This window comes from Leptolyngbya iicbica LK, assembly GCF_004212215.1.
Taxonomy (GTDB): Bacteria; Cyanobacteriota; Cyanobacteriia; order Phormidesmidales; family Phormidesmidaceae; genus Halomicronema; species Halomicronema iicbica.
In genome coordinates, this window is record NZ_QVFV01000001.1 from 598,131 (window position 1) to 713,473 (window position 115,343).

The following is a 115,343-nucleotide window of genomic DNA, read 5'->3' on the forward strand; positions in this document are numbered from 1 at the left end:
TCACCAACTCAAACCGACACCTGGGTCAAAGCCACCTGGGATGACTTTGCGGCCCTGATGGATGACCCGCAGTACGAGGAAGGGCGCGGCTATTTTGACCACGGCTACATGAGGATTGAGATGGCGTCACTGGGTCGAGGACACGCCCGGCAGAATACTCTGATATCCCAATTGATAAGTATCTATGGCATGCTCCGAAACCTCCGCATCATTGGTTTGATGAATGGCAGCATTTATAAGCCTGGAGAGCGCGGCTGTCAGCCAGATATGGCCTTCTACATTGGGGATGATTTTCAGATTCCTCCTCAGGATAATGCGCCGATTGATGTCAATGTCTTTGGGCCACCAGCGTTAGCGATCGAGATCAGCGGCAGCACCTTTAAGGATGACTTGGGGGCAAAACGACTGCTGTATGAGCGCTTGGGCGTCGCGGAATATTGGGTGGTCAATGTAGCGGAGTACGATGTGATTGCCTTTGCCGTGGCTGACCAGCGTAGCGGCGAAGTTCAAACGTCTGAAGTTTTGCCAGGGCTAGAGATTGGCCTCGTGGAAGAGGCACTGCGGCGATCGCAAACCGCAGACGACAGTACCCTCATGCGCTGGCTGATGGAAACCCTGCAATAATTCCGCTGCTCGTTGACACCCGGAAGGGAAACGGCGATCGCCTCCCCGCAGATTGGAACAGTTCGCTCAGCGATTTAAGGAGGATATGATCAAATAAGACTGATATTCAGGCTCTTATCAATCAGCCATTAACTTGAAGTTCGGGGCCGGGACTAAGCTTATGAAGCGATCACCCGTGATTAATCAGATTACGGAACAGCAAGCACAAATCGAGGCGCTGTGCCACCAGAACCAAGTCGCTCGTCTCGAACTCTTTGGTTCGGCCACAGATGAGCGTTTTGACCCGGCGACCAGCGACCTAGATTTTCTCGTCGAATTTGCCATTAATACACCTCAAGGTGCTGCCGATCGCTTTTTCGGCTTGAAAGCAGGACTCAGCGACTTGCTCGGTCGCACAATTGACTTGGTCGATCTCGCCACCATTGAAAATCCTTACTTTTTAGAGGCGATCGCCGCCAGCCGTCTGAAAATCTATGGAAATTGAAGTCCGCAAATATCTATACGACATTCAGCAAGCCGGTCAGCTCATCACTGACTTTACTCAAGGGCAAACCTACGCCAGCTATCGAGCGAACCCAATGATGAAATCAGCGGTAGAGCGTCAATTTATCACGATTGGCGAAGCCCTCAACAAGGCTGTGAAACGAGACGTCAGCCTAAATGAGCAAATTTCCGATATTCGTAAAATTGTAGACTTTCGCAATATTTTGACCCACGGTTATACCAACATTGCTGATGTCGTGGTTTGGGATATTCTGCAAACCAGCCTGCCAAGACTCCTTCAAGAAGTGGAGCCGCTGCTGCATCAGTAGTGCTCGATGTTACAAACGTGTCTGCCCTAAATCTTTCGTGATGACTTGAAGGGCGATCGCACCGCCAATCACGCCGCCAGCACTCACGAATGGCCCTCTCGAAATCACCCCCCGTTGGATTGAAGTCCTTTCTGCGGGCACACTGTGACTAAGGCTAGCCAGGACTATCCTCCAGCGGGTGCCGAGCTTTCGAGGTGTTCAGCAAGGAACTCAGGAGATGACACAGCACTTGTCAATCAAACATGTGGGCCAATTGAAAGGGTGGCAGCATTGGCGCTATTGGCTGATGGCGTTAGGCACGACCGTCGTGCTGTTGTGGTTTGCCAACGTCGATGTGGCCCAAGCGCAAGGCACCTATCCAGCCTTTGAGCATCCCTATGTCAACGACTATGGCGAGATTTTGTCGCCAGAGCAAGAGGCCAATGTCGGTAGCCGTCTGGAACAGTTTCGGTCGGAGACGGGAGTACATGCTGTGCTGCTGACGGTCGATACCTTTGGCCGTTACGAAACCGGGGACAGCACCCTCGAAGCTTTCGCCACTAACCTTTTCAACACCTGGGGCATTGGTGACGCCACCCGCAACGACGGGATTTTGGTGTTGGTGGCACCGGGCGATCGCAAAGTGCGGATCGAAGTTGGGGCCGGGTACGACAGTCAGGCCGACCAGACCGCCCAAACCATCATCGATAACGAAATGTTGCCCTACTTTCGCGACGGGCAAATGGCGGCGGGCGCGATCGCGGGTGTGAATGCGGTGACCCAATATTTTGCTCCTGGTGCTCCCCCGCCGTCATCGGGTGCCGCGTCTACTGCGGGTTCGGCCAGCAATTCCTCGGACAGTGGCGGCAACTTTTGGGCTGGCATCGTCGGCTTTTTGCTGATTCCCCTAACCGTGGCGGGAGGCATTGCACGGACAGTTTATGGCTGGTGGAATCGACGGCGATCGCGCCAGTGCCCCACCTGCAATACCGAGATGCGTCGCCTGTCCGAAAGCGAAGATGACCAATATCTTGATCCCGGTGAGCGGCGGGAAGAGTCCTTAAAATCGGTTGATTACGACGTTTGGCTCTGTCCGACCTGTGGCTACCACACGACGCTGTCCTACAACAGTCTGTTTTCGCGATACCAGTCTTGCCGTCAGTGTGGCCACAAAACGCTGTCAGAAAAGAGTCGCACCGTTGTGAGCCCGACTTACACCAGCACAGGCACCGCCGAAATCACCCAAGACTGTCAGCATTGCAGCTATCACCAAGTCTTTAACCGCACCATTCCCCGCAAGCAGCGATCGAGTTCGAGTAGCAGTTCCAGCGGTGGCGGCAGTTCCTCCGGCGGCGGCGCTTCTGGCAGTTGGTAGCGCCGCCCAGCAGCCCCTGACCAGCGTTGGGTGATACTACCGCACCGCTGACGAAGCAGTCCCCAGCCCCGCATATAGTTGAGCGACGGCAGTAATGTTCTGGGAACCATGCCCCTGGGCGATCGCCCGTTGAAAAATCTGCTGTGTGGCGATCGCGGTCGGCAACTCAGTTTCCACCGATTGCGCCGCCGCCAGGGTATATCGCAAGTCTTTTTCGACTAAATCAATGGGGAAAAGCGGGGCATGTTTCTCTGCCACTATCAACCCACCGGCTCCTTTGGCAGCGGGGCTAAGCACGGGCGTATTGCCAAGACACGCCATCGCTTGAGCCTGGTCTAGTCCCTGTTGGGTAAGGAATGCCAGCACTTCTGCCAGAGCCGCCACCTGAATGCCGAAGAGGGCATTCACCGCTAGCTTCATCGCCATGCCTTGTCCAATCGTGCCGACGTGCTGCACTGAGCCAGATTTGGACAAAAGCGGGGTCACTTGCTGGAGAATTTGGGCATCGCCCCCGACGAGATAAATTAGCGTGCCAGCCTCAGCTTGGGGACGTGAACCGACCACCGGAGCATCTAAAAACGCAGCTCCCACTTGCTGAATGTGACTGGCCAGTTGCTTCGTCCAATCAACGGTAAGCGTGCTGGAGGTAATTGCGATCGCCCCCGGCTGCAAGCCATGGATGGCTCCAGTCTGCGGCGCTAGCCACACCTCGCGAGAGGCGTCATCATCCGTCACCATGCTGATCACGACATCGGCCTGCGCGGCGGCAGCCTTGGGCGTGGCGGCAGCGATCGCCCCTTGCTCAATGAGCAGTTGGGCCTGATCAGCCGTGCGATTGTAAACCACGAGGGGATACCCGGCTTGCAGCAGGTTTTGGGCAATGCGTGCGCCCATTGCACCGAGTCCTAAAAAGGCGATGGTTGTCATGCTTACTTTCTCTATATGTTTGACCATCAGAGTTTAGTTAATGAATAAACTTCAATAAAGACTGAAAATGTCATGATACTCTTGCGTATCTTGCACGAATCAGATCTGACTGCTGTAATGAAGCAATGCTCGCCCCTGGGCTGACCACGAAAGTTTGGTCAGGATTGCGATGGACATATCGACTCTGGATGTTTTTGTTGAGGTGATGCGGCAGGGCAGTTTTGCAGCAGTCGCGCGCGATCGCAACGTTGACCCTTCTTCAATCTCCCGCACGATCGCTGGCTTAGAAACCGAGTTGGGCATTCGCCTGTTTCAACGCACAACCCGGCGCTTGTCACCCACAGAAGCAGGGACCACTTACTTTGAACGGATAGAACCGCTGCTGGCCGAAATGCAGCAGGCGATCGCGATCGCGACGGATATCTCCGGCCAACCCCAGGGTACTCTGCGGGTGACCGCCTCTGTCTCCTTTGGACAGCGATGTTTGGTGCCCTTGCTACCCGCTTTTCGGCAGCAATATCCGGACTTGGCGGTGGAACTGCTGCTGACCGATGCCGTAGTCGATCTTCTAGCTGAGCGAATTGATGTCGCCATTCGGTTGGGCATCTTGGCGGATTCTTCTCTAATTGCTCAACGGCTCATGCCCACCCATTACCGGGTCTGTGCCAGCCCGCAGTATTTAGCTGAGCACGGACAGCCTCAGCAACCTGGCGACATTGCCCAACACGAATGCTTGCGGTTTCCCCTCTCCGGCTTTCGCTCCCGCTGGCTGTTCAAGGATGCGGCAGGAAGCCTGAGTGAGATTCCGGTTCACGGAAGCGTGGTGATTTCCAATGCGTTGGCCTTGCAACAATGTGCGATCGCGGGACTCGGGTTAGCCCTACTTCCCAACTGGCTGATCGATCACGAGTTGCGCTCAGGAGACTTGGTCGATGTCTTTCCCACCCATCAAGTCACCGCCACTGAGTTCAACACCGCCGCTTGGTTAGTATTACCGTCTCGTTCCTATCAGCCCCGTAAAGTACAGGTGTTTCTCGAATTTCTCCAGCAGTCCAGGCCAAGGGCCTAACAAAAACCGTAATCCCCGTTCCCCCGCTCCCTCGCCCCTCCGCTCCCTGACTCCCCCTCACCTATCCACGCCACACAGCAACAGCACGAGCACTTGATTTCAGCTTCGTTACAAAAAGCCGCAACGACCCCCAAAAAGAGCGCAAAGCGGGAAAGCTATAGTGAAACCATGTGATCCCCTGAGTTGGCGCTGCGCTGATGACATCAGGGACAGATGACGCCGCCGTTGCAACCCTGGATATGGCTATGAATGACTTCTTCAAAGGCTTTGAACAACTCTTAGAACTCGCCAAAACGCTGGAAGAAAAAGCCGAAAACGGAGAACTGAAGACCGACATTCGGGTCAATGCGCGGGGGCTAGGCAACATTCCCCGACAGGGCAACATTCCGGATATTGGCGTCTCCCGCATTCGGACACCAGGCACCGGGGACGATGACGACAGCGGCATCAGTGAAGAGGTCATTGTCACGCCGCCGCCAGCCGACACGGGGAAGAGTCCCGATGCGACTGACGCTTCAGAGAACCCGACTACCGCTGCAGCCTCGCCCCAATCTCCAGCCCAAACGCCGTCCAAAGCCACCCCCAAAGCTCCCGAAATGCCTTCGCTCAAAGATGTGGGGGGCCTAGCAGCGGTCATTCAAGAGCTGAAGGAGCTGATCGAAATTCCCCTCAAGCGGCCCGATGTATTGACGCAGTTGGGATTGGAGCCGCCTCGGGGTGTGATGCTGGTGGGGCCGCCGGGCACGGGCAAAACCCTGACGGCCCGATCGCTGGCGGAAGAATTGGGCGTCAGCTATATCGCGATCGTCGGCCCCGAAATCATGGGCAAATACTATGGAGAGGCGGAAGGTCGCCTGCGCAAGGTGTTTGAAAAAGCAGCGAAGTCGGCCCCCTGTCTCATCTTCATTGATGAAATCGACAGTCTGGCCCCCGATCGCAGCAAAGTAGAGGGGGAAGTTGAAAAACGACTCGTGGCGCAACTCCTCAGCTTGATGGATGGTTTTGCCAAAACCCAAGGGGTTGTGGTGCTGGCGGCGACGAATCAGCCGAACCACATCGACCCCGCCTTGCGCCGTCCCGGACGCCTCGATCGCGAAGTGCATTTTCGGGTGCCCGATCGCGACGGGCGGCTAGAGATTCTGAAAATTCAAACTCGCGAGATGCCACTGGATGGCACGGTGAGTTTAGAGGCGATCGCGGATGTGGCGGTGGGCATGGTGGGGGCCGACCTCAAAGCCCTGTGTCAAAAGGCCGCTTATCTGGCTCTGCGCCGACAGGTGCCTGCCCTCAGCGATCCCATTCCGCCCGATCTGCATGTTTCCCAGGCCGACTTTGCCGCTGCGCTGAAGGAAATCAAGCCCTCGGTGCTGCGATCGGTAGAGGTGGAATCGCCCAAAGTCGCCTGGGACGACATCGGCGGTTTAGAAAATGCCAAGCGCACCCTGCAAGAGTCGGTGGAAGGGGTGCTGCTGTATCCCGAGCTATATCAACAAACGGGAGCTACCGCGCCGCGCGGGATTCTGCTCTGGGGGCCACCGGGAACGGGCAAAACCCTGCTCGCCAAAGCTGTCGCCGCCCAAGCTCGCGCCAACTTCATCGCGGTCAATGGGCCAGAATTGATGAGCCGTTGGGTGGGCGCTGCCGAACAAGCTGTGCGCGAATTGTTCATCAAGGCGCGACAGGCTGCGCCCTGCGTGGTGTTCATTGATGAAATCGACACCCTGGCTCCCGCCCGAGGACAGTATCAAGGCGATTCGGGGGTGAGCGATCGCGTGGTCGGCCAACTGCTCACCGAACTCGACGGCCTGCAAGAGAGCACCGATGTGCTGCTAGTGGGGGCCACCAATCGCCGTAGTGCCCTTGATCCGGCGTTGTTGCGGGCAGGTCGCCTAGATCTGCAAATCGAGGTGGACTTGCCGACAGAGGAAAGTCGCTTGGCGATTTTGCAAGTGCATAACAGCGATCGCCCTCTCGAAGGCGTTGACTTAGCGGCTTTAGCCGCCCAAACCGACGGCTGGAATGGGGCCGACCTCGCTCTGCTCAGCAACCAGGCCGCCCTCGAAGCCATTCGGGAATATCGGGCCTCTGGGGCCGACGATCCGTCGCAAATTCACATTCAGCCTCAACACTTCCAGGCCGCCTTAGACGCTTTGCAAAAACAAAAGCAGAACAAAGGTTAAGCCCGCTGTGGGATGGGGCAAGCCCCGACCCGACCTTAGAAAACACCGCTATTTGAGCGGCAGTCGGCGATGTCTGCTCAATCGCGGCGTTTTCAGTTGGTTGTTCAATTGAGGGAAAAATTTCTAGCAGCGTAAATAGAGTTTTGCTTAAAAACAGCGATCGCCTCGACTTCTGGACTTACCATTGATGTCGCTTTGACATCCGGGAGTTCTTAACTATGACTGACGCACCAGTACAACTGCTCATTGCGAGCTTCAATGATGAAAAGTCGGCCAAAGAGGCCATGCAGACGTTGCGAGCGGCCAAACGCCAACATCTCATCGGCATCCAAAAGGCGGCGGTATTGCGCCGCAACGAGAAAGGGAAACTGCGCATTGCCGAACTGAAAGATTTTCAAGCCAAGACGGGGGCCAAGTGGGGCGGGGCCTTGGGGGCCGCGATCGGTTTAGTCACTGGCCCTGGCATTATTGCGGCGGGGGCTACTGGCGCAGTCATTGGGGCACTCGCTAACAAGCTCAAAAAGTCGGGCTTTGCCAAAGACCGGATGAAAATCTTGGGTGAGGCGCTGCCACCAGGAACGTCAGCGATCGTGGCGGTGATTGAGTATACCTGGGTGGCGGACCTGCAAGCGGCGATGGAAGAAGTCGGTGCCACGGTAATGACCGAGGCACTGCAACGGGACATCGCGGATCAGCTCGAAGCCGGGCGCGAAGTAGCTTACACGGCCTTTGTCTCGGAAGGAGGCATGGCTGCCGGGCGACTGTCGGCGGGGGAATCGGATATTGAAATTGCCGGATTCCTGGCGGATGATGAGTCGATTGAATTTGTCGAAGCGGGCATTTCACTAGATGCGCTGGACGTTGAGTTCGAGCCAGCCGCCGAAACCGAGGAGGAAGCAGGGGTTTAGAGCCTGGGTTCGGGATGCCGAGAAACCCGGTTTCGCAGGCGGCAACCAGGCAACCTTGGGGAATCGCGAATTCCGTAACCAGGTTGCTGTACCGATGTTTGAGGTCGCATCACGCTGAGCGCGATCGCAGTTAGCGGCATGACTCCCTAAAAGTCTGGTTGCCCTGCAAATACTCCCTTCAGGGCTAATCCTGTAGGGGTTTTCCAGAGTATCGATCTTGCGAGTTCCGCGAGCCCACCCGCAAGTAAACTGCGGGCTAATGTGGGAAGTCCACTGAAGTGGACTCAATCGCCAAAACCCTGACTCAACCCGGCGTTAACCCATTTCAATGGGTTTGTTCTGTGAGCCCGCAATTCATTCGCGGGCGGGGCGGGCAGGTGATCAGTCCAGCAGATTGAGAGGCCTATTCTCCCCATCAAACGGGAAATTTAAAAACCCTACAGGATTAGCCTTCAGGGGACGGATCCCTTATCGGCTCAATCAGGATCGTCAAGCACCGTCCAAGCGACCCGTCCCCTAGCACCTGCACGACAGGGCCCCTTTGATCGCTGTGAGTGGTGCGTCACTCTAGTTTTTCAACGTAGACGCGACCTAGATTCCCCGTTCGGCAGGAATTTTGCCGGACTGCACCGCTTGGGCTAACTGCTCATAATCGCGCTCGATTTGGTCAGCATAGGCGATCGCAAATTGGGCGATCGCCTCAGCGAATTTGTCACTTTTACCTATGTAGCCACAGGTGGTGGCGGCATCCCCGGTGCGAGCATGGGCACGGGCCAGCGTCCAGCTACAGAGCTCCAGATAGGTTTCTAAACCCTTGTCGTCGAGATCTGCCACCTCCACAGAGCCCTTCATATCCTTCAGTTGTCGCCAGTAATAATCCACCTCGGTGCGGGAACTGCGGTGCCAGCCGAGAAAGATATCACTCACAGTCTGCATCAAAGTTTGTCCTGTCACGACCCGCTCGGCATGGGTGTCGTAAGTATGCGCGGGCAAAAACGGTTCCAGCACTGATGCACCCGCTTCTTTAAGTTGCAAAATGAGGGCATCGTCTTCGCCCCCTTGGCCTTCGAGCAGCACGATTAAGCAGCGGGTGCCCACACTACCGATGCCGCCGACCCGGAGTGCCCCATCAGCAATGCGATAACGACTCAACAAAAATTGTCGCTCTTTGGACAAACTGCCTAAATAGCCGTGCCAGTTGGCCTCAATGGTGGCGCGCAGTTCATCCGGAGAGCGGTCAAAATCGCCCAACACTTCATGATACGTATCGGCTCTTAAAGGGACTAATAACGGCGGTTCGCTGATGAACCGTCGCCGTCCGTCTGCTTGGGTGGTGAGCTTTTCCAGGGTTTGGGCTTGGGTGCGCTGACGGGCTTTTTCCACCATTTCTTGCGCAGTTTTTTGCCCCCGCTTGGAAGAGGCGTCTTTGAATAGATCGAGCATGTACTCAGCGTCGATGTGGTAGTACCACATCTCCAAAGTCGTGTGGTCATCGAAGTATTGCATGGCCTTTTGATAGGCTCGCCCCACAGCCTTGGCCAGGTCACGATTGTCAGCGTCTTTGCAGCCATTCGATCGCCCCGCCAACACCCCACTCGCCGCCAGGCGCTTCACATCCCATTCCCACGGGCCAGGATACACTTCGTCAAAGTCGTTGATGTCGAAGATCAGGTTGCGCTCGGGGGTAGCAAACACGCCGAAATTGCACAGATGGGCGTCACCACAAAGCATGGCGTTAATGCCCGACACCGGAGTCGGGGCCAAGTCGGCGGCCATGACTCCGGCTGACCCGCGAAAGTAAGCAAACGGCGACTCGACCATGCGGCCATATTTGATCGGGATGAGGTGGGGCAAGCGATCGCGATCGCTTGCTTGCAACCGCTCTAAAGGGTCGACTCGGTTCGTTGCGGGTGACCAGTCACCGTGGCGGCTACGACTAACTTTTTCGCGCAATGCCTTGCCCTGGTCATATTTCTCGGCACGCGTAGGGGTGGCCATGGGGGTGCAGGAAAGGAAAAGAATTAGCGCTATGGTAGCGCTTTACTCTGCCTCTTTTTCACGTCCCGTGTCGTGATGTCAACGAGCGAAGAGGGGACAGGGCGATCGCGGCTAGCCCCCTCACATGGGGAAGGCGATACCTTGTGGTGATCGCTCAATTCAAATGACCTTAGCGTTTAATAGAAACGTCCTGCTAAGTTAGCTCTGACGGATGCCCTCGATATTTATCTCTTATCGCCGAAGCGATAGTTCTGCCGATGCCGGGCGTGTTTACGATCGATTAGCAGTCCACTTTGGAAAACGGGCTGTGTTTAAAGATGTAGATGACATTCCACCAGGAGTAGACTTTCGCGATTACCTGAACGACACGTTGAGCCAGTGCCAGATACTATTGGCTATCATCGGCCCAGACTGGCTCAATGCAAAAGACGCCCAAGGTCGACGGCGAATAGACAATTCTAATGATTGGGTAAGGGCTGAAATTGAAGAAGCTCTGCGACGACCGACCATGATAGTGGTGCCGTTGTTGGTGAGTAACGCCGATATGCCCGGGGTAGATGAACTGCCCAATGGGTTGAAAGATTTGGCCTATCGCAACTATCGGCAAGCTCGCCCTGATCCAGATTTTAATAAGGATATGGATCGGCTCATCAGAGGGCTAGAGCAGCATATGGGCAAGCCTCGCTTGTTGCTACCGTTACATATGCCTGCTGAAGGTAAATCAAGACTGTCGCGACAGCAATTCCTAAAGTGGACTGGACTAGGGGGAGTTGGCTTGCTGTCGATTTTAGGGATACGGCCAATTCTAAAAACACTTGCTCCAACGAGTACGCCAATTCCTACTGAACTTAGCCAGTTAGAGGAATATCTGCAAGCTCGACAATGGCAGGAGGCGGATCAGGAAACTCTCGATGTTATGCTGCGCCTATCCAACCGCGAGGAGGTTGGCCGGTTGACTGAAGCTGACTTGCAAGGTTTTTCCTGCGAGATACTACAAGGGATAGACCAACTTTGGATTGCAGCCAGCGACGGCAAGTTTGGTTTCAGCGTACAACACAGAATCTATACCTCAATGTGTGCCGAGGTTGCAACGGCGGCAGCAATAAATCAAGACTCCTATCTATGTTTTGCTGATCGGGTTGGGTGGACGAGGGTCTGGGACACTGAGCAGGATGATGTACAGGTAGCCTACAGCCTTGATTCACCCGTCGGACACCTACCCTGGAAAGTGCTTTGTGGTTCTGGTTCTGAATACTGCGATGCCTCTCGTGATGAGCTGAATCGCTATGGGGCACTTCAATCTCGCCTTGCCAGTTGCCCAAAAGTTTAATTAAAACTCTTTTTGAGTCCTCACTCGCATGCTAACAACCTTGCTGAGAGTTCAAGACTAGTATTCGACGGCATAAATCTCAATATTTCCTGAGCCGCTTGTTGGATATCTTGCACCGATTGTTGATCACGCGACATGAAGCACCTGTGCCGTACCTAGAATTTCCCGTCGCCGTCGCTCATTGTGACTCTGTTTAATGGATTGCTTCGTCGTCACGTCCACTTCTCGCTCAATCAGCTTTTCTAACTCATCTTTGATGCGTACTAAAGCCAGCAAGCCCTTGGTTTTGCCAGGAAAATATGAAATCAAAATGTCAATGTCGCTGCTAGCCGAAAAGGCATCGCGCAGGACTGAGCCAAACAGTAACAATTCAGCGATATCCCACCGCTGACAAAATGCCGCTAGCTCGGCGGGGGTAATGCCTAAGCGCTGATAAAGGTTGATTTGAGACGTTGAAGCAGGCATCTAGTCGCAGCCAAAAGTTGCTCCCTCATTGTATCGCTGCATTCCTGACGGGGCGATCGCTCCACCAGAGGGGTGACGGTCTCCTCTACCAACGGGCAAAATGTGATGCTGTGGAGCAGACTTGAGGAGAGCACCGTTAGGGCTAATCAGCGGCAACTAGCGGTTCAAGGTCGGTCAACAATTGCGGCAAGTCTCTTTGAATGACTCCCCAAACATCCTCGAAATCAACCTCATCGTAGTTATGGGTGATCACATCCCGCATACCAGCCATTTGCCTCCAAGGAATGGCGGGATGCTGTAAACGAAACTCGTTGGAAAGCCGCTTTGTGGCCTCACCGATGATCGTGATCCGGCGCAAGATGGCATCCTGCTTTTCAACATTGGCCGCAAGGGTCTCAAAATCTTGACCTGCCGCGTACTGCAAGATGAGCTTAATGGCCTCCAGGATATCCACCAAAGCTTCTTGATCACGCGACATAGATAACCTGGGCTGAATCCAAAATATGACGGCGACGGAGCCAGTTGCGGCTTTGCACGATCGCGGTTTTACTCACCAAATCCACCGGACGATGCAGCAGCGTTTCTAGCTCTTCCTGCATCTGCATTTTTTCAAACAACCCTCGTTGAGCCGTTGGCAGGTACGTCACCAGCACATCAACATCGCTATGTTCAGAAAAGTCATCCCGCAACACGGAGCCAAACAGCGATAGCTCTGCCACTTGCCACCGCTGACAAAATGTCGCTAGCTCAGCGGGGGTGATCCCTAAGCGCTGATAAATGTTGACTTGAGACGTTGAAGCAGGCATCGGGTCGCAGCAAGAAGTTGCTTCCTCATTGTATCGCTGCATTCCTGACGGGGCGATCGCACCACGGGGGCAGTTCCACCAGTGCGCTATCGCAGACATCATCATTGGCAATACCGCCCCCCAAAGTTTCCAGGTGACGATCCCCTAGCCTTTGAGGCGATCGCACAAATGGTCGCCCACTCGGAGCGCATTGGCCATGATGGTCAACGCTGGCCCCACGGCGGGACAGGACGGGAAAAAGCTGCCATCAACGACGTACAGATTATCGATATCGTGGGTGCGGCAGTGGGTGTCGAGCACGGAGGTTGTCGGGTCGGTGCCCATGCGGCAAGTGCCGAGCTGATAGCCCACGACGCTGAGCGGCGCTTCGCCCCGGGGAAAGATAGAGTTGCTTTTGACGGTATCGGTGGTCAATTCCAGCTTTTTAAGCACTTCAATCCACTGGTAGACGAGGCGATCGTGGGCCTCAAAGTTGTTGGGCTCAAACTCAAAGCGGAGTTTGCCCTTGAGCCGCTGAACGCGATTGTTGGGATCGGGCAGCATCCCTGTTTGCGCCCACCAGCCGATCGATTTCACCGCTAGCCCCATTAACCGATTACCCGGCAATACCTGAGCCAGCACCGAAAGTAGCGGCGGCGATTCGGCAAAGACGATATCCCGCAGCAGACCACCGCTATTTTCGATGTGGCCCATCGGATACTCGTAATCGCGGTTGCCCCAATAAAAATCATTCACGCTAACCGTGCGAGGAAACTCACCCGAGTTCTTACCAGCCGCTTTTTCGACGATGACGGTGAGCTTTTGCTTCATCAGGTGGCGGCCCACCAGGTCAGAGCTGTTGGCCAGACCGTGGGGATGGCAGTCATTGGCCGAGTCGAGCAGCAGCATAGCCGAATTGACGGCCCCGCAAGCCAGCACCACAATATCTGCACTGAACATAATGGTTTGGCGGCCCACCTCGGCCTGCACCCCTTTGATCGCCTTGCCTGAAGGATCCGTATGGAGGGCAACGACCTGGGCCGACGTTTTGAGGGTGACGTTGTCATGCTTCAGCGCCAAATCAATGCCGAACACCTCGGCATCGCCCGTGGGGTCATCATCCTGACGGGTCAGGCTCAGGGGCAAGGGGGCCGGATTTAACCCTTGATGGCTCAACCCTTCGATAATCGGCTGCATCAGCGGCTCATGGTCGATCGCCGGAAACGGATATTCTCCACTGTGTTCGGGTTCCGTGGGATCGCCTGTAGCACTGCCGTGCACCTGATAAAGCTGCTCGGCGGCGGTGTAGTAAGGCTCTAAATCGGCGTATTGAAAGGGCCACTCCGGGGCGATGCCCTCTTGATGGGGCACGGCGGTAAAGTCGCGATCGCGCATCCGCATCAGGGATGCTGAATAAATCTTGGTATTGCCCCCCACCGCGTAATTGGTCTGCGGCGAAAACGGCTCCCCTTCCTGGTCGTACCACTGCTCTGGCGCGTGATACCGCTCCTTTTTAAAGACATCCACATCAGCGCGATTTTGTTCGGACAGGGCCATGCGATCGCCCCGCTCCAAAATCAAAATCCGCTTGCCCGTCGGGGCCAGCTTTTGCGCCAGAGTCCCGCCCCCGGCCCCGGTGCCCACAATGATGATGTCGTAATGCTGGTCATCAATAATCATGCCGATTTTCCTATGAGGACAAGAACTTGAGCCGCTGCATTAAATCTTCTACAGGAGACTCAAAGAGTGAAGAGTCAAATTCCTTAGAAAGATGTGCTGGCCAAGCGTCTTTCAAAAAACAAAAAAACTTTCTATGTTCAATAGAAACATTTTGTTCACCAAAGCCTGACCAGTTGCAACCCGTCATCACGAAAACCAGAAACTGAGCATCAGGGAAAACCTCCTTCAGACTCTTTTCGCGCTCTTCAAAATGTTGTTTCCAGTTATTCCGAAGCCAGCCAAGCTGAGTTTTACACTCAATAATTGCGAGCAGTTCACCATCTTTCCAAATGCTTATATCTGGTCTAATAGCGTTTCTCTTCCGCTTGACAGGAAGCTCAGAGCTGATTTCGAAATCCAAAGCCTCCACATCATTAAAAATCCGGAGCAGAAAAAGCACGGACTCAACGAAGAAATCTGCACCTGCTTGTGCAACTCGCTTCCCAAGAAACTTTTTGATTGTGTCCTGAGCACAATAGAATGCTTGCAACCTATTAATGAGAACTCCTGAATATTCATACTCATCAATAGACAGAGATGAATCTTTCATATTCATGTAAGAACTCTCAAGAGCCAAGGCAAGGCTATCTAGGAGATCAGCATAATCATCAGCCGGAACTTTAACCATTACTTCCAGACGTAAATCAGAATGAACAAAATAATCCAGATCACATCGACGAAGTGCCAGAAGATAGACGTGGCATTGACGCCATATTCACCCCCCGCGTAATTATTGGGAATGAACGATCGCCCCAGCATGACCCCCTGCAACAACACCCCCGTCAGCACGTGCAATCCGTGGAAGCCCGTCAACAGATAAAACGTGCCGCCGAAAAGGCCATCCTTAAAGCCAAAGGGCAAATGCATCCATTCCACGGCCTGACCAAATAGGAAGAAACTGCCCATCGCCATGGTCAGCAACCAGAAAATCCGGAAACCCCACAGATTCTCCTTGTGCAGAAACCGCTCGGCAAAGTAAATCACAAAGCTGCTGGACACCAACACAATCGTGTTGATGAGCGGTTCGCGAATCTCTAACCCCTCAAACCCAGCCGGATACCACTCCGCCGAGGTCTGCTTGTAGACGATATAGCCCACAAAAAAGCTCAGGAAAATCACACTTTCCGACAGCAAGAAGACAATAAAGCCAAACATGCGATTGTCTTCTTCTTCATGCTCGCCAGCGTGAACAGTGGCCACTTCGAGGGATTGATCAACGTTCGTTGTGCTCACGGGGTCACTCCTTCTCAGATGCGTTTGCAATCAGCGGTTCGTCACTGCCATAGCCATAGGGCCGCGACACCACCACGGGAATTTCGTCAAAATTTTCGTGGGGCGGCGGGGAAGACACGAGCCATTCCAGCCCGATCGCCCGCCAGGGATTGTCCCCCGCTTCTGGTCCCCGGGCCCAAGAGCTCAGCATGTTCAGCAAAAAGGGAATCGTCGAAACCCCTAGTAGGAAACCGCCCAGACTGGCCAGCACATTCCAAAAGGCAAACTCCGGGTCATAGGACGCCACCCGTCGCGGCATCCCCATCAGCCCCGCCGGATGCATGGGGAAAAAGTTCAAATTCGCGCCGATAAAGGTCAGCACAAAGTGCAATTTGCCCAAGCCCTCGTAATACATGCGCCCCGTCATCTTGGGGAACCAGTGGTAAATCGCGGCGTAAAAGCCCATCACCACCGCGCCGTAAATCACATAGTGGAAGTGGCCCACCACAAAGTAGGTGTTGTTGACGTGAATATCGAAGGGAGCCGACGCCAGCATGATGCCCGTGATGCCCGCAAACACCCACATAATCAAGCCGCCCAGAGCAAACAGCATTGGCGTATTCAGGCGAATTTTGCCGCCCCACACCGTCGCCACCCAGGCAAATACCTTGATGCCCGTGGGAATGGAAATCGTCATGGTGGTGAACATGAACAGCATCCGCATCCAGCCGGGGGTGCCGCTGGCAAACATATGGTGTACCCACACAATGCCGCTGAGTCCGGTAATCACCAACGACGACACCGCCACGACGGGATAGCCAAAGAGGGGCTTCCGCGCGTAGACGGGGAAGATTTCGGAGAATACGCCGAAAATCGGCAGGATGATCACATACACCGCCGGGTGAGAGTAGAACCAGAAAAAGTGCTGATACAGCACCGGGTCGCCGCCCAGTTCCGGATTAAAGAAACTGGTGCCCACCGTCAGGTCAAACAGCAGCATCACCGCACCCGCCGTCAGCGCCGGGAGACCAAAGAGCTGAATCAACTGCGCCGCCAGCACCGTCCAGCAAAAGACGGGCATTTTGAACCAGCCCATGCCCGGTGCCCGCATCCGAAAAATGGTGGTGACAATATTGACTGCCCCCATGATGGAAGAAATGCCGGAGAGGGCCACGGCCAAAATCCACAGAGATTGGCCGTTGATCAGATTACCCGTCGGATTTTGCAAGCTCACGGGGGGATAGGCCCACCAGCCCGACTGCGAGGGGCCACCGGGGACGAAGAAACTCGCGGTGAGGATAACGCCAAACACCGGCACGAGCCAAAACGCCGCCGCATTCAACCGGGGAAAGGCCATATCCCGCGCGCCGATCATCAGCGGGACGAGATAGTTCGCCAACCCGTTCAGCATGGGAAAGGTCCACATGAACAGCATCAACGTGCCATGCATGGTGAACAGGCCGTTGTAGACGGTGCGATCGACCAAATCGGCTTCGGGTGTCAGCAACTCGCCCCGCATCACCATCGCCAGTAAGCCCGCGAATAAGAAAAACACGAACGCCGTGACGATGTATTGAATGCCAATCACCTTGTGGTCAGTGCTGAAGGTGAAAAAGCGCTTCCAGTTGTCTGGCGCACCGGGTTGAGGCTGCAAGCTCGGCTGTAGCGCCTCCATAGATGCGTTACTCATAAGATTCCTCGTCTGAACTGGCGTAATTGACAACGGGCGGAGCGGCAGGTTCGACTGTGGCCCAACCTCCACCGTTGGGATTTTGGCGCGATCGCTGATATTCCCGATAGGCGCGGTTTTGGGCCGGAGTGGGCGATTGGGCTGCAGCAATCGCCAGCCAATCTTGATAATCGGCCTCCGACTCGACCACTACGACGGATTGATTCGCGGCAAAGTAGGTGCCGCTGTAGTCAGAGTCCCGCAGCCGATAGCGCCCTTCGCGAATGGGGGTAAATTCGAAGTCGATCTCGCGCCCGGGAATGATGTCCTGCTTGATGCGAAAGGCCGGGACAAAGAAGCCGTGCAGCACATCTTCCGATGACAGCTTCAGGTTCGCCCGCTGGTTCACCGGCAAATGGAGTTCGGTGCTGCTGACCGCTTGCTCGGGGTAGTAAAATTCCCAGGCCCACTGCCGCGCTCGCACTTCAATCGGGTCGGTTTTGACCACCTCAGTGGTCATGGGAGCCGCATTGGCCGTCGCCATGCCCAACGCCTTGGGGCCGATGTCGCCCAAAATTTTCATGCCGTCGTAGGTCTGGTAACTGGCAAACGCCACCCCGACGATCACGATGGAGGGAACGACCGTCCAGATGACTTCGAGTTTGAGGTTGCCCTCAATCGGCGGGCCATCACTGGTGTCGTACTTGGGGGCCCGCTGAAAAATCATGGAGTAGATCAGCGTACCGACGACGCCAAAAAAGATCAGGCTGCCGATGGTGGTCATCAGACAAAACAGGTCATCCACCAGCATCGACTCGGCGGAGGCTTGGGGGGGTAGCCAGCGATAAGACTGCTGACCAATCCAAATGCTGAGCAGGGTGTCGGCGATCGCCAACCCGATCACGACCAAAATCCAACGTTGTTTAAACCAGCGTTGATAAAACATGGTTTCCTAAAAATCAAAACTTGATCAGAACATTCAGCAGCTGGGTATTCGGGTCGAGCCCCTCATACAGCAAGCGATCGGCGGTCACATGAACGCCAAAGTCGCCGCCCAAGTGCGCGCCTAACGTGCCTTGCAAAAACATCAGCACAAAGATGCCCAGCCCGGCTAGCAGATAGCTCCATTGCACCTGTCGCGCCCGATCAGCTCGCCACACATAGCGCTGAAAGCCACGCCAAATCGTCATCCCGACAATCAAACCGAGCAGCACCACGCCGCCGACGCCGTGCCAGATCATCGTATCCATCGCGCCCAAGCCCCAGGGACTCACGACATCCATCGGCGGCTGCGCCAAGATGATTTCGTAAAAGCCCGCAGCAACGGTAAAAAACGTGATGATGGCCGCGGCCAACATGTTGAACCAGCCCACGTCATACAAATTGGAACTTTGGACGGGAATCGCCAAGAACTTAAAGATGGGCTTTTCTAGCGGGTACAGGGCCGCCACAATATCGAAGGCGATCGCCAAAATAAACAATCCCAGCGTCAAATGCACCAGATTGGGGTGAATCGGAATGCTGTAGGGCAAGCCATTAGCCGCCGCGATCGCCGTTGGCCCAGAGAGTAAACAGTTCATCACAGCACCCCTCCCCGCGTCGCCTCAACGACCGGTTCACTATGCAGGCCATAAACCCAGACCAACTTATCGCCGAGGTAAATCTGGAACAGCACCAAGGCGAGTAAAACGCCGTTGAAGCCGACGTAGGCGACCGGGAGCGAATCTTTGCTGCGGAGCCGGATGATGTAGCGCCAGCCCGTAATGACGGACAAAATTCCTGAGAGCGACCAGCCGATCAACGTGTGCAGGTTCAAATCACCGACCGCCGCTGAATACGGTAATGCCAACCCCGCTTCAATTTGACCAAAGATCACGGCCACAAAAATCCAGGTGGTGGCGGCGAAGATATTCCACCAACCCACTTCTAGCAGGCGCGGATTTTTTGTAAAAAAGCCAATGGCATCACACACAATGGCAAACAACACCATCGCAATCACAAAATGCACCACGATGGGGTGAATCGTGTCGGGGTAAGGCAGATTGTGACTGTTGAGGGGTGGGAGTAAATTGTCGAGCACAAATTTCTCCTGAGAGAGCGCGTCTAAAGGGTAACAACAGTGGCGCTGATCATGCAGCGGCAACCACCGTCGACCTTCCACAGAGATCTAACCGTGACAATTTAGTGAGCCCCAGCTTTCCTCAGCAAAAATTAAGGTTCCACGGCAGAAAAAGTGGGGGAAGGGGAGCAAGGGAGTGGAGAAGAAGGGGATTAGGGGAGTGAGGGGCAGAGGAGTAGGGGAACCGGGGAGCAGGAGAGCCGGGTGCTGGGTGGCGAGCATTCGAGCGATCGCATTTCTCTCGGCGGCTACGACATCGCAAACATCTGAGGCTGGTTTAGATCAACCTGGGCGGTGACGGTTTGGCCAACTTCTAAGCGATCGCGGGTCGCGGTGCGGGCGTACAAAATATCGTTGGTGGCGGTGGTCAGGGTGTAGCGATATTCACGACCGAGAAATTGGCGATCGCGCACCACTAAATTCCCCGCCGGATCGGGCCGCAGTTGCAGATCTTCCTGGCGCACCATCAGTTCCGCGATCGCGGCAGCGGGAGCCGCCGCGTCCACCGCAAACGAGCCGAGCACGGTTTTCCAAACGTTGCCGTGGCGCTCCGCCCGGAGAAAGTTGGCCTGAGTGACAAACCCCGCGACAAAGCGCGAGCTGGGGTAGCGATAAATGTCTTCGGGGGTGCCGAACTGCTCGACCTGACCGGAGCGCATCACCGCTAAACTGTCGGAAATCGAGAGGGCTTCTTCCTGGTCGTGGGTGACAAAAATGCCCGATGCGCCAACGCCTTTGAGAATGTCGCGCACCTCTTGCCGCAGATACAGCCGCACCTGCACATCCAGATTGCTAAACGGTTCATCCAGCAAAATGAGAGAAGGGCGAGGCGCGATCGCCCGGGCTAGGGCCACTCGCTGCTGTTGGCCGCCCGAGAGTTCATGGGGAAAGCGCTTTTCAAAGCCCTGCAGACCGACGAGGGCGATCGCCCGCGTGGCTTCTTCGCGAATTTGTCCGGCTGCCAGTTTGCCCCGACGCACTTGAGTCTTCAGTCCAAAGGCAACGTTGTCGAGTACGCACAGATGGGGAAACAGCGCATAATCCTGAAAGACGACGCCTACGTCGCGACGTTCGGGGGGCACCCACACCGGCCCGTCACAAATGGGGTGTCCGGCCAAGTCGATGGTGCCGTGCTGGGGACGCTCAAACCCCGCAATCAGTCGCAGCAGCGTGGTTTTGCCACAGCCCGACGGTCCCAGCAGTCCCAACAAATCGCCTTGGTGTAGCACCAGGCTCACCTGATCCACCGCCGGAGCCGCTTGACCCGCAAATTGCTTGGTTAGGGCATCTAGTTTCAGAATGACAGGGAGATCCATAGGGCGGCGATCGCTCAGATAGCGGCTTTATTGCGAATAATACTCAACAAATCATACGATAGGTCGCCGCCTGGTCGGTCAGCAACTTACCCAGCTGGGAGGTCGTAGTCATTGATACCTGCCGACTGGCTAATGGCTCCGACCGCTGACTAGCGAATTGATTAGACTAAGTGCAGACTTCCTCGTAGCGGATTGATTGCTATGCCTACCTATCCCGGAATTAGCCGCGACGCCTTTCGCCACCCCCTCGACCAACAAGCGGAAGCCGCCCTGCGCGCCTTCCCCGGATTCGACCTTGTTGCCCGCAAGTTTGTGGAATTTATGTATGAACGGCCGCAGCTAGTGTCGCTCATGGGCAATAACGTGCAGGTCGGGCCGCAGCAATATGCCACGCTTTACCAAATGTTTCGGGAGTGTGTGCAGGCGCTGGATGTGCAGCCCATGCCGAACCTGTTTGTGGCCCAAAATCCGCAGGTCAACGCCTATTCCATCGGCGAAGAAAACCCTTGCGTGGTCGTCAACACGGGACTGCTGGACTTGCTGAGTGATGACGAAATTCGCGCGGTGATGGCCCATGAGTTAGGTCACATCAAATGTGGTCATACGACTCTGACGCAGATGGCAATTTGGGCGATGAATACGGCAACCATCGTCGGCGAACTCACCTTTGGCATTGGCAATATGGTCAGTACGGGCCTGATCTACGCCTTTTATGAGTGGCGACGGATGGCTGAGCTGTCGTGCGATCGCGCGGCCTTACTCGCCACTGACGACTGGCAACTGGTCGGCAATACCATGATGCGCATCTCGGGCGGTAGCAGTCGCTTTGCCCATGAGTTGAACTTTGCCGCCTTTGAAAAACAGGCCAGCGACTACCAAAACTTAGACGAAGACGGCTTGAGTCAGGTCTACAAGTTTCTGCTCTACAACGGTGGCGGCGCGGGGCCGATGCTCAGCCATCCCTTCCCCGTTGACCGCCTCACCTATCTCAAGTCTTGGGCACACTCGGACGACTATGCCCAGATCAAAGCCGGGAATTATCGGCGCTCAGACACTCAAGGCACCGTCGATGTTGAGCCCAGTCCTGCGGTCAGCGAAATCGATCGCCTGCGCCAAGAACTCGTCGATCTCCAGCGCGAACTCGACCGTTTACGTCGCGCCTAAGGAATTGGAATTAAATTAAGTGTGAACAGCCGTCTCGGCTGTTCAAGAGCAGGCAAGATGCCTGCCCGACAAAACTTGGATTTTATAAAATCCTGATTCCTAAGCATCGGCATTGGTCGAGCCCACTGCAGTTGCCCAGATGGGGCTATTCAGGCGAGTTAATCAGACCAGGGTGGTCGTCGGGACGGGGGGCCGAGGCATCCCAAAAGAAGCGGCGATCGCTCTCCTCAATCGGGCGATCGTTGATGCTGGCTTCGCGACGGCGCATCAGACCCGCCTCATCAAATTCCCAATTCTCATTACCGTAGGCGCGATACCACTGCCCCGCATCATCGTGCCATTCGTACTGAAAGCGGACGGCAATGCGGTTGTCGCCAAAGGCCCACATTTCTTTCACCAGGCGGTAGTCCAGTTCTTTGTCCCACTTGCGGCGCAGGAAGGCGCGAATGGCTTCCCGGCCCTGGAAAATTTCGGCTCGGTTGCGCCAAAAACTGTCTTCGGTATAGGCCATCGCCACGCGATCGGGGTCGCGGCTATTCCAGGCATTTTCCGCCATGCGCACTTTCGCGATCGCAATTTCCCGCGTGAAGGGCGGCACTAATTTGGGGGCCGGGGTCGTCATCACAAATCTCCAAAATCAACTCACAAAAAAGGCTGCCAGCGCTTTGCCAACAGCCTCTGAACTAGGGGGTAGAAACCCATTCAACTCAACACATCTAGCCGTAAAAAAATTAACCGAGAAACACGCCGGAGAGGAAAGCCGCCCCAACGCCTGCCAAGGCAAAGCCCGCAAACCGCAGGTTTAAAGTGCTGCCTTCCGCCTTGCCTATGAGTTGCTTAGCCACACCGTAAGCGCCAACTGCGATCGCCGTCTGAATAATCGCGAAGCCTGCCAGGTAAGCCAACACGGCATCCATACCTGCGCCAATCACCGCTTCACCATAGGCATAACCGTGGAACAGCCCGGCAAACGCCGCCAAGCCGACGACGACAGCTGTCTTGGGCGGTTCGCGCATGGCCAGCAACGCGCCAAACACCAGAACAGAGGCCGAAATCACCAATTCCGCTGCGGGCAAATCAATAGCCATCAGATGGAGCACAGTACCTACCATCGAAACCAGCACGAACCCGATGGGAATTAGTAAACCGCCACCCATGACAGCGGCCAACAAACCTGCGGTAATCACAAAAGCTAAATGATCCAGGCCAATCACAGGGTGACCCAGGCCAGATAAAAAGCCTTGAATCGCGTTGTTTGGAGTTTCACCGCCAAACGGGTGGTGAGCCAGAGCCGGCGTCGCCACCAGCATCAACCCAACCGTCGCCACCAACCCCAAACTACCGAGCTTTACCATCGCTGGCGACACCGCCGCTTTAGACCATAACTGTCGCATCTCTTTCCTCTCAGCAAAGTAATGAATAGCAAAAACCGACAAAACCAAGGGTCTTACCACTTCTTATAGGGCAAGAATTTACCGCACATGATGACTTTGACGCGATCGCCCTTGGGATCCTCTTCTTTCTCAACATCGATAGTGAAGTCGATCGCGCTCATAATGCCATCGCCAAACTTTTCATGTACCACAGTCTTGATGGGCATCCCATAGACCTGCATGATTTCGTAAAACCGATAGATGAGCGGGTCGGTCGGAATCACCGGATCCAGAGAACCTTTGACGGGGCACTCAGTGAGGGGCTCAATGAAGGAGGGATCAGCGCCGATCGCTTCCACAATCTTGGTCGCCTCTTCCTTCGAAGCACTGGCTTGCCGATAAATCACCGAGGCAATCCACACTTCGTCACAACCCACTTTGGCTTCCAAATCAGCAAACGTGACCCCTGCGGCCTTCTTTGCTGCCAACAACTTTTCAGTAATTTCGGGAATTGCCATATCTAGATCCTCTTAATACATCAGTCAAAAATCAAAAACTTACTCGGCGGCCAGGGTTCTTTTAACCACTAATCCGCGCCTCTTCTACGGCCCGCGTTTCGCGATAGAGATGGCTTTCCATCTCGGCTTTGAGATCGTGATAAGCCGGATGCTGATCAATGATTTCGCGGTTGCGGGGTCGGGGGAAGGGCACCTCCAACACCTCGTCAACACGGGCAGCGGGGCCCCGGGTCATCATGACGATGCGATCGCTCAGCAGCAGCGCCTCTTCAATACTGTGGGTAATCATGATGACGGTCTTGCGCTCCTGTTCCCAGATGCGCTCAATCTCATCCTGCAAAAAGCCGCGCGTCAAAGCATCCAACGCCCCAAAGGGCTCATCCATCAGCAAGATTTGCGGACTAAACGCTAGGGCACGAGCAATGCCCACCCGCTGCCGCATCCCGCCCGAAAGTTCATGGGGATGTTTCCTTTCCGCCCCGGTCAGCCCTACGAGTTGAATGTGCTCCTTGATCGCCCGATTCTTTTGCTTATCCGACCATTTGGGGTACACGGTTTCAACGGCGAAACGAATGTTCTCCTCCACCGTCATCCACGGCATCAAGGCATAGTTCTGAAACACCATGCCGCGATCAGGACCAGGCCCAGTAATCGGATGGTTGTTGAACAAAATCTCGCCAGCGGTAATGTCTGACAATCCCGCAATCATGTTCAACAGGGTCGATTTGCCACAACCCGAAGGGCCAATGATGGACACAAAAGTATTGGGCTCAATGTCCAGACTAATGTTCTCGATCGCAACAAAATCTCTCGACTTTTTGCCAGCCAGCTTGCTGAACAGATCCTTCTTGCCCCAAAAAACTTTGGAGACATTGCGAATCGACAATTGCGCGGTCGGCGAATACGTATCCACCGGAGTTGCTGAATTCACGGGTGCTACACTCACGAGTTTCGACCAAATACGACAAATCTTTCTACTGCAGCAAAAATGCTGTCTAGAATGAGGCCGACGAGGCCAATGATGAAGATGGCAACCAAAATATTCGGGATATAAAGGTTATTCCACTCATTCCAAATGAAATAGCCGAGCCCGGTACCTAAGAGCATTTCCGCAGCGACAATCACCAACCAGGCAATCCCCATGCTGATGCGCAGGCCCGACACGATGTTCGGCAGCGCCGCCGGAATGATCACCTTAAAGATTGTGCGCAAGCGAGAAGCGCCCAGGGTCTGGGCCACATCGAGATAGTCTTTATCCACGTTGGCCACACCAAAGGCTGTATTAATCAGCGTTGGCCAGATGCTGGAAATAAAGATGATAAACACCCCAGTGATTTCGGAATCTCGGAAGATGTAAAGCCCCAATGGCAACCAAGCCAGCGGCGAAATCGGTTTAAGCAACTGCACATAGGGGTTAAAGCCCTTGCGAGCGATGGAAGAGATGCCCATCAAAATGCCCAGCGGCACTGCCACAATGGACGCTAAAAAATAGCCGATCGCTACTCGACGCAGGCTGATCAGTAGGTTCCAGCCAATGCCCAAATCGTTCGGTCCATTGTTAAAAAAAGGATTCGTGATCCACCACCAAAGTTCCGACAACGTTTCGGACGCGGTGGGCATGCCCTTGGCAAACCAGTCGGCTCGTGCCCCAATTTCCCAAAACAGGAGAAAGGCGATTAATGAACCTACAAAGAGTAGAAATGCCCTGACCCCCTCTGTGAAGAAGAGAGATTCCTTTTCACCCCCGTAGTAGGGGATGGCCGTCTTCGTGTCGCTAACTGTCATACTCGATACCTCCTAACTCATACGACTGTTGGTCTATCAGCGTTCTCATCATTGGTTGGCGGCAGTTGGGTAAAAGCCGTGGTAACTCAGGGCTCGTCAGAACTGCACCGAGCTGTCCGCAAACTTTACCCAACCGACAACCTCAATGTCGACGCTGCACTAGACGCCGTATTCGTCAATTTGCTGCTGCACATAGCCCGCGGGGTCTGCCGGATCGAAGGTGTCAAACATCAACTCTTCGGTGCGGTAGATCTCTTCCGGAGGTTCCTGACCCAACTCTTGCGCCAGTTCGCGAGCCAAGTCAGTCAAGAAAATGCCCTGCCCGACTTCGTCGTAGCCTTGCTCAGGAATGACCTGTGCAGCCATGCCATCGCCCTGCAAATCCCAGCGGACGAGCTGAGAAGAAATCCAGTTAGCGAAGCTCTGCCAGGGATACGGATCAAAGTCGATGCGATCGGGCACGCTCAGGGTGTTGCCATTGCCATCGTCAAAGTTACCCGTCAACACAGCTTCAACTACTTCCGTCGGCTGGTTGAGGAAGGCCCGCTCAGAAATCGCCTCAGCAATCTCAACGCGGTTAGCCGGGTCGCTGGCGTAGCCTGTCGCCTCGACAATCGCCTTATTGAGGGCGCGGAAGGTGTTGGGATTCGCGTCGATCCACTCATCGCTGGCCGCAAATGCACAGCAGGGGTGTCCTGGCCAGAGTTCCTTGGTAATCATGTGGATGAAGCCCACTTCCTCATAAACCGCCCGCTGATTGAACGGATCAGGCATGAGGTAAGCGTCGATGTCACCGGCCACCATCTGCGCAATACTGTCTGGCGGGGGAACGGGACGAATCTGCACATCTACATCGGGATCGATGCCGCCCGTCGCCAGGTAGTAGCGCAGCAGCAGGTTGTGCATGGAATAGGGGAAGGGCACCCCGAAGGTAAAGCCTCGGAAGTCGGCAGGGCCGTTGATGTTGCCCTTGTGGCGATTAGCGACGGTAATCGCCTGACCGTTAATGTTTTCGATGCTGGCCAGCTTCACCCCAAAGGAAGCGGAGCCTAAGCCCAAAGTCATCGCGATCGGCATAGGCGCGAGCATGTGGTAGGCGTCGAGTTCACCCGCGATCGCGGAGTCACGCACGGCCCCCCAACTGGGCATCTTCACCACGGTCGCATTCAGACCATGCTTTTCGTAGAACCCAAGCGGCTCTGACATGATGATGGGCGACGCACAGGTGATGGGAATGAAACCAATTTGCAGATCGGTTTTTTCCAAATTGGAGGTATCGACGGGTTCAGTGTCGTCCTCGGCAGCAGGTTCGCTGCCACCGCCGCCACCACAGCCTGCCAGAGTGACCAAGGCGGCCCCAACTGCCATATTGCGCATGAATTCGCGACGAGTCGCCCCGCTATTACGAATAGAGTCGTTGAAGAACAGTCCAGCTTGCGGGCCAAAGGCGGCAGCCAGCGCATTATCCAACCCGCCTGCCTGCTGACACAAGCCTAAAATCAACCGTTCGCGTCGAGGATCGCCCCGCCCTACCCGCTTCAGGAACAATGCTTTACGCAGCTCGTGAGCATTCACCCCTTCTGCCGCGCGCAGCTGGTTTTGCTTGTAAACGCCCATTTTGACGAGGTCATCCACCATATCGAGCGGATCTTTGGGCATGGTCTGCATGAATTCCCAGTGATCCATGGTGGAGTGCGTGCCGCCACAAATAATGCACGCAAGTTCCAAATCGGAGAGTTCACCGCGATCGCAGTTGAGATTATTCCATCGCCGTGCGGTCTGTGTTGCTGAACCAAAAACCATATTTGCTGCCTACCTATACCTAATTAACAACTCATCCAAACGCCGAAAACGCGGGAGCTGGCATGCATATTAACTATGAACAATACCAGCTCAATCCCAATCACACACTGGATCTTTTTTGGAACCCGATGGGATTTTCTTTGGGAATTTATGAAACACAGAAAAAAGCCTGGAAATAGTCGTGATCGATACAGAAGCCATTAATCACATCTTTTAAGGGAAGCATTCAGGACTCTCATTCTGTCCAGGATTCTTGTCGCCAAGCTTGGGGTGAGACGCCGTGAAACTGTCGAAATTGGCGGGTGAAATAACTGGAGTCGTTATAGCCGACTTGGGCCGCAATTTGTCTGATCGGCTGCTCCGAAGTCTTCAGGTACAGGCGAGCTTGGGCCATGCGTCGTTCAATAATCCAACGTTTAATGGTTAGGCCGGTTTCTTCTTGCACCAGGTTCGTTAAGTAAGCGGGAGAGTACCCCACTTCCTTCGCCACATCGCTCAGATTAATCGAGTCACAATAGTGATTTTCAATAAATTGAAAAACCCGAGCTAACTTCGGGCAGTCGGGGAAAATCGTCTTTTCTTCTATGGAATCAGGCGATTGCGTAGCGGTTGCGTCGTCCTCAATGCCGAATTTAGACTGCGATTGGATCGCGGTGGCGATCTCCGCATGGCGCTTGAGCCGAGAGGTGATAGCTGACAAAAACTGTTCCACCGTGCAGGGCTTGGTCAGGTAGTCATCAGCCCCCAATTCCATGCCCCGGCGCAGATCAGCCATCGTGACTTTTGCTGTCAAAAATATTAGCGGAATAGCGGCTGTTAGGGGCGATCGCCGCAAAGTAGACAGCACCGAATAGCCATCCATATCCGGCATCATAATGTCGCAAACAACTAGGTCAGGATGACATTTTTGAGCAAGTTGAATCCCTTCAGAACCGTTACTAGCACCATAGGCTTTGAAACCTTCGAAGGTTAAGCACTTTACAAATATATTGCGAGTTTGTTGCTCGTCTTCGATCACAAGTACGGTGTTCATCGCCCTTCCAGCAGCTTGAACAGTCAACCAATTCCTGATAGCGTAAAACCCTTTTTTAAACGAAAATAATTCAACTTTCTAACCCCTGCGGAAACACAGCCGCAGCGGCACATCTGCGGGTCAGACACTACTTATAACCGAGCAATATTTTCTCTGCTCATACGAAAACAAGATTTTCGCTGTGGTGTTTATATGTCTCTTTAGTAATCTTTAAGAAGATCAGCCGTAGTAGCTTAGGCTACAGTTCAACCTCAGGGCAACGATTTAAGACGATTGACGGTTGAGTGGGACGGTGTTGCCCGAAGCAATTTTGGCCGGGGTAGGCTTATGACAAACGACGATCAAAGCGCTGATCTGGCAAGGCAGCGATCGCGCCCTTCTCCCCTAGTTGAGCAAGAGCTGGAACAGTTACGTCGCCAGCATCAGCTCATTCTGAATGCCGTGGGCGAAGGGGTCTATGGTCTAGACCTGGACGGCAATGTGACCTTTGTCAATCCGGCGGCGGCGGCCATGATTGATTGGCCGGTGGAAGAGTTGATCGGCAAGTCTATGCACGCAGTGCTGCACCATTCCCATGTCGACGGCAGCCACTATCAGCGCGAAGATTGCCCCATTTACCAAGCCTTTCAGGATGGCAGTACGCGCCGGGTAGCCAATGAAGTGTTTTGGCGCAAAGACGGCACCAGTTTTCCGGTGGAATATATCAGTACGCCGATGCACGACGAAGACGGGCAGTTGGTCGGGGCAGTGGTCACCTTTCGGGACATTACGAAACGCCGCTGGGCCGAAGCCATCTTGCAGCGCACCAATGAAGAATTGGAGCACAAGGTGCAGCAACGGACGGCCAAGCTGCGGGAGGCCAATCAGCAATTGCGAGAACTCAGCGAAATGCGATCGCGCTTCGTCGCCATGGTGTGTCACGAATTTCGCAACCCATTGAATAACATCGCGTTGTCGGTCTCGTCCCTCAATCGCTATGAGACGCAACTTAGCGGGGCCGACAAAGCCGATTATCTGCTGGCCATCAACGACAATGTTGAGCGCATGACCCAAATGATCGATGACATTTTAGTAATCGGCAAAATTGAGGCCAAAGTGCTGGAGGTCTCGCCGCAGCCGCTAGAACTGGTGACCTTTTGTCAGGCATTACTGGCAGAGCGCGAATACCAGCGATCGCCTGCTCCCATCAAGTTTCATTGTCGCAGCCGTCAGCTGATGGCCCATCTTGACGAGCGACTGTTGCGGTCAATCCTCAGTAATTTGCTCTCGAACGCGATGCGCTACACGCCGGACGACAACCCTATCCGCTTGAAGTTAGCGAAGCGCCAAGACATCCTTATTTTGCAAGTCGAAGACGAGGGCATGGGCATCCCGCAGGCAGACAAGCGGTTACTGTTTGAGCCGTTTCATCGTGGGCGCAATGTCAGCAACATTCCAGGTACAGGGCTCGGACTCAGCATCGTTAAGCAGTTTGTCGATTTGCAGCAGGGGACTTTGCAGGTAGTGAGCAAAGTCGGCCAGGGCAGCACGTTCACCGTGCGGCTTCCCCTCCGCCTAACGCCGTCCGTGTCCGTTCCTTAACTCTCTGGATGGCGCATTGAGCCATCGACTCGTGGCCGTCGGCGCTTCTGTGCACGGCAACGCAGGAGGTCGGGAGATGTCCGCCGTTATGGGCCACCGCGTTCTTAGGCGTTGCAGATTCGGTAAAAGTCGCCCTTAGCTTGAGTCTCCTCAATGCTTGCTGTCCATGAGACTCGGCACCAACCGAGGTCAAACTAGATTCAAACTGGGAGAAAGCTTTAGAGTAGAGGCGTGGTTTTTGCCCCCAGCGTTTATGAATTCCCCTCCCAATAACCGTCTGAAGGATTTCACCCAGGGTATTTTGCTGATCGGCGTGTTACTGGTGCTACTGGGAATAGCCGCGATTGTGACCGCGATCCAGGCTCCGGGGTTCATTGGCTTCTTAATGTCGGGATTGTTTTTAGTCGCAGGGGGAGCTCGGCTAGTTTACAGTTGGCAGACGCGCGCGGAACCGGGGTTTCGACTCAAGATCGGCACCGGTTTGCTGTATTTGGTGGCGAGCTACTTATTATTTACAGCGCTCCTGCAGCAATATTTAGCCCTATCAACTCTGTTGGGCATGATTTTGCTGCTGCAGGGGGTGCTGGAGTTTGCCGTGGCCAGACAGTTACCACCAGGAAATACGCGTCGCTGGTTTGTGGCGATGGGGGTAGGGGCAATGTTTTTGGGCGGCCTGTTGGTCAGCAGCTTCAAAATTACGCTGGCTTGGATCTTAGGATTGGTCGCGGCGTTGAGTCTGATTTTGCCGGGGGGCTGGTTAATCTTCATTGCCTCCACGATGCAAACGGCGGATGCCCAGAAGTCGCGATCGCGTTAGTTCCCCCCGCACATCTCTCCTGTTGGGCTGCCGAATTTTACGCGCAGACCGCTTGAGATGTACTGGCGCGCGGTTAGATGTTGACGGTTATTGTCGCTGCTCTCACGCATAACCGGACGGGCCGCGACGAGGAAAAGCGATCGCCCAGAAATAATTCTCCGTGGCATAGATTCTCTGGTTAAATGAGCACATCGGCAGCCTCAGTCTCCGCTTTGACAGTCTTGGCAAGACGTTTCTGACTTGTTCCATGTGACTCGCTCAAAATTGATTGCTGTGGGAGTCGCCCATTCATTCCAAAATTTATCCCCACGATTGATGTTTACACCGGGTCATCCTTTTTGTCTGCGCCTTGCCCTGCTCATGACCGTAGGCATGCCCATGACACTGGCGGCGAGCGCCTTCGCTGAAGTTCGACGGTTAGATGCCGCTCCCAGCAATGCTCTCCCCCCCGCCTTGATGACCACCGCTACCGATTTACAGGCTGCCAGTCCGCCCGCGATCGCCCCACCCGATCCATCGTCCACGCCGCTCAACCCTGCTTCAGCGCCTCCCGCCCCGGTCATCAATGTCGAAACCCTCACCCCAGCAGCGATCGACTATGAAACGGCGGGGAATACCTTGAATGGCACAACAGATCCAGGCATGGCCCCGCCCGCCCGTCTCACTCCCGAGTTTGACGAGGCCGACTTTGAGCCACCCGAGCCGCTGAAACCAGCTGAAATCCCTGATACCGTGCCCTTTGAGGTGGAGGATTACATTCCCGAACCGACCGGTCAATCTTTGGCCGAGGCTTCGCTCGAAGTCGCGACGCCCCCAGATGACTTTATTCAATGGCGAGCCACCGCTTGGGGCGGATTTATGACGAATAACGACCTCGAAGAAAGTCTGACCTTTCAAGGCATTGAAGTCGAAGATTCCAGTATTTTTGGCGCGGGCATTAGTCGCACATTAGCCGGGGGCAACACCGTCAAAATCGAGGGCGAATTGAACCTGCTGAAGCACTCCGGTCGCCAAAACCATTGGGAAGGCACAGCGGCTCTGGCGTTGCGTTGGGAATGGTCGCCGAGCTTGAGCATCGCCCTCATTGAAGGGGTGTCCTATGCGACGCTGCTGCCCGAAATCGAAGATGACAACAACACCGATGAGTCGCAATTTCTCAACTATCTGGCCCTAGAAATTGAATATCTGCACAGTTCGCAATGGGGCCTGGCGGGACGCATCCACCACCGTAGTGGGGCGTATCGGCAGTTTGGCGATGCTGTCGGTGGCAGCAATGCCTACATCTTCGGCCTGCGTCGTCGGTTTTAATTGCCCTCGCAGTCTGTCAGTCCCCGCGCATCGCTGACAGAAACCCAACTGCCAACGAGAGAATTTTGGGGCCAATGCCCGCAAATTCATCGGTCTGGCCTACGCTAGAGAGATGTCTTTTTGCATGGCGTGGCATCTGCATCGCTTGATGGGATGAGGTCTGTGAAAGATAATTATTTCGTGCAAAAAATCACCCGTTTTATTGGCCGTGACTGACACCCAAAGCTACAAAGAAACCGTTCTGTTGCCGAAAACGACGTTTGACATGCGGGCTAACTCCGCCAAGCGGGAACCAGAAATTCAGGCATTTTGGCGCGAGCATCAGTTATATGAAAAGCTGGCTCAGCATAATCCGGGTGAGCCGTTTGTGCTGCATGATGGCCCGCCTTACGCGAACGGTTCGCTGCACATCGGCCATGCATTGAACAAAATCCTGAAAGACATCATCAACAAATATCAAATTCTGCGGGGGCGCAAAGTCCGCTACATCCCTGGTTGGGACTGTCACGGCCTGCCCATCGAGCTAAAGGTGTTGCAGAATATGGACGCGGAAGCACGCGCCAAACTGACCCCCATCAAGCTGCGCTACAAAGCCCGAGCCTTTGCCGAAAAAACCATCAACGAACAGCGTGACAGCTTCAAACGCTATGGCGTTTGGGGTGATTGGGATGCGCCCTACATGACCCTGCAACCGGCCTATGAAGCAGCACAAATCGCCGTCTTTGGTCAGATGTATCTGAAAGGGTACATCTATCGGGGTCTGAAATCGGTGCATTGGAGCCCCACCTCTCAAACCGCCTTGGCCGAAGCAGAGCTGGAATATCCCGAAGGGCATACGTCGCCGAGTATCTATGCAGCCTTTCCGATGGTCAAGGCCTCTGAGGCGGCGGCTCCGACCTTAGCGCCTTACCTGTCCGAACTCGGGGTGGCGATCTGGACGACGACACCATGGACGATTCCCGCCAATATGGCGGTGGCGCTCAATCCTGAATTGACCTACGCAGTGGTGGAGGTGGGGGCTGGTCAGCCCTTCAAATATTTGCTGATCGCGAAGGATTTGCGCGATCGCCTCAGCCAGGTCATGGGTACTGACTTAACGCTGAAGGCCGAGATTAAAGGCGCGGCTTTGGAAGGCAGCACCTATCGCCATCCCTTGCAAGATCATTTGCCCACAGATAAGCGCAGCGAAACGAGTCCGATTGTGATTGGCGGCGATTACGTCACCACTGAATCCGGTACGGGCTTGGTGCATACCGCTCCGGGCCATGGGCAAGACGACTTTATCGTGGGGCAGCGCTATGGCTTGCCCGTGCTGTGTCCGGTGGATGAGCGCGGCACCATGACCGAGGAAGCCGGACCGTTTGCGGGCAAGAATGTGCTCAAAGACGCCAATCCGGCAGTCATCGAAGCTCTAGAGACGGCGGGCTCCCTGCTGAAGCAAGAAGACTACGTTCACAAATATCCCTACGATTGGCGCACCAAAAAGCCCACCATCTTCCGGGCGACAGAGCAGTGGTTTGCCTCCGTAGAAGGCTTTCGTGATGAAGCGCTGCAGGCGATTAAAGATGTCACCTGGATTCCGGCCCAGGGCGAGAACCGGATCACGCCGATGGTGAGCGATCGCGCCGACTGGTGTATCTCCCGCCAGCGGACGTGGGGCGTTCCCATCCCCGTGTTTTACGACGAGGAGACGGGCGAACCCCTGATCAACGAAGAGACACTGACCTACATTCAACAGCTTTTTGCGGAAAAGGGGTCGGATGCCTGGTGGGAGCTACCCGTCGAAGAGTTGCTGCCCGAACCCTATCGCAACAACGGTCGCACCTATGTCAAAGGCATGGACACCATGGACGTGTGGTTTGACTCCGGTTCTTCTTGGGCGGCGGTGGCTCAGCAGCGCGAGGGCCTCAGCTACCCCGTCGATATGTATCTGGAAGGGTCGGATCAGCACCGAGGCTGGTTCCAATCCAGTTTGCTGACCAGTGTGGCGGTAAATGGCCACGCCCCCTATCGGCAAGTGCTGACCCACGGCTTCACGCTCGATGAGCAGGGCCGCAAGATGAGCAAGTCGATCGGTAACGTGATCGATCCGCGCGTGGTGATCGAGGGCGGTAAGAATCAGAAAAAGGAACCGGCTTACGGAGCCGACGTGCTGCGGCTGTGGGTGTCTTCGGTGGATTATTCCTCGGACGTGCCGCTGGGCACCACGATTCTGAAGCAGATGGCCGATGTGTATCGCAAGATTCGCAACACGGCGCGGTTCCTGCTGGGCAATCTGCACGACTTTGATCCCGCGCAAGACGCTGTGGCCTATGACGACATGCCGGAATTAGATCGGTATATGCTGCATCGTGTCACCGAAGTCTTTGACGAAGTGACGGATGCGTTCAACACGTATCAGTTCTTCCGCTTTTTCCAAACGGTGCAGAATTTCTGTGTGGTGGATCTGTCCAACTTTTATCTGGATGCGGCGAAAGATCGGCTGTACATCAGTGACGCTAATTCTCCCCGCCGTCGCAGTTGCCAAACGGTGCTGGCGGTGATCATCGAGAATCTGGCGCGGGCGATCGCTCCCGTCCTCTCCCACATGGCGGAGGATATCTGGCAAAACCTGCCCTATGCCGCCCCCACCCAATCCGTGTTTGAGGCGGGCTGGGTCAAGCTAGAAGAGACCTGGCGGCAACCTGACCTAGCGGGCAAATGGTCCCAACTGCGGGCCGTGCGTCAAGAAGTGAATAAAGTGCTGGAGCAAGCCCGGGCAGAGAAGGCGATCGGCTCTTCATTAGAGGCCAAGGTGCTGCTTTATGTGGCGGATCAACCGCTGCGCGACACTTTGAACGCCATGAATCCATCAGAGGCTGTGGCGGCAGACAGCGTCCATGTGGATGAGCTGCGCTACCTCTTCCTCGTATCTCAGGTCGAGGTGCTCGCGACACCAGACAAGCTCACTCAGGCAAAATACCGCAGCGAGGCCGATCATCTCGGTGTCGGTGTCGTCGATGCCGAGGGTGAGAAGTGCGATCGCTGCTGGAACTACTCCACCAGCGTTGGTCAGTCGAGTGAACACCCGACGATTTGCGATCGCTGTGTCGAAGCGCTATCCGGTACGTTTTAGAGATGTTGCATAAATGTGTTCTAGAAGCTGAAAAACTACAGATGTTAATCTAAATCTGAACAAAATCGTACTTCTCGACTGTTTCGGGGGAGGATACTCTAGATTCCTCCCCGCTCTCCTCTACTACCTTGAACTGTACTAGGACACCAATTTCTTCTGTATCTTTCCTGTCTCCTGTTCCCAAAAAGCTGATTGTTCCTGTAGCCCCAACCGCATTAAACTCAGGATCGCGCATACGATCTGCTAATTTGGAAGCATCAGGAGTTATACTTTCCAACTCACTTTCATCGTATTCATCGGAAATAGCTTTCGTGACTACTTGAACAGCATCGTAAGCTGTCGCAGAACGCCAGCTTATGTTATTCCCGGCCCACAAGTCACAAGCAAGCTGTTCAAAGTTGTCATTATCATTTAAAGAATTACAACCTTTGCGATGCCAAGGAATTGCAATAGTTAATCGACTAGCTGAGGCTTGCTCAGCAATAATCGCGGTTTGTCCGATCTCGGGTTGATATAAAGAATCGCCTCCGAGGAGTTTAATCTCTTCGCCTATCGCTGTAATGATATCTATCGCTTCATCTACAATGTCATTACTACTTGGAATTAATAAAAACGCATTGGCGTCATTTTGGACAGCTGGGTCTACACAATCGTTCTGAGCGTTATAGCCTCTCTTACCCAAATCACATTGGGAAGCAGGGCGTTTGTTGCCAAAGAAACTTTTACTCAGAGATTCGCCGTAAGAATCACCGTAGACATAAGCTACAGAGATATTGCCTATATCTATTCCATACGTTTGGATATGCTCAGCAAGTTGTTTGGCAGCTACTGCATCACTTGTTGCAGTCCTAAAAAAATAGGAAATATCATCTCTTGATAGCTCGATTCCAGTAGCAGTTGGAGAAATTAATATTTTTTTATTGGTATTGTATATATCCAAAACCTCTTTTGTCAGATTAGTTGAGTAGTGGCCAACAGTAGCGATGATTGAACTTTCAGGATTGGCAACTTTCCGAGCCAATTCTTTCGCTACTTCGGCATCATCCTTATCATCAGCTATTCCAACCTCAAGCAAGGCTCCTTTGAGAATCTCAGGAGATTGAAGCAATTCATATTGAGCTTGTGCAATACCTCGAAGAACTTCAGCGGAAAAATCTGGATCTACTGCAATTGGAACGGCTACAACCAATTTCAATACTTGCCTTTCAGCATTTTGGGCCTTAATTTCGGTCAAGACATTATTAAGGTAGATTCTAGCTTCTGGATCATTAGGGTTAGGCGTTATTTGTTCTCCGCTAATCTCAGAATCTGCCGACGCACTTCTATAGTCTCCGAGATATCTCTCGAACTCTTCTTGAGCCAAGTATAATCCATCAAAATTATCGCCTTTGCCCGCGAGATACCGAGAAAAGTTTTCCACCGCAGACTCCTTCAATTCCAGAGCCTGAGCGCTCCCTCCAGCCTTGAGAAAATAGCTGTCTCCAAAACTTAGACTGACTTCAGGTGTCGGCGACAGAGGTTCTACATCGTCTCGGTCAAAATCAGTAGGCTGCTTATAATCCTGCAAAAAATTCAAAGTTAGAATAAACACTATCAAAAAAGTAGCAGAGGCTCCAGAGGCTTTTATGACAGCTTTAGAAAATGGTAACACTCCTTCTATTTTTCCTGAGAATAGATAGCCAGAATAGCCCGCCGCCGCCGCAATAAAAAATGAAATAATGACAGCTGTCAGATTATTTACTTCTTGGGGAGGACTAAAAATGAAGGTGATTAACACCGCCATAATAATACCAGCAAAAACAAGTCCGACAATTTTTTCCCATCGGGTTAGTTCGTTTGAGTTGCTCATAGATACACCAAAAAAAGAAAGAACGAAAAAGGATAGATACTAATAGTCTTTAAAAAGCTCAAAGTCAAAATCAGTCAATCTTTCAGTTGAGAATAGCTATCAAGTTGATTAGTCTTGACTTGCCCATTTGATAAAATGACATTATTAGATACGCTCAAATCACTATCTATGCAGTTGCTTATTAGTCATATAAGCAAATGCATCACATACACATACTGCTTAGTTGAATCCAAAGAGATTTAGCAATATTCCGTATTTTTGCTGACATAAAGGTATCTTATCGGGTAAAGTGCCAAAATCGCTGTAGTGACATTTGCAAAAATTGCACCATTGAAACTGTCAACTAGTTGTTTGATCGCGACATTGCTGCCCTCCCCGGCAACTTCTTGGCAGACAATTCGGCCTTTCTGCAGGCATCTTTCTGGTTATGCGGCAAAATGCCTGCCGTTTAGTCGGTCCAAAACTATCGATGACCCAATATGAAAGCCTGTATCTTCAAAACTCCGGGTGCCCCTGATGTGTTGACCCTGGCCGATTTGCCAGTGCCGACGTTACAACAAGGCACGGATATTTTGGTCAAGCTGAAAGCGGCGGGGGTGAATCCGATTGATACGAAGATTCGGGGGCGGGGCGCGTTTGTCCCCAATGCTGACTTTACGGTGTTGGGCTGTGACGGGGCCGGAGTCGTGGAAGCGGTGGGCGATCGCGTCCGCCAATTTAGCCCCGGTGACGAGGTGTTCTTTTGCAGTGGCGGGTTGGGGGGTGATCGCGGCAACTATGCCGAATATACCGTGGTGTCCGAAGCCGATGCCGTCCTCAAACCCTCTCGACTCAGCTTTACTGAAGCGGCTGCCGCCCCGCTGGTACTCCTCACCGCGTGGGAAGCTCTGTACGATCGCGCCCGCCTCGCGCCCCGCCAGCGGGTACTAATCCACGCCGGGGCAGGCGGCGTCGGCCATGTCGCCATTCAACTGGCGAAACTGCGTGAGGCGCAAGTCGCCACCACCATCAGTTCCGAAGATAAGGCCCGCTTTGTCACACACCTGGGAGCCGACCACTGCATTTACTACAACCGCATGGACTTTGTGCGGGCGGTGATGGCGTGGACGGATAACAAAGGCGTGGATGTGGCCTTCGATACGGTGGGGCAATCGGTTCTGGCCCAAAGCTTTGAAGCGGCGAAATATGGCGGGGATGTGGTAACGCTGCTCGCCCCGGCTGACAGTACAAATTGGAAAGCGGCCCGCGATCGCAACCTGCGGGTCAGTTTTGAACTCATGCTAACGCCCCAACTCCAAAACCTGCCGGAAGCGCGCCATCATCAAGCCCAGATTTTGGCCAGCTGCGCCAAATGGTTAGACGCAGGCAAGTTACATATCCATGTCGACCAGACTTTTCCCCTCAGTCAAGCTGCTGCCGCCCACGAGTGGATTCATCGTGGTGGTGGTATGGGCAAAGTCGTGATCACTATGGACTGAGCCACTGCTGCTCGTTTGGGGCACCGATCCAGGCGTGCAGATCCCCTGACGACACTTCAGTAGCAAGCATTGGACACAACGTTCAGGACTATTTTGCGTTGAGTCATCAGTGGATGGTCTTCACGACCTCACGCCGCTGCTGGATTGGTTCGAGCGATCGCCCAATCAAGCGACAATTGAAGCCGCGTGCACAGGTCGTGAAGGCCAGAGCAATCAGGTTGGTGCAGCTCAATTGCTTGATCACCGTCTGGTTGCTGACAAACCCACTAATCTAGGAGACCCTGAATCCATGGCTGCGCAAAGAATTGACCGACTGATATTTGGTTCTTTGCAGTAGGCTAAGGCGCTAACAGTAAAGCCGCTCCCGCACAACATGTTCTTAGGCAACTACCGTAGAAACTGGCGGAGAAGATTTTCGTTCCAAATCTTGCTTAATGAAATCGCCCAGTCGCAACGCCATGGCCACAATCGTCAGCGTTGGGTTGGCATATCCGCCTGTGGGAAAAGTGGAACTGCCTGCGACAAAGAGGTTATGCAGACCATGAACACAGCAGTTCGCATCAACAACGCCATATCGAGGATTGTCATGCATTCGAGTCGTTCCCATTAAGTGGGCCGAGCCCGTCGGTCGTCCAATCTTCGGGAGTCCGGCCTCATCCAGTTCCACACGAAACGTCCCCAATCCCGAGCGCTTTAGCTCCTCTGCCAAAATGCGCTGAGCCCGTATGACCTGGGCGGCATCGTCACGACTCCAACTCCAGTGCAACTCCAACTTCTGACATCCCAAAGCATCGCGATCGCGGCTCAAAACAATGCGATTATCCGGATCTGGCGACTGCTCCAATAAGTGCATCACCTCAAACTGTCTGAAACGCCTATGGTTATCCGGTACTTCAGACCAACCTCCCCGTCCTAAGTTCGGCAACATAGATTGTTTTTGAGTTTTTGCCAAATAGGCGGCTTTGAGCACATAGTCAAAGCCCCAAGCCACGTTCGTGAGATGAGTCAGTGGTTTTTCTGGGAAGCGACGCAAGAGACTTGAGAATCCCGTTTTCGCCCTGGGATCCATGACCCAGTTGTTGCTTCCAAACATTTGTTGCAAGAGATATTTAAAGGAGCTCACCGCATCTGCCTCGCGCTGACTGGGACGAGGGAACAAAATGGCATTGTTATTGAGCAACTGTTCTCGCTCTTGCACGGCTCGCGACAATCGCAGGAACCCCATTACCGGCACTCCGTTAACCTGACGAAGATCGTAAAGGGCCGTTCGATTCAACAACTGGGGATTGCGAGGGACAAAATAGCCACCAACCGCCTGCGGATGGTCATGGTAATAACGACCCACAACATCATATTGATTGCCTAGCCCCGCCGGGTGTTGTTGATTCGCCGCCAACAGTAGCCGCGCGTTTTGAAAACCACCGCCCGCCAGCACAAAGACCTTAGCGGTGACCCACGCCTCTTTGCCCCCTGGTGCAGCAATTTTGACCGCAGTGGCAGCCTTCCCCGCATCATTCACTCTGATGTCAACAACAGTGGCATAAGTGTAAATATTGACGTTGCGAGCCGATTCGAGCTCTGCTCGATAGTCGGCATAAAAGGTTTTTGCCGGCCCAAATTGGAACATGCCCGTCTCAACGGTCGACGCATCTACCGACAGTCGCGGCGCGTCATTGCCTTCCCAAACGTCAGGCGTGTAAGCAAAGTCGCCTAACTGACAAACTTGTTGAGCCCGTTCGTAGTAAGGCAAGAGATGCGATCGCTCAAATGGCCAGCCGCTGTTGGGTATCCAATCTCGCTTTTCGAAATCAACCTCATCATAGGGAACGTACCGCACCCCAATCTGGTTTTGCTCAGGCCGAATTTTAATCGACCACACATTTGAGTTGCCTCCCAGTTGGCGCTTACAAACTTCCATGGGGGGCATCGCATGTCCTACATTTTTGCCATCAGCCAACATCTGGATGTCTGGGTCAGCGTCTATCCCACCGCTTTCTAGTAGCGCCACTTCCAGGCTGTGACCAATAAACTCACGCGCCAGGCTGATGCCAGCCGGCCCAGCACCAACAATGCAAATATCCGTTTCGATGTGCTCAATTGGCAAAGAGCGAAAATCACTTAGCATTGCAAAACCTCTTGTCTTAAAAAGAAAATTCAACAGCTCCCATCACCACCACGTGCTCTGCGGTAGCGACAACGCATTTTCCTGTTTTGAATAAAAAGTCCAACTAGTAAAGCAAAGAATTTAAATTGAATAGAGATAAAACGAAAGACGTTTCCATCTATTCGAAAGAATTAATAGGACTCAAAATAGTTGCCGTTAAAAAATAAAGTTTAGATCGATTAACACCAAATAATTTAATTTCAAGATGCTACGGTTTTGCCTAAAAAAGCACAATCCTCTATCTGCCTTATCTGACAGAATTCATGGAATCTTTACGTGAATTTCACATGGATAAAATATTTCTTGCCCAAAAAATCAATCAGCTAGGCTGACTGAGTCTTGGCTAAAGAGTTCAGCCAAAGCTGGCGCTCAACCTGAGCGGTGTTATAGATCTCGTTTGACTGGCAAACTTTTTAAGTCTCGCAGTGGGGCCTGCCCTGACAGGCCTTATCAGCTGAGACCTTGCTGCGAAACGTCGCCAACTGGAGCCCTCAGGGGGTGCTTTAGAGCTTTGCTATATGAACTTAGTGATTTGGAACTCTGTTTATGGCTCAGCGGCATCGTCAATCAAGAGGCGACTGGAGCCATGGGCTTACCAGCAACTCTCGCTTCGATGCATGTCTGTGCCGCTATATCGAAGCGAACCCGACTCAGACATACCGTTGTGCCCATGTTGGCGCACGAGCCTATGAAGTCACGGGCAAGATACCAATAAATTCTCACGTTGAAATGCTCCCATCCTGCAGGCTCTGACAGATGGATACATGGGGTGATCAGCTAAGACTGCCCATACCAATATGAACGGTGGGCTTAAGGCTGGGGTCAATTATCGTTTGAGGCCGCACCGTTATTGTCTGGTTGGGACGATTGAGGGGATGGACTTGATTGGCGAGATGTTGTGTTCTTTGACCGAGATTGACGCGTTTTAGAAGCCTGTGCTGAGCGTTGTGCTGGTGCCGCTGTCGCTGCCTTGGTGGACTTGGTCGAGGTTGCTTTTGCTTTTGCTTTAGGCGCTGCTGCACCCGGCACTAACAAAATCTGACGAAGCGCATGTCGATTTTTAGTCGTTAAGTAATAGGCCTGATGAGCTTGCCATTGTTGCCAAGCCCGATGGCGACTGTCTAAAAGTAGTGATTTGAGCGTAGGAAGTTGGGCGGCCCAATCCGATCGCCACTCCGCCAAAAAATCTTCTAACACGAGACTGTCTTGCAATGCCCCCAACACATCTTGCAAGTCGGCGAACCGTTCAAGATCGGCGGTGAGGCGATCGCCATAATGCTCTGACACAAATTTCAGCTGATATCGCACCCGCTTCACCTGCTTACGCAGACTGTGGAGGGTACTGCTGCGATCGCTCATCAACGCATCGACACTTTCAACACTCAGGCGGGTATCTGGCTTAAAGGTGCCGCGAGTGACCTTGGTGCCCAACAACCAACCAGGATGCAGCCATAATTGGCTGACCAGCGGCAGCATCAAATCAGGTAACACCGCATCAATGCTGAGGCGAGCAGTCGCCTTGCAGTCAGGGGCTGCCGTCCATTTGTACAGAGCTGATTTGAGGGTTTTATAGCGCTTGCTCTGCAATTCTTTTTTGACCCGCCGATGGGCTTTTTGCTGACGCTTGGCCAAACGCCGCCGCACCTTGTCTAGCATGGCCCGCTCACCGTCAGGCAAATCCGGCGCAAATTGCGTTTGCAACGTGATCCCAATGACATCGAGATCGCGCTGTTTGCCCAACTTTCGAGCCACTTGAGCAACTTGGGCCTCGCGAGCGCCTTTGGGCAATACCAAACTGGGCGCAAACACCTGCATAGCCGTGCGCAAACGCCGCAATTGTACGCGCATCTGATGCAAATCTTCGGGATCAGTATTGTTCGCCACCGGCTTTTCGTACTTTTCTGCCTTTTGCAAACAGGCAGCCAAAGACTCAGTAGCCAAGACCCCTACAGTCGATTTGATGGCGGTTTTCATGCCCATGCTCCTAAATTCTCCCCTGCTGGTGACGGCCTTTTCCCACCCAGACACCTAGCAGTCAAATGAGAATTCTGTAATTTCAATCTTTTGTCAGCCTAGCTTACCGACACCTGGAGGAATGAAGTTTGAGCTTTTTTCTTTGGGGTTTTGTGGGCCACATCCCAGCCTTGCCGCACTGAGACTGCGAGGGGGCGTCATCAATTCAGTCCAGGCCCCCTTCTACAAACATTACCGGCCCCGATTTTTGAGGGAACTAGGAGCCAAACCCCTGGCATGAAGGGGCACTCATCGCTGATTGATGGTAATCCGTAGGTCGGCTAAAGACTGGTGTTATGACTGGGCTCTTAACTGGCGCTGCTGGGCGAGATAGCGCTTGAGGTCGACATTGGTCACCAAATAGACCGGAATCAGTATGCTGAGGGCCACCAGAATCCAACTACCCACGACCAGAACTGAAGACAATTCCGCGCCTAGAAGCAGTAGGAGCGCGATCAGAGCAAATGCTGATAGTCCCATCAGCACGATCAACAACCATTTAGCCCATTTGCGACCGCGCAGCACAAAGACCATCACCCCGATATTCAAAAGCACGCGACCGATCGCCCACGCATCCCCCGCCAAGGTCACCAGCACAATATCCAATCCACAAAACGCCCCAAACAAGGCGATGAGCAGATTACGGGCGCGGAGGGCAGCAGCATCGACTGAAGTCATGGGCAGGATGGGCAAAGACGCCGGGGACAGCCTGTCTATCTTGCCATTATGGCCGTCCTCGTCGTCAGTTCATGCCACAAATCTCAGCCCTCAAAGGCACCGCTTTGCCGATCGTGATTTTAGTGGGCATAGCGGTGGGCAATGGCCCTAGCCATCCGGCGATCGCGCGTTTAGCGTTACTCCACTTCGACCCACTGCTCCCGGGCCCCGACTTCCACAGCGGCCAAGCTGGGAACAGGCTCGATTTCGCGGTGAAATAGCACCATAGTAGTGGTCTGGTTTTCTTCAAACCCGATGCGCTCGTAAAACGCCTGCTGGTTAGTAGTCATTAAATACACCCGCTCGATCCGGCTCATGAGGGGATGGCTGAGCACGGTTTGCACCACTTTGCGACCTAGGCCAGCTCCCTGGTAGTCGGGGTGAATAACGACATCCCAAATGGTGGCGCGAAACACACCGTCGGATGTGGCCCGTGAGAAGCCGATCATCCGATTATGATCCCACACGGTAACCACAGGATGGCTGTGGGCGATCGCGATCGCCATCTCTTCGGCAGTGCGATCGCTGGCCCAAAACGCAGCGGCTTGAAAGAGTTCAATCAACTGCTGCAATTGAGCAGGATTCAGGGTATCGGTATACCGAAATTGAATGTGACTACAGTCCATAAGTAATAGATGAATGTTAGAAGAACAACACGAGACAAAACCCCAGCAACCAAGGCTCAGGGCAACGGTGAGGGAGTCAAAAGCTTAATTCGCGCGGCTGAGCGCGGGACAGACAAGGGGGCCGAAGCGCAAAAGTCAGTGGTCAAAAAGCCCCCTTTTTAAGCCCCAAAATCAATCGTCATCGTCGCCCGCCAGCCTGACGCTGCGATCGCAACCGGGCCTGAGTGTGGGTCACTCGGTTCACTCCAGTGGCATGCCAGCGCAGCCATAAAAAAGACGGCTGTGTCGCCCGACTCATCCCGTAGAGGACTTCTAAGGTCATAAAGGCATTAAACTCTCGAAAGCTCAAAAAGTTCGATGTGAACATATTTTAAGCACAGAGTTTTCCAAATGGATATGCCGTATGGGCGAAAAAGTCACCGTTTCCTCATCCCTAAATTCAAGTGGTAGGATCGCTAAAGTGTAAATAGAAAGGATTTCGCTGAATTAGGTGCGGCGATCGCCCCTTGTGAAGCGCTGACGTTTTCGTTTTACTAAAGATTCTGTCAACCCATCGTCTCCGGACATATGCTCAAAGCTCTGCTTGGTGATCCAAACGCTCGTAAACTTAAGCGCTACAAGCCCGATGTAGTGGAAATCAACTTGCTGGAAGAAGAAATCCAGCCGTTGTCAGATGAAGATTTGGCCGCCAAGACCGGAGAATTTCGGCAGCGCTTAGAAAAAGGCGAATCTCTCGACGATATCCTCACCGAAGCCTTCGCCGTGGTACGCGAAGCCTCACGACGAGTGCTGGGGATGCGACACTTTGATGTGCAGCTCATTGGCGGCATGGTGCTCCATGAGGGGCAAATTGCCGAGATGAAAACGGGTGAAGGGAAAACTCTAGTAGCGACCCTGCCCAGCTACTTGAATGCACTCACGGGCAAAGGTGCCCACGTCGTCACCGTGAACGATTACCTGGCTCGTCGAGATGCCGAATGGATGGGCCAAGTGCATCGCTTCTTGGGCTTAGAAGTGGGCTTGATTCAGCAAGGCATGAGCCCAACCGAACGCAAGAAAAACTACGGCTGCGACATCACCTACGGCACCAATAGCGAGTTCGGTTTTGACTACCTGCGCGACAACATGGCGACATCCATTGAGGATGTGGTGCAGCGTCCTTTCAACTTCTGCGTCATCGATGAAGTGGATTCCATCCTGATTGACGAAGCGCGGACCCCCTTAATTATTTCAGGTCAGGTCGAGCGACCCAGCGAGAAGTACACCAAGGCCGCCGAAGTGGCGAGTCAACTCAAAGCTGACGATCACTACGAAGTCGATGAAAAAGCCCGCAACGTCCTGTTGACTGACGAAGGCTTTATTTTGGCGGAAGAGCTGTTGGGCGTTCAGGATTTGTTCGATCCCAAAGATCCCTGGGCTCACTACATCTTCAATGCCATTAAGGGTAAGGAACTTTTCGTCAAAGATGTGAACTACATTGTGCGCAACGATGAAGTCGTCATTGTGGACGAGTTTACCGGACGGGTGATGCCCGGTCGGCGCTGGAGTGACGGCCTGCACCAAGCGATCGAAGCTAAAGAGCATGTCGACATTCAACCTGAGACTCAAACCCTCGCCAGCATCACTTATCAGAATTTCTTTTTGCTGTATCCCAAGCTGTCGGGGATGACGGGCACCGCCAAGACCGAAGAAGCGGAATTCGAGAAAATCTACGACCTGGAAGTCACGATCATCGACACCAACCGCCCCTCACGCCGTCAAGATTTGGCGGATGTGGTCTACAAGACGGAGATGGCCAAGTGGAAAGCGCTGGCCGGTGAATGTGCCGAGATGCACGAAACCGGACGTCCGGTGCTGGTCGGGACTACCAGCGTGGAAAAATCGGAGCTCTTGTCAGCGCTACTGGCAGAGCGCGACATTCCCCACAACTTGCTGAACGCAAAACCTGAGAACGTCGAGCGGGAAGCCGAAATCGTCGCTCAGGCAGGGCGCGGTGGGGCGGTGACGATCGCCACTAATATGGCGGGTCGCGGGACTGACATCATCCTTGGCGGTAACGCCGACTATATGGCGCGGCTCAAGGTGCGGGAATATCTGATGCCCCGCATTGTGAAGCCTGAAGACGATGAAGAGCTGATGATTTCCGTGCCAGGAGCGGCCAAAGGGCGCAACAAAGCACAAGGGTTTGGCGATGGCAAAAAGAAAGTCAAAACCTGGAAAGCGTCTCCCGATATCTTCCCCACTGAGTTATCAGCCGAGACCGAAAACTTCTTAAAGGAGACGGTAGATCTCGCGGTCGACACCTATGGCGATCGCAGTCTGCCAGAACTGGAAGCCGAAGATAAGGTCGCGATCGCAGCCGAAAAAGCCCCTACGGATGATCCCGTCTTGCAAAAGCTGCGGGAAGCCTACAATCGGGTGCTGGCCGAATACGAAGCTTACACCGATGCCGAACACGATAAGGTCGTAGAAGCAGGCGGGCTGCACGTTATTGGTACCGAGCGTCATGAGTCACGCCGCGTCGACAACCAGCTACGGGGTCGGGCCGGACGACAGGGCGATCCCGGTTCAACTCGCTTCTTCCTCAGCTTGGAAGATAACCTGCTGCGAATTTTTGGCGGCGATCGCGTTGCGGGCCTGATGAACATGTTCCGCGTAGAGGAAGACATGCCGATCGAGTCCGGCATGTTAACTCGCTCGTTAGAAGGAGCCCAGAAAAAAGTCGAGACCTACTACTACGACATTCGGAAACAGGTCTTTGAATATGACGAGGTGATGAATAATCAGCGCCGGGCCATTTATGCCGAGCGGCGACGAGTGCTTGAGGGTCAAGACCTGAAAGAACTCGTGATTACCTATGCTGTGCGGACAATGGATGACATTGTCAACGCCTACATTAACCCCGAATTGCCGCCAGAAGAGTGGAAGCTGCCAGAGATGGTGGACAAGGTGAAGGAATTTGTTTACCTGCTTTCCGACCTGGAACCCAGTCAGCTCGAAGACCTCTCTTTTGGTGAAATCAAAACCTTCTTGCACGAACAAGTGCGGACGGCCTACGACATCAAAGAAGCCCAGGTCGATCAGGCAAAACCGGGTCTCATGCGGGAAGCCGAGCGCTTCTTCATCCTCCAGCAGATTGATACGCTCTGGCGTGAGCACCTGCAGCAAATGGATGCCCTGCGAGAAACCGTAGGTCTGCGGGGCTATGGCCAAAAAGACCCGCTGATTGAGTACAAGAGCGAAGGCTACGAAGTCTTCCTGGACATGATGACTGGTATTCGACGCAACGTGGTTTACACCATGTTCCAGTTCCAGCCCCAAACGAAGCCCCAGGTGAAGACTTCTCAAGAAGTCGGCTAACCCGGCCTGAGGTTCCCCGCATGAGACTGATATGGGTAATGACCGTAATGATCGGTAGCGTCTTGCTGGGTGGCTGGATGGCGTATGTGACCACACCCCGCCCAGTGCGATCGTTCATCCCAGATGTCACACCTCTCAGCAACTGGCACGCCAGCGCCATTGGGGCCTTGGTAGTCAACCGCGAAGTGTCTCGGTAAATTTGGTGTAGTAGCCAAAGGCGATCGCAACATAAGGCGATGGCGCATTCCGACAGCTGTGCTGATAAGCCCACCACGAGCATGTCGGGTCTATTGCTTGACCAGAATCGAACTAATGAGATTGGAGCAACAAAGTAGAGGAAATTAGCAGCAGCGTTCACCTTATCAGCTTGGCTGAAACCCTTGCCATGTGAGTGCTTGATGATGGCGAGAGTAGTGGCACAGCAAAAAAGCGCAAAAAAAATCCCGCGACCAAAGCCGCAGGATTTTGGAATCAGGGTGCATCTACCATTCCAATAACCGTCGCTAACCAACGTTGCTCCGGAAATTGCGAGAGAGTTCATCAAGGCTTGATAAACTCGTCTCATTTGTGAATTGCCCGTGAAATAGATGCCCTGCCAATGCAGCAGTCAGGGTTGGTCTTTGCCTGAAACTGTTGGCTACTGCGCCAGTTGCCTTAATAGGATCTTGTCCCGGTGGTGGCGCGATCGCAGTCACCTTCGTGATGGAATATCGCCATTACGATGTTGCGAACCGTGCTGATGGCATCTGGGGGCACAGATTTTTGCGTAATTCCGTTCTATTTCTTAGCGTAGAAGTACCGCAATAGATAGCTCTGCGGCGGACTACTCGCTTATTTGGCATGATCGCCACCTATAGCCAAGTCCCACCACCCAACACAAAGCCCTTAGTGCCATCACCGACGAAGGCCTGAACTCTCTGCACAATGCAACGGAACTAATCTACACCGCTATGATCATCGATCCCCATTACCCCAACATCGTGCTGACTTGCCCCTACCGAGAGTTCACCATTGAGTTGGAACAATCAGTTTGGCAAGATGTGACGACTTATGCGGCTTGGGTCAACTATGACACTGGCTCGGCGGTAGCGGTGCCTAAAGCGTGGACTCGGGCCGAGGCCATCAAGCGCGCTAAGCAGTGGATTGATCGCAATTTTTATGGTGCGAATACTCGGCCCTCTTCATAGAGGGACAAGCCGTGGCATCTCGCCCAAATCCTGGCGGCGCTGACAGAGTGGTGGAAGGCCACACTTAAAACTCCGCAGTCGCTACCAGGATTCTCAGCCGTTGGTTTAATGGCTGTGGTGATGATGCTCGTGACCGTGGCTATGGCCGTGATGGTGATCATGCTCATGGGCATGGCTGTGAGGCTGCGACTGGGCGTAGGCGATCGCCAATGTGGGATTCACCGCCAAAGCATCTTCTTCCAACAAGTCCCGAATCTGATCGTCAGCCCAATCAGCCACCATCTTCAAGAATGTCGGATGATCATTAACGCAGGGCATTTGCACAAAGCTGACATCTGAGTGCTTTTTACGGACGTTTTCAATGATGTGCTCGACATCTAGCAGCGTCTCATGGTTTTCGGTCGCAAAGCCAATGGGCATCATGACGATCGCCTTAGCACCCAAATCGATGAGGTTTTGCGTCGCGAGCTTAGCGTTGGGCTGCGTCCACTTAATCATGGGGGTTTGATGATTTAGCCAACCGACTGAAATCAGCGGATAGCGATGAATTAGGCGTTCTCGCACCCGCTCATACAGCATTTGACTTTCATCGATGCCAGAGGTGAACCCTTTCGCCTCAAAGGGACAGCCGTGGTTCATCAAAACGATGCCGATTTGAGAGGGGAGATAGGCTTTAGCAAGTTCCGCTGCGATTTTTTCTTCCACCATCTGCACCATCAGATCCAGATAGGCTGGTTGGTCAAAGAAGGAGGGAATGTAGCGCACGCCTTTGACCCAATGCTCTTCACCATCGCTCAGCTCGGCTAAGGCGTTATTGACCTGCTCGACAGCGATGCCGCTGGTGAAGATAGAATCCACCACCAACAACGGGTAGATGAGCAGTTTGCTGAAACCTTCCGCTTTGATTTGCTCCAATACTTGACCGGGCAAGTGCGGCTTGCAAAAGTTGAACGCTTTGAAGACTTTGACGCGATCGCCCCAGCGGTGTTGTAGTTCGTGTTCTACCCCCGCGCGCTGCTTCTCAAAAATGGCATTGTGAGGCGAGATAAATTTATCGTGCTGATGACTCCACTCATGTAGGTCAAAGACAGCCAGTAGCTTGGCCATGGGGGGATACACCCAGGTGGGCACAGGAGCGAACTTCGCGGTCAGCAGATTCAATGCCTGTTCGTTGTAGTTCGCGAAGTCTTCGTAACTTTCCACCTCGCCATAGCCCATCAGCAGGACGGCTACCCGGTCTGGACTAGCGGACGAGTCTGCCTCAGACGCCTGAAGATTGTCATGAATGTTTTGAGTAGTCGTGACCAAAACGTTTCCTCGATGATGCTTAACGATGTCTGCGGAGATTCTAACGATTGAATCACTAGCAGATGCATTCTTTGAAGTTATAAGTTAACATCCCCCTTAGGGGGATAACCTAAGGCCTGAAAACACCTTCTACAAAGGACTTGCACCCCTGAACCAATACAATAAAGTTAATTTCCAAACCAATAATTTACGCTTGTTTTAATGATCGCGGTCATCGCTAAGAAACTGACCCAACACATAGATTTTCAACAAAAAGATTTGCCCATATTTGTGAGATCCGGGCTGCATGCACGATTCGACTTATTTCAATACGATCGCTCTCAAGATTCCGGCGATCGTTTCGGGGCCATCTGAGTTTCTGGCACTCCCCTCCAAACGTCTTGCCACCGCGATCGATGCCCTTTTACTCAATCCCCGTTCAGCTGGCGGCGGCATTACCTTGGGTATTTTCCTGGTATCGGTGCCCGTTTTTTTTGAAGCCCCCCTGGTGAGAACTGCTCCGTGGCTATGTGTGGCACTAACAGCAGTGTGGGTTTGGCTCGGCGAGCAATGTCGCCAGCGGCCTCGCACTATCTTTGTAGGCGAACTCTGTATTGGATTAAGTTGGAGTTGGCTGGCTGGAGCCATTTACTGGGGCTGGTTTCGATGGGAACCGCTATGGCATTTACCGATCGAATCGATTGGCTTGCCGATCGCTCTCTGGGGGCTCTACCGAGGGCGGCATCAGGTCGGACATTGGTTTTACCTCGGCTCGCTGCTTGGCACTGCCGTCACCGATCTGTATTTTTACCGTCTGCACCTCATGCCTTATTGGCGGGCCATGATGGTTGCGCCCCCGACCGACGGCATGGCCATCGTGCAAGCCGCCTTTGCCCAGATTAAAACCCTAGAAGGGATTGTATTCGCGGTCATCTGTGCGGCTTTTCTGCTGCTGTTAGCCTGGGTCAGCGGCCGATCGCGTCAGCGACCATACTGGGTGTTTAGCGGCACTTTGGTCGGTACATTACTGGTCGACAGTCTGTTTGTGGTGTTAGCCAGCTTGCCATAGAAGACGTCGCTCACCGATGGCAAACTCGGGCCGCTGGCTGTCGTGGCAGGTGTTTGGTGATACGGTGATAGAGCGGGCAGCACCGCTTTGATAACCGCTATTTATGCTCGGCATAGAATATTTCTCTACAGAAAACGCAATAGTTATTAACAAATAGTTACAATGAAGAGGTGAGTTCACCTCCTATACAAGGCGAGATGACATCAATTGTGTTTGGTAATTTGCCAGTGCCCGGTCAGAGCGGCGATCGCGTCGTGAGTAAAGCTGTCACCGCAGCAATCTCGGCGTTGTTCCGGCAGGCCGAGAAATTGGAAGCGATCGTGCGGGCGGAGCCAGTAGCGAAGCTTTTTCAAGGTAGCGTGGACGGTTTTGACTTCATTGGTAAGGGGCTGCTGATGTACAGCGGTCTGCGAGTCGAGTCGATGGAATTCTATGTCCAGTCGGTCGCGATCGACTTTGGCGCAATCTTCAAGGGCCAAGTTAAGTTGAAGCAGGCCACTCAAGCCAATATGCGCATTGAGTTGACCGAAGAAGACCTCAACGCCTCTTTCAACACCCCATTCCTCGTTGAGAAAATGCAGCAGCTCACCTTCAACGGTGAGTCCTTGACCTTTGAAACCGTGGAGCTCAAGGTAGAAGACGACGGGTCGCTCCAGCTGGATAGTCGCGTCCGCGTGGGCTACGCCGCAGAGCGAGAGAAGATCAGCCTAAAGACCCGACTAGAGGTCGAAAACCGTCGTCGCATCCAGTTCACTGATGTCAGCTATGGTGATGAGTCAACCAATTTAGACCTTTGTCAGGCTTTGGTTGAGCATCTCAACAATATGCTGGATTTGGATAAATTTGCGCTGGATGGGATGCAGCTGCGAGTTGATCAACTGCGGTTGCGGAACCAGAAATTGACGTTGTATGGCATGGCCAATATTACGAACTTTCCTCGCCGCACAGCCACACAAGCAGCGGCCTAGATGGGGATCCCTTAGCTTGGGAGTGGCGTTGTCTACATTTGCTAAGTTGTCGAGGCTGAGCTCATTAACTTAGGCGTTTTGGTCAGCGCCTTTCCAGTAAGATAATGAAATGCCTTCGCGTGGTGGGTGAGTGAAATCATGCGAGAAGCTATTGATGACATTTGGGGTCGTAGCCGCAATTAGGATGGATTCGAATTCAACGCTCAACCAACTCAAAGCTGCGCTCCCCCCGGGGCAGATGCCCTCTAGCTACCGCGTTTACTTTAAGAGCACACTGATTGCACTGTGTCATGCTCTAGAAGATCACATTCTCAAGAGCACAGCTCAGCATCCCGCCCAAGAGCCTTTGGTACTGGTGACCTTCCAAGAAGGGAAATGGTACATGCAGGAGGCCGATCGCTATCTGAGCATTGCTCAAAATTCAGCGGCGGTCGCGATCGCTGCCTGTGCCGATAGTGGTTTTGAGCAGCATCCCACCGGGCAACTAGATAACGTATCGCTGATTGAGTTGTCCCGCGATGACAGCTTGGCCAATGAATGGAATCTCATCATTGTGGCTCCCGGTTATACCGCCATGGTGCTCTGCCACGAATTGTCACCCGAAGAGTATCAGGCCGATACCCAGCCCCGTAACGATGTTGAACGCAAGTTTTATGGATTGTGGACCTTTGACCGAGCAGCAGTTGAGGCCACTGCCACAATTTTGATTGAGCGGATGCGTCCCTATAATGCCGCGCTAGCTGATCGCTTGACGGCCTTGCAGCAGCAGATGAGCACCTCCCCCGACTCCATCCCAATTGATTTAACGAGCGTGGTATCGCGCATTGTGAACTATCTGCAAGATAGTCAAGAGCATCTCATTACTGCCAGTCGTCAAGCGCAGGAACTTTGGGAGCTGGAAGGTCACGCATTGCGGGTTAATCGCAACATGACCGCCAACAAGCTGCAAGCCTTTTTGCGTATGGCTCAGCGCGTCGATGAGCGGGATCAAGATAATCCTCTCGCGTCTTTACAAGTAGCCGCCCTGGCGGAAACCCTTGGGCAAATATTAGATTTGCCGACCATTCGCCTGCGTCGACTACGCCTAGCCGGATTGCTATTTCGCATTGGGCTGGCCGAAGCGCCCTTAGAAGTGTTTAAACAGCCCGCCAGTCAGCTCCGCGAGTCAGAATTGGTTACATGGAATAATCGGGCGTATTTGGGTGGGCAGTTACTCGGAGCGATGGCTGAGCTAGAGCCAGTACGCCTGATCGTCAGCCATCAGCTGGAGAACTGGGATGGCAGCGGTCGTCCCGATGGCCTGCGCGGTGAAGCAATCCCGTTGGAGTCGCGTATTTTGCAGCTGGTTGCTCACTTTCAAGAACTGACTCAGGCGCGGGGAGATCGCCCCGCTTTGTCACTGAGCGATGCCCTCAACAAATGTCTTCAACATAGCGGGACACGATTTGACCCCACGCTGCTAGAGCATTTGTCAACCATTGTGCGATTGACCGAAATCGGTATGATGCAACTGCCTGAACGGCCCAGCCAACTTCCCAAAGTGTGGCTAGAAGAATCCCTATCTCCTGTCAATTAACCTTTAAGTGCTGCCCGAATCATGACTTCGCCTACGACTCCATTGACTTCACCGCTGGATATTGCCGCTGTGCGTGCCGGTCAACATCAAGACCTCAGCGATGCGAAGCTGGCTGGCCAAGATTTGTCAGGAGCCAATCTGGTCGGAGTTAACTTGGCCCGGGCTGACCTTTCAGGAGCTAATTTGACGGGAGCCAATCTGAGTCATAGCAATCTGCGTAGCGACCTACGGGGAGCAAACTTGGGCGGTGCGAAGCTTGTTGGGGCCGATTTCCGTAATGCGGAGCTCCAGGGCTCTATTTTGATCGAAGCCCGATTCCAAAATGCGAGCTTTGCTGGTGCGTTTATGGCGGGGGCCAATCTCAGCCAAACAAATTTGGCGGGTATCGATTTTCGGGGAGCCGACCTGCGTGGCGTAGATCTACGGGGTGCGCAACTGGAACAAGCCGATTTTAGTAATGCTAACTTGGCTGGGGCTAACTTAGCGGATGCCAATCTGGAAGAAGCAATTTTGAGCGGGGCGATCGTCCGTGGCGCAAATTTTGCCGGAGCCAATTTACTCTGTGTCGAAGGGGAAGGCGTAGCGTGGGAAGGAGCCTGTCTTGAAGGCGCAGCCAGCGCAGGTAGTATCCTAGACTCCTAAGCTGGATGTCACCGGAGAAACAGTTTTGAATCTTCCTTCTTTTATCTGGTTATGGCGCATTGCCGCCTGGTCAATGGGACTGACGGGATTTTTATTTGTCAGTTTGCTCGCAATCGGTGGCTGGATGCGTTATTTGCGGCTCCAGGGAGAAACGGTACCGAGTCTTGACGGACAAACATCAACCTTTATCGGGTTGCGGCGTCTCCATTTTGCGCTGGGAGTCGGGCTAGTGCTTACGGTGCTGCTGCTGCTCAGCATTGGCATTGTCGGTACGTTAGGCCATTTTGGCAGTCTCGGGCATTCTGCCCACTTGCCTGCCGGTCTGACTGTCGTAGCACTGACCATGGCCTCGGCTTGGTCGGCTACACAGATTAACCATCCACAAAAACCCTGGGCGAGATCGCTCCACCTGACCCTCAACGGTTTATTAATGGTTGCCCTAGGGCTAGTCTCATGGTCAGGTTGGCTCGTCGTACAGAAATATTTACCGTAGTTAATTTCAATAGCTGTAGTCTTGAGCCCAGTGATTTATTTCTGCACCGGTGACTTACCTTGGGAACGTTCTGTACGAACCCATTCCGATTGAGGCTTGACCAAAAACTTGAAATACAGGGGAATCTTCCAAAGCAGGTAACCAGCAAAGGTGAGCAAGCTGCTGAGGGGAATATCCTGACGAGCAAATCGCAGCCAGGCTGACGCGATCGCAATTAGCAATATTCCCCCTGCCATAGCCGCAACCAATATCGGCAGCGTTCCCAAACCCACTACAGCAGCTAAACCTGTTAGGCCAATTGTCAGAGTCCAGAGCATCACCAGCAATGTCAATGGCGGCACAGCCAGATCCAGCGCTAAGGCCAGTAAATCCAGGCGTCTTTGTTTGAGGCTTTGCCCCAAGAGTTGCGGCACATAATCGCGCAAAACGCTGAGATGGCCGTGTTCCCAACGAGTTCGCTGACTGGTAGCGGCTTGGGTGTTATCGGGTAACTGCCCCATGACTTGCACCTCTGGGGCAAATAGGGGCGGATGCCCTGCGATCGCCAGATCAAAGCCCAGCTTCATATCTTCCACAATGTGACCACTAGCCAGATCTACCGTCGTTAGCACCGACCAGGGAAAGGCCATGCCCGTGCCAAACAGCAAACTGGGCAACCCGAGTTGGCGCATCCCAAGGGGGCGCACCCAGTTTTTGACCGTAATGGCAAAGGCGGAAATCAACGCTTTGGTACTGGGCTCGGCAGGGACGGCAAAGAGATAACGAGACTGAACGGGGCGATCCGTTGCCAGTGCTTGGGCCGCCAGCGTCAGCAAAGAACCGCCTGTGATCAGACAGTCAGCATCCATCATGACTACAACATCTGGCGCATCGGCAGCGAGAGCACGAATCCCAAAATCGAGAGCATAGCCTTTGCCTCGACGTTGCGTGTCTTGCCGTTCTAGCACTTGCGCTCCTGTTGCCCGAGCTACGGCAGCAGTGTCGTCAGTGCAGTTGTCGGCGATCACGAGCAATAGGTCCTGCGGGCGCAATTGCTGCTGAATGCCTTGTAAAACGGGGGTGATCGTACCGCTTTCGTTGTGGGCAGGCATCAAGACGGCCACTTTCGTGTTGGCGCTCAGCACCGGAGTAGAGGTCCGAACGGCCGGCCACACAGCGGCGATGACGCACTCTACAGCCAATACTCCAATGGGCAGCGCCACCGCGATCACCGCCAATAGCAGCACACTCTGAACAGCCGATAGCAGCATAACGATCAATCACCGTAGGTTAAATAATAGGGCGTTGCCGAATCGCAGGATGAATTCGGTCTTTTAGACCGCGGGCAAGATGCTCCGCTCTCCACGATCGATGGTGAATCAATTCGTGTCGTTCTTTCTGTCCTCGATTCAATGCATCCCCAAAATCAGCAACGCCAATCATAGTAATTGTGGCTGAATGAGGAGGGCCGGCAAAACACCGTTCCCCTGTTGCGAGCAAGCTATAGCTTTTAGCGAGACGCCACAAAAACTACGACCGCAGCCCCCATCCTACAAAAGGTTCCAGCAGTTCCCGAGAGGCTAGAGCGGACTTTACAAGAGCTTCACAGTGACGGGGAGAATTCTGACAAAACCTCATGAATTTGCGGGCCAGACTCCGAAGTTTCACGTCGTCAACGACTATGGTTGCTGGTGAAATTGGCGGGGCTTAAGAGCGGATAGGATGCTTAGAGGCCGAGATGTAGAATGGTCCAGAGCCACAGCTTTCCCAAAGTCTGAATCACCCGTCACAATAGAAGGGTTCTTTCGGGCGATCGCCGCTCTCGTTCACGCTATGTCTGTCCCCCTGTCTTCTTCTGCGGATCGCGATCCCCTGTCGGCCGATTTTTGGGAAGGTCGATATCAAAACGGTACGGCTCGTTGGGACCTGGGAAAACCCGCACCGGCCTTGGTGGATTTATTGACATCTTCTGATGGGCCGCAGCCGGGGCGAGCGGTGGTGCTAGGTAGCGGCAGTGGCCATGACGCGGTGTTGTTTGCCCAACACGGGTTTGAGGTGACAGGGGTGGACTTTGCGCCAGCGGCGATCGCCGCTGCTAGCCAGCGAGCCGCCAATGCTCAGGTGGCGGTTGATTGGCTCCAACACAATATTTTCGACCTGGTGCCGACCTATGCTCAGCAGTTTGATTATGTGGTCGAGCACACCTGCTTTTGTGCGCTAGAGCCGAACTTGCGAGAGCCTTACGTTCAGCTCGTGCATCAATTGCTCAAGCCGGGTGGTCAATTGATTGGCGTATTCTTCACCCACAGCCGCCCAGGAGGGCCGCCATTTGGCAGTCAGCCGGACGAATTGCGTCGGCTCTTTGGCCCGCACTTTGAGCTGCGTCACCTCGCAGTAACGCCGCACTCTGTTCGCGATCGCCTCGGCGAGGAACATCTAGGCCTGTTTGATAAACGCTAGCGGTCCTACCTGCGGCGAGCTGAACTAAGGCACCACAGAGCCACCAGTGTCGCTCCTGCCGAAGTACATTGGCTGTCTGAACGGAGACTCCATGTTGGTGCTAGGACACCGCGATCTCTTTGATAGCCTCAATGATTTGCCCATTGGCCTTGGGAAAGGGAAACTGCTCCAGGTCTGAGACTGCGACCCAACGCACTTCATCGCATTCAATTGGCTGAGGTTTGCCGCCGATATGTCGACAATGAAACACGTTGAGCGTCACTTTGAAATGGGTATAAGTGTGGTCGATGGTGATGAGGCGATCGCCCACTTCCACATCAATGGCTAGCTCTTCCTGAAGCTCCCGTCGTATGCAGTCCTCAACGGCCTCGCCCGGCTCAATCTTGCCCCCGGGGAACTCCCACAGTCCCCCCAGCAAACCACTTTGCGGACGACGGTCAATCAAAATTTGACGCTGCTCATTCCACACTACGGCCACGCCAATCTGCTTATGGGGCAAAGGGGCACGAGTTTCGGTCATGGGAATCTCCAACTGAACGTTTTGATTGTAAGCTGCACAGGGCGATCGCCAAGGACAAATCAGACACGCTGGCCGATGGCGGGTACACACCGTCGCGCCCAAATCCATCAATGCCTGGTTAAAGTCGCGGGCCTCGCGGGGCGGCACCAAGGCTGTGGAAAGTTGCCAGAGCTGATCCAATGCCTTACTAGGCGGCTGACGCAGAGCAATTAGACGAGCCAACACCCGTTTCACATTGCCATCGAGGATGGGTACGGGTTGATTAAATGCAGCGCTGAGAATGCCGCCCGCTGTGGTGCGTCCAATGCCGGGCAGCGCCACCACATCCTCAAACTGCTCGGGAAACTGCCCCTGATGTTGCGCCACAATTACCTGAGCGGCTTTGTGCAGGTTGCGAGCGCGGGCGTAGTATCCCAGCCCTTCCCAGGCTTTCAACACCGTCTGTTGATCAGCCGCTGCCAGGTCATACACGGTGGGAAAAAGCTGTAACCAGCGCTGATAGTAGGGCAGTACCGTTTTGACTTGGGTTTGCTGCAACATAATCTCCGAGATCCAAATTGCGTAGGGATCACGGGTCTCTCGCCAGGGCAATTGGCGCCCCTGTTGACGATACCAAGCCAACAAGGTTTGATGCAGCTCCGCAAGCAAATCGCTCGGCCCAGTCGACAATGACTGAGTCGAGCGATCGCGGTTCAATAATTCAGATTTTTGGGAGGCTTTCTGAGTCACTCAAGCAGTCTCTGGACAACTTTCCAGAAACTATATTACTCTGACTCTTCAGTTGCTCCAGAAGAGACGATGGCCTCTTCAAAGGCGAGACGTTGCTCAGCACTTTTCAAAAAGTAGCCGCTCATCATTGCGGAAGCCAATAGGCGACCCAGATGCTCACGGCTAGTCGTGACTGAAATGTCAAAGTGTTGCGCCGGCAATCCCCCCAGCAAGCCGATAATGTTGTGTTCCATGGCTTGCATGACTTCTGAAGACACCGGACGAGATAACTGAGCGACCGTTTCAGGCGACATCGACTGAACGTACTCAAGCAGAGAATTACTACCCCCCTTATCGTTATCCCAAAAGGCTGGAGTGTGGCCTGACGAGTTGTTCACAATTCATACCTCAATCGGCTAGCGACAGACTAACTGCGTTAATCAAGCTGTGCAACTAGTGCGTAACAGTTGTTCTCAATGTAGCAAGCAAGGACTTGACAGCGGGTAGGTAGAACCGTACCGAAATCGGTAAAGTTAACGCCCCCGAAGTGGTCGTTGGTGCATCTATTACTAACTTGCCCGCGTCATGTTTGAGAGCAACACCGTTGTAAAAACCAGTAATTTTCGTAGCAAAAGAGACTCGTCACCATGTGGGGTCTACATAGAGATTAATGGTTAATTCGGTCTCTCCCGGCGGCACCGCACTGATGCAAGAACAGATAGGATCTTCGCGCCCTTCAATTTCCACTTCGCAGGCGTGGCAAGACCCCATCAAACACCCAGTGGGAATTGTGATACCCGCGCGTTCTGCAACCTGTAACAGCGGTTCGCCGACTTCAGCATCAACAACGACATCGTTGGGTATAAATCTTATCTTGACGGTCATGTCAGCGATCGCCCCTAACAATTCAATGTACTTCAGTGCTCCTCTCTCTCTGCGTCCCCGTCAAACAGACGGGAGCACAGGAGATTGCATGGATGCCACTATTCATCCTCAGCAGGGGAGGCCACTCGCTAGCCAGATGGATCAGTGTCACCGATTCGCCAGCAGAGAACCCCCTTCATGATCTGGCTACCCAGCTTTTAGCCCTGGGCAGCTTCACCCGGTTGCTTCAGCATTTCCACCAGTACATGGTGGGCTTCTTTGGCGCTTTCCAGTTTGTGATCAAAGGGAATCCGCAGTGGGGTAGCGGCACCGTCCACATCTGCGGTCAAATTCATGCCCTCGGCATCAATCGACTCCATGGTGGCGGCGATCGCGGATTCAGCTTTGCCATAGACTTGGGCATACATCAGCACCGCATCGGCGTGATCCTTATTCATGTGTTTGCAAATGCGATCGCTCACTGCGGCAGTAATTGGCTCTGACATGATAGATCTCGTAAAAGACGTTTATAGATAGACATCACTTCCGTTTTGATGATACCGCCTTTGCCAGACCACGCTGAGCATCCCTGGCCCTCTGGGCATATCTTCCAAAGTCCGGGGGCACATCTGACTTACCGGGTCGTTGGTCCCTGCTGTCGCCTGTACGATCGCGAGCAATTGCCCTGGCCCTGTTGCCGTCTACAGTGGCGCAGCAAAGAGCCCAGTTGGCGACGGATCGGTCGGCGGTTTGTGCCGGACATGGCAACCCGCAAGTTTCCTTCCTATTGTGTTGAAATCTTGGGCCAAAGCAGTAGCACGCCTTTCGTCACCACGCTTTACACCACCAAACTCTCTCACGAAGTCCAAAACTGGTGGTACACCAAGCGTATGCAGGCTGCTGATACGCCCATTGCCATGACCGCCACGACTGCTGCCGCCCTCGCTGAACCCAGGTGAGCATCGTGCTCCTCCTGGGTTGGCCAGTGGGTGATCAGGAGCAGGATTTCATATTGAATGTTGATCAAGCCTCATGTCTCAGTGCTCCACTCCAGCAGTTAACCCGCGATCGTGTGGGGAATTTGAACCCGAAAAGTAGAGCCTTGATTGGGCTGACTATCAACAGTAATGAAGCCCTGCATCATGCTCACCAGTGAATGGGTAATGGCTAGCCCCAATCCGGTGCCGCCATGGTGGCGCACGATAGATTGATCAGCCTGGCGAAATGGTTGAAAAATGGTTGAAAGTTGTTCAGGCTCAATACCGATACCGGTATCTTGTACAGCAATTTCGAGACTGTTGGTCGCTAAGGTTTTAACTGAAATGGTCACAGTCCCCGTCTGAGTAAATTTGATGGCGTTAGAAAGTAGATTGACCAGAACTTGCTTTAACCGTTGGCGATCGTTGTAAACTTCGCAGTTTTCAAGTGCAATCATCTGGCTCACTTTCAGCCCTTTTTTCTCGGCCACCCAGAGCATTTCGGAAGCGACTTCTTGCACTAAGGTCGTCAGGTCAAAAAAATGGGGTGTTAATTGCAACCGCTCCGACTCAATAGTTGACATATCTAAAATGTCATTCACCAAATAAAGTAAACTTTCACCATTGGTATGGATGCAGTCAACCATTTTGGTTTGATAGTCGTTTAGTGAACCTTTTGTCTGACTTTTGAGAATTTGAGAAAAGCCGAGAATTGAGTTCAGCGGAGTCCTTAACTCGTGGCTGACGGTCGCTAAAAACTCTGCTTTGTGCTGATTTGCCTGCAGCAATCGAAGGTTTTGGCGTTCTATTTGTTGGCGCTGGGCTTCTAACTCTTGGTTTTGCTGCCTCAGCAACATGTTGGTTTGCCGCAGTTGTTCTTGTGCGGCTCTAACTCGCTGCTCAGCTCGATAAGCGTTGATGGCGTGGCGAATCAGACTGTGGAGATTTTCTGGCGACAAGTGAGACTTGGCCAGATAATCCGAAGCGCCTGCCTTCATCAACTCGACCGCAATTTGTTCGTCACCCTGCCCAGTAAGCACAATAATTGGCAGAAAGTTACCTTCTAACCGCAGTTGCTTGATAAATGATATGCCGTCTGTATCAGGCAACCGAAAGTCTAAAAAAATACAATCAAACGAATCATCAGCCAAAACCCCTTTAGCGTTTTGAGCAGTTTCTGCCTCTGTGATTTTTGCTTGTAAGGGAGTCTTAGCAAAAGAGCGACGAATCGCCATGCGATCGGTGACATCATCGTCGATGACTAAAACACTCAAAGTTTCATGCATCATAGTCGCAGACATTACGGGAGATGAAAAAGTTTTCATGATGCTCAGGGCATTTCGCAGAGTGTCCAGTAATGGTTGAGGGCGGCCATTACTTCTGCAAAACTCGAAAATGTAACGGGCTTAAGGATGTAGCCTGCAACGTTGAGTTTGTAAGCTTCGATACGATCTTGATCTTCGTCAGAGGTGGTCAGCACAATGACTGGCGTGGGGGCTAACGCTGCATCTTTACGTAACTCTTGCAAAAACTCAATGCCGTTCATTTTCGGCATGTTGATATCAAGGAGAATGATGCGTCGAGTGTTGGGAAGATTTTCTGCGGCAGCCTTTTCACCTCTGAGCATGGCGAGGGCTTCTAGGCCGTTTTCTGCGACAAATAAGGGATTGGTAATGCGATTGCGTTTGAATGCCCGCTTCACATTCATCACATCAACTTCGTCATCTTCGACAAGCAAAATATTGATTGTTTTATCCTCCACTTATCAGTCCCTCGTCGCTTATGTGGCGTCAAAGTTTTTTAGAAAACTGTTTATATATGTGATTAATCATACCGACTCTCTTTTTTTTTGCCGTCATCCATAAGTTAGAAGGTCAGGGGCTTTGCGGATAATTGCCGAGGCAGGGAGCGACGGGAAATACCTCAGTGGCCGCGTAGCAGGATGAATCCGCTCTGGGTGGTCTTGATTGCGGGGGGGCGGCACTTTGATGACGACTGGGACAATGGCGCATTCGCCATGATGGAGCCGCCGGGAGGTCATCACTGCTTGGGCCACTTAAACCGAAACGTGCAGCCTTGGCCTGGCTCTGATTCGAGGGTGATGGTGCCGCCTTCGGACTCTACGGTTTTTTTGACGATCGCGAGCCCAATCCCGGTGCTTTCCAACTCGTCCCGCGATTTCAGCGTCTGAAAGATAGTAAATACTTTGCGCTGATACTGCGGTGCGATACCGGGACCATCGTCAGTCACGGCAAATTCGACAAAGTCGTCGTGTTCGATCGCGGTAATTTCAATGCGTCCCTCGTCGCGATCGTGGTGTTTGATGGCATTGCTGATCAGGTTAGAAAATACCTGATTGAGAGCTGATTGGCTGGTGGTGAGGCAAGGCATTTGTTCTGGCAGGGCGATCGTAAAAGCGTCAGAGGGAGCGATGAGGTCGATGGTTTCCACCAACATTTGCCGCACATCCACTGGGCCAATTTGTCGCTCTCGCCGCCCGACTCGTGAATATTCCAACAGACCATTGATGAGCGCTTCCATGCGATGGACCCGATTGCGCAGTAAATCGAGTTGGTAGCGATTTTCCTCCGGCAGGTCATGGCCCAGGTCTTCTTCAATCCATTCCGACAGGTTGGCGATCGCCCGCAACGGAGCTTTCAGGTCATGGGAAGCCACGTAGGCAAACTGGTCGAGCTCAACGTTGCGATTTTCAACCAGAGCATTCGTAATGGCCAGCATGTTGTTCATTTGCTCCAGTTCTCTGGCTCGCTGCTCTAGCTCTGCTGTGGTTTGCTTGAGTCTGCGAATGTCTTCAATCACCGCGATGAAAGAGCGCACCTGTTCCTGCTCGTCAGTCTCGGTCGAAACAGTCACCTGCGTCCAAATCGGGGTGCCGTCTTTGTGAAGGTAGCGTTTTTCAAAGCAGCGGGTGTCGTACTGACCAGACAACAGCTGTTGATAGTGATGCTCGTCTTGCTCGACATCAGCCGGATCGGTAATGGCTTGAAAAGTACACTGCAGCAATTCGTCAGCTTCGTACCCGAGCATGTTGCAGAAGGTTTCATTGACCTGCAGCCAGTGACCGTCTGGTGACAGGCGCGCCATCCCGACGGCGGCTTGTTCAAAGACGACGCGAAACCGCGCTTCGCTGGCCGCCAATGCGAGGGCTGACCGCTTCGCTTCCGTGGTTTCTTGAATCACCCCGATCATGCGTGGGGACTGGTCATGCGCGTCCAAAAACCGTCCCTGAGCCAAGACCCAGTGCCAGCTTTGGTCGGGCCACTGCACCCGATATTCTTCGGCAAAAATGTCTCGATTAGTTTGGGCTGCCGCGATCGCTCCCTCAACCCGCGCTAAATCTTCGGGGTGAACCCGCGCCTGCCAGTGATCGTAGGTAGGTTGCTCCTGGTCGGCATCAAAGCCCAAAATCTCATAAGTTTTCGGCGACCATTGCAAAAACTCGGCATCCAGATGCCAATCCCAGGTGCCCATCTGGGCAGCACTGAGCGCGATATTTAACCGCTCGGTGGTGTCTTGCTGATGTTGTAACGCAGTTTCGAGTTCTGTCCGGGTCTTCTGTTCTTGCCGCAATAGCTGCTCATTGTCTTGTTGGGCTTGGGTGAGCTGCGCCGTGCGGTTGGCGACCCGAGCCTCTAACTCCGTCGCCAGGGCCTGGTACTTCGCTTCGGCCTGCTGTCGTTCGGTCACCTCTTTAGAGAGGGTCTGATTTAACTGCGCCAAGCTCTCGGTGCTGGGCATGGCGAGCGCTTGAGGAATTCGGGGAACCAGCTTTAACGCGGTCAATAGCGAGATCACGGCGGTCACCGCTTTCACAGTGCCGCTGAGCCAGTAGTCCGGCACCCAAAGGGTCCAAATTCCCAAGGCGTGGGTGAGGCCACAGGCGGCGATGAATGCCCCAAATAACCAGAACAGGCCTCGGAATGGGACATCTTGCCGTTGCTGAACGAAATAGATCAGGGCAGCGGCGATGGTGAAATAGGCGATCGCAATGATGCCGTCAGAGAGGGCGTGCAACCCGACCAGAGAGGGCTGCCATAAATAGCAGTGGCCGTGGGGAACGTAGGAGTCAAGTGCGATGAGTGCTCCCACCTGAGTCGCGATGCCATCAGTTACGGATTGAAAAAACATGTTGTTACTGTCGATGATTAGCCGCTCCGCCGATCATTTGATCGTGGCCGCGGCCCTGCGATTGAACACACCGCCACCTTGTATATCTCGTGCTGCTGCGGCAAAGAAACCGGCCCAGGAAACCCATCAAAATGTCGTTGTCTGGGATGCAACCTGGCAACATTTCGCGACAGCGCTCCCCAGCATTAAAGAGCTTCCCTAGGTTAATAAGATAGATAATCGTGAAGTTCTGGCACCTAGACGAAAGATAGATTTTGTTGATGCCAGGTTCTACAGCCAAATGCCAAATGACAAGTTCCAAATTCAAAGGCAAAAATTCCGCCGCTAGTGAACGGTCAGGATGTGAGGCGGGGCAACTTGGGTGACAGCGAGCATGGCCTGGGTGAACATGGCCTGGGTGAACTACGCTTGCAGTCCCCACGCTATCTCTCTGATGGCGGAGACTGCAGGAGCTCGGTAATGGTGCGGGTCAGCACATCAATTTCGATCGGCTTGGCAAGATGACGTTGGAATCCATTGGCTAGACTCTTTTCCAGGTCTTCTTCACGGGTGTAGGCGGTGAGCGCGATCGCGGGAATTTGCCCACCCTCTTTGACTGATCGCGACCGAATTTGCTGAATCAGACCGTAGCCATCCAACTGCGGCATCCCCAGGTCGCTAATCAAGACGTCGGGCTCAAACTGGTGCAGGTGCGCCAACGCCTCGTGGGCGGAGGCCGTAACCAAGACCTCCGCGCCATAAGCCGACAATAGGTTGACCAGCAGATCTCGGCAATCAGCATCATCATCGACAGCCAAAATCCGCACATCGGTCAAAGTCGGATCAACCGCGATCGCGCTGTGAGCCTGGGGAACCGCAGAGGGAGCAGCCATCAACGGCAGCGTTACGGTAAAGGTGGCCCCTTGTCCCACGCCGGGACTCGATACTGCAATTGAGCCACCGTGAGCTTCGGTGAGATGGCGCGCGATCGCGAGTCCCAAACCTAAGCCGCCATGTTCTCGGGTAATCGAGACATCTTCTTGCCGAAAGGAGTCAAAAATGTGTGGCAAAAACTCGGGCTGAATACCTTTACCTGTATCGGTTACGGCAATGCAAGCGGTGGTTTCTGTTTGGGTCAACGCTACGGTGACCTGACCAGCCTTTGGGGTGAATTTGATAGCATTGGAGAGCAGATTCCAAATAATCTGCTGCAGGCGTCCCTGATCGCCCCAAACAGAATGTTTGGAGGGTTGCAACTGCGATTCTATGGCAATAGATTTGGCGATCGCTGACGTCTGCACAATTTCAATCGCGGCATTAATCACGAGGATAAGATCAACGGCTGCGTAATCAAGCTTGAGTTTGCCCCGTAAGATTTTGGCAACATCCAGCAAGTCATCAATGAGCTGGGTTTGTAGCTTGGCATTGCGCTCAATCGAGGACAACGCTTGTAGCATTTTGGGACGCTCAAATTCTCGAGTTTGTAACAGTTGAGCCCACCCCAAAATCGGGTTGAGTGGCGATCGCAACTCGTGGGAGAGAATCGCCAAAAATTCGTCCTTCATCCGGTTGGCCCGTTCCGCTGCCGCCCGAGCTGCCTGTTCTTGGGCTAGCAGTTGCTCTCGTTCCGCTGCGGCGAGCTTGCGATCGTGAATATCCGTCGCCGTACCAAACCAATTAATCACCTGTCCCGCCTCATCACAGAGGGGCATGACTCGGGTCAAATGCCAGCGATACGTTTGGTCATAGCGTTTGATTCGGGCTTCGACCTCGTAGGCAGTTTGCCGAGCCAGCGCATCCGTCCGAATCGCCTCAATTGGCGCTAAGTCGTCTGGATGAATCACCTCAGACCACCTTCTACGGGACAAGTCAGCCTCGGGCAGGCCCGTGTAGGCATACCATTGCTGATTGAAAAACTCTACTTGACCATCGGCCCCACTCACCCAAATGAGCTGCGCGACTGCGTTGGCCAGGGTGCGGTAACGAGCCTCACTCAGGCGTAATTGGGCTTCTGCCTGCTTGCGATCGCTGATATCGAGATGAATGCCCGCCATCCGAATCGCTTTACCGGCTTCGTCACGCTTCACCACCTTGCCAAAGTTGGCAATCCATTTCCAACCGCCTGTCTTCGTTCGCAGTCGATACTCATACTGATACGAATGCCGCTCATCCTGTAGATGGGCATACAACGTTTCCATCACTCGCGACTTGTCATCAGGGTGAATCAGTTGTTCCCAAGAACTGTACTTATCGGGCAACTCCGACGCTTCATAACCGAGCATTTGCAGCCACTCAGCGCTGAGATAGTCTTCGTTGGTAACGATATTCCAATCCCAAAACCCGCTCCCCGATCCTTCGATCGCCAGCTGCAACCGCTCCTGACTCTCTCGTATTGCCGCTTCTGCTTGTTTCCGATCCGTAATTTCCAGCACGGTGCCAATAAGCCGCTTAGGCGTACCCTCGGTCGTAAAGTACGCCTGCCCCTTGGCGAGAATCCACCGCTCAACCTGATCTTCGAGACCCACGACGCGATATTCCACATCGTAAATGCCATCACCTGCGGGATTCAGGCAATCATCAATCTGCTGTTGCAGCCGCTCCCGATCGTCGGGGTGCAGCGCCGCAAAAAAGTGGTCAATGGTTACGGTTGCGTGGGGAGGGAACCCAAAGATAGCTTTGCAGCGGTCGTCCCAGATCAACTGGTTAGTGGTCAAATTCCAGTCCCAAGTCCCCATCTGCGCCGACTCTAATGCCATGCGTAAGCGGTCTTCAGTCCGGCTGTGGGCCCGTTCCACTTGTTTCCGAACGGTCAAATCCAGCACAAAGCAGACCGATTGTTCCCGGCTTTCTCCCAACAAGCTGAAACCAATGAGAATTGGCACCCGCTTCCCGTCTTTGCGGACGTATTCTTTTTCAAAGGGCGTACAAGCTCCATGCTGCCGGGCTTCCGCACATTTGCGTTCATCCAGAGATTGATATTCAGGCGGGGTCATCTTCATCCAGTTCAGCCTTCCAGCGGCTAAATCTGCTCGGGTATATCCCACCATGCGCAGCAGTTCGTCATTGGCCTCCACAACGTTGCCGTAGACATCGCCATAGAGAATGCCGACCACATTGGACTCAACAAATCCCTGGAGGCGCGCTTCGTGATCTTGTAAGGCGATAGGGGTAAGGGGCGGCGCCATCAATTTCTCAGGGGACTTTGGTGAAGGCACATCAGCCAGAGCCGCCCGGATTTGCGCAGCCGTGAGGCGATCGCCCACCCAATAATCCTCCGCCCCCGCTTTGATGGCTTGCACCGCCAACGCGGCATCATTCTCCCCCACCACGATGACCGTCGGCCCAGCGGCTTGAGCACCTTTGGATAACTGTCGTAAGGTTTGGAGCCAACTGGCCGGAGCGATCGCCCCAGTAATTATGAGCACCGCCAAAGACTCTTGCCAAAGCTGCACGAGAGTATCACTAGCGGCATCAGCGGTCGTGGTGAGCTGAGCCAGATTGTGGTGCACCACCTCAATCAACAACGGCTCCGGCAACAGCGGCGGATGATCATCCGCAATCGTCAACAAGACAGCAGCAGGGGGCATAAACACCACATCAAAGAGTGAAACCGGAAGCTGAGCGCAATCCTAAAACGAGCAAGTCCTGCAGTCGATAACGGCGATCGCCCATCGCCACATCATGCCTATATCTTAGACATCCCTAATATCTTAGACATCATAGATGAGGACTTACCCACTTCATTGAGAACCCAATGATTTCGCCCCTCCCCTTCCCCCTAGACCAGTTGCTTCAGGGGCTAAATTACTCGCTCCCTCCAGCTTTCAGCACGACGAGCACAATCTGACGCGGCTTACTGCAAAGCGATCTCCAGCAAGGGTTTGCCATCACAGCCTCTGGGCCACTAGCTTCGCCATGAGTCATGTTTGGGCAGCGATCGTTCTGGATCTATCGCTTCGCAGTCAGAGTCTGACAAACACACCAAACAGCCACAGTTCCATCGTAGAGAACGGCAAGGCGGTCACTTACCGATGCCACGCGATGCTAACCGACCTCACTACTCGGTACTATTTCACACGAGGTATCCAGCTTTACATCGACCACGCATTTTTGTGGCCTTTAATAATCGCTGAGCCTTACTCTGAGCCCCCTTAATTATCGGCCCGGGCATCTTCCTGATATATATCCATCTAAAATCGGAGACAATATAATCTAAATTGTTATTGGCATCATGCCCACCCTAATTCAGGCGTTCATATCCGGCGTACACCTAGCTCTTATGATCCCCCCCGCCTCTGCTTAAAGTTTTGAGAGCAATGAGGGCCTAAAGTCCTTTCCCTAGCCTTGGGAGAAGAACTCAGAGCGAGGATCATTAGCGCCGTGCATCCAGCATGTGATTGCCCAAAATAGCCCCCCTCTATTTACCTGCCTCAGTTACCAACTACATATAAAACTCACCAATCATTTTTGTCCGTCACAACTGATGAGGTCCCCTAGCGAAGGCTGATCAGCGGCGGTCACATTCTCTCATCGCAAAAAATCATGACGGACAGCATCGTACAGACTCAATCTCAAGGGCAGGTTCAACGCACCCTCTCTCAACAGATTCAAAAGCTGTACAAAAGTCACATTGGCCATGCGCCTGGCAAAGTCACTTGTCAAATCACCAATAATACGATCACGTTTTTAGCCGAAGATTCTCTGACGAAGCTGGAACGTCTGTTGCTCAAGGAAGACAAAAGAGATGATGGGAAATCGACGCAAGTCAATGTCGAGCAAGTGCGCGATGACCTTGATAAAGCCCTCCGACCGGCCCTGATCGAAATCGTGCAAACGACTCTGAATTTGGAAGTGGTTGATATTTTGAGCGACACTACGCTCGCAACAGGCAGAACCGCGATCGTGGTGGTGTTGTCCGACACCCCTCACTTCAAATCAAACGATCTCTAAGCGATCGCTCTGTGTCAGCAAGTTAGCCTGCCCACAGACGAATTGACGCAGCCGTTTTCCGTACGACCCTTTATCCGCTAGTCGAACAAAATTCGCCCGCTTGCCTGACAATCATTACAACTGAGTTGCGACAAACAAATATTGCTGAATCGCCGCTTGAATATCATTTAGCCCATATGGCTTACAAATGTAATGATTAAATCCTGCTGCCCGCAACGCTTGCTGATACCGCTGACCGGCTAAGGCCGTTACTGCTATCAGGGGTATCGACGCCGTATCGGGTGAGCTCTTTAACTGATGGACAATGTCAAAGCCACTAATCCCTGGCAGGCGAACATCTAACAGCACTAGATCAGGTTTCAGACTAATAATTCTCTCCAAACCAGCCTGTCCATCCGTTTCACAAACTAATGAACAAGGCAAACCTTCAACTACATAGCTGAGTAACACTAAACTGTCTTCGTCATCATCAACCGCCACAATGACCGGTAAAGATTGAGGTCGCTGTGTAACAACACTATTGTCGAGACCAATATTGTGAGTCTCCATATGGGGTAAGTCTTAAGCCTGAGTCTGTCAGCAATCAACCTAAATGTGATTCGCTTAAAAAGACACTCTTCAAGTGGTGTGACAGCACTCGAACAAAGTTGGCTCTAGCTGAACAGCGAGTCACTCTAAGCCAACGAGGCACCGCTCGAGGGTCAGAGAGTATCGGTGTTTTTAGGCTACAGCTATGTTAGCATCCTCAATCGAGTCCTGTGAGCACCGACCTGTCACCGGACTCAGGATGGCTGACAACCACCATTGATATGTACATCTCTCACAAGAGAGCCTCACACCAAAGCTGAGCTAACCAGTAAACATTAGAGTGACAGCTTGCCATCATGAGGAAATCGACTGAGGGGTAGGGGATGAGACGTTGCTCAGGAGCACTGAGCCAGTTTGTGAGTCTGACGTTAGGGACCAACTGAAGCCATTGGCCCATGAGCCGATGCTAAGTAGAGAGCCGGAAAGAAGGCTGTAAAGATTTTGCAGTCGGGCTTTTAGGGGTAGCTTGAGCCCAGCTAGATTGACTAATGTAGGGAGGATTCTATTTCGTTGAGTTGGTTGTGGTTAGGCCATGATGTCGGCATCTGATGATGATGTAAGGAAAGAAGCGTTATTGGCGCTGACGGCGGAGTTTGTCAAGCAGGGGCACCCCGCTGAATATGCCAAATACATGGCAATGGCGTCGATTTTTCAAGCCGATTTAGATTTACGTAATGCTCAATTCAGTGGCCTATTACACTGGCTGCAAGTCCAGCATGAGGACATTTATCCAGCCGCGCTGCAAGTAGCTGAGGGCATTCGCCAAGAGTTCGAAAATCGCATTCAACAGCATTCCTAAAGTTCAGCCCATCAAGGCACTCTGTCTCTACATCCTGTGAGCGCAATCGGTAGACAAATCAGGGCTTTTGTCAATTTCACGCTGCATCAAGTAGAGCGTTCATGGTTGAATAGAGGAGCCGTTGTTAAGTAGGAGAAGCTCGATGAACGTTGGTGGAGCGATCGCATTTATTGCATTACTAGGTGGTGGATTTGCGACTGCCATGGTTCTCTATTTTGGAATGAGAGCCGTCAAGCTAATCTAAATGATGATGACTAGTGGTTAATCTTTTGGCTGAGTACTGGGCTAGCAGCAATGACGCTCAGACTCAGCCAAGTTACAGCATTCACCCGCGCTTCGAAATAGGTGATGTCGAGTAGCGAAAATAAAGCAATCCCTAAAAATGCCAGGCAGTAGCCCATTAATAATGCATGGTGGCTCACCGCCGGCTTGAGCGACATCAGCGCTCGGCAGCCGCGATAGCAAATGAGTCCGATGGCCAGCGTAAAGAGCACTGTGACAATGAGTCCGGCTTCGGCGGCCAGCGTGAGCCAAAAGTTATGGGCATGGGCAATGTAGGTATACAGCGGAATCTCGCCGTTATAGAGCAGTTTGTAGTTGCCAAGTCCCTGCCCTAAAATCGGCTCGTCTAGAAACATTTGCCAGGCGAGACGCCAGACCTGAATCCGTGGGTCATCCGTCACCCAGCTCCACGAGACACTCCGGCCAGCCACCCCAAAACTCAAGGTCGTCACGACAATCAAGGCCAGCCCAGCGAGCCCGAGTAAACGCACCCAGCGATTGGTTCGCATTCGCAATAGACTCACTACGATCAGGGCGATCGCCGCTAGGAGGCCATTACGCGACCCAGAGGCAAACAAACACCCCAAAGTCAGCAACACATTCGCTCGAATTAGCCACAGAGAAAGTGTCGATTGTCGGCCCCACGGGGTCTCTTGCCCCTCTAAAAACACTAAACCCAGATTTAGCCCCAAGATGAGGGTGAGATAGCTAGCCAGCGTATTGGGATAGTCAAATAGAGAATACGCCCGAAGAATGTCGGTATCACCCAAGTACAGCCAGTCGATCAAGGGAAAATAGGGCAATAGGGCGGGATTTGGCGCCAGCTTTAACAGGTACTCGACAATGCCGACCAGGTTAATCGGCACCGCCGCCAGCACAAGGACGACAGTCCAGCGATAGATCTGCGCCCAGGGATGGAGTGTCTGTTGTAGATAGACGGTTAAACAAGCCCACAGCCAGAAAAAAGGTAAAAAGTGAGCCAGTTGCAAATAAGCTTCGCCCGGATAGACGGCTTGGCTGGAACTGATCACCATCAACACCGCGATCGCGATCAAGCCACTATTAAAGAGCGTGAAAAAAATCGCTTTGGGGCTGCGTAGGGTCTGCCAAATGCTCAGGCTCAACAAACCCAACAGCCCCACAAACATCGAATAGGGATACGAGAGTAACCCTAAGCAAATGGGCAAAACTTGGTGCCAACGTGGAATTCCTTGCATTAGCCAATGCGATTGTGCGTCAGTATGCGCCATCGCCAATCATTACCACCCAAATGGTTCTCAACAGAATATATATATCTAACCAGACAGACCAGTTACGCACATAGTATGCGTCTAAATTTACCCGTTCGGCATAAGTTACGTCATTGCGACCAGACACTTGCCATAAACCGGTGATACCAGGATGTACCCGCTTATAGAGCTCGTATTTGTCGGCATAGTGGCCAATCTCTTCATCCACAATGGGGCGAGGACCAACCAGGCTCATGTCGCCACGCAGTACGTTCCACAGTTGGGGTAATTCATCCAGGCTGGTGCGCCGCAAAAAGCGACCCACTCGGGTAATGCGCGGATCACTCTTCAGTTTCCGTTCGCGCTCCCACTCTTCGCGCAGCAGGTGATTCGCCTCCAAATGCTGTTGCAACACAGCATCAGCATTCGTCACCATGGAACGAAACTTCCACGCCGTAAAGGGCCGACCGCGCCGCCCCAATCGATAGTGGCCATAAAAAATCGGTCCGCATGAGTCGAGCTTGACGGCCACCATAATGACGAGCAGCAATGGCAGGGTACACAGTCCCAGCAGCAGCGTCAGTACATAGTCGAGAATCATCTTGGTGAGCCGAGGACCATACAGTAATAGGCGTTGGCGAATTTCCAAGCCTAAAATGCCGCCCATATCAGTGGCCCCGACCCATAGGCTAGACAATCCAAATAAGTCTGGAATGATGAGCAAGTGCGGAAACATATGCCCATAGCGTTCCAAGATCGCTAGCAGCTTCGTTCGGGGAACCCCTGGCATGGCAACGATCGCATAACTAATTTTGCGATCGCGAGCGATAAATGGGGCGATCGCCAGCTTCCCCAAAACCGGCACCGATTCAATATCACTTTGTTTTTTGGGGTCATCGTCCAGCACCGCGATCGGTTTAAGCCCCAACCCGGGCTGGCGTTTCAACGTGCGAATCACCAACGCCCCAGTGCGGCCTGCACCCAAAATCAATACGGGGAAGCCCCACCAGCTATAGGGAGCAACTAACCGTCTGATCAAAATCCGCGACAGCCAAACCCCCACTAACGATAAGGGCCAGGCCATTAAAAAGATGCCTCGGGAATAGGTTGTGCCTTCGCGAAACAGAAAAATAACGGCAGCTAGTGCTAAATAAAACAACGTTGTGGTCAAGACCAAACGCCTTAACTCTTCGACCGGGCTCAAACCAACCCCTGGATATAGCCGGGCAAGGCCATACACCAAAATCACCGCCCCCAATAGTGGCCACAAATTCCAATACAAAATCGGCTCAAACTGGCCGCCCATGACATATCGCAGCATGACGCTGATGTAAGCAGCAGCCACAAAGCCAAAGAGATCAGCCACCATGAGAGGCGCTGCGGTAGAAACCGATCGCAGGGAAAAGGTTAATGGCCCATAAGCCGGTTTTAGTAGCTGAGTTAGGGGGGTCATAGACACAAAAGCAGCCCACACCACCGCAATGCGTAGCAAAGCATTAAAGTATCCCGATCCTACAGGGCGGCTGCATGATTACCGGATAAATTATGCAGGTTTTTGAGCGATCCGCATAGGTTATGCCATGGGGGTAACGCTCTCAACAGTCCGATATTTTCCGTTCCCAGCTAGCCCATTGAACTAAACTACTGGGCCTGAACCACGGAACTCGCCAAGTGAATGCTATGTTTTGAGAAATCGTTCAACACCGATGACACCGTTCTATATAGCCCTCTTTCGCTGACGCTGTCACTATTGAAACCCTTTCGTTTGGTGAATCGTCTCTGAACTGGTGATGCAGCTATAGACCAGTCCCATTCCTAAATGTGAGACTGTCGACTAGGTGACGGTTTGAGCATGGCCCCTGAGTTGATGGAACAGAATTGAAGTTGTGAGCATGAATTTTAGCGAGCATTTTTCACGCCCATTGCCATTGAACTTGCCTGGAACTTTAAGGCTCCTGATGGTTATTGGGATGATGGTTATGCCCAGGGGCGGAGTGCTAGCTCAAACCGTACCGCTGCCCCAAGAATGCAATGAATTTGCCGAGAGCGTCAATCGTAATCAAGCCATCATGGCTAACTTTGAAGCCGAAATTGCGACCTTTGCTGAGAATGCCGCAGCAGCGTCAACCTTGGACGAAATCACCGCCGCCGCCTCACAATATGTCGATGCAGTTGATCAAGTGACCAATAGTTTAGAAGCATTGGCTGCTGAGCTGGAATCTTTAGCATTCACGGATGCTCAACTCCAAGGTTATCGTGATGATTACGTTGATGTACTCGCCGGATTCAACGGGGCGCTCGACACTGTGAATGCCGCCATGTCGAAGGTCGCGATCGTGGAGACTGAGTCTGAGTTGATTGCCAGTCTGGAGGCTGTCGAGATGGATTCATCCACAGCTATAGAACAAATTGCATCCCTAGCCACAGATGAATCTAATCTGATTGATGACGTCAATAGTTACTGCGGCGTGGAATAGGACTCTATTCCAAAAGGTATTGACTCCCGGTTGATTGCGTCGGTGGCAATAGGTCACAAAAACCAAATAATGTTGTCAATGCTGCTAGTTTCGACTCCGCCCAACCAGCTGAATGAGTTAATTTTAGGCAGACGAGGTCTGAGCGGCGTCAAAGCCCGAATCGAGGGCTAATGCTGAGTCCCTACTCATCACAAGGGAAGTCAGACGTCTCTAAATAGGCAGCTCCATTTAAGCTAGACTGACAACAGCCACAGACCAGTGCTGAGGCTCAATCAAGTATCCAGGCCCTCGGTCTTCACTCACATCGCTCAAAGCAGAAGACCATACATCTTTAACGGCAGATTTAGTAAAGCCCAATCCATGTAAATTTTGGGTGATTTCTCTTCATTAAAACTTCATAATTGTCAAGTTTAATTGTGGCGATCGCCTAAGGTCCGGATGGAGGGTGAACGCATTGAATCAATGAATTGGCAAGAGATTTTGCACCTTGTATTTGGGAAGCCATGAATTCTCTTTAAACAAGGTATAGCCACTTACCCCTGCTTGCATCTTCACGTATTTTTTTTGACATTCAGCCTTAAATAATTAATTAAATGATCTTAAAAATATCAGTGCCGAGATCTCAGTCTGAATGTATTTTCCCAAAAAACCATGCCCGGAAACCCCTACAAATAAAAGGTCTGGATACCCTGAGATGAAGCTTTCAGTTTTTCACTTATTCCATAAAGCTACCTAAGACATAGACCCGTATTCTTTCACCACAGATGACAACTCTCACAATGAATCAGAAAAATTGATGAAACTTTCTGGTTTTTCAAGGGAAGCATAATTTTCAAATAGTTTATTTTTACCTGATTTATGAGACGTCACTATGGTCAAAGTGGGTTCACGCTGATCGAGTTATTGGTAGTTATTATTATTATCGGTGTCTTAGCCGCGATCACTCTCCCATCCTTTTTAAATCAAGCGAATCGAGCACGATCGACAGAAGCTGAAATCTTTTTAGGTGCTTGGTTACGCGAACAGCAAGCTGACTACCTAGAACAGGGCGAGTTCTCTGATGATGCTGGCGAGCTTGATGCTGGCCTCAACAATTTCAGAATCCTAGTCAACCCCTTTACGAATCACCAAACCGCAGCTGGACTAAATGTTTCGGGACTGCGGATTCGAGCACTGCCAACAAAACCGAGTCTCAAACAATTCATGGGTAAGGTCTGGTACGACCCAGACAGTAGCCGAGTCGATTTTGTTATCTGTGATGATGAAGGCACCAATGCGTTTATGGATTCTAAAACTTACTGTCCTAATTAGTTGCTGGGGACTTACAAATGTACGGAGTTCGTCGGCGATTTTAGGCTGAGTTAGCTTCTTGCCAGAGGGCGGTGGTTTGTCGGAGGCTGCTAAAGTCACCATTCCCCAGGATCAGGTGATCCAAAATGGGCACGCCTAATAGATTGGCGGCTTCCAATAACTGGCGGGTGAGATGAATATCTTCTTGCGAGGGGTCGAGATTGCCACTGGGATGGTTGTGCGCCACGATGATGCGAGTCGCCCCATGCTTCAAGACTTCGCGAAAAATATCACGAGGATGAGCGAGGGTCTCAGTTGCCGTGCCAATGGTAATCACCTTCATACCCAAAATGCGGTGCTTGATATCGAGAAAGAGGACGGCAAAGCGCTCTTGCGCTTGCCACATCAATTCATGGCTCATGGCCGCAGCGGCCACACTAGGGTCATCCACAACCGTTTGCTCAGGTGGGCGCGACTGTAGCACTCGCTTACCGAGTTCGATCGCGGCCAAGATACTGGTGGCTTTGGCTGGTCCGACACCGGGAATTTCCATTAGTTCTCGGGGCGATACATCTCGCATGACGCTCATAGCATCACGCTGATTTTCGCCCAGGCATTGCAGAATGTATTGCCCCAAGCCCACGGCTGAGAGCTTGCCTGGACCTTGCCCAGTACCTAATAAAATGGCAATCAGTTCTGCGGTTGCGAGGGTTTTGGCCCCATAGTTAAGCAGGCGCTCGCGCGGGCGCTCGCTGGTGGGCATGTCGGTCACACGCACTTGATACGTCGTCATAGATGCACCTCAGCCAGTAAGGTAGGTGGGCAAAGCCCTGCTTTCAGTAAGCCCAAGAGAATTTGAGATTTAACGGTGAGTTAACTTATGACGGTCACAGACTCTAACCCGGTTGATTACAAGGCACTGCGCCAACGCCTGGCCCAATTTAGCTGCTTAGAAACCCCTCCCGTACTGGCTGAGACTGATAAGGTGGCCATTCGAGAGGCGCTACGGACATTTAACGAAGCGGCAGACTATGAGACTTTGGGGGTCTGTGCGGATACGCTGGCGATCGCTCAAACCGCTTTGGAGAGCTTTGTTGCAGCCTTAAGTCGCCCGGTACAGCTGTCGCTGGATGCGCGTAGTGGGCCAGTCTTTCTCAAGTTCAATACGCTCAAAGGCGCTTGGTATTTAGATGGCTATACGGGCACATCACGGGGCGTACTGGTGTCATTTCACGCTTCTGAGCCAGAGTTTGACCTGGTCAACGGAACGTACGGCCCATTGCCATTTGATTTGTTTGAATCGCCACAGTAGTTAGGTGTTTTGCCCCTAGCGTTTTGCGATTAACCATCTGTCTGAGGCGCTGAGTTGAGGCTGAGCTGAATGGTTGACACTTCAGGAACTGGACATTGAAACCACGAGTGAGGGGGGCGATCGCAACCGTATTTCCCCAGAATTCTAGAGCCGTCTGAAGGACGACTTGGGTAGTGTCTTGGGGGCGAATAGGGAACCTAATCGGCAAGATAAGACTGTATGTAGACAGTTGTCCGAATATTCCCAGCCTGAAAACACATGAAGATTCAATCAGTCCAATGTCCCCACTGTGGTGAAACAAAACTGCGTCGCATTCGCGTACGGGGCATTAAAAAATGCGGCAATTGCGGCACATTTGTGGATACTCGTCGTCGCTTTTGGTGGCACAAAGCTCGGTCGGCGTAGGGTAGGTTCGATTGCTTCCCAACGCCAAAGGCCGCGATTGGGCGCCGAGTCACTCTCTCGCCAGGGCATGACGCTTACTGTGCCGCACCTCTTCAATCATTAAGATCACGCCGGGGCAAGACTCGATTCTTGCTGCGGCGTGACTCGTTTTGAGGGCAACATAGCCCACCTTGGTGGGGCTTGTTTTGGGGGCGTCATTTTCTAAGTAGGGCTAGTGACCTGTCGTCGCTAATGCCGATCAGGAATTGTGATTATTCACCAACCAGGAATTTGGCAGTGTGGCGCCGGGGCTAGAGAGGCCATGGAGCTGGGGACTGGGGTCTTGAGATTAGGGATGACGGTGCGGAGGTCGGCTTTGTATCAGCAAGCCTATACTGCCAACGATGCATAAAGTCAGGGCAGCCATCGCCCGTTGGGTAAGAGTGTCGTGGGGTTTGAGATAACGGCTGAAAATACCCACCACGGTAAACGCGATCGCGCTACTGCCCAGACTCAGGAGCAACCAGCTGATCCAAAACTGCCATCTGAACTGTGGCTGTTGTGGGGGGCGGCGGGGAGGGGTGGATAGCTTATTTGGAGAGGGTTCTGGTGAGGTAAACCGGGACGGTGATAGGGTGAACTGACTTTGGTCGATGACGGTGTTTTCTCGCAAAGACACGACGGTCTTCCAGGCAAACTCACGATGGCCGGTCGTGCGGCCATAAATATGAGCTTTGTCGATCGCGGCGATCGCGAGCTTTTGGAGTCCTTGGTGCACAGCTTTGCTGTAAGTGGCCTGAGCGGGCGGGGGCTGACTTTCGAGCACAATGTGTAGGGTGCCTGCGTGCTCACCGACAGTCGCCTGGATGTTTTGAGACTGGAGAGAATGATTGAGCAGCAGGGCGATCGCTTGGGGGTGCCCTTGTTGGGCTAGCTTAATCAGCTCGGACTTCTTCATGACTCAAGGGTGCCGGTTCACGATCCCGATGGTGAGGCGATGCATTTTGCCCAGGCAGAAGCCTATTAACTTACACGTTTGGGGCGGCAAAACCCGGAGGCTGACCTGGATAATTAACGTCTTTTTGTGAACCAGTGGTTGGTCGGTTGATCGGGAAACATGGCAGCAGCCTCCCAAGGCGAAGGACAGACGAGCAATCGTGTCGCTTTTTGAGAGGAGACGAGAGCATAGATCGTTGTTCTGAGATGGGGGGATATCAAAATGCAGCCAAATTCATCCAAATTCATCATCGGCGCTTGGCCAAATTTGGGTTTAGCCCAAGAGGACGCCTCACACAAAGCATGACTCAACGGGTAGTCAGCCGCTGGCGATGTCTTAAAGAACAGTGAGCATTGAGTTTGACTGACCGGGAAGGTGTCTTCGGTGGGTCACGGCCCCGGTCTGCAGTTCTGCACATGCGGTTGTGGAAAACCACTGGCTGGCAATTTAGCTGGCGATCGCTAAATCCCTGAGTAAGCGGCGATGGGGCTGAATGGGCTGACCAGATTTAACGACCCAGGCGGGGCGCAGTTGCTGGGGGGCGATCACCTCTTCTCCGGCGGCATCCCGACAGACCCAAGGCGCGTCGATGCGGTCTAGCACGGTGATATCGGCGCGAGTGCCGACTTTCAGGGTACCGAGTTCCGCTTCAGCTTTGAGGACCGTTGCGGGATGCAGGGTGACGGCCGCGATCGCCTCTTTCAGTTTCATGCCCAAGGCGACCAGTTTAGAGAGGGCACCACAGAGGCTGTAGTCGAGGGTAGCGTCGTTGTGGGGCGTGGCAAAATCACCGTGGACGTCACTGCTGATGGTGTATGGCAGCAATCCCCGAGCCATCATGCGACGGGCGATCGCAAAACTGAAGTTGATGCCGTGGCCCAAGTCCAGGCGTACTCCGTCCGCGATCGCTTGCATCAGAGCAGGAGAAGGCGTGTCGCGATCGCCCATCAGTCCATCGGGACGACAGCTGTAACAATGCGCCAGCAAATCCCCTGGCTTGAGATGCGGCAAGACATAATCAATCACCTGCTCGGGGGATGGGCGGTTTTCCTCAACCACGGCGAACAGTTCGCCCGTGTGGACATAAAGGGGCAGTTGCACCGCATCAGCGGCCTGTCGCGCCAGCTCGATCACCTGGGTGCCCCAGCGAGACAGGGCTCCCGACTCGCCATGCACTTTGAACCCGCGCACAATTTCGGGATAGGTTGCCGCCATTTGCTGCAAAGCTTCGAGGTCAACCATGTCGGGACTGTGTAAGGCGGGAGAACCCATGCCCCCTTTCAGGGCTCCAGCCATATTCACGGAAGGAAAGCAGCGCACGTCCGTCTGGGCCTGTTCTACGATGTTGGCCTTGAAGCCAAGGAACGTCAGTGGGCCGCAGCTACCCTGGTCAACGATGGTGGTGACGCCCGCGTTCACACCGACATCATCGGGCCATAGGCCAAAGTCCGTCACCCATTCGTAAACGTGAACGTGGAGATCGATGAAGCCAGGACAGATGAGTTGCCCGGTGACATTTTGAGTGGCTTTGGTCGTGTGGGGTGGCAGTTCAGTGACAACGGCCGCAATTTTGCCATCCTGAATCGCGACATCGTAAAACCCATCGAGGGATTGGCTGGGGTCGATGACGTGTCCGCCTTTGAGGACGAGGTCGTAGGTTTGCATGGTGATCATGGGCTTTGAGGGCAGGGGGGCTTCGGGGGCAAGGGGGCGTGAGGAGCAAGGGGGCAGGGCAAGGGGCTTAGGGGCAGGGGAGATGAGGGGCGAGGGGGCTTTGGGGCAAGGGAGCCTAAGGGGCAGAAGGCTCAGAATCTCTGAATGAGCAATTCTTCAAAAGATTTACCAACAAGCATTAGCCCCCTTTCTCCCCTGCTCCCCTGCTCCCCCGCTCCTCTGCTCCTATCTTCAGTTATGAAAATGACAGGCAGCCCAATGATCGGGGGCGACTTCTTCCAGGGTGGGCATGACTTGCTGGCATTGGTCTTCGCCTTTGGGACAGCGACCGTAGAGGCGGCAAACGTTGGGGTCGGGGTTGATGGGGCTGCGGGGCTCGCCAGTCAGGGGGATGGGGTGGGGTTTGGCTTCAAAGCTGGGAATGGCGGAAATCAGGGCTTCGGTGTAAGGGTGGCGAGGATGGTTGAAGACTTGCTCCACCGGGCCAGACTCGATAATTTTGCCGAGATACATGACCAAGATGCGATCGCACAGCAGCCGCACCACGTTCAAGTCATGGGACACGAACAGATAGCTCATCCCCAGGCGCTCTTTGAGATCGGCGAGCAGGTGCAGAATCACCGCTTGCACGGAGACATCCAACGCGGAGGTGGGTTCGTCGAGGACGAGGAGTTTGGGGTTGAGAGCGATCGCGCGCGCAATCCCGACACGGGCTTTTTGGCCGCCAGAGAGTTGGTGGGGAAAGCGGTTCAGGAGTTCTTGCGGCAGGCCCACCAGTTCGGCGAGTTCAGCCGCCCGGGCTTGCAGTTGAGCCTTGTCGTGTCCGCCTTCTAATCGCTTGATGGGTTCGGTGATGGTGTCGTAGGCAGTGAATCGGGGGTTCAAGCTATCGGTGGGGTCTTGGAAGACCAGTTGAATGCCCTTGCGGTGGGGGCTTTTGGGGAATTGGCGAACCGCCACTGTACTCAAAATCGTGTTGTCGAATTGGATGGTGCCGGAAGTGACGTCGAGCAGGCGTGTCACGAGCCGAATCAACGTGGATTTGCCGCAGCCTGATTCGCCCACCAGTCCCACGCTTTCTCCAGCTTGAATGTTGAAGGAGACATGATCGACAGCATGCAGGTTAGCGGTTTTGCTGATCGAGAAAGTTTTACAGAGATCGCGAACTTGCAGGAGGGTATCGGTTTGGGGGGGAGAGGGGGAGAGGGAGGTCATGGGTGGAGATGGGTGAGATGGGGCAGGGGGGCTTGGGGAGCTTGAGGGGCTTGGGGAGCAAGGGGGCAGGGGGGCTTGGGAGCTGAAGGGGCAAGGGGAGCAAGGGGGCTTTGGAGGTTTGAGAAAAATATATGCTGATGGCTCATCTACCGATACTGATCTGCCTTGCTCCCCCGCTCCCCTGCTCTCACAGTGGTTTCCAGCAGGCAACTTGATGATCGGGAGAGAGGTGTTCACGGACGAGGGGGGCTTGGTCGCAGAGGGCGGGGTCGTAGCGATCGCACCGTTGGCTAAAGCGACAGGGGGGAATGGTGGTCGCCTTGAGGTCGGGCAGGTTACCGGTGATGGGAATCAGGTCGGCGAAGGCTTTGTGGGGTTCGGGGGTGGCGGCGATGAGTTTGGCGGTGTAGGGATGTCGCGGCGCTTGAAACAGGCTATGGGTGGGAGCAGACTCAACGACGTGTCCAGCGTGCATGACGACGATGCGATCGCAGTACTCGGATGCCAGGGCGAGGTCATGGGTGATGAGGATGGCGGCCATCTGCTGCTGGGTGGCCAAGTCTTTGATGAGATTCATCACGGTGGCTTGGGTGGTCACGTCTAGCCCGGTGGTGGGTTCGTCGGCGATGAGCAGTTTAGGTGAGCAAGCGAGGGCGATCGCAATCATGATGCGCTGGCAGAGGCCACCGGAGAGTTCGTAGGGGTAAGCGTCGTAGCGCTTTTCGGGGTCGGGAATACGGACGCTGGCGAGCATTTCGATGGCGCGATCGCGTAGGGCCGCTCCCGACAGGTCAGTGTGGCAGCGCAACACATCGGTAATCTGTTTGCCCACTTTCCGAATGGGGTTCAGCGCCGTACGAGGATTCTGAAAGATCATCGACAGCTCTTTACCCCGCAACTGCCGCAGCGATGATTCGGGCTCTTTGAGCAGGTCAACGGCCACGCGATCGGTCTGGAAAAGCGCACTGCCACCCGTGACTTTCCCGGCGCGATCTAACACGCCCATCAACGTAAAAGCGGTGACCGATTTACCGGAGCCACTTTCCCCCACGATCCCAACGGTTTCCCCCGGCTGAATCGCAAAGTTGACCGCCTCTAGCGCTTTGACAGTTCCAGAGCGGGTGCGAAACTCAACGTCGAGATTTTCGACCTTTAACAGCTGCGGCGTAGCTGGATCGGTTGCCGCTGAGGTTAGTGGGGATGAGGAAGACGGGTGCAGTGTCATAGGTGGTTTGGGCGGGGGAGCAGGGGAGCGGAGGGGCAGGGGAGTAGGAAAAGGTTGAAAAGTGTTCAGGGGGAAGATTTGGGAAAAATGAGGGGGAATTGCGTTTCAGGGTGATTAGGGATTATGGCGATACGAGGGCATGAGGAACTGGAGGTTTATCAGCTGGCTTTTGAGATGGCGATGCAGCTATTTCAAGTCAGTAAGCGGTTTCCGGTCGAGGAGCGATATTCGTTAACGGATCAGATGCGGAGGTCTTCGCGATCGGTGTGTGCAAATTTGGCTGAAGCCTGGCGGAAACGTCGATATCGAGCGGCGTTTATTGCTAAGTTGAGTGATTCAGAAGCAGAAGCCGCCGAGACGCAGACCTGGATCAACTTTGCAGTCAAGTGTGGCTATTTGAAACCGGAACTGGGGAAAGACCTGTCGCACAATTACGATCGCATTCTCGGCAAGCTGGTGAAAATCATTCATAATCCATCTCCTTGGTTGATATGAGCCAGAGGGCAGGGGGGCTTTAGGGGCAGGGGAGATGAGGGGCGAGGTAGCTTTGGGGCAGGGGGGCTGTGGGGGTAGAAGGAGCCTTAGGAGCAGAAAGAACTGAGGCGATGATGAAATTTGCTGATAGCTAAGCATGTATTAAACGACTCCTTATCTCTTCTCCCCTGCTCCCCCTCTCCCCTGCTCCCTTGCTCTCTCACGTACGCATGCGGGGATCGATCAGATCGCGTAATCCGTCACCGAGCAGGTTAAAACAGAAAACCGCCAGCATTAGAACTGCACCAGGGAACAACGCGAGCCACCATTCCCCCGAGACGATGTAAGTCGCGCCTTCGGCGACCATGATGCCCCATTCTGGAGTCGGTGGCTGTACGCCCAGACCGATAAAGGATAGGCCAGCCGCATTGAGAATGGCCCAGCCCATATTTAGGGAAATATGCACCATCATCACCGGGAGCACGTTGGGAAACAGGTGACGCGCCATGATGCGCCATTCGCTGTTCCCCGTCAGCCGGGCCGCTTCGACAAACCCGGCTTCGCGGCGTACCAGAACCTCTGACCGCACGACGCGGGTATAGAGCGGCAGATTGATGATGGCCGTAGCATAAATGATGTTGGCAACGGTGTTGCCCAGGGCAGCGACCAATCCCATGGCGAGTACGAAGAGGGGAAAGGCCATCAGGGTGTCGATGCAGCGGGAAATGATGCGATCGCTCCACCCCCCAAAGTACCCCGCACAAGTGCCTAGCAAACTACCGACTAAAAACGATAGAAACACTGCGACGACAGCGATGCCCAAATCCAAGCGCGTGGCGACAATTACCCGGCTGAGAATGTCGCGCCCCAATTCGTCGGTGCCAAACCAATGGGCCGCTGAAGGTGGCTGGAGGGCGACGGCGGAATTGCTCGCGAGGGGATCGTAAGGGGCGATCGCTTCGCCAAAGATGGCAAACAGTACGAACACCAAAAACAGCGCAAAGGCCCCAAAGGTGACCAAATTCTCGCTGATGACGTAGCGGGTATGTTGGAAGGTCGTAGAGGTCATGCGTCAACTCCTGCCCGTGGGTCAATCACGACGTAGAGCAAATCAATGAGCAAATTCAGCACCACGTAGAGCAGCGCCATGGTCAGGATGAATCCCTGAATCGGGGCATAGTCCGAGGCCACCAGGGCTTCGACCGCGTAGGAACCGATGCCGGGCCAGGCGAAGACCTTCTCCACCAAAATGTTGGCTCCCAGCAGAAACGAGAACACGACGCCGAGGGTGGTAATGACGGGCAGCATGGCATTGCGGAAAGCGTAGCCAAACAGTACCTGTCGGGGGGGCAGGCCACTGGCGCGAGCGGTGCGAATGAAGTCGCTAGACAGCATCCCCAGCATGGAGGCGCGGGTGACACGGGCCAGGGGCGCGAGGGCAAAGAGGCCCAGCGTCACGGCAGGCAAAAAGAGTTGAGAAGCCGCTGCCCAGAACAGCTCTAAGTCGCCCGCCAACAAACTATCGATGAGATACAGCCCCGTGATTTTGGGTGGTGCGCTGTACAAAATATCGAGTCGGCCAAGTGGTGCAGGAACGACACCCATTTTGTAATAGAGCACGTAAATGAGGAACAGCCCCGTAAAAAAGGTCGGGAGGGAAACCCCTGCGGTGGCTAGCAGACGTACGCCGTGGTCAATCCAGGAGTTGGGTTTGGTGGCGGCAAGGATGCCGAGGGGGAGGGCCAGGGCGATCGCAAATACCAACCCCGCCAAGGTCAATTCGAGGGAGGCGGGGAGCCGCGTCATCAAGTCATACACCACGGTTTGTCCGGTCGTGAGCGAGGTCCCCAAATCACCACGTACGAGATCACCGAGGTACAGAAAAAACTGTTCTGGCAAGGTTTTGTCGAGTCCTAAATTGGCGCGCACCTCTTCGATCGCCTCTGCCGTCGCCGCCGGACCCGCAAAAAACGCCGCCGGATCTCCCGGCAACGCTCGCGTCAACACAAAGGTCACAATGATCACGCCAATCACGCTGGGAATCGCGCCGAGAATGCGTTGACCAATAATTTTGCCAGTGGAATGGGCCATGGTTTGGGGAGGGGCTAGGGGATGGCGGAATAAATCGTCAGGGGAGAAAGGGAGCGAGGGAAATGGGGGATGGGGAGCTAGGGAGATGGGGGGATGGGGAGAAAGGGAGCGAGGGGGATGGGGGGATGGGGAGAAAGGGAGCGAGGGAGAGGGGGGGATAAATCATCTGTTAAGGCAGGAAACATGTTAAGGGAGGAAACATTTTGGCCTATCTGGCTCCCAAAGCTCCCCTGCCCCTAATGCTCCCTTGCCCCTTACGCCCCCTTTGCCCCTCACGCTCTCCTGCCTCCAGCGCTACGCCTTCTCTAACTGCCGGAAGTCCAACTGCCGATGGAACCAGTACTGGTAGCCGGTGATGTTGGGCTGCATGGCGACGCCAAGTTGCGGCTGCACCAGCGGAGCGCGGGGCACTTCCTGCCAGGCCATCTCGATAAAGCCTTTGACGTTGTCGTCGTACTCCTTATTGCCCGGTTCCGAAGCGAGGGCGGCCTCGATTTTGGTGTCCATTTCCGGATTTTTGTAAGAGCTGCCGTTAAAGGTGGCGTCTTGACCGTGGTAGGCGTAGAAGAAGAAGTAATCGGGATAGTTCAACCAGCCGCCAAAGTTGTTGATAATCATGGGACGGCTCTTTTCCACCAAGACGGAGCGGAAGTTAGCACTAGGCACCTTCTCAATATTGACGGTGATGCCCAGTTCGGCCAGCGCTTCTTGAATCAGCACCACCGTCGGTTCAGCCCACTCTTGCGTCCCCATATCAAAGGCGAGGGTGGTTTCAAAGCCATCGGGATAGCCGGATTCCGCCAGGAGGGCTTTGGCCTGCTCCATATCGGTGGTGTAGGGGCTGGGCTGGGGCCAGTCAATGGTCTCTGGCTTAGCAGAACCGCCATACATCGGCACCGCCTGACCATACAAAGCCGTATCCATAATGGCGTCATAGGGAATGGCGTAGGAAATGGCTTGCCGCACTTTCACATCGCCCAAGGGATTGGCTTCGCCATTCAACTCTGGGTTGGCGTGCATATCTACGGAATAGAGGCAGTTTTCAATTGGCGTGGAAACGACGGTAAAGTTGCCAGTCGCGTCCAATTCCGTCTGGTCTTTTTCCGACACGGTAAAGTTGACATCGACATCCCCTCGCTCCAGCAGGGCGCGGCGGTTGCCCGCTTCGGGAACGTTGAGCAAAATCACTTCTTTGACCTGGGGCATGGGGCCAGATTTCCAGTCCTCAAAGCGCTCCAACACGATGCGCTCGTTGGGTTGGTACTCTTTGATGGTGTACGCACCGCTGCCCGCGTCATTGTTGTTGAGCCATTCTGCCCCCCAGGGATCGTCGTCCGTGAGGTGAGGCTCGACGAGCTTGGCATTAATGATGACGGGAATGGGCACCGCCATGTCGATCATGGTGAGCTTGTCGGGGCGCAGGAAGTTCACCTTAAAGGTTTGGTCGTCCACCACCTCGAACTGATCGGGACTTTCCAGAGCCCCGGCTTTCATCTGGAAGCTGGGGAAGCCACCGATGGAAACGGCGCGATCGAAGGACCATTTCACATCGTTAGCGGTGACGGGGGTGCCGTCGTGGAAGATGGCGTCGGAGCGCAGGGTGAAGGTCACAGACATACCGTCTTCGGCCATTTCCCAACTTTCGGCCAGCTCGGGTTCCAGCACGGTGTAGTCGTAGGAAATGGAACCATCATCCAAAGTCTTTTTACCGAAGGTCATGAGGCGATCGTAAATCACCCAGGAAACCCCGTAAGCGGGACGATTGGTGCCCACCCGGTGCAAGTCCAAACTGTTGGGAAAGCCGCCGCCTTGCACAACGGTCAGGGTCGCATCACCAGCTGCCGCACCCCCCTCGGCGGTGTCGGCGGGGGCGGTATCGGGGGTAGAGGCGGTGTCATTGCTGCTACACGCTTTGAGGCCACCCGCCAGGGTAAGGCCAGCGGCAAATCCCATACTGGTTTGAATTAAGCGTCGGCGTCTCATGGCAATCTAAGGGTGAAGGGGACAGTCACAGGGATGACCTGTAATTCAAAACTCTCAAGCGATCGCTCACCGATTTCTCAAGATGTATTCTCGAAAATGGTAAAAAGCGCTACGATTCCTACAGGGCGGCGAGTTGCCGCTGGGAGTTGGGTGCCACCATACGATTCACCCCAGCAATTTTTTGAGAAGAAATCGGGAAGAAATCGGGAAGATTGCTTTTTGTATCTTCTAAATCCCAGAAGTATTTAGACCGTTTTGACAGGGCGCAGCGATCGCGCTATCCGCCATCCTCACAGGCTCTGAAGCCATCCTGCCAATGGAGAATGAGCCTGAGTCAGACCATTTCCACTGAAAAGCTGAGCAGAATTCTGGCCAAAAAACACCACGATGACTTTTAGGTGTTAAGGTGTGGGGGTGAAGATGTTAGATATCGGTTGTAGCTTTTGTTTCAAGTATTAAATAGCGTTTGCGTTTTTGTATTGACACAGTTCTCTCCGAAATTTCCTTCTCAAGTTAAGTTCAATTTTGGAGACAACTAATATGTCGATTTATGTGGGCAATTTGTCCTATGACGTCACAGAAGAAGATCTAAATTCTGTGTTTTCGAAGTACGGTTCCGTCAAGCGAGTTCAGCTACCGGTTGATCGTGAAACGGGCCGCATGCGGGGCTTTGGCTTTGTGGAACTCGGTGACGAAGCCAATGAAACGTCCGCCATTGACGCCCTTGATGGTGCTGAGTGGATGGGTCGTGACCTCAAAGTTAACAAGGCCAAGCCTCGTGAAAACCGTAATAATCGTCGCGACAGTTTTTCTCGTAGCTACTAAGCTTTGAGAGCAAAAATTGGATAGTCGATTTTGTATCTTAGACAAAATTTTTTGAGCTAAAGATACGGTAAGCTTCAGGCAATTGTCTGAAGCTTTTTTTATGTCGCAAGCCGGGGTGGAGCGTGAGCGCTGGGCTGCTTTGAAGCCCACGACCGGTTGCGGTTAAGAGGTACATGGTACGGTTACTCCGCTATTTCCCAACGGCGCTGATTTTGGGGTTGGGTCTGGTACTGACTCTGGCGGCGACTGCGTGGGTCGAGCGGTGGGAAAGGCTTTCGCGGCAGAGTGAGTTTCAAAAACAAACGAACAACCTCACCACCGCATTGCAGCGCACCACCAACCGTTACACCGAACTGTTGCTCTCCATCAGTGATTTATATGATGCGGCCAATAACGAAGTTGATGACGCCGCTTTTCGGCGCTTTGTAAATCGGGCAGTGACCACCTACCCCGGCATTCAAGCGCTGGAGTGGGCGCCACAAGTCACCCAACCAGAGCGAGCGAATTACGAGCAGCAGCTCAGTCAGTTAACCGACGGCGATCGCACCTTCATTACCGAACGCGATGAGCAAACGGGACAACTCATTCCCGCTGAGCAGCGCGATCGCTACGTGCCCGTCACCTTTCTCGAACCCATTCCCAGTAACGAACCAGCGCTCGGCTATGACCTCGCCTCCGATGAGACGCGCCGCATTGCGTTAGAGCAAGCGCGGGATACGGGCGCGATCGCCGCTACCGGGCGCATTCAGCTCGTGCAAGAAACCAATGAAAACCAGTACGGCTTTTTGGTCTTTGCCCCCATCTACGAAGCCCCAACCGTCAGCCTGGCCGACCGCCAGAGCAAGATTTTAGGGTACGTGCTCGGCGTGTTTCGGGTCGCCGATGTGGTGGAAGAATCCTTGCGCGACCTGGATTACGATATCGATTTTTACATTCTGGACCAAACGGCACAGCCCAGCGAGCAGCTGTTGGGGGTTTATCAGACTGCTTCGCGCAGCGTCAGTGCCGAGCCGCAGAAGATCACCATTCTCGAAACCAATAGTGCCCTCTGCGCAGTGCCCGCAGATTGCATTCAAACCATTCAGCTGGGCCAGCGCGAATGGCAGATCGTGTTTGTGCCCAGCAGTATGCAGACTTTTCTCTGGGGCACTGTGGCAACTTTGGTGATTGGGCTATTGCTGACAGCAACGGTGCTGATTTATGTGGCGCGCTGGCAAAGCGAACTGCAACGCACTCGCGAATTGAGCGACCTGAAGCTGCGGCTATTTTCCATGGCCTCTCATGAACTGCGCACGCCACTCAGCATCATTTCCGTGTCGGCCCAGTCCCTAGCGGCCAACCTCAACGAGCTATCGCCCGAAAAACGTGCCAGTAGCCTCGATCGCATTCAAGTGGCCGCCCAACGCATGGGCAAACTCGTCAACGATATGCTGACTCTGACGCGGGCCGAGGCGGGCAAGCTGGAATTCAACCCCGAAATCATTGCGCTGGAACCGTTTTGCCAGCAGCTGTACGAACAAATTCATCTCAAAGCGGGACAAACGCTGCTGCGAGCAGGCAATGCCACACACAGCCAAATTTTTGCCGACAAGAGTTTGCTCAGCTCCATCCTGCTAAATTTGCTCTCCAACGCCGCCAAATATTCCCCAGAGCACAGCTCGATTCGCCTGATGATTCACCAGGAAAAAACGGCTGTGTGCTTTCAAGTGGTGGATCAAGGCATCGGCATTTTGCCAGAAGAGCGATCGGCGATTCTGGATGCCTTTTATCGGGGCGAAAATGTCGGAGCGGTTTCCGGCACGGGCTTAGGGCTGGCGGTGGTCAAAACCTGCGTCGATATTCATCAAGGCACGTTGGCGATCGCCAGTAACGCTGATGGGGGAACCACTGTGACAGTGTGGCTACCGCAGGTGGAGTGAGTGAGGGCAGGGGAGCATCAGGGCAGGGGGGCGGTTGGGGCAAGGGGGCTTTGGGGGCAAGGGGGCTTTGGGGGCAAGGGGGACTAGATGACATGTCGAACGTTAATCTGCTGATTTATCATCGCTCCCCCGCTCCTCATCTCCCCCGCTCCCCTGCCCCAATCGCTCCTCCGCTCCTCTCCGTGCTAAACCTCCATCAACCGATATCCCAACCCATGCACGGTTTCCACAAAGTTCCGGGGGGCACCTGCCTTGTGCAATTTCTTCCTCAGGGATTTGAGATGCGCCTTGACCGTTTCTTCGCCAGGGGGGTCGTCCATCGGCCAGATTGATTCCAACATGAAGTAGCGACTGAGGACTCGACGACCATGCCGCATCAGTAAATTGAGGATGGCAAACTCTTTGGGTGTCAGCCGCAGCGGCGTATCCCCATAGGTAACTTCATAGGTGTTGGGGTTGAGTCGGAGCGCTCCCCAGGTCAGGGTCGTGGTGGCACTGGTCTGGCCGCGTCGTAACAGCGCCCGAATTTGAGCGGTGAGCTCTGCCAGGTCAAAGGGCTTGACCATGTAAGCGTCGGCCCCAGCGTCGAGCCCCGCAATTTTGTCTTGGCGAGTATCGCGGGCGGTGAGCATGAGCACGGGCGCATGAATGCTGTGCGATCGCATCCGTTGACACAGGGCCAGCCCATCCAGGCACGGCAGCGTCACATCCATCAGCATGAGGTCGTAGGGCATGAGTCGCATGTGCTGCCAAGCGGTTTCGCCGTCAGTGGCAACATCCACGGTATATCGCATCGCTTCTAACGCTTCGGCCAGCGATGCCGATAGATGGCGATCGTCTTCGACTAACAAGATCCGCATAGCGACAGCATTGCCCTCTCTGGTAGGAGAGAGGCCCCCAAGCTCGTTCAACCTGCTCAATGACTTTCCTTGTTGGAAACGAGAACTGGCTTGGTGGCAGTCCAGGGCACCCAAGCCCCGGTGTCAGCCCCTAACCGCCTCACCGCCCTCAAGGAAAATCTTTTAGATGTTGGCATCATGCGTTTTGCCAGAGATGCACACGGTAATGCAGATTACATAAATCAAAAACTTTTTTATTGTCCGGTCAAGGCTTCGAAGCCAGAGATGACATCCAGGAGCTCGGCGGTGATGGCGCTTTGGCGCTGCTGGCGATATTGCCGGGTGAGGTCTTCGAGACGGTCGTCAATGTTGCTTTCGGCGGCCTGCATGGCGGCAAGGCGGCTGGCATTTTCGCTCGCGAGGGAGGCCGCCAGAGCCTGATACAGCGAAATGAACAGGTATTGTCGCACGAGCTTGAAAAACAGGGTTTCCGGATCCATCAGGGGGGTAGGTAAGCGGCGACTGGGCCAGGGGCGCTGCCGCAGTTGAGCCAGCCAAGCTTCATCAAGGGGTAGCGGCTGCACAATCACAGATTCGTAGGCGACGCTCGACGTAGGCCGGTTATAAAACAGCAGAATCCGTTGGTTGGGCACCAGGCCACGCGAGCCAATCGTTCCCCAGTGGGTTTGCCAGCGATCGATCATCAGCAACAGGTCTTGAACGGTGGCGGTAATGCCATCAACATTGCTGGGTACGGCAAAGGTTTCGTCGATTCGCAGGCCCAACTCTTGCAGCGTCGGCAGAGGGCGAGCACCGACGACGGCAAGGTGGCGCTGTTCAGCGATCGCGATCGGCGGATCGCCCAGGTAGCGATCGAGGTACTGGGCAATTTGCTGATTAAACTGCCCGCACAAGCCCTGATCAGACCCAAATAAAATGATGCCTAACGGATCGGGTGAAGACGAGGCTGGGGCCAACGCCGCCGGCGGCGCGACCGAGGCTGACTGCTGGAGCAAAATTTGCAGTCCCAGCTCGAGGGTGTGGGAATATTGCTGCAGGGAAGCCAGGGCCGCTTCGTACTGCTGAATGCTAACTGCCGCCTGGGCTTTCATAGTTTTGACCACCGATTGCAGATCTGCGGTGCTGCCGATTTGCGACTTGAGGGCTTCAGGGGTTTGCATTTAGACCTCACTATCTGCGGGGGACGATGGGGATGGCGCGGCGGCGATCGCATCATCAACGGCTTGGGCGGCCACGGCGAGTAGGGCAGCGCGATCGCGATCGGACAAGTTTTCCCCCGCCTCAATTTGGTCGCAAAGGTCCGCCCGTTCCCAGCGCACCGCCTGCCGAATGGCCGCTGTCACCCGCTGAATATCCGCTAAGGGCACCCCATCCAGTTCCCCTTCAGCCAGGGCGAGCAAGACCGCGATTTGCTCAGCAGCAGCCAGGGGTTCGGCTTGGCGCTGCTTCAACACCTCTTGCACCCGCCGCCCCCGCGCCAGGGTGTGGCGAGTATCGTCGTCGAGCTGGGTGCCAAAGCGAGCAAATACCTCCATCTCTTTGTATTGGGAATAGGACAGCCGCAGATCTCCCGCAACATCGCGATAGGCGGGGAGTTGCGTTTTGCCGCCCACCCGCGACACCGATTTTCCCACTTCCACGGCGGGCAAAATTCCCTGCTGAAATTGTTCTGGGGACAGATAAATCTGACCGTCGGTGATGGAAATCAAATTCGTGGGAATGTACGCCGCCAGGTTTTGCGCCTGGGTTTCCACAATCGGCAGCGCCGTGAGAGAACCGCCGCCATACTCTGGTTTCAGCCGGGTCGATCGCTCCAGCAGTCGCGAATGAATGTAGAAAATATCGCCGGGGTACGCCTCGCGCCCGGGGGGCCGACGCAGCAGCAGCGACAGTTCGCGATAGGCCCAGGCGTGGCGGGTCAGGTCGTCGTACACCACCAGCACATCGCGCCCCTGATCCATAAAGTATTCCGCCACAGTGGTGGCGGCGTAGGGGGTGATGTATTGCAGCGCCGGGGGATCTTCGCCCGTAGACATCATCACCAGACTGTAGTCCAGCGCGTCGCGATCGCGCAGGGTGGCAATGACGTTGGCGATCGCACTCGCCCGCTGCCCAATCGCACAGTAGATGCAAATCATGTCCTGATCATGCTGATTGAGAATGGTATCCACCGCGATCGCCGTTTTGCCGGTCTGGCGATCGCCCACAATCAGTTCCCGCTGGCCCCGCCCCACCGGAATCAGCGCATCCACCACCTTCAGCCCCGTTTGCAACGGCACCTTGACCGGGGCGCGATGGATAAACGGCGGGGCTGCCCGCTCAATCGGTCGGCGTTCTTTGGCGGCAATGGCCCCCAGCCCATCCAACGGTCTGCCCGTCGGATCAATCACCCGCCCCAGCAAGGCATCCCCGACCGGTACATCCACCACCCGCCCGGTGCGCTCTACCCGCTGGCCGACCTCCAGGTGGTCACTCGCCCCCAACAAAATCACCCCCAGCTCATCCGCGTCAAGGTTAAAAGCAATCCCCGGTACCTGCCCCCGAAACATCAGCAACTCATCGGCCTGGGTGTGAGGCAGCCCCGTAACCGTGGCGATGCTTTCGCTAATCGAGGCGATCGTCCCCACTTCCCGGAGTTGGGGGACTGGATCGCGATCGCGCTGGAGTAGCGCGTCGAGGGTGTCATGGAGCAGGGCGGTGAGCATGGGTGGAGTGGGGTGTGAGGGTGGCAGGGTGTGAGGGTGTGAGGGTGAGGTCGGTGGAGTGGGTGAGCGTGTAGGGTGCATTCGCGTAGGGTGCATTCGCGTAGGGTGCACCATTTCACCATGCCCCTCAAGAACGAGCCGATTGGCCTTGGGAATGAGAATCAGATTGGGCCGATCTCATTGTTTTTTCCAACGCCTGCAAATAATCTTCGGCACTCCAGGCAAGGTCATAGGCGTCATTTTGTAGCCGGATGCCGCAGAGGAGTTGGGGCGATCGCTCGAAGTGGATGGCTTGCCCATTCAGCAGATGAGTCTCACGCAGGGTTTGGCATAGCGCGGCCTGGCTGGCCTCGGAGAGGTCGTCACTGGTTTGTACGGTGACGGGATGATCAGCAAAGGCTGTAGCGATCGCCCGCCGCTGCCCATCATCCAACCCACGCAGCTTTTGTTGAAAGGCGTAGACAGTTTGCGCTTCTAAATCGGTGTTGGCAATATCCTGCAGCACTCGCCGCACGATCGCGACCATCTGTGCGCCAAATTCGGCTTGCAAATCGGTCAAAAGGCTGTGTTGCTCATGGGCCAAGGCGGTAGCCCATTGCTGGCGTTTGTGCGCGAGTTCGGCTTGAGCTTGCTGCACTTCTTGGTGGCGCAGCGCTGCCGCTTCGGCTTGGGCCTGACTGAGCAGTTGCTCGCGCTGGGCTTCCAGGGCTCGCTGAGCTTGGTGATATTCCTTCGCTGCCGCCGCCGCTTTCACTTGTTCGGCCTCGGCGGCATCCCACCGCGCCTGCATTTGGTCTTGTCGCTGATCAATCGTTTTGAGAATCGGCTGGTACAAAAACCGATGCAGCAAAAACAGCAGGATCAGAAAGTTGATGATCTGGGCGATGACCGTAAACCAGTCAATCAGCATGATGCCTTACCCTCCCCCCGCCTGCTCGATGAAGTAATTCCAAAAGGGATTGGCAAAGATCAAAATCATCGACACGACAAAACAGTAAATGGCGGTGGATTCCACCAGGGCCAAGCCCACAAACAGGGTGCGAGTGATGGTGTTGGCCTCGTCTGGCTGTTGGGCCAAGGCCCCCAGCGCGCGGGCTAACGCCAGACCTTCGCCGATCGCCGGGGCGATCGCGCCAATGGAGATCGTGAGTCCGGCGGTCATAATCGAGATCACGCCAATCCAGCCCAATTCGGTCAGATTTTCCATGGCTTGACTCCTAGATAAAGTGCCTGTCCACCCGTGATGGGCGAAGGTTGCTGGCTATGCCTGCCCCTCACTGGCCACGGTGGCATCTGCCGCGTCGGTTTTGGCCTGTTGTCGCCGCATCCCCGACGCGATGTAGACCATCGCCAAAATGGCAAACACATACGCCTGAATCACGCCGACCAGCAGTCCAAACGCCTGCATCACCACAGGAAAGAACAGCGGCACAATGGACAGCAAAATCGCCACCAGCAAACTCGTGCTCATGACATTGCCAAAAAGCCGAATGGCGAGGGCGATCGTGCGCGAAAGTTCACTGATGAGGTTGAACGGCAGCATGACTGGCGTCGGCTCGATGTAATGCTGGAGATAGCGTCCCCACCCCAAACTTTGAATGCCAAACAAGGGCACGGCGATGAACACGCACAGAGCCAAGGCCAGCGTGGTAGACAGTGACGCCGCTGGCGACATCAGGCCGGGGATGATCTCGATAATGTTAGCGGTCGCAATGAACAAGAATAAGGTGCCGATAAACGGCAAAAAGGGCCGCGCATCCTGACGGCTGGCGTCGCCGATTTGGTCACGCATGGCGGTCACGATAATTTCGACTCCGTGCTGCCAGCGCGATATGCGGTCTGGCCCGACGGCGAGGTGGCGCGTCACCCACCCGGCCATGAAGACTAGCACCAGCATCGTCACCCAGGAAAACACCAGCGTCGCATTGAGCTTAAAAAAGCCAGACTGCCAGTAAATGATGTGGTCAGGGGTGATTTCCATCGGCTTACCCCACCGCGTCCGGGGTGCGCGATCGCCCCAACGGCAAGCGCCGCATCAGCATGAACCGGGCCGTGACAAACCCGACCAGTCCCGCGATCGCTCGCCGCCAATCGCCCTGCATAATCAGGTAAAAGCCGAGGAGCGCGATCGCCATGCGCCCAAAGTAGCTGCCCACCATCAGCCGCACCGGCCACCCCGTGGTGGGCAACTGACGCACCGTAAACCACAGGCTGCCAAAGAAAAAGCCGCCTAACCCCGCACCCGCCAAAAAAGCCAGGATCAAAGTGCCCGCTGACATCTTTTACCTCCTTGCAGCGTTGATGCGAAAAATCACTGCTGTCTCGATGGTAAGCAACGATCAGCGGGAAATTTCCTGGCTGACGGAAGACTTAAAGTTCGAGTTGCAAAAGTTCAACTCTTGGCCCCTCTACTTACCAGTGCATCTTGTGGGGCGTCTCAGACTTGACGCGATCGCGGCCTTTTTTAGCCGAATCGCATGATCGCTGGGTCGCTGAGAGCCACAATGTAGAAAGGCTCGGTTTGTAAACATACACTGCTGCAACGCCAGGAAATCGGAGCTGTGAGCTAGGTTGAAGGCGTTGGGGCTGCTCTGGATATGGTTCGTCGCCGGATGCGGCGCTGTGTTTATCGCCCCGAGTCCACCGGCCACATCGCTCTGCTCAACGACGCTCGCGATGTTGCCCATCCTGGAGTGATCGCCCCTCCGCCATTAATTGCCATGTCATTTTCCCGCCCCCCTAGCCGCATTCATCCCAAAGTCAGTACGATGCCTCGACAACAGTCCGAGTCGTCGCACTATTTGAATCTGTACAAACTCACCGTCGAGCGCAAACGGCTGCATCAAGAACTCAGTAGCTTGGAGAAGCGCCGCGATCGCATCCAAAATCGGCTCGCGGCTTTAGACCAAGAAATTGATCACCTCAGCAACCAAGCCCGGGAAATGGGTGAAACCAGTGCGCCGACGCCGCGATCGCTATCAGAACCCAACAGCGTCATTTATCCACCCGCCAGAACCGATCAGGCTGATCCGTACAAAACCGTCACATTGGATTATTAAGTTTAATTTTTTCGCGCTTCAGAGCCGGCACAACGGTTGCTAGTTGGTAGATATCGGCAGGGTTGTGGCGCCTTTGTCTGACCGCAGTGACTGAATTTGGCATAATGCTCTGACCGAGTCAGAAAGCCCTATGTCTCCGACTGAGATTTTGCGCCAATTATTTGATACTGCAGTGGCCGCCGCTCAACCTGAATGCCGCATCCCCGCCTTTTTGCCACCGCCCCCCAAGGGCAAGACGGTGGTGGTCGGGGCTGGTAAGTCGGCGGCGGCGATGGCCCGGGCAGTCGAACAAGCCTGGTCGGAACCCTTGTCGGGGGTGGTGGTCACCCGTTACGGGCATGGTGCCGCGACCCAACGAGTGGAAGTGTTGGAAGCGGCGCATCCCGTCCCCGATGCCAATGGGATGGCGGCGGCGGAGCGCATTCTTGAAACGGTGACGCCGCTGGGGGCCGACGATTTGGTGATTTGCCTGATTTCCGGCGGGGGGTCAGCGCTGTTAACCCTGCCTCCCGTCGGTATTGGGTTAGAAGTGTTGGCCGATTTGAATCGGCAACTGCTGCGATCGGGCGCAGATATTGGCGAAATGAATGCCGTGCGCAAGAATCTCTCTCGCTCTAGCGGCGGGCGATTGGCGGCGGCGGCGTATCCGGCTCAGGTGGTGTCGTTGCTGATCTCCGACGTGCCGGGGGATGACCTGCGGGCGATCGCCTCGGGTCCCACGGTGGGTGACACGGCGACGGCTCAGGATGCGCTGCGCATTTTGCAGAAATACGACATTCATGTACCGCCGGAGGTGTTGGCCTATTTGCAAGCGAACCCGGATCCGGTCATCGCCCCGGGGGATGAGCGCCTGAGCACCACCACCAATCACCTGATCGCCGCGCCGCAGCAATCGCTGGAAGCCGCCGCCCAGAAGGCGCAAGCGTTAGGCTACCAACCGCTGATTTTGGGCAGTGCGATCGAGGGCGAGGCTCGCCAGGTGGGCATTGTGCATGCAGGCATTGTGCAGCAAGTGGTGCAGTATCAGCAGCCGATCGCGCCGCCTTGCATCATTCTCTCGGGGGGAGAGACCACCGTAACCGTGACTGGAGAAGCGGGGAAAGGAGGCCGCAACAGCGAATTTTTGCTCTCCCTCGCGGTAGCGCTCAAAGGGCGAGAAAAGGTGTGGGCGATCGCCTGCGATACCGATGGCATTGATGGCAGTGAAGATAATGCCGGAGCCGTGATTTGGCCGACCATCGTGCCCCAGGGTCGCGATCGCGGCTTCAAAGCGGGGGAGCTGCTGGCAGCCCACGATAGCTATTCGTTCTTTGAGGGGGTGGAGGCACTGGTGACCACTGGCCCCACCCTCACCAATGTGAATGACTTTCGCGCCATCTTGATCGATGCCTAGTTCGTCCTCTGCATCCTCCTCGGCGGCGCCGTGGTTGGGGCTGGTGGTGGGCAACACGCGACTGCACTGGGGACTCTTTTATCAACAGCAGTGGCAGGCCGTTTGGCACACACCCCATTTAACGGCGCCTCAAGTGGCAGCGTTGATTGATCAACAGTTTGACCTGGCAGCCTGGCGATCGCTCCAACTGCTCGATCAGGACACGCTCGACGAGTTGGCCCCGCTCACAGCCATTGCGACATCCCCATCGCCCCTGCGGCTATATGGCGCTTCCGTCGTCCCGGCCCAAACGGCACTGTGGCAGAGCTATTCTGGCTTCCGAGAGGTGACGCTGGCCGACATTCCCCTCGCCAATCTGTATCCCAGCCTAGGCATCGATCGCGCGTTGAACTTGCTGGGGGCGGGCGATCGCTACGGTTGGCCCATCCTGGTCATTGATGCGGGCACGGCGCTGACCTTCACCGCTGGCACGGCAGAGCGCTTCATCGGCGGAGCCATTTTGCCGGGACTGACCACCCAGTTCGCCACCTTAGCCGCCAACACCGCCAATTTGCCGACGGCTCACCTGCCGACAGCACTGCCATCGCGTTGGGCTAGCAATACCGCCGCCGCCATCCACAGTGGCGTCATCTATGGCACGTTAGCCACCCTGACCGACTATCTCCAAGCCTGGCAGCAGGAGTATCCCACGGGGTATGTGGTGTTGACCGGGGGCGATGGTTCCCGCCTTTATCAGTGGTGGCAGCAGCACCATCAAAAAACGCCAGGAATGGCCGTAGAGCCGCACCTGACGTTTTTCGGTTTAAGTCGTCTCCAGCCTGCTTTGCTGGCTACAGACCCGCAATTCTAGAGCGATAGATTTCCGGGTTGGTGCCGTAGGTCGCCTCTTCCCGGTGCGAATCGGCATACATTTCCTGCAGTCGGTTCACTCGGTTGCCGGGATCCGGGTGAGAGCTAAAAAATTCGGGCGTGCCGCTGCGCAGGTTTTGCATGAAGGAAATCAAGCCCCGTTGGTCATACCCCGCTTGTCCCAGGTTTTCGTAACCCAGTTCATCTGCCTCGTACTCAGCGGTGCGGCTATTGGGCAAAAACAGCGCCAGCTGCACGCCAATATTGACCAAGTCGTCTTGTGAAACTCCGAGTGCGCCGACAATGCCGTTGGCCAAAGTGATCTCCCGCATCCGGTTGATGGAGTGGCGACCCACAATGTGACCGATTTCGTGGGCAACGACCCCCGCCAGCTCGGCTTCATTGTTAGCGGCTTTAATCAACCCAGTGTTGAGGTAGACGAACCCGCCCGAGGTGGCAAAGGCATTGATGCTGTCGTCCGCCACGATTTGGAAGGTGTAGGGGATTTGGTTGCGATCGCTCACCATCGCCAACCGCTGCCCAATCTCGTTGATGTATTGCGAAACAGGGACATCCTGTCTTAGCACCCGGATCCCTTGTCGCTTGAGGGCGCGATCCGTTTGGCGGCCAATGTCAACTTCCTGTTCATCACTCAAATTTGAGAGTTGAACATATTGGATACCGTTAAAAATGAGATCAAAAATATTGATATCCGCTTTGGATGGCTGGGGCGTGGTGACGACTAAACCCGTAGCCACCACGAGCGCGATCGCGCCATATAGCCAGCGCCGACTCAATCGTTTTAGTGAGTGCATCAAATCATTCATGAGTATTCTGTTCCTGCCCTTGCGTTGTTCTGGCTCCTCACATCCCCTATTCCTGCGAATAGAGTGCCTAAATTGGTGGCTTAACTCCCATTGACGTTAAAATTTGCCTCGAAGTTGCCAGCGGGGTGATTAAATATGTGTTTGATGACATTGCCCCCGTTACATAGCTGACGCACAGATTCGCGTTGCAGCTGCTGACGGTCTTTGCGCGTTGCCCAGTCCAAACCCTGACAGTCGTCAACGGGTTTGCAACGTGTGGATAAACGGCTGATTGCAATCACATAGAGGAAAGTCTCACAATGCAAATTTTGGACGCTAAAGGTCGGCTGTTTGGCAAAGTCAGCTTGTTAGATATTGGAGCCGCTCTCATCATTTTGATGGTGTTAGTGGGAATTTTCATCTTTCCAGGAACCGGAGGCTCCGTGGCCCAAGTGGGCGGCGGCAATACTCGCCCCGTAGAAGTGGATGTCATGGTGCGGGGCTTAACGGTGTCTGATCCGGAAGGCTTCTTCCAAATGCTGCAAGAGTCCGAAACGACGAACGTCATCATTCGCAACCAGCCCCACGGCGAAGTGCGCATCCAAGACGTGCAGCAGCTACCGCGTAGCCAAGCGGTGCCGCAACCCGATGGCACCGTCAAGTCCTTTCCCGATCCGCGCCCAGAGATGGACTACACCATTGATTTGCTGATCACCCTGGCCGATGATGCCCTGATCACCGATAACGGCCCGGTCGTCGGCAACAGCCCGGTCAAAATCGGCACGCAAATCCAAATTGAAGGCGACCTTTACAGCTTTTACACCAGCACGGTGGGGGTGCGCATTTTAGACGCCGAAAGTTAGGCTAGGGCCGTTGACGTTCGGGCTCACGAACATGGCTGGTTCACGCTCTATCAAGCGATCGTCCCACCTCAATCGGTGGGTTGCCTTGTTCTTACTCTCGATGCTGGTGCCGCCCGTGCTGATCAGCCTGTCGTGGATTCTGCCGGGCGCGATCGCGGTGATCCAAACGGGCAGTTGTCCCCCCGCGCCACCCGATATTCCGCCTCATCCGTGTTCCCTGGGCCAGTATTTGGTGCGCATGACGGTGGGTGCCTGGGCATTGATGGGGCACCTGCTAACGTGGATGGCCTGGTTCGCAGTGAATTTCGTTCTCTGGGGCGTGGGATTGTTTGGCGTGGCCCTCTATCGCAGTTGGCGATCGCACTAAGGCATGGGGATTTAATGATGTGTAGACAGCTGTCTCGGCTGCTCCAGTGCAGACAAAATACCGGCCCGACAAAACTTGGTTTTCATCAAATCCTGATGCCTCAGCCCACCTGACATTTTCCCCTTTTGAGCGGGCTCCTGGGTCAAAGTCACCTGGCCACCCTGAGCGGCTGGGCCTCCCACCATCCGAGCAGCACCTGTTCCCCAGCGACTTACAATACGGGCTGGGAGATTGTGAGGCAGCCATCACCATGGCGAAAGCGCCAACTAGCTGGGTCGAAGATATCGTACGGATAGGAGTGCTGTGGGGCGGCGCGATCGCGATCGCGGCCATCTGGATCATGCTCGACCGCACGCCCCCCGCCTGGGATCAGGCCGAGCATTTGTCGCTCTCGATGAACTTTTGGTGGACGCTGCCCCACAGTTCCTGGTGGACTGCTGACGGCCTGCGTCATTTGTGGATGCTTTCCCCAAAATATCCCCCGGTGCTGTATTTGGTGACCGCGGGGGTGCATACGGTGTTCGGTCCGGGCGCAGATATCGCGATCGTCGCGAATGCCATCTTTGGGCTGATTTTGCTCATCGCGACCTACGGCCTCGGGCGGCATCTCTTCAGTCCCCAAATCGGCTTGCTGGCAGTCGGCCTCGTCCTGTTGATGCCGCGACTCGTCAAACTTTCGTTAGATTTTCAGCTTGACTATGCCCTGACCGCGCTGGTGGTGGCGAGTCTTTGGAGCCTCACGGTGTGGCGCGATGCACAGTCACCACTGCGGCAATGGCTTTGGGCCGGGGCCTTTGGCCTGAGCTACGGGCTGGCATTAATGACGAAGCAGTCAGCCCTATTATTTTTGCTGGTGCCCTTACTCTGGGTCGTACTCGCTACGCTTTGGCGGCGTCGTTGGGGGCGCTTACTGCAACTCGTGGTCGCGGGCCTGTTAACACTGGGCGTCATGCTGCCGTGGCTTTCGGTTAACTGGCTGTTTCAGTTCAGCATTATCGGCAATACGAATGTCGCCTCGGCCCAAGCGGAAGGCGACCCCATGCTCAACACCGTCGCCGCTTGGACGTATTACTGGCGTGATCTGCCCTCGGCTATTTCTTGGGGGCTGCTCATTGTGCCGTTAGTGGGGTTGGTGCTGTGGGCCGTGGGCCTGTTACCTGGTCGCAAATCAACCTTGCAGCTAGACGGCACTCCAGCGGGACGACTCTGGCTACTGGCCTACATCGTCGGGGGGTATGTGCTGTGGTCGGGCATTGTCAACAAGGACTTGCGATACATTGCCCCGGTGTTGCCCGCGATCTCGGTCCTGCTCGCCTGGGGCTTGGCCTGCTGGTGGCGCAAATGGCCCTGGGTGACGACTGCAACTTATCTGGTGGGACTGTTGACGGCTTTACTCACCCTGTTTCCCACGGGATTGCCCAGTTTGGATTGGGTGAGCCAGACCCTTGCCCCCAACGCGACCTTTTATCCCTACCTGGGCGAGCCTTACCCCCACGATGAGGTGATCGCCCAGGTGGCCCAAACCCAGCCCTACCAGCTTTCCACCGTGGGGGGGCTGCAATCCACAGCGGCGTTTAATCAGCACACCGTCAGCTACTACGGCAAGCTGGCCGACTATCAGGTGTATGGACGGCAGGTGGGCAGTCGCCCCAGCAAACATGAGCAAGATCTGCGATCGCTCTCCTGGTTTTACGCGCAAGGGGCGATCGACGCGCCTTGGCCGCCGCCAGCCAGCCCTGAGGATGAACAAGCCCAACTGGTCAATCTGTTAGCAGCCAGTCCCGACTTTGCGATCGACCAGACTTGGGATTTGCCCAATGCCACCCGCCTCTACCTTTATCGACGGCAGCAGTTGCCCGTGACAGTGACCACATTGCCAGAAACGGCCTGCACCAGTGATATCCCACAGCTTCGTCGGATTGATGTCCCCACGGCAGTGCCGCCGGGGCAACCGATTCCCGTGACTTATCAATGGGTGGGCCGTTGGGCCGCCCTCAGAACCGGGCTGGCCGTGCTGACCTGGGAGCCCACTGCGACAGAAGCAAGTTCGGTCGTGCGGCCCTGGATTCATGATCACGGGATTGGCTTAGGCACCCTGCGGCCCCATCCCATCCAACCGCAGCAAACCACACTCAGTGCGGCAGAAATCAACCCTGACGGATGTTTCCAAATCATTGAACGAACGGCGACCTTGCCCCCAGCGATGACTCCCGCAGGCAATTACCGCTTAGTCGCCCGCTATGTGGATAAAGCGGGTCGCGAATCGGCGCCCTTGTCAATTCCGGCAACGGCGATCGCGCTATCTCCCACAGCGGCCAGCATCGCGGCTCCGGAGGTAGATTGGGTGACGCAACTACGCGAAGTCAGCCAACTCTTGCCCCTGGGCCCCGACTATTTGGACGAGGTCTTTGATCCCATTGGGCGGTTGAATCTATACGATCCAATCCAAAACTATTTAGTCCAGGCTGAGCAGAGCCTGCAGCGCCGCTGGGAGGGTCCCGACGATGCTGTGAACTATGGTTACGGGCTCGTTCTCTCACAGGTCTTGCAACTCAAGGTCGATGAGGCGATCGCATCCCTAGAGCTCTTGGCCCAGCAAGATGCCGCCAATCCCTATGTCCATGCCTATTTAGGCTTCGTTAATCTGTATGCTTGGCGACCTCGCGCGGCTCAGGCAGCGCTAGCTCCCGCTTTGGCCATGGCTCCTGATGTGCCAGAAATTCAAGGCTTGAGTGCGATCGCGGCGTTGATGCAAGGCAACCTCTGGAGCGCCTGGCAAGCCGGGCAACAGGCGATCGCGTTACTCAATGCTGACGCTGAATGAGCCGACGATGGCGGAGCAATCTTCGTGCGGGTGACTCGGTGGGCGATCGCTTCCAGGCTCCGAGTATCCCCATTGAGCCATCTGTAATACCCCGAACATCCTAGGGGAACCAGTCGCCGCTAACCCGTCCCTAATGCTCCAGCCCTAACGCTCAAAGGTTTCGCGGGGAATGGAGCGGCGATACATCTCACAGAGATGGGCGATCACATCAATCAGCGTCAAGCGGTAGTCGAGCAAAATCTCTTCGCTCCGACCTTCCAGCTTCAGCTGCTTCGCAAAAGTCTCCATCAGCTCCATGTGGATTTCGACAATTTTAGAAACTGAGACATCGGCAAAAAAAGCCGTGTTGACCAAGCTATCGATCTTGTCATTCAAAGAACTGTTGTCTTTGAAATAGGACAGCACCAACAGGCGATAGTCTTTGCGGAGTTGGGCAAACAGAGCCGCTCGTTGCTCTGGGTCCAGGTTTCGGACAAAATTGCTCGGATCACGCTTATAAAACACCCCCATATATCCCAACCGTTCGCGCAGCTTCTCGGCGAGGCGCTGCTGCTGCAAACTCAAGGTGAAGTGAGGATCATCAGCCGACGGGGGAGCTACATCTTCAGTAGCAGGCTGCCCATACGGCAGCTTGAGAAACTGACTAATGGCCTGTTGGATGTAGTTATCGAGCTGTCTTAAATCAGAGGCGGCCACACAAATCACCTTTTCGTGATAGCTAACGGCCAGGGTTTGGCAGCTCGCTGAAACTTGGATGACGTTAGTCGGGGCGTGGTCTTCAGCGTCCGAATCGCACACCACATTACTCGCCAAATCAACCAGCAGCACTGGCAGCAAAATATCTTGCTCCTTGAGTTGCTCGAGCGGCGTGGCCAAGTCCGATGAAAATTCCAGCACTAAGCAATCAATACGATGGCGATTTTGCTGCGCCCATTGCAGAAAAGAAGTGATTTCCGGATCCGTATAAACTTGATAGGTGCGCTTATCCAGCACGGTTTCTAAGGCGTGTTGCAGCGAGCCACTGGGGGTAAAGCCGCCAACTAGAAAATGTGCATGCAAGGGTTTCAACTCTCTCAAATAATCAGGAACTCGGTTAGAACAGTTGACTTGGCAACAAGGGGATCACTCCTGCGGCACAATCAGATGAGAACTGAAACACTCTCTATCTCATCCTTGATGCAAGGGGATTAGTATGCCGTCAGGGCATAGAGCAGCTGTTTCAGCACAAACGTCTAATCCTGGTTATGCTACTGAAACAGTCGGACCTCGGTGAATCTATGGTGAGGTTTATACAACGGTATGAACGACAGATCCATAAGTTGACATGAGCGCCTGACAGCCTACGATGTTTGCATTTCTTAAATTAAGCGTACCGTAAACCTCGACGAGCTTAGTGGCAATGATCATTATTCGTTTTATGAGCGCCGTTGATCGGTTGAAAATCTGCCCTGTTGATCGATGATGATGATCGATATTAGCAATGGGCCATTGGTATCTTCGTTGGAAAAGGTGGCGCTGGGGTCAACGATCGCCCGGCGGAGCGATCGCCCATACCCTTATCTAAGCCATATTCTGAAGCTGTCTTCAGCATTTCGCCGCGTTTGTTCATGAGGTCTTGGTTCCCATATGACACTGCCATCGCTGGCTGAATTCATCCGGTTAATGCCGGCTAGCGTGGTAACTGCACCCCCGAGCCGCTGGCTAGCCGATTGCTTAGCGAGTCAGGGCGACTATTTGGTATTGATGGATCAAGAGCACGCTCCCATTTATGGCCTATCGTTGAGCCAACTGCTGCAGCTCAACCAAACGTCGAATGCAGCGTTAATGCCCCCCGTCTCAAACCATCTCAAGGCTTCATCCGCCCCGGTCACAGAAACCGCCCAAATCGATGAAATTGCCGATGAGCTGCATCTGATTGAACAACAAACACCCCTAGACACGGTCATTCAACAGGTGGTGACGGCACCCGATCAGCCTTGGGCCGTGGTCGACCATCAGGGTCGCTACCAGGGCATGTTAGATATTCCTCGCCTGTTGGCTAATATCGTGCGGTCGGCAGCCGTTGCCCAAGCGGCTGATGCGGAGGCGATCGCGCCCCCAGCACCAGACTCTATGGCGTCGCAGAGTCAGACGGCGTTGCTCACCTACCTGGGGCACGAGCTCAAAACGCCGCTGACCTCGCTGTTAGGCTTATCCAGTCTGCTCAAAATGGGGAGCGAAAATCTCACGCCCCGGCAAATCCGCTATACCGGCCTGATTCAGCAGCATTGTCGGCGATTGGCCGCCTGGGTCAACACCCTGGTGGATCTAGGGCGAATCGAAAGCGGCACCCTGCGCCTGGTGCCTCAAGTGATTGATTTATCCTCCCTTTGGGCCGAAGCTTACAGCCAAGCCGCTCTTAGGGCGGGACTTGAACAACACACTCCGGGTTTATCCGTTCCTCTCGCGTTACAGAGCGCCTCTCCCCCGCTCACATTGGTGGCCGACGAGGTGCGCCTGCGGCAAATGCTCAGCTGTCTGATGCAAACCGCTTTGGTTAATCGCGACGCAGTCCCCGCAGGAGAATCTCGCCTGCTCGATATTGTGCAGTGGGACAACTGGCTGGGATTTGCCATATCGGGTATGACCGATCGCTTTGCCCTAGAGCATCTATCACAGGCCATGACGATTCGCCCGTTTGCGGCGGCTCCGGCGGCGGCCACCCCCTTATCCGCCGAAATGGGGCATTGGCTAGAGTGGTTGCTCGTGCGCAAACTCGCCCAACTGCACCAAGGCGAACTCGTAATGACCGTGCATCACGACACAGAAACCGTCATTCGGCCCACTTTACTGCTGCCCATTTCACCCCTGCCCGATGCCACTAGAAGCAGTCGCTTTTTGCTGGTGGTGGCCCCGTTCGAGTCCGATTCACTCGCCCGGCTTTGGCAACAGGCCAATCAGTTGAATTATCAGTTGTTGATCACAACGCACAGCCAAGCCGCGATGGAGATAGCCGCCCACTTGCCCGTGGCGGCAGTTTTGGTGCTGCTGCAATCGCAGCAAATGCGGGAAGATTTGCAAACGCTGAAGGCTGGTTTGGCGGCTAATAATCAGTTACTTATTGCGCTGGTGCCGCCGCATCTTTCGGCTTATTTGGGTGAACTGCCCGTTGATCGAGAACTGCTATGGCCAACGGATGGGTTGGGCAGCGTGTTGCTACAACCGCCCACGACCCTGCCAGCACCAAGTCGCCTGACGATTTTATATTTGCGATCAGAAGAACAAACCGCTTCGCCTAACCCTAAATTCCCCCATGTTTTTCATGATTTTGGCTGTCGGGTCTTAGAGGTCGATGACTTGCAGCAGGCCAGTTTACTCAAGCGAGTGTGGCGACCGGATGTAGCGGTACTCGACCCGGAAATAGTCGATCCGCAGACTTACCTGCAAACGTTGAGTCAACTCAGCGAATTAACCGCACTGCCCCTGATTACGCTGACCATGGGGGCCACTCAGGCCGCCCATGCGATCGCTCAATTGTCAGTGTTTCCCTGCCTGGTCGCCGAAACGGCGTGGAATACGCCCGAATCGGCGGAGCGCATGTCGGCCTGGTTAGTGCAAGTGCTGCAAGTTGCCGCCACCGAAAGCACGAGTTAACTGAGCGTGGCCGAGCGACAGCCATGGACAAATCACGAGTCAGACATGCACAACCTGAACTTCAGGAGCAATCACCTGAATTTAACTGAACTTTTCCCCGTTGTCGTTCCTCAGGGGCTAAGCGAGTATGTAGACATCCTGTAGACTCGCGTGTGCTCCTTGAGCACGAGCCGAGCTGGAACTCCTTTTAGAAGGCGATCCAGCTCGGTTTTTCATATTTAAAGCACCCCGTTGATGGGGAGGGCGATCGCTCCACCAAAATCCCCGATGCCCCATCCCGACGTTGCCAAATCATGTGACGGACTGAGCATCCCTGTTGCCGGTCTCTTGCGGTCAAAGAGACGCCTTGCAGCGGCAGACGTTGTTGCGCCGTCAGGAATTGGGTTATCCCCTATGTCGTTGTCGGCCTTTCCCTGGTCGGTCCAGCAGGAGGTGTCACAATGGAACCGTGCAGAAACGAGGATTTCTCATGCCTGAAGAAAAAAACTATTCCTGGAAAGGCAGTCCGAATGCGGGATTAGTCTTAGCGCTGATTGCTTTAGGTGCTGGAGTGTTGCTAATCTTGGCGGGATTTAGCTAATGGCAAAGCGGCGATCGCCCACGGATTGTTAGGAGCGATCGCCGCTTAAGTGAATATGCAACTGTGCTTGGTGGAGGGTTAGCCCTGAATTTGCTGCTCAGGCAGCTCGTCAGCACCGCCCCTCTACAGTGTTAGTCACCATCGTTGCTGCCGCCGTGGGGGCGAGAGTTGCCCGGATCACAGCCTTCGGAGCCATTGCCTCGGCCCTGATTGCAGTTGCGGCGGCGATCGTCGTCGTCATCATCGTCGTCGTCGTCAACAATGACTGTGTTTGTCTCAGTCGTGGTGGTCGTGGTCTCCACTGTCTCAAAGAAACCCACCACATCCACGATGTATTGCGAATAGAACATGTCCACGAGATTCATACTCGCCATCGCTTGATACAAGTAAGAGCACGCTTCGGCGCGAGTCACCAATTCAAAGAGATTTAATTCGGTGACCACCGGATAGTTGACGATGATGCCCCGTTCTACCAAGGCCGCAACAATCTCGCGATATTCCACCGGAATGGTGTCGGCATCATCAAAGACACTGAGGATTTCTTCCACCGTGGTCGTGGTCGAGGTGATTTCGGTATAGCCGAGCGATCGCGCCAGCATCACCCACATTTCCAGCTTGGTCAGGGTCGATTCGGGGTCAAAGGTATCGTCATCGGCCAGATCGATCCACCCTTCGGCATAGGCTTCACGCAGTGCATCGTAGGCCCAGTAGTACTGGGAGACATTGCGAATATTGACCACCTCGCGCACCGCAGTTTTGTTGAATGCTTTGGTCACCATGGCCGCATAGTGGGCCTTGGTGAGATAAGTATTGGGCAAAAATTCGCCATCGGGATAGCCCGAAACCACGTTAATGGAGGCGAGTCGGTAAATAAAGTCGCCCGCCCAGTAATCCGTTGAAATGTCGGTATAGGTGACTTCGGTGACGGTTGTAGTCGTGGTGGTTTCGCGAATGACTTCGGTTTCTACGCGCTCATAGCCATCGTCATCATCATCGTCGTCATCGTCGTCATCGTCGTCATCATCGTCGTCGTCGTCATCCCCATCGTCGTCATAGTCGTCATCATCCCCATCGTCGTCCTTGAGTTGGTCTTCGGGCAGTTCTGCGACTTGCCCTGCGTCGGCATTGGCCTCAAGGGTGGCAGCGGTGGCCGCATCGGTCACCAGTGATAAGGCAGCGAATGGCGACAAGAGAGGCGCAAACAGCGCGAGGAGCGTGGCAAGAGATGTACCGTTCAGCAGCAAACGATAAACAATCTGGCTCATGATTCAGTTACCCACAATTTGGTTGAAAATTTTCAGCAAAATCAGTCGAAAACTTCCAGCAGCGGAAATTTTCTGGTGATAGCTAACGTTTTGATTGCAGTTGCAATTGCTAGCGGCAGCGCGCCCTACCTTTGCAGCTATTGACCAACAATCTTTGCTGATGTTCCCGAAATTAAGTACGAGTTGCAGGTGTTTGATATTGCTCGCGTTTGCGGAACTTACGGAGTCGGTTGCTCGTCTGAACCCCGCCAGAATTGTTGGAGAATTTCGCCTGGCGATCGGTCCCAGGTGTCGCGGTGATCATAAATTTTGCCGTCTTCGTTCAAGGCATAGAGGGAATAGCCGTTAAAGAAGAGGCGGGGCTGCCAGGGCAGGCGCAGGGTGCCGCGCACAGTCCAATCGACGCGAATGGTGAGCTCGTCGGCTACGCGCACCTCGTGCACATCAAAGTGCAAATCACTGAAGAAGAGACGACCGTGGAAGCGCAGGGTCCAAAAAATGATGCGATAGTTCAGCTTGCCTTTGAACTGGTTAACGGGGTCTTTGAAGCAGATGTCGCGGGTGTAAATGTCGTAGGAAATATCTTGCTCAAACAAGGTGGGCAGGTCGGCCCGCAAGGTCGCCAGAATCGGCTCATAATCTACCGCGATCGCCATCTTTCGCCCTCTCAGTCCGCTACACTGCTCAGTGAATATTGTCGTTCACCCGGTCCGATTCCATCTTATGGTTAAGGTCTTTAAGACGTTTGTGCTGGCGAGTCTACTCGGAGCATTATTGATTTTTGGATTACCCTCATCTGCCCACGCGGAGACTTCACCGATGATTGCTGCACTACCTGGATTCAAAGCTCTTTTTAGCGGTTCGCGCCCTAGCAACATTGGGGTAAAAGAGGGCCGTTTGGCCGCTTGCCCCAGCAGTCCCAACTGCGTCGTGAGCCAGGGGGAAGAAGATGCGGAACACGCGATCGCCCCTCTGACCTATGACAGTGACATGGCCACTGCCGTCGCCAAACTACGCGAAGTGGTGGCAGCCCAGGAAGGCAGCGAAGTCATCGAACAAACCGACACCTACCTCTATGCCGAGTTCACCAGCAAGCTGATGGGCTTTGTGGATGATGTGGAATTCTACTTTTCGCTGGCGGAACCGGGCACGATTCATGTGCGATCGGCGTCGCGACTGGGCCAGTCCGACCTGGGGGTAAACCGCAAGCGCATTGAGGCCATTCGCGCTGCCTTTGCGGCGTAACCCACGGGTCAACCGCGCTGCGATCACGGGCATTGAATATTGGTCCGCAATGCAATCGTAGGGGCGAGGCATTTTCGTTGTCACCCTTTGGTTTTGACCGAAATGTTATTCAGAAAATGCCTCGCCCCTACCGGGATATCGGTCAACCAAACGGGGGGTTAAACATCAATCCGTCAGGCGGGTGGATTCATCGGGTGTGCCGCCGGCGATCTCCAATTCCCGATATCCCGTTTGGGCATCCAACCGCCGCTGGAAGGTCACCCCTGACAGTCCTCCCACGACAATTTCCGCTGTGGTGTAAATCAAACAGCCCGGCATGACGTGGCCGCCGATCATTTGGCCTTGGCTATCTGCGATCGCCAAATGCAGGTGCAGGCCTTCGGGCGACAGGGTGCCCACCAGCGACACGATTTCAAAGCGCCCAGTGAGAAGCGTGGCGCGATCTTGTCCGGCAAAGCGCAAGCTCGCCTGCTGCAAGCTGCCTACCGTCGTCAAAATGCACCCCGCCGCGATCGCCTGCGATTCAGTAAAGCTTTGCAGGCATTGCTTTAGATCATCGCCCGGTGAGAGTCGCAGGCAATAGGGGGTCAGGGCAGTTGCTGCGACAGCGGAGTGAGCCATGGTCACCTTTCCAATCCGATGGTTTCAGTTGTAAAGCACACTGGCACCCAAGCGCCATCCTGCGCCGAAGCCCCGGCCAATGACGGATACTATGGGAAGCATTCTGCCGCTGCGGCACGAACGCGGTTCAGCATTTCACCCTCTCTCCAGACTGATGGGCAAATCGCTTTCATTTCAAAATAAAGTGGTGGCCGTGACCGGCGCGTCGGGCACCATGGGCCGCGCGCTGATTACCGAATTGCAGCACCAAGGGGCCACCGCGATCGCCCTCACCACTTCGCCCCAAGCGGATTTTGTCGACGACGTGCGAGTGGTGTCCTGGCAGGCAGGTCACGAGGCCGAGTTGCAAGCAGTTTTCCGAGAGGTGGATATTTTGGTGATTAACCACGGCATCAATGTCCACGGCGATCGCACTGCGACCGCGATCGCCAAATCCCTGGAGATCAACAGCCTGTCTGTTCTCGCCCTGATGGATACTTTCATCGCGGCTCACGCCGACCCGACCGACAAAGAAATTTGGGTCAACACTTCCGAAGCGGAGGTCGGTCCTGCCCTCAGCCCCCTCTACGAAATTTCGAAACGGCTCATCGGCGATCTGATCACCCTGAAACGCCAGGATGCCCCCTGCACGATTCGCAAAATCATCCTCGGCCCCTTTAAAAGCAACTTGAATCCCGTCGGGGTGATGTCTGCTGATCGGGTCGCGAAAGGGGTGATTGCTCGGGCCAAGCGCGATCGCCGCAACATTATCGTCACCATCAATCCCCTCACGTTTGTGGCCTTTCCCCTCAAAGAAACGGCCCAGTCACTGTACTTTCGATTGTTTTCGCGATCATAGCTACCAGTCACATTTAAGCTGTCTCTTAAAATCAGAATTTTCCAGAACTTCTAAAACTATAAATATTTAGACTCATGAATAATAAAGAAAATTTCTTTGATAGTTTCTTCTCATCCTATAGTTATGAATTAAAGAGCCAGATGAAGCGCTTGGACACATTGATAGGCAGAGATCATTGGCTAAGTGTAGGAAATTACAAAGAGTCGATATTGAGGAAGCTTATCCGGAACACGATACCGAAAAAATTTGAGGTTAGCACTGGATTCATCTTGGCTTCTGATGAACAGGGAAATCCTATCAAGTCCAAACAAATTGACATTATCATATGGGATTCGCATGAATTTTCGCCTGTATTTCAGGATGAAGAATTTGTGATCGTACCACCTGAGGCTTGTCGTGCTGTCGTAGAAGTTAAAAGCACTTTCAATAGAAAAAGCATGCTTAAAGCTCTGAGCTCACTTGATACAATCCTCGAATTTGTCCGAACTCCTCTTCTGCAAAACTGCCAGATCAAGAAGTATGCATTCTTTTTCGATAAAAAAAGCGATTGTTTTCCAGATGACATCTTTGATTGCTTGATTGAATTTTATTCGGACATTTCTGATTTCCCCTTGCAAGTAAGAGTCGATTGCACTAAGTCCAGGTGGCCTCAAGATAGATCCTGGCAATTATTCTCCATTGATGGAATCTTTGTTTTAGGAGAGGGGATGGTTTTGCGAAGAGTTAGAGGCTTTAATCAAAGGGATGTCAAATTCATGTTTGAAGCTTATAAGACTGCTGGCAAAAACTTGGATTTAGACCATACTTACTCTGTTTTTGAACACGAAATTCAAAGATCAATAAATAATAATTACAGTCCCGGCTTGTACTACACTAAGCAACCTGGATTGCAATCTATCATCAATAATATTTCAATAGCTAAGCTTTTGAGAGATGCAGTTATGATTTTTCCCGCAATAAGTGAGAAGGATCTTTATAATGACATCCCTAAAGAAAGCGTGTACAAGCTGAAATGAAATTTGTACGGCAATAATCAGTCTAGTGAGTGAAAGTTTGAATCTGAGGTTTATTGGTAGCAAGGGTTTCAGGATTAGTGCCTTACCTCATCTCATGTGTACGGAAACTGCTGTGGCAGTTAACAGATCAAAGCATTTTTTTAGATGACTGACTTTCAAGAAATCTTGAACATTGCCCAAGCGGCCTTTGCAGATTTTGCCGCCGGACTCGCCAATGGTGACTGGCAACCCTTTCTCGATCGCCTCAGCAATGACGTGACTTTTTGGTTTCCTGCTGGCCCCTTCAAAGGTCACAACCAGGGCAAAGAAAAGATCGCGGCCTTTCTCGCCATGGTGCCCCAGGTCTTCCCCGGTGGACTGACGCTGGAAGTCGTGCAGATCACGAGCAATGCAACCACCGTCGTGTTTGAAGTGCGATCCACAGGCCGCATGGGGAGCGAGCCATACGAAAATCAGGCCGCGATCGCCTTCGACCTTCGGGATGGCCAAATCTGCGCTTACCGCGAGTATCTGGGCGTCGTCTTCCAACTGGGACAGTAAGCCGACAGCCGCTCTCGCCTGTTTGAGCGTCCTCATCCCCCTACAAATCACTGGCGATGCCGAAAAGTGCCAATCACTTCACCGAAACCCGCCGCTGCGCTGTCTGAAAGATGGAGTGGGCTACCCCCTCGGCTTATCTATTGTTGTAGATGAAGGTCACCCCCCAAGATCATGCAAAGCTCCCTCCAGCTCCCAAGTATTACTGCCAAGATCGCCATGGTGTTGCTGAGTAGTATTGACGACGCGGTAATCATTACCCTCAGCAAACTCGGTATTCCGGTGCCGGGGTTACAGGGATTAAGCACGATCTTGATGACCATCACGGTCTGCTTTTGGCTATATCGCTTGCTGCGCTTTGTGAGCCGTTGCGATCGCCGCCTCATCTGGCCCCGCCTCTGTGATGCGCTGAAATAAATTGAGGCATCGACCTGACTCTTCATTCGCCTTACTGCGATCGACCCGTTATCCTAAGCCCACGTCGAGATTCATTCACCATGTTTGTGTCACATTCGCCCCAACCTCACGTTTTATCTGCACTGCGCGCCTTTGCTGGCGGGATCAGTTGTCTGCTCGCGATCGCCAGCCCCACTTGGGCTCAGTCATCGCCTACCCCCGCACCCTTATCCGCCGACGTTCTCATCAGCAATGCCCGCGCCTATGATCCGCCCGCTGGTTCCACTGGGGGCGGTGCGAATACCGGGGGTGGCATTCGGGGCTGTAACGGTGAAATGATTGCCCTCGCCCCAGCCTTTCATACCCCTGGTCAAACCTTCTCGGCATATCCCACGTTTGTGTGGTACCTCAGTGAAGACGTTGCCGATCGCTTGGAATTTACCCTCTTTCACCAGGGCCCTACCGGCGAAACCGAAATTTTCAGCCAAGAAATTCTCCCCGGCGAAGCGGGCTATCAAGCCTTCACGCTACCAGCCGATGCTGAGCCGCTCGGAGTCGGTGAAACCTATCGTTGGCAAACCACACGGTACTGTGATGCCAATAATCCAGGTGCCATTCAGTGGGTTGAGTCCGAAATCACTGTCGTTGAGCCGCCCCGCAGCTTAGCATTGCTAGAGACTGTAGCGCCGACCCCCTGGCAAAAGGGCATCCGATTTGCCCGCGCCGGTTACTGGTATGACGCCTTGGCCCAGGTCTACGCTGCTAACACCGTGGACGATCAAGCTCTGCGCCAAGCCTTGCTGCTGGATATCGCTGATCTCGCAGCAGAAACCAATAACAGCACCGCGAATCGCTGGAGCGATCGCCTGCGAAGCCTGGTCGAAACGCCCTAACCTCAACGAAGCCAGCGGCGAAAACAGCAAGAGTCTGGAGATGATTGGTCAGCGAGCTCGTCAGTCAGGGGAATCCAATGTAAAGCATGAGCCCATGTCAGGCATTTGAAGACATCCCTAACCAAGTCATCAAGGCCATGATTGGCTCCCTCACGTCCCTGTCCCGCCGCCCCGCCGACTCTCCAGGCTTTAATCTTCACCAACCGGAGACTTTACCAATCGCACTCATTAAAGAATTTGCGGCCTAACCACCCATAATTTCTTTTAAGCTTTGAACACAGCGTTTGAAAGGAATCCTCCATGGTGAAGGTTGTTCAGGTGACTCGGGTGGGCGTTGCTGCGGGAACTGCGATCGCGCTCTTCGCACCCGGTTGGTTCAACATTGCGGCCCAGGCTCAAAGTCTCGCTCCTGATGAGGTGACTGCGCTTCCTGTCGTGCCCGATGAAGTTGTGGCTTGTGACCTGTTGATTGTGGGGGGCGGGTTGTCCGGCACAGCAGCGGCCTATCAGGCTCTAAAAGCAGGCCACACCGTTTGTCTGACAGAAATGACCGACTGGGTCGGCGGGCAAATTTCATCTCAGGGCACCACCGCGCTGGATGAATCTCGTCGCCAGCGCCAACTCCTCTTTTACCCCGCTGGCTACAACGAGTTACGCCAACGAGTCGAAGCCAAGTATGGTGAACTTGATCCCGGTCGCTGCTGGGTCAGCGCCACCTGCTTCTTGCCCTACGACGCCCACGCCATTTTGTTCGACATGCTCGAAGACGCGGCTGACGAAGGGCATGGGGTCTTGAAATGGTTTCCCAACACCGTCCCCAAAGAGCTAGA

106 protein-coding genes (2 of these 106 cut by a window edge) are annotated in these 115,343 nt (G+C 54.1%); 47 read left to right on the forward strand and 59 right to left on the reverse strand.

The features are described from left to right. The 4 genes from DYY88_RS02525 to DYY88_RS02540 form a co-directional block, all read left to right on the forward strand. Positions 1-624: the 3' portion of a Uma2 family endonuclease gene (locus tag DYY88_RS02525; protein ID WP_039725279.1), read on the forward strand. 15 nt of this gene lie to the left of the window's left edge; only the last 624 of its 639 coding nucleotides appear in the window; its start codon lies beyond the left edge, outside the window; the stop codon is at positions 622-624. Between the two features lie 160 nt (positions 625-784). Next, positions 785-1,108: a nucleotidyltransferase family protein gene (locus tag DYY88_RS02530; RefSeq protein WP_044150887.1), complete on the forward strand. Its 324-nt coding sequence runs from the start codon at positions 785-787 to the stop codon at positions 1,106-1,108. Next, complete coding sequence (locus DYY88_RS02535; RefSeq protein ID WP_039725280.1) at positions 1,098-1,436, forward strand: HepT-like ribonuclease domain-containing protein; 339 nt, start codon at positions 1,098-1,100, stop codon at positions 1,434-1,436. Before DYY88_RS02530 ends, DYY88_RS02535 begins: the two co-directional genes overlap by 11 nt. 217 nt (positions 1,437-1,653) lie before the next feature. After that, positions 1,654-2,790: a TPM domain-containing protein gene (locus DYY88_RS02540; protein ID WP_052288208.1), complete on the forward strand. Its 1,137-nt coding sequence runs from the start codon at positions 1,654-1,656 to the stop codon at positions 2,788-2,790. Positions 2,791-2,826: 36 nt separating this feature from the next. On the opposite strand, the gene DYY88_RS02545 is transcribed toward DYY88_RS02540, so the two are convergent. Continuing rightward, the gene (locus DYY88_RS02545) at positions 2,827-3,744 is read right to left on the reverse strand and encodes an NAD(P)-dependent oxidoreductase (RefSeq protein WP_072041286.1); all 918 of its coding nucleotides are present in this window, start codon (positions 3,742-3,744) and stop codon (positions 2,827-2,829) included. A gap of 142 nt (positions 3,745-3,886) precedes the next feature. On the opposite strand from DYY88_RS02545, the gene DYY88_RS02550 reads away from it, so the two are divergent. The 3 genes from DYY88_RS02550 to DYY88_RS02560 all read left to right on the forward strand — a co-directional run bounded on the left by DYY88_RS02550 (position 3,887) and on the right by DYY88_RS02560 (position 7,874). Then, the gene (locus DYY88_RS02550) at positions 3,887-4,786 is read left to right on the forward strand and encodes a LysR family transcriptional regulator (RefSeq protein ID WP_039725282.1); all 900 of its coding nucleotides are present in this window, start codon (positions 3,887-3,889) and stop codon (positions 4,784-4,786) included. A 197-nt stretch (positions 4,787-4,983) separates the two neighbouring features. Next, positions 4,984-6,966 (forward strand): AAA family ATPase, encoded by a 1,983-nt coding sequence (locus DYY88_RS02555; protein WP_367889253.1) that lies wholly within the window; start codon positions 4,984-4,986, stop codon positions 6,964-6,966. Positions 6,967-7,184: 218 nt separating this feature from the next. Next, complete coding sequence (locus DYY88_RS02560; RefSeq protein WP_039725283.1) at positions 7,185-7,874, forward strand: DUF1269 domain-containing protein; 690 nt, start codon at positions 7,185-7,187, stop codon at positions 7,872-7,874. Positions 7,875-8,465: 591 nt separating this feature from the next. On the opposite strand, the gene DYY88_RS02565 is transcribed toward DYY88_RS02560, so the two are convergent. Further along, entirely contained in the window at positions 8,466-9,872 is a 1,407-nt protein-coding gene (locus DYY88_RS02565; protein ID WP_039725284.1) for a DUF2252 domain-containing protein, read from the reverse strand. Between the two features lie 211 nt (positions 9,873-10,083). On the opposite strand from DYY88_RS02565, the gene DYY88_RS02570 reads away from it, so the two are divergent. Continuing rightward, on the forward strand, positions 10,084-11,202 hold the full coding sequence (locus DYY88_RS02570) for a GUN4 domain-containing protein (protein ID WP_072041287.1): 1,119 nt from the start codon (positions 10,084-10,086) through the stop codon (positions 11,200-11,202). A 126-nt stretch (positions 11,203-11,328) separates the two neighbouring features. Here the strand turns inward: DYY88_RS02570 and DYY88_RS02575 are convergent, their stop codons facing one another. The 11 genes from DYY88_RS02575 to DYY88_RS02625 all read right to left on the reverse strand — a co-directional run bounded on the left by DYY88_RS02575 (position 11,329) and on the right by DYY88_RS02625 (position 20,487). Then, the gene (locus tag DYY88_RS02575) at positions 11,329-11,667 is read right to left on the reverse strand and encodes a nucleotidyltransferase family protein (RefSeq protein WP_039725285.1); all 339 of its coding nucleotides are present in this window, start codon (positions 11,665-11,667) and stop codon (positions 11,329-11,331) included. Positions 11,668-11,809: 142 nt separating this feature from the next. Then, the gene (locus DYY88_RS02580; RefSeq protein WP_039725286.1) at positions 11,810-12,145 is read right to left on the reverse strand and encodes a HepT-like ribonuclease domain-containing protein; all 336 of its coding nucleotides are present in this window, start codon (positions 12,143-12,145) and stop codon (positions 11,810-11,812) included. Further along, complete coding sequence (locus tag DYY88_RS02585) at positions 12,135-12,473, reverse strand: nucleotidyltransferase family protein (RefSeq protein WP_039725287.1); 339 nt, start codon at positions 12,471-12,473, stop codon at positions 12,135-12,137. Before DYY88_RS02585 ends, DYY88_RS02580 begins: the two co-directional genes overlap by 11 nt. A gap of 144 nt (positions 12,474-12,617) precedes the next feature. Beyond that, a complete protein-coding gene (locus tag DYY88_RS02590) occupies positions 12,618-14,132 on the reverse strand; it encodes a GMC oxidoreductase (RefSeq protein ID WP_039725288.1) in 1,515 nt (504 codons plus the stop codon). A 10-nt stretch (positions 14,133-14,142) separates the two neighbouring features. Next, on the reverse strand, positions 14,143-14,799 hold the full coding sequence (locus DYY88_RS02595; RefSeq protein ID WP_039725289.1) for a type I restriction enzyme HsdR N-terminal domain-containing protein: 657 nt from the start codon (positions 14,797-14,799) through the stop codon (positions 14,143-14,145). Further along, positions 14,799-15,404, reverse strand: a complete 606-nt coding sequence (locus tag DYY88_RS02600) for a cytochrome c oxidase subunit 3 (RefSeq protein ID WP_039725290.1) — start codon at positions 15,402-15,404, stop codon at positions 14,799-14,801. Before DYY88_RS02600 ends, DYY88_RS02595 begins: the two co-directional genes overlap by 1 nt. A 4-nt stretch (positions 15,405-15,408) precedes the next feature. Next, positions 15,409-17,073 (reverse strand): cytochrome c oxidase subunit I, encoded by a 1,665-nt coding sequence (gene ctaD, locus DYY88_RS02605; protein WP_039725291.1) that lies wholly within the window; start codon positions 17,071-17,073, stop codon positions 15,409-15,411. Continuing rightward, on the reverse strand, positions 17,066-17,998 hold the full coding sequence (locus tag DYY88_RS02610) for a cytochrome c oxidase subunit II (RefSeq protein ID WP_039725292.1): 933 nt from the start codon (positions 17,996-17,998) through the stop codon (positions 17,066-17,068). Before DYY88_RS02610 ends, ctaD begins: the two co-directional genes overlap by 8 nt. A 13-nt stretch (positions 17,999-18,011) precedes the next feature. After that, positions 18,012-18,632, reverse strand: a complete 621-nt coding sequence (locus DYY88_RS02615; RefSeq protein ID WP_044150890.1) for a DUF2231 domain-containing protein — start codon at positions 18,630-18,632, stop codon at positions 18,012-18,014. Continuing rightward, positions 18,632-19,132, reverse strand: a complete 501-nt coding sequence (locus tag DYY88_RS02620) for a DUF2231 domain-containing protein (protein ID WP_039729247.1) — start codon at positions 19,130-19,132, stop codon at positions 18,632-18,634. The genes DYY88_RS02615 and DYY88_RS02620 overlap by 1 nt, the downstream gene beginning before the upstream one ends. A 287-nt stretch (positions 19,133-19,419) precedes the next feature. After that, positions 19,420-20,487: an ABC transporter ATP-binding protein gene (locus DYY88_RS02625; protein ID WP_039725293.1), complete on the reverse strand. Its 1,068-nt coding sequence runs from the start codon at positions 20,485-20,487 to the stop codon at positions 19,420-19,422. 201 nt (positions 20,488-20,688) lie between these two features. On the opposite strand from DYY88_RS02625, the gene DYY88_RS02630 reads away from it, so the two are divergent. Beyond that, a complete protein-coding gene (locus DYY88_RS02630; RefSeq protein WP_039725294.1) occupies positions 20,689-21,651 on the forward strand; it encodes a M48 family metallopeptidase in 963 nt (320 codons plus the stop codon). Positions 21,652-21,796: 145 nt separating this feature from the next. Here DYY88_RS02630 and DYY88_RS02635 read toward each other — a convergent pair whose 3' ends face one another. From DYY88_RS02635 to DYY88_RS02665, 7 genes are all read right to left on the reverse strand, one after another. Next, entirely contained in the window at positions 21,797-22,273 is a 477-nt protein-coding gene (locus DYY88_RS02635) for a nuclear transport factor 2 family protein (protein WP_039725295.1), read from the reverse strand. Between the two features lie 109 nt (positions 22,274-22,382). Then, positions 22,383-23,045 carry a HupE/UreJ family protein gene (locus tag DYY88_RS02640; protein WP_236146293.1) on the reverse strand — a complete coding sequence of 221 codons (663 nt, stop codon included), beginning with the start codon at positions 23,043-23,045 and terminating at the stop codon, positions 22,383-22,385. 53 nt (positions 23,046-23,098) lie between these two features. Further along, the gene (cynS, locus tag DYY88_RS02645) at positions 23,099-23,542 is read right to left on the reverse strand and encodes a cyanase (RefSeq protein ID WP_039725296.1); all 444 of its coding nucleotides are present in this window, start codon (positions 23,540-23,542) and stop codon (positions 23,099-23,101) included. Positions 23,543-23,603: 61 nt separating this feature from the next. Then, positions 23,604-24,473, reverse strand: coding sequence for an ABC transporter ATP-binding protein (locus DYY88_RS02650; protein WP_242517566.1), 870 nt, complete (start codon positions 24,471-24,473; stop codon positions 23,604-23,606). A gap of 11 nt (positions 24,474-24,484) precedes the next feature. Then, positions 24,485-25,327, reverse strand: coding sequence for a nitrate ABC transporter permease (gene ntrB / locus DYY88_RS02655; RefSeq protein WP_039725298.1), 843 nt, complete (start codon positions 25,325-25,327; stop codon positions 24,485-24,487). Positions 25,328-25,486: 159 nt separating this feature from the next. Next, the gene (locus DYY88_RS02660) at positions 25,487-27,130 is read right to left on the reverse strand and encodes an ABC transporter substrate-binding protein (protein WP_039725299.1); all 1,644 of its coding nucleotides are present in this window, start codon (positions 27,128-27,130) and stop codon (positions 25,487-25,489) included. Positions 27,131-27,365: 235 nt separating this feature from the next. Continuing rightward, on the reverse strand, positions 27,366-28,163 hold the full coding sequence (locus DYY88_RS02665; protein WP_039725300.1) for a response regulator transcription factor: 798 nt from the start codon (positions 28,161-28,163) through the stop codon (positions 27,366-27,368). Between the two features lie 327 nt (positions 28,164-28,490). Here DYY88_RS02665 and DYY88_RS02670 point away from each other — a divergent pair, with 327 nt between their 5' ends. From DYY88_RS02670 to ileS, 4 genes are all read left to right on the forward strand, one after another. Beyond that, the gene (locus tag DYY88_RS02670) at positions 28,491-29,744 is read left to right on the forward strand and encodes a PAS domain-containing sensor histidine kinase (RefSeq protein ID WP_044150892.1); all 1,254 of its coding nucleotides are present in this window, start codon (positions 28,491-28,493) and stop codon (positions 29,742-29,744) included. 253 nt (positions 29,745-29,997) lie between these two features. Continuing rightward, on the forward strand, positions 29,998-30,561 hold the full coding sequence (locus DYY88_RS02675) for an HdeD family acid-resistance protein (RefSeq protein WP_160299496.1): 564 nt from the start codon (positions 29,998-30,000) through the stop codon (positions 30,559-30,561). A 378-nt stretch (positions 30,562-30,939) separates the two neighbouring features. Beyond that, positions 30,940-31,869, forward strand: a complete 930-nt coding sequence (locus tag DYY88_RS02680; RefSeq protein ID WP_152624648.1) for a hypothetical protein — start codon at positions 30,940-30,942, stop codon at positions 31,867-31,869. Between the two features lie 208 nt (positions 31,870-32,077). After that, positions 32,078-34,984 (forward strand): isoleucine--tRNA ligase, encoded by a 2,907-nt coding sequence (ileS, locus tag DYY88_RS02685; protein ID WP_039729251.1) that lies wholly within the window; start codon positions 32,078-32,080, stop codon positions 34,982-34,984. 49 nt (positions 34,985-35,033) lie between these two features. Here the strand turns inward: ileS and DYY88_RS02690 are convergent, their stop codons facing one another. Further along, entirely contained in the window at positions 35,034-36,833 is a 1,800-nt protein-coding gene (locus tag DYY88_RS02690) for an ABC transporter substrate-binding protein (protein WP_084606945.1), read from the reverse strand. A 479-nt stretch (positions 36,834-37,312) separates the two neighbouring features. Between DYY88_RS02690 and DYY88_RS02695 the strand changes: the two genes are divergently transcribed. Then, positions 37,313-38,311 carry a zinc-dependent alcohol dehydrogenase family protein gene (locus tag DYY88_RS02695; protein ID WP_039725304.1) on the forward strand — a complete coding sequence of 333 codons (999 nt, stop codon included), beginning with the start codon at positions 37,313-37,315 and terminating at the stop codon, positions 38,309-38,311. Between the two features lie 379 nt (positions 38,312-38,690). Here DYY88_RS02695 and DYY88_RS02705 read toward each other — a convergent pair whose 3' ends face one another. The 5 genes from DYY88_RS02705 to DYY88_RS23935 form a co-directional block, all read right to left on the reverse strand. After that, complete coding sequence (locus DYY88_RS02705) at positions 38,691-40,436, reverse strand: GMC oxidoreductase (RefSeq protein ID WP_039725305.1); 1,746 nt, start codon at positions 40,434-40,436, stop codon at positions 38,691-38,693. Positions 40,437-41,297: 861 nt separating this feature from the next. Next, a complete protein-coding gene (locus DYY88_RS02710; RefSeq protein ID WP_160299497.1) occupies positions 41,298-42,449 on the reverse strand; it encodes a CHAD domain-containing protein in 1,152 nt (383 codons plus the stop codon). Positions 42,450-42,782: 333 nt separating this feature from the next. Beyond that, positions 42,783-43,166, reverse strand: coding sequence for a hypothetical protein (locus tag DYY88_RS02715; RefSeq protein WP_039729253.1), 384 nt, complete (start codon positions 43,164-43,166; stop codon positions 42,783-42,785). Between the two features lie 176 nt (positions 43,167-43,342). Continuing rightward, the gene (locus DYY88_RS02720; RefSeq protein ID WP_039725306.1) at positions 43,343-43,831 is read right to left on the reverse strand and encodes a GNAT family N-acetyltransferase; all 489 of its coding nucleotides are present in this window, start codon (positions 43,829-43,831) and stop codon (positions 43,343-43,345) included. Between the two features lie 178 nt (positions 43,832-44,009). After that, positions 44,010-44,153 carry a hypothetical protein gene (locus tag DYY88_RS23935; RefSeq protein WP_163685899.1) on the reverse strand — a complete coding sequence of 48 codons (144 nt, stop codon included), beginning with the start codon at positions 44,151-44,153 and terminating at the stop codon, positions 44,010-44,012. A gap of 245 nt (positions 44,154-44,398) precedes the next feature. Here DYY88_RS23935 and secA point away from each other — a divergent pair, with 245 nt between their 5' ends. The 3 genes from secA (at position 44,399) to DYY88_RS02730 (ending at position 48,378) form a co-directional block, all read left to right on the forward strand. Continuing rightward, positions 44,399-47,191, forward strand: coding sequence for a preprotein translocase subunit SecA (secA, locus tag DYY88_RS02725; protein WP_039725308.1), 2,793 nt, complete (start codon positions 44,399-44,401; stop codon positions 47,189-47,191). Positions 47,192-47,229: 38 nt separating this feature from the next. Next, positions 47,230-47,388 carry a hypothetical protein gene (locus DYY88_RS23940; protein WP_163685901.1) on the forward strand — a complete coding sequence of 53 codons (159 nt, stop codon included), beginning with the start codon at positions 47,230-47,232 and terminating at the stop codon, positions 47,386-47,388. A gap of 753 nt (positions 47,389-48,141) precedes the next feature. Beyond that, complete coding sequence (locus DYY88_RS02730; RefSeq protein WP_039725309.1) at positions 48,142-48,378, forward strand: hypothetical protein; 237 nt, start codon at positions 48,142-48,144, stop codon at positions 48,376-48,378. A gap of 105 nt (positions 48,379-48,483) precedes the next feature. On the opposite strand, the gene DYY88_RS02735 is transcribed toward DYY88_RS02730, so the two are convergent. Continuing rightward, positions 48,484-49,686, reverse strand: coding sequence for a ferrochelatase (locus DYY88_RS02735; RefSeq protein WP_039725310.1), 1,203 nt, complete (start codon positions 49,684-49,686; stop codon positions 48,484-48,486). Between the two features lie 286 nt (positions 49,687-49,972). On the opposite strand from DYY88_RS02735, the gene DYY88_RS02740 reads away from it, so the two are divergent. From DYY88_RS02740 to DYY88_RS02760, 5 genes are all read left to right on the forward strand, one after another. After that, the gene (locus tag DYY88_RS02740) at positions 49,973-50,734 is read left to right on the forward strand and encodes a DUF3120 domain-containing protein (RefSeq protein WP_084606946.1); all 762 of its coding nucleotides are present in this window, start codon (positions 49,973-49,975) and stop codon (positions 50,732-50,734) included. Between the two features lie 197 nt (positions 50,735-50,931). Next, the gene (locus tag DYY88_RS02745) at positions 50,932-51,702 is read left to right on the forward strand and encodes an LmeA family phospholipid-binding protein (protein WP_039725311.1); all 771 of its coding nucleotides are present in this window, start codon (positions 50,932-50,934) and stop codon (positions 51,700-51,702) included. A 184-nt stretch (positions 51,703-51,886) separates the two neighbouring features. Continuing rightward, positions 51,887-53,278 (forward strand): HD domain-containing phosphohydrolase, encoded by a 1,392-nt coding sequence (locus DYY88_RS02750; RefSeq protein WP_039725312.1) that lies wholly within the window; start codon positions 51,887-51,889, stop codon positions 53,276-53,278. A 21-nt stretch (positions 53,279-53,299) separates the two neighbouring features. Continuing rightward, positions 53,300-53,920: a pentapeptide repeat-containing protein gene (locus DYY88_RS02755; RefSeq protein ID WP_039725313.1), complete on the forward strand. Its 621-nt coding sequence runs from the start codon at positions 53,300-53,302 to the stop codon at positions 53,918-53,920. Between the two features lie 25 nt (positions 53,921-53,945). After that, positions 53,946-54,413 (forward strand): DUF4079 domain-containing protein, encoded by a 468-nt coding sequence (locus DYY88_RS02760; protein WP_039725314.1) that lies wholly within the window; start codon positions 53,946-53,948, stop codon positions 54,411-54,413. Positions 54,414-54,448: 35 nt separating this feature from the next. Here DYY88_RS02760 and DYY88_RS02765 read toward each other — a convergent pair whose 3' ends face one another. After that, positions 54,449-55,663, reverse strand: coding sequence for a glycosyltransferase family 2 protein (locus DYY88_RS02765; protein ID WP_039725315.1), 1,215 nt, complete (start codon positions 55,661-55,663; stop codon positions 54,449-54,451). A gap of 562 nt (positions 55,664-56,225) precedes the next feature. Here DYY88_RS02765 and DYY88_RS02770 point away from each other — a divergent pair. Further along, a complete protein-coding gene (locus DYY88_RS02770) occupies positions 56,226-56,852 on the forward strand; it encodes a methyltransferase domain-containing protein (protein ID WP_044150896.1) in 627 nt (208 codons plus the stop codon). A gap of 100 nt (positions 56,853-56,952) precedes the next feature. Here DYY88_RS02770 and mutY read toward each other — a convergent pair whose 3' ends face one another. The 4 genes from mutY to DYY88_RS02790 all read right to left on the reverse strand — a co-directional run bounded on the left by mutY (position 56,953) and on the right by DYY88_RS02790 (position 59,450). Continuing rightward, entirely contained in the window at positions 56,953-58,101 is a 1,149-nt protein-coding gene (gene mutY, locus DYY88_RS02775) for an A/G-specific adenine glycosylase (protein ID WP_367889254.1), read from the reverse strand. Between the two features lie 35 nt (positions 58,102-58,136). Beyond that, positions 58,137-58,478 (reverse strand): DUF760 domain-containing protein, encoded by a 342-nt coding sequence (locus DYY88_RS02780; RefSeq protein WP_039725316.1) that lies wholly within the window; start codon positions 58,476-58,478, stop codon positions 58,137-58,139. A gap of 244 nt (positions 58,479-58,722) precedes the next feature. Next, entirely contained in the window at positions 58,723-58,965 is a 243-nt protein-coding gene (locus DYY88_RS02785; RefSeq protein WP_072041367.1) for a 2Fe-2S iron-sulfur cluster-binding protein, read from the reverse strand. Between the two features lie 197 nt (positions 58,966-59,162). Next, positions 59,163-59,450 carry a DUF2470 domain-containing protein gene (locus tag DYY88_RS02790; protein WP_039725317.1) on the reverse strand — a complete coding sequence of 96 codons (288 nt, stop codon included), beginning with the start codon at positions 59,448-59,450 and terminating at the stop codon, positions 59,163-59,165. A gap of 60 nt (positions 59,451-59,510) precedes the next feature. On the opposite strand from DYY88_RS02790, the gene DYY88_RS02795 reads away from it, so the two are divergent. After that, positions 59,511-59,903, forward strand: coding sequence for a DUF8632 family protein (locus DYY88_RS02795; RefSeq protein WP_201278921.1), 393 nt, complete (start codon positions 59,511-59,513; stop codon positions 59,901-59,903). 98 nt (positions 59,904-60,001) lie between these two features. On the opposite strand, the gene DYY88_RS02800 is transcribed toward DYY88_RS02795, so the two are convergent. The 4 genes from DYY88_RS02800 to DYY88_RS02815 form a co-directional block, all read right to left on the reverse strand. After that, positions 60,002-61,222 (reverse strand): hybrid sensor histidine kinase/response regulator, encoded by a 1,221-nt coding sequence (locus DYY88_RS02800; protein WP_236146295.1) that lies wholly within the window; start codon positions 61,220-61,222, stop codon positions 60,002-60,004. A gap of 29 nt (positions 61,223-61,251) precedes the next feature. Then, positions 61,252-61,683, reverse strand: coding sequence for a response regulator (locus DYY88_RS02805; protein ID WP_039725318.1), 432 nt, complete (start codon positions 61,681-61,683; stop codon positions 61,252-61,254). 278 nt (positions 61,684-61,961) lie between these two features. Continuing rightward, a complete protein-coding gene (locus tag DYY88_RS02810) occupies positions 61,962-64,070 on the reverse strand; it encodes a PAS domain-containing protein (RefSeq protein WP_052288211.1) in 2,109 nt (702 codons plus the stop codon). 422 nt (positions 64,071-64,492) lie between these two features. Next, complete coding sequence (locus DYY88_RS02815; RefSeq protein WP_052288212.1) at positions 64,493-67,636, reverse strand: PAS domain-containing protein; 3,144 nt, start codon at positions 67,634-67,636, stop codon at positions 64,493-64,495. Positions 67,637-68,591: 955 nt separating this feature from the next. On the opposite strand from DYY88_RS02815, the gene DYY88_RS02820 reads away from it, so the two are divergent. Next, positions 68,592-68,999, forward strand: a complete 408-nt coding sequence (locus DYY88_RS02820) for a Na-translocating system protein MpsC family protein (RefSeq protein WP_039725320.1) — start codon at positions 68,592-68,594, stop codon at positions 68,997-68,999. A gap of 114 nt (positions 69,000-69,113) precedes the next feature. Here the strand turns inward: DYY88_RS02820 and DYY88_RS02825 are convergent, their stop codons facing one another. After that, on the reverse strand, positions 69,114-69,548 hold the full coding sequence (locus DYY88_RS02825) for a response regulator (protein WP_044150900.1): 435 nt from the start codon (positions 69,546-69,548) through the stop codon (positions 69,114-69,116). A gap of 571 nt (positions 69,549-70,119) precedes the next feature. Between DYY88_RS02825 and DYY88_RS02830 the strand changes: the two genes are divergently transcribed. Further along, positions 70,120-70,386, forward strand: a complete 267-nt coding sequence (locus tag DYY88_RS02830) for a hypothetical protein (RefSeq protein WP_039725321.1) — start codon at positions 70,120-70,122, stop codon at positions 70,384-70,386. Between the two features lie 142 nt (positions 70,387-70,528). Beyond that, positions 70,529-70,630: a cytochrome b6-f complex subunit PetL gene (gene petL, locus DYY88_RS02835; protein WP_044150902.1), complete on the forward strand. Its 102-nt coding sequence runs from the start codon at positions 70,529-70,531 to the stop codon at positions 70,628-70,630. Positions 70,631-70,640: 10 nt separating this feature from the next. Here petL and DYY88_RS02840 read toward each other — a convergent pair whose 3' ends face one another. Continuing rightward, positions 70,641-71,885: an O-antigen ligase family protein gene (locus DYY88_RS02840; protein WP_160299498.1), complete on the reverse strand. Its 1,245-nt coding sequence runs from the start codon at positions 71,883-71,885 to the stop codon at positions 70,641-70,643. A 19-nt stretch (positions 71,886-71,904) separates the two neighbouring features. Next, positions 71,905-73,350: an undecaprenyl-phosphate galactose phosphotransferase WbaP gene (wbaP, locus tag DYY88_RS02845; RefSeq protein ID WP_039729264.1), complete on the reverse strand. Its 1,446-nt coding sequence runs from the start codon at positions 73,348-73,350 to the stop codon at positions 71,905-71,907. A gap of 439 nt (positions 73,351-73,789) precedes the next feature. Between wbaP and DYY88_RS02850 the strand changes: the two genes are divergently transcribed. Both DYY88_RS02850 and DYY88_RS02855 read left to right on the forward strand, forming a co-directional pair. Beyond that, positions 73,790-74,374 (forward strand): hypothetical protein, encoded by a 585-nt coding sequence (locus tag DYY88_RS02850; RefSeq protein WP_130199305.1) that lies wholly within the window; start codon positions 73,790-73,792, stop codon positions 74,372-74,374. Between the two features lie 858 nt (positions 74,375-75,232). Beyond that, a complete protein-coding gene (locus tag DYY88_RS02855; protein WP_052288214.1) occupies positions 75,233-75,685 on the forward strand; it encodes a prepilin-type N-terminal cleavage/methylation domain-containing protein in 453 nt (150 codons plus the stop codon). Between the two features lie 40 nt (positions 75,686-75,725). On the opposite strand, the gene radC is transcribed toward DYY88_RS02855, so the two are convergent. Next, positions 75,726-76,457 (reverse strand): RadC family protein, encoded by a 732-nt coding sequence (gene radC / locus DYY88_RS02860; protein WP_039725323.1) that lies wholly within the window; start codon positions 76,455-76,457, stop codon positions 75,726-75,728. 87 nt (positions 76,458-76,544) lie between these two features. Here radC and DYY88_RS02865 point away from each other — a divergent pair, with 87 nt between their 5' ends. Then, positions 76,545-76,976 carry a DUF1824 family protein gene (locus tag DYY88_RS02865; RefSeq protein WP_039725324.1) on the forward strand — a complete coding sequence of 144 codons (432 nt, stop codon included), beginning with the start codon at positions 76,545-76,547 and terminating at the stop codon, positions 76,974-76,976. 733 nt (positions 76,977-77,709) lie between these two features. Here DYY88_RS02865 and DYY88_RS02870 read toward each other — a convergent pair. The 4 genes from DYY88_RS02870 to DYY88_RS02885 form a co-directional block, all read right to left on the reverse strand. Next, entirely contained in the window at positions 77,710-78,318 is a 609-nt protein-coding gene (locus DYY88_RS02870) for a hypothetical protein (RefSeq protein WP_039725325.1), read from the reverse strand. A 486-nt stretch (positions 78,319-78,804) separates the two neighbouring features. Then, positions 78,805-80,031, reverse strand: coding sequence for an amidohydrolase/deacetylase family metallohydrolase (locus tag DYY88_RS02875; protein ID WP_130199306.1), 1,227 nt, complete (start codon positions 80,029-80,031; stop codon positions 78,805-78,807). A 231-nt stretch (positions 80,032-80,262) separates the two neighbouring features. After that, the gene (locus DYY88_RS02880) at positions 80,263-81,246 is read right to left on the reverse strand and encodes an ABC transporter ATP-binding protein (RefSeq protein WP_039725326.1); all 984 of its coding nucleotides are present in this window, start codon (positions 81,244-81,246) and stop codon (positions 80,263-80,265) included. A gap of 187 nt (positions 81,247-81,433) precedes the next feature. Beyond that, on the reverse strand, positions 81,434-82,471 hold the full coding sequence (locus DYY88_RS02885; RefSeq protein ID WP_084606947.1) for an ABC transporter ATP-binding protein: 1,038 nt from the start codon (positions 82,469-82,471) through the stop codon (positions 81,434-81,436). A gap of 123 nt (positions 82,472-82,594) precedes the next feature. Between DYY88_RS02885 and DYY88_RS02890 the strand changes: the two genes are divergently transcribed. Further along, positions 82,595-82,966 carry a four helix bundle protein gene (locus DYY88_RS02890; RefSeq protein WP_039725327.1) on the forward strand — a complete coding sequence of 124 codons (372 nt, stop codon included), beginning with the start codon at positions 82,595-82,597 and terminating at the stop codon, positions 82,964-82,966. 199 nt (positions 82,967-83,165) lie between these two features. On the opposite strand, the gene DYY88_RS02895 is transcribed toward DYY88_RS02890, so the two are convergent. The 3 genes from DYY88_RS02895 to DYY88_RS02905 all read right to left on the reverse strand — a co-directional run bounded on the left by DYY88_RS02895 (position 83,166) and on the right by DYY88_RS02905 (position 87,019). Then, entirely contained in the window at positions 83,166-84,014 is an 849-nt protein-coding gene (locus tag DYY88_RS02895; RefSeq protein WP_039725328.1) for an ABC transporter permease, read from the reverse strand. Further along, entirely contained in the window at positions 84,011-85,036 is a 1,026-nt protein-coding gene (locus tag DYY88_RS02900) for an ABC transporter permease (RefSeq protein WP_039725329.1), read from the reverse strand. Before DYY88_RS02900 ends, DYY88_RS02895 begins: the two co-directional genes overlap by 4 nt. Positions 85,037-85,330: 294 nt before the next feature. After that, positions 85,331-87,019, reverse strand: a complete 1,689-nt coding sequence (locus DYY88_RS02905) for an ABC transporter substrate-binding protein (protein WP_039725330.1) — start codon at positions 87,017-87,019, stop codon at positions 85,331-85,333. A gap of 540 nt (positions 87,020-87,559) precedes the next feature. Between DYY88_RS02905 and rbp the strand changes: the two genes are divergently transcribed. Beyond that, on the forward strand, positions 87,560-87,844 hold the full coding sequence (gene rbp, locus DYY88_RS02910; protein WP_039725331.1) for an RNA-binding regulator: 285 nt from the start codon (positions 87,560-87,562) through the stop codon (positions 87,842-87,844). Between the two features lie 173 nt (positions 87,845-88,017). Beyond that, complete coding sequence (locus DYY88_RS02915; RefSeq protein ID WP_039725332.1) at positions 88,018-89,763, forward strand: CHASE domain-containing sensor histidine kinase; 1,746 nt, start codon at positions 88,018-88,020, stop codon at positions 89,761-89,763. A gap of 185 nt (positions 89,764-89,948) precedes the next feature. Here the strand turns inward: DYY88_RS02915 and DYY88_RS02920 are convergent, their stop codons facing one another. The 7 genes from DYY88_RS02920 to DYY88_RS02950 all read right to left on the reverse strand — a co-directional run bounded on the left by DYY88_RS02920 (position 89,949) and on the right by DYY88_RS02950 (position 95,607). Then, positions 89,949-90,623: a response regulator transcription factor gene (locus DYY88_RS02920; protein ID WP_039725333.1), complete on the reverse strand. Its 675-nt coding sequence runs from the start codon at positions 90,621-90,623 to the stop codon at positions 89,949-89,951. A 233-nt stretch (positions 90,624-90,856) separates the two neighbouring features. Then, positions 90,857-91,783 carry a F0F1 ATP synthase subunit gamma gene (locus DYY88_RS02925; protein ID WP_039725334.1) on the reverse strand — a complete coding sequence of 309 codons (927 nt, stop codon included), beginning with the start codon at positions 91,781-91,783 and terminating at the stop codon, positions 90,857-90,859. Beyond that, complete coding sequence (locus DYY88_RS02930) at positions 91,784-93,328, reverse strand: alternate F1F0 ATPase, F1 subunit alpha (protein WP_044150905.1); 1,545 nt, start codon at positions 93,326-93,328, stop codon at positions 91,784-91,786. It abuts the gene before it with no gap. Positions 93,329-93,455: 127 nt separating this feature from the next. Next, on the reverse strand, positions 93,456-94,238 hold the full coding sequence (locus DYY88_RS02935; protein ID WP_044150907.1) for a F0F1 ATP synthase subunit B family protein: 783 nt from the start codon (positions 94,236-94,238) through the stop codon (positions 93,456-93,458). A 6-nt stretch (positions 94,239-94,244) separates the two neighbouring features. Next, positions 94,245-94,535, reverse strand: a complete 291-nt coding sequence (locus DYY88_RS02940; RefSeq protein WP_039725335.1) for a F0F1 ATP synthase subunit C — start codon at positions 94,533-94,535, stop codon at positions 94,245-94,247. A 54-nt stretch (positions 94,536-94,589) separates the two neighbouring features. Then, positions 94,590-95,309: a F0F1 ATP synthase subunit A gene (locus DYY88_RS02945; protein WP_044150909.1), complete on the reverse strand. Its 720-nt coding sequence runs from the start codon at positions 95,307-95,309 to the stop codon at positions 94,590-94,592. A 4-nt stretch (positions 95,310-95,313) separates the two neighbouring features. After that, a complete protein-coding gene (locus DYY88_RS02950; RefSeq protein WP_039725336.1) occupies positions 95,314-95,607 on the reverse strand; it encodes an ATP synthase subunit I in 294 nt (97 codons plus the stop codon). A gap of 318 nt (positions 95,608-95,925) precedes the next feature. Between DYY88_RS02950 and DYY88_RS02955 the strand changes: the two genes are divergently transcribed. From DYY88_RS02955 to DYY88_RS02965, 3 genes are all read left to right on the forward strand, one after another. After that, positions 95,926-96,387, forward strand: a complete 462-nt coding sequence (locus tag DYY88_RS02955; RefSeq protein WP_130199307.1) for a hypothetical protein — start codon at positions 95,926-95,928, stop codon at positions 96,385-96,387. 130 nt (positions 96,388-96,517) lie between these two features. Continuing rightward, positions 96,518-97,780 carry a glycerate kinase type-2 family protein gene (locus tag DYY88_RS02960; RefSeq protein ID WP_044150911.1) on the forward strand — a complete coding sequence of 421 codons (1,263 nt, stop codon included), beginning with the start codon at positions 96,518-96,520 and terminating at the stop codon, positions 97,778-97,780. Further along, positions 97,773-98,630 carry a pantothenate kinase gene (locus DYY88_RS02965; RefSeq protein WP_044150913.1) on the forward strand — a complete coding sequence of 286 codons (858 nt, stop codon included), beginning with the start codon at positions 97,773-97,775 and terminating at the stop codon, positions 98,628-98,630. Before DYY88_RS02960 ends, DYY88_RS02965 begins: the two co-directional genes overlap by 8 nt. Here DYY88_RS02965 and DYY88_RS02970 read toward each other — a convergent pair. After that, positions 98,611-99,456 (reverse strand): M48 family metallopeptidase, encoded by an 846-nt coding sequence (locus tag DYY88_RS02970; protein ID WP_044150915.1) that lies wholly within the window; start codon positions 99,454-99,456, stop codon positions 98,611-98,613. The genes DYY88_RS02965 and DYY88_RS02970 overlap by 20 nt on opposite strands. A 299-nt stretch (positions 99,457-99,755) precedes the next feature. Here DYY88_RS02970 and DYY88_RS02975 point away from each other — a divergent pair, with 299 nt between their 5' ends. The 3 genes from DYY88_RS02975 (at position 99,756) to DYY88_RS02985 (ending at position 103,489) form a co-directional block, all read left to right on the forward strand. Then, a complete protein-coding gene (locus DYY88_RS02975) occupies positions 99,756-100,298 on the forward strand; it encodes a DUF4330 domain-containing protein (protein ID WP_039725339.1) in 543 nt (180 codons plus the stop codon). A gap of 31 nt (positions 100,299-100,329) precedes the next feature. Further along, a complete protein-coding gene (locus tag DYY88_RS02980) occupies positions 100,330-100,665 on the forward strand; it encodes a hypothetical protein (RefSeq protein ID WP_130199308.1) in 336 nt (111 codons plus the stop codon). Between the two features lie 250 nt (positions 100,666-100,915). Further along, positions 100,916-103,489, forward strand: a complete 2,574-nt coding sequence (locus DYY88_RS02985) for an ArnT family glycosyltransferase (protein ID WP_044150916.1) — start codon at positions 100,916-100,918, stop codon at positions 103,487-103,489. Between the two features lie 144 nt (positions 103,490-103,633). Here the strand turns inward: DYY88_RS02985 and DYY88_RS02990 are convergent, their stop codons facing one another. Continuing rightward, positions 103,634-104,548, reverse strand: coding sequence for a circadian clock protein KaiA (locus DYY88_RS02990; protein WP_039729279.1), 915 nt, complete (start codon positions 104,546-104,548; stop codon positions 103,634-103,636). A 567-nt stretch (positions 104,549-105,115) separates the two neighbouring features. Here DYY88_RS02990 and DYY88_RS02995 point away from each other — a divergent pair. Then, entirely contained in the window at positions 105,116-107,122 is a 2,007-nt protein-coding gene (locus DYY88_RS02995) for a sensor histidine kinase (RefSeq protein ID WP_039725341.1), read from the forward strand. 711 nt (positions 107,123-107,833) lie between these two features. On the opposite strand, the gene DYY88_RS03000 is transcribed toward DYY88_RS02995, so the two are convergent. After that, positions 107,834-108,967 carry an S-layer homology domain-containing protein gene (locus DYY88_RS03000; protein ID WP_052288217.1) on the reverse strand — a complete coding sequence of 378 codons (1,134 nt, stop codon included), beginning with the start codon at positions 108,965-108,967 and terminating at the stop codon, positions 107,834-107,836. Between the two features lie 218 nt (positions 108,968-109,185). Then, complete coding sequence (locus tag DYY88_RS03005; RefSeq protein ID WP_039725342.1) at positions 109,186-109,623, reverse strand: C6orf136 family protein; 438 nt, start codon at positions 109,621-109,623, stop codon at positions 109,186-109,188. A gap of 163 nt (positions 109,624-109,786) precedes the next feature. On the opposite strand from DYY88_RS03005, the gene DYY88_RS03010 reads away from it, so the two are divergent. Continuing rightward, positions 109,787-110,212 carry a DUF1499 domain-containing protein gene (locus tag DYY88_RS03010; RefSeq protein WP_052288675.1) on the forward strand — a complete coding sequence of 142 codons (426 nt, stop codon included), beginning with the start codon at positions 109,787-109,789 and terminating at the stop codon, positions 110,210-110,212. 165 nt (positions 110,213-110,377) lie between these two features. On the opposite strand, the gene DYY88_RS03015 is transcribed toward DYY88_RS03010, so the two are convergent. Next, positions 110,378-110,833: a PPC domain-containing DNA-binding protein gene (locus DYY88_RS03015; RefSeq protein ID WP_044150919.1), complete on the reverse strand. Its 456-nt coding sequence runs from the start codon at positions 110,831-110,833 to the stop codon at positions 110,378-110,380. Positions 110,834-110,924: 91 nt separating this feature from the next. Here DYY88_RS03015 and DYY88_RS03020 point away from each other — a divergent pair, with 91 nt between their 5' ends. The 6 genes from DYY88_RS03020 to DYY88_RS03045 all read left to right on the forward strand — a co-directional run. Then, the gene (locus tag DYY88_RS03020) at positions 110,925-111,671 is read left to right on the forward strand and encodes a bifunctional sterol desaturase/short chain dehydrogenase (protein ID WP_063776152.1); all 747 of its coding nucleotides are present in this window, start codon (positions 110,925-110,927) and stop codon (positions 111,669-111,671) included. Positions 111,672-111,745: 74 nt separating this feature from the next. Continuing rightward, the gene (locus DYY88_RS03025) at positions 111,746-112,687 is read left to right on the forward strand and encodes a DUF6602 domain-containing protein (protein WP_039725344.1); all 942 of its coding nucleotides are present in this window, start codon (positions 111,746-111,748) and stop codon (positions 112,685-112,687) included. Positions 112,688-112,831: 144 nt separating this feature from the next. Then, positions 112,832-113,227, forward strand: a complete 396-nt coding sequence (locus DYY88_RS03030; protein ID WP_039725345.1) for a nuclear transport factor 2 family protein — start codon at positions 112,832-112,834, stop codon at positions 113,225-113,227. 171 nt (positions 113,228-113,398) lie between these two features. Continuing rightward, positions 113,399-113,641 carry a hypothetical protein gene (locus tag DYY88_RS03035; RefSeq protein WP_039725346.1) on the forward strand — a complete coding sequence of 81 codons (243 nt, stop codon included), beginning with the start codon at positions 113,399-113,401 and terminating at the stop codon, positions 113,639-113,641. An 80-nt stretch (positions 113,642-113,721) separates the two neighbouring features. Further along, complete coding sequence (locus tag DYY88_RS03040) at positions 113,722-114,513, forward strand: DUF928 domain-containing protein (protein ID WP_039725347.1); 792 nt, start codon at positions 113,722-113,724, stop codon at positions 114,511-114,513. A 300-nt stretch (positions 114,514-114,813) separates the two neighbouring features. Then, positions 114,814-115,343 carry the 5' end (the start) of an FAD-dependent oxidoreductase gene (locus tag DYY88_RS03045; protein ID WP_084606949.1) on the forward strand. The gene runs 1,546 nt beyond the window's last position, so only the first 530 of its 2,076 coding nucleotides appear in the window; it begins with the start codon at positions 114,814-114,816; its stop codon lies beyond the right edge, outside the window.

Bases quoted from the DNA above. Each gene is read 5' to 3' on its own strand.
- DYY88_RS02530 (WP_044150887.1), top strand. From the start codon at position 785: ATGAAGCGATCACCCGTGATTAATCAGATTACGGAACAGCAAGCACAA.
- DYY88_RS02535 (WP_039725280.1), top strand. From the start codon at position 1,098: ATGGAAATTGAAGTCCGCAAATATCTATACGACATTCAGCAAGCCGGT.
- DYY88_RS02540 (WP_052288208.1), top strand. From the start codon at position 1,654: ATGACACAGCACTTGTCAATCAAACATGTGGGCCAATTGAAAGGGTGG.
- DYY88_RS02545 (WP_072041286.1), bottom strand. From the start codon at position 3,744: ATGGTCAAACATATAGAGAAAGTAAGCATGACAACCATCGCCTTTTTA.
- DYY88_RS02550 (WP_039725282.1), top strand. From the start codon at position 3,887: ATGGACATATCGACTCTGGATGTTTTTGTTGAGGTGATGCGGCAGGGC.
- DYY88_RS02555 (WP_367889253.1), top strand. From the start codon at position 4,984: ATGACATCAGGGACAGATGACGCCGCCGTTGCAACCCTGGATATGGCT.
- DYY88_RS02560 (WP_039725283.1), top strand. From the start codon at position 7,185: ATGACTGACGCACCAGTACAACTGCTCATTGCGAGCTTCAATGATGAA.
- DYY88_RS02565 (WP_039725284.1), bottom strand. From the start codon at position 9,872: ATGGCCACCCCTACGCGTGCCGAGAAATATGACCAGGGCAAGGCATTG.
- DYY88_RS02570 (WP_072041287.1), top strand. From the start codon at position 10,084: ATGCCCTCGATATTTATCTCTTATCGCCGAAGCGATAGTTCTGCCGAT.
- DYY88_RS02575 (WP_039725285.1), bottom strand. From the start codon at position 11,667: ATGCCTGCTTCAACGTCTCAAATCAACCTTTATCAGCGCTTAGGCATT.
- DYY88_RS02580 (WP_039725286.1), bottom strand. From the start codon at position 12,145: ATGTCGCGTGATCAAGAAGCTTTGGTGGATATCCTGGAGGCCATTAAG.
- DYY88_RS02585 (WP_039725287.1), bottom strand. From the start codon at position 12,473: ATGCCTGCTTCAACGTCTCAAGTCAACATTTATCAGCGCTTAGGGATC.
- DYY88_RS02590 (WP_039725288.1), bottom strand. From the start codon at position 14,132: ATGATTATTGATGACCAGCATTACGACATCATCATTGTGGGCACCGGG.
- DYY88_RS02595 (WP_039725289.1), bottom strand. From the start codon at position 14,799: ATGGTTAAAGTTCCGGCTGATGATTATGCTGATCTCCTAGATAGCCTT.
- ctaD (WP_039725291.1), bottom strand. From the start codon at position 17,073: ATGAGTAACGCATCTATGGAGGCGCTACAGCCGAGCTTGCAGCCTCAA.
- DYY88_RS02610 (WP_039725292.1), bottom strand. From the start codon at position 17,998: ATGTTTTATCAACGCTGGTTTAAACAACGTTGGATTTTGGTCGTGATC.
- DYY88_RS02615 (WP_044150890.1), bottom strand. From the start codon at position 18,632: ATGAACTGTTTACTCTCTGGGCCAACGGCGATCGCGGCGGCTAATGGC.
- DYY88_RS02625 (WP_039725293.1), bottom strand. From the start codon at position 20,487: ATGGATCTCCCTGTCATTCTGAAACTAGATGCCCTAACCAAGCAATTT.
- DYY88_RS02630 (WP_039725294.1), top strand. From the start codon at position 20,689: ATGCCTACCTATCCCGGAATTAGCCGCGACGCCTTTCGCCACCCCCTC.
- DYY88_RS02635 (WP_039725295.1), bottom strand. From the start codon at position 22,273: ATGACGACCCCGGCCCCCAAATTAGTGCCGCCCTTCACGCGGGAAATT.
- DYY88_RS02640 (WP_236146293.1), bottom strand. From the start codon at position 23,045: ATGCGACAGTTATGGTCTAAAGCGGCGGTGTCGCCAGCGATGGTAAAG.
- cynS (WP_039725296.1), bottom strand. From the start codon at position 23,542: ATGGCAATTCCCGAAATTACTGAAAAGTTGTTGGCAGCAAAGAAGGCC.
- ntrB (WP_039725298.1), bottom strand. From the start codon at position 25,327: ATGACAGTTAGCGACACGAAGACGGCCATCCCCTACTACGGGGGTGAA.
- DYY88_RS02660 (WP_039725299.1), bottom strand. From the start codon at position 27,130: ATGGTTTTTGGTTCAGCAACACAGACCGCACGGCGATGGAATAATCTC.
- DYY88_RS02665 (WP_039725300.1), bottom strand. From the start codon at position 28,163: ATGAACACCGTACTTGTGATCGAAGACGAGCAACAAACTCGCAATATA.
- DYY88_RS02670 (WP_044150892.1), top strand. From the start codon at position 28,491: ATGACAAACGACGATCAAAGCGCTGATCTGGCAAGGCAGCGATCGCGC.
- DYY88_RS02675 (WP_160299496.1), top strand. From the start codon at position 29,998: ATGAATTCCCCTCCCAATAACCGTCTGAAGGATTTCACCCAGGGTATT.
- DYY88_RS02680 (WP_152624648.1), top strand. From the start codon at position 30,940: ATGACACTGGCGGCGAGCGCCTTCGCTGAAGTTCGACGGTTAGATGCC.
- DYY88_RS02690 (WP_084606945.1), bottom strand. From the start codon at position 36,833: ATGAGCAACTCAAACGAACTAACCCGATGGGAAAAAATTGTCGGACTT.
- DYY88_RS02695 (WP_039725304.1), top strand. From the start codon at position 37,313: ATGAAAGCCTGTATCTTCAAAACTCCGGGTGCCCCTGATGTGTTGACC.
- DYY88_RS02705 (WP_039725305.1), bottom strand. From the start codon at position 40,436: ATGCTAAGTGATTTTCGCTCTTTGCCAATTGAGCACATCGAAACGGAT.
- DYY88_RS02710 (WP_160299497.1), bottom strand. From the start codon at position 42,449: ATGAAAACCGCCATCAAATCGACTGTAGGGGTCTTGGCTACTGAGTCT.
- DYY88_RS02715 (WP_039729253.1), bottom strand. From the start codon at position 43,166: ATGACTTCAGTCGATGCTGCTGCCCTCCGCGCCCGTAATCTGCTCATC.
- DYY88_RS02720 (WP_039725306.1), bottom strand. From the start codon at position 43,831: ATGGACTGTAGTCACATTCAATTTCGGTATACCGATACCCTGAATCCT.
- DYY88_RS23935 (WP_163685899.1), bottom strand. From the start codon at position 44,153: ATGACCTTAGAAGTCCTCTACGGGATGAGTCGGGCGACACAGCCGTCT.
- secA (WP_039725308.1), top strand. From the start codon at position 44,399: ATGCTCAAAGCTCTGCTTGGTGATCCAAACGCTCGTAAACTTAAGCGC.
- DYY88_RS23940 (WP_163685901.1), top strand. From the start codon at position 47,230: ATGACCGTAATGATCGGTAGCGTCTTGCTGGGTGGCTGGATGGCGTAT.
- DYY88_RS02730 (WP_039725309.1), top strand. From the start codon at position 48,142: ATGATCATCGATCCCCATTACCCCAACATCGTGCTGACTTGCCCCTAC.
- DYY88_RS02740 (WP_084606946.1), top strand. From the start codon at position 49,973: ATGCACGATTCGACTTATTTCAATACGATCGCTCTCAAGATTCCGGCG.
- DYY88_RS02745 (WP_039725311.1), top strand. From the start codon at position 50,932: ATGACATCAATTGTGTTTGGTAATTTGCCAGTGCCCGGTCAGAGCGGC.
- DYY88_RS02750 (WP_039725312.1), top strand. From the start codon at position 51,887: ATGGATTCGAATTCAACGCTCAACCAACTCAAAGCTGCGCTCCCCCCG.
- DYY88_RS02755 (WP_039725313.1), top strand. From the start codon at position 53,300: ATGACTTCGCCTACGACTCCATTGACTTCACCGCTGGATATTGCCGCT.
- DYY88_RS02765 (WP_039725315.1), bottom strand. From the start codon at position 55,663: ATGCTGCTATCGGCTGTTCAGAGTGTGCTGCTATTGGCGGTGATCGCG.
- DYY88_RS02770 (WP_044150896.1), top strand. From the start codon at position 56,226: ATGTCTGTCCCCCTGTCTTCTTCTGCGGATCGCGATCCCCTGTCGGCC.
- DYY88_RS02785 (WP_072041367.1), bottom strand. From the start codon at position 58,965: ATGACCGTCAAGATAAGATTTATACCCAACGATGTCGTTGTTGATGCT.
- DYY88_RS02790 (WP_039725317.1), bottom strand. From the start codon at position 59,450: ATGTCAGAGCCAATTACTGCCGCAGTGAGCGATCGCATTTGCAAACAC.
- DYY88_RS02800 (WP_236146295.1), bottom strand. From the start codon at position 61,222: ATGTCTGCGACTATGATGCATGAAACTTTGAGTGTTTTAGTCATCGAC.
- DYY88_RS02810 (WP_052288211.1), bottom strand. From the start codon at position 64,070: ATGTTTTTTCAATCCGTAACTGATGGCATCGCGACTCAGGTGGGAGCA.
- DYY88_RS02815 (WP_052288212.1), bottom strand. From the start codon at position 67,636: ATGCCCCCTGCTGCTGTCTTGTTGACGATTGCGGATGATCATCCGCCG.
- DYY88_RS02820 (WP_039725320.1), top strand. From the start codon at position 68,592: ATGACGGACAGCATCGTACAGACTCAATCTCAAGGGCAGGTTCAACGC.
- DYY88_RS02825 (WP_044150900.1), bottom strand. From the start codon at position 69,548: ATGGAGACTCACAATATTGGTCTCGACAATAGTGTTGTTACACAGCGA.
- DYY88_RS02830 (WP_039725321.1), top strand. From the start codon at position 70,120: ATGATGTCGGCATCTGATGATGATGTAAGGAAAGAAGCGTTATTGGCG.
- petL (WP_044150902.1), top strand. From the start codon at position 70,529: ATGAACGTTGGTGGAGCGATCGCATTTATTGCATTACTAGGTGGTGGA.
- DYY88_RS02840 (WP_160299498.1), bottom strand. From the start codon at position 71,885: ATGCAAGGAATTCCACGTTGGCACCAAGTTTTGCCCATTTGCTTAGGG.
- wbaP (WP_039729264.1), bottom strand. From the start codon at position 73,350: ATGACCCCCCTAACTCAGCTACTAAAACCGGCTTATGGGCCATTAACC.
- DYY88_RS02850 (WP_130199305.1), top strand. From the start codon at position 73,790: ATGAATTTTAGCGAGCATTTTTCACGCCCATTGCCATTGAACTTGCCT.
- DYY88_RS02855 (WP_052288214.1), top strand. From the start codon at position 75,233: ATGAGACGTCACTATGGTCAAAGTGGGTTCACGCTGATCGAGTTATTG.
- radC (WP_039725323.1), bottom strand. From the start codon at position 76,457: ATGACGACGTATCAAGTGCGTGTGACCGACATGCCCACCAGCGAGCGC.
- DYY88_RS02865 (WP_039725324.1), top strand. From the start codon at position 76,545: ATGACGGTCACAGACTCTAACCCGGTTGATTACAAGGCACTGCGCCAA.
- DYY88_RS02870 (WP_039725325.1), bottom strand. From the start codon at position 78,318: ATGAAGAAGTCCGAGCTGATTAAGCTAGCCCAACAAGGGCACCCCCAA.
- DYY88_RS02875 (WP_130199306.1), bottom strand. From the start codon at position 80,031: ATGATCACCATGCAAACCTACGACCTCGTCCTCAAAGGCGGACACGTC.
- DYY88_RS02880 (WP_039725326.1), bottom strand. From the start codon at position 81,246: ATGACCTCCCTCTCCCCCTCTCCCCCCCAAACCGATACCCTCCTGCAA.
- DYY88_RS02885 (WP_084606947.1), bottom strand. From the start codon at position 82,471: ATGACACTGCACCCGTCTTCCTCATCCCCACTAACCTCAGCGGCAACC.
- DYY88_RS02890 (WP_039725327.1), top strand. From the start codon at position 82,595: ATGGCGATACGAGGGCATGAGGAACTGGAGGTTTATCAGCTGGCTTTT.
- DYY88_RS02895 (WP_039725328.1), bottom strand. From the start codon at position 84,014: ATGACCTCTACGACCTTCCAACATACCCGCTACGTCATCAGCGAGAAT.
- DYY88_RS02900 (WP_039725329.1), bottom strand. From the start codon at position 85,036: ATGGCCCATTCCACTGGCAAAATTATTGGTCAACGCATTCTCGGCGCG.
- DYY88_RS02905 (WP_039725330.1), bottom strand. From the start codon at position 87,019: ATGAGACGCCGACGCTTAATTCAAACCAGTATGGGATTTGCCGCTGGC.
- rbp (WP_039725331.1), top strand. From the start codon at position 87,560: ATGTCGATTTATGTGGGCAATTTGTCCTATGACGTCACAGAAGAAGAT.
- DYY88_RS02915 (WP_039725332.1), top strand. From the start codon at position 88,018: ATGGTACGGTTACTCCGCTATTTCCCAACGGCGCTGATTTTGGGGTTG.
- DYY88_RS02920 (WP_039725333.1), bottom strand. From the start codon at position 90,623: ATGCGGATCTTGTTAGTCGAAGACGATCGCCATCTATCGGCATCGCTG.
- DYY88_RS02925 (WP_039725334.1), bottom strand. From the start codon at position 91,783: ATGCAAACCCCTGAAGCCCTCAAGTCGCAAATCGGCAGCACCGCAGAT.
- DYY88_RS02930 (WP_044150905.1), bottom strand. From the start codon at position 93,328: ATGCTCACCGCCCTGCTCCATGACACCCTCGACGCGCTACTCCAGCGC.
- DYY88_RS02935 (WP_044150907.1), bottom strand. From the start codon at position 94,238: ATGCTGATTGACTGGTTTACGGTCATCGCCCAGATCATCAACTTTCTG.
- DYY88_RS02940 (WP_039725335.1), bottom strand. From the start codon at position 94,535: ATGGAAAATCTGACCGAATTGGGCTGGATTGGCGTGATCTCGATTATG.
- DYY88_RS02945 (WP_044150909.1), bottom strand. From the start codon at position 95,309: ATGGAAATCACCCCTGACCACATCATTTACTGGCAGTCTGGCTTTTTT.
- DYY88_RS02950 (WP_039725336.1), bottom strand. From the start codon at position 95,607: ATGTCAGCGGGCACTTTGATCCTGGCTTTTTTGGCGGGTGCGGGGTTA.
- DYY88_RS02955 (WP_130199307.1), top strand. From the start codon at position 95,926: ATGGTTCGTCGCCGGATGCGGCGCTGTGTTTATCGCCCCGAGTCCACC.
- DYY88_RS02960 (WP_044150911.1), top strand. From the start codon at position 96,518: ATGTCTCCGACTGAGATTTTGCGCCAATTATTTGATACTGCAGTGGCC.
- DYY88_RS02965 (WP_044150913.1), top strand. From the start codon at position 97,773: ATGCCTAGTTCGTCCTCTGCATCCTCCTCGGCGGCGCCGTGGTTGGGG.
- DYY88_RS02970 (WP_044150915.1), bottom strand. From the start codon at position 99,456: ATGAATGATTTGATGCACTCACTAAAACGATTGAGTCGGCGCTGGCTA.
- DYY88_RS02975 (WP_039725339.1), top strand. From the start codon at position 99,756: ATGCAAATTTTGGACGCTAAAGGTCGGCTGTTTGGCAAAGTCAGCTTG.
- DYY88_RS02980 (WP_130199308.1), top strand. From the start codon at position 100,330: ATGGCTGGTTCACGCTCTATCAAGCGATCGTCCCACCTCAATCGGTGG.
- DYY88_RS02985 (WP_044150916.1), top strand. From the start codon at position 100,916: ATGGCGAAAGCGCCAACTAGCTGGGTCGAAGATATCGTACGGATAGGA.
- DYY88_RS02995 (WP_039725341.1), top strand. From the start codon at position 105,116: ATGACACTGCCATCGCTGGCTGAATTCATCCGGTTAATGCCGGCTAGC.
- DYY88_RS03000 (WP_052288217.1), bottom strand. From the start codon at position 108,967: ATGAGCCAGATTGTTTATCGTTTGCTGCTGAACGGTACATCTCTTGCC.
- DYY88_RS03005 (WP_039725342.1), bottom strand. From the start codon at position 109,623: ATGGCGATCGCGGTAGATTATGAGCCGATTCTGGCGACCTTGCGGGCC.
- DYY88_RS03010 (WP_052288675.1), top strand. From the start codon at position 109,787: ATGATTGCTGCACTACCTGGATTCAAAGCTCTTTTTAGCGGTTCGCGC.
- DYY88_RS03015 (WP_044150919.1), bottom strand. From the start codon at position 110,833: ATGGCTCACTCCGCTGTCGCAGCAACTGCCCTGACCCCCTATTGCCTG.
- DYY88_RS03020 (WP_063776152.1), top strand. From the start codon at position 110,925: ATGGGAAGCATTCTGCCGCTGCGGCACGAACGCGGTTCAGCATTTCAC.
- DYY88_RS03025 (WP_039725344.1), top strand. From the start codon at position 111,746: ATGAATAATAAAGAAAATTTCTTTGATAGTTTCTTCTCATCCTATAGT.
- DYY88_RS03030 (WP_039725345.1), top strand. From the start codon at position 112,832: ATGACTGACTTTCAAGAAATCTTGAACATTGCCCAAGCGGCCTTTGCA.
- DYY88_RS03035 (WP_039725346.1), top strand. From the start codon at position 113,399: ATGCAAAGCTCCCTCCAGCTCCCAAGTATTACTGCCAAGATCGCCATG.
- DYY88_RS03040 (WP_039725347.1), top strand. From the start codon at position 113,722: ATGTTTGTGTCACATTCGCCCCAACCTCACGTTTTATCTGCACTGCGC.